Below are 89,403 nucleotides of genomic sequence, written 5' to 3' on the forward strand. Positions count from 1 at the left end.
GACGGGTAAGCCGTGCCGTTGAAGGCCCGTTGAAAGTTAAAAGTTAAAGGTTAAAAGGTCTTGCCCTGAAAGGCTTTCCCGCGGCCCGCTGCCGGTCCAGGGTTGCTTCAGCTTGTAGCTTGCAGCTTGCAGCCGCACCGATCGCGGGCAAGGCCTCCCCGCCCCCAAGACCTCCCCCGCGTTTCAACTTTTAACTTTTAACTTTCAACTCGCGTACCTTTCAACTTGCGTTCTCGCTGACAGCTATCTCGCCACCCGATTGACCCCATTAATCGCCGCTACCCGGTAGCCTTCCGCCATGGTCGGGTAGTTGAAGGTGGTGTCCACGAAGTAATGAAGGGTGTTGTTGGGCGCCGGCTGACGCATGACCGCTTGCCCGACGTGCACGATTTCCATGGCCTGATACCCAAAGCAGTGGATGCCCAGCACTTCCAGCGTTTCCCGGTGGAACAGAATCTTCAGCATGCCAACGCGCTCACCGGTAATCTGTGCGCGCGCCAGATTCTTGAAAAACGCCTGCCCGACTTCGTAGGGCACGCGCGCTTCGGTCAGTTCCTGTTCGGTGCGGCCCACCGAGCTGATGCCGGGAATGGTATAGATGCCGGTGGGCACGTCGGTGACCTGCTTGACCACTTCGCCGGACACAATCCCCGCCGCACAGAAGCGGCCCTGGTCATAGGAGGCGCTGGCCAGCGACGGCCAGCCCACCACATCGCCCACCGCGTACACGTTTTCGGCGCCGGTCTGATAGCGTTCGTCCACGCTCAATTGCCCTCGGCCGTTGGCCTGCAGGCCGATATTCTCAAGGCCGATGTCCTGGGTATTGCCAGAGCGGCCATTGCTCCACAGCAGCGCGTCCGCGCGCAGTCGTTTGCCTGACTGCAGTTCCAGGGTAACACCGCCGTCATCGGCGACCACCCGCTGGTAATGCTCGCTGTTGCGAATGGTGGCGCCCTGATCACGCAGGTGGTAACTGAGTGCGTCGGAAATTTCGGTATCGAGAAAGTCGAGCAAGTGCTCACGGCTGTTGACCAGATCCACTCTCATGCCCAGCCCGGTGAACAGGCAGGCATATTCGCAACCGATCACGCCGGCACCGTAAATAATCACGTTACGGGGCGTGTGCTCCATGGTCAGAATGGTGTCCGAGTCGTACACCCGTGGGTGATCGAAGTCCACGTCCTCGGGGTGATAGGGCCGTGAGCCGGTGGCGATCAGAATATTGGCGCTGCGCAGCAGCCATTGGCGGCCGGCGCTGTCGTCCACGCGCACCTCGCCCGGCCCCTGGATATAACCCCGCCCGGCGAACAGACGGACCCGGTTGCGGCCATAGAAATCGCTGCGCACCTGCACCTGGTTGTCGATCACCTCGCGGGTGCGTTTGATCAGGTCCTGCCAGCGCACGGTGCGCGGGTCGATCAGCCCCCGCAACAGCGGATTGCGCTGCGAGCGGATTACCTGCCGCACCTGGTGACGCAGAGCCTTGGAGGGAATGGTGCCCCAGTGGGTGCAATTGCCGCCGATCTGAGCCGGGCTGTCGATCATCGCCACCCGCAGCCCGCCCTTGGCGGCCTGCATCGCCGCCGCCTCGCCCGCCGGCCCGCTGCCAAGAATGACGAGATCCCATCCGGAACTGATATCCATACTGCCTGCACCTCCCCTGTTGCGATTCGAGACACCCGGCCGGGACGGATAGAAATTGCTCCGCGACTGTGAAACAGTAAACCGACCGTTATAAAAACTCTGTCAGACGTACTCCACCCGCCCCATTGCGCTACCCAGGAGCCCAGGTATGGACACCACACCCCACGGCAACCCCGACAACAAACCCTCTGGCGCGCGCCGCGCCGCCGCTGGCGCCGGGGGCTGGCTGCGCCGCCACCCACTGGGAACGGTGCAGATTCTGTTGTTGATTCTGCTGGCCATAATTGTGCTGCAGAATCTGGAACCGACCTCCATTGACGTGCTGTTCTGGACCGTGGCGCGGCTGCCGAAGCTGATGATCATCGTCATCAGCATGGTGCTGGGCGCGCTGACCTGGGAATTGATACGCCGCCACCTGAAGCCCCATGCCCGCGGCGCCACCCCTACCAGCCGAACACGTCCTTGATAAAAGGAATGGTCAGCGCCCGCTGGCGGGCCAGGGCGATGCGATCCAGCGTCGCCAATCGCGCCAGCAGTGCCGCCGGCGCGCGCTCACTGCGCATCACCATATAGCGCGCCACCTCGCCGTTGAGTTTGAGGCCACGCTCGTGGGCGCGCTCGGCCAGCAGCGCAGCGAGATCGTCCTCGCTGAGCGGTTGCAAGCGAATCACCGGGCCAGCCGCCAGCCGGGTGGCCAGATCCGGCAGGCTCCAGCCCAGCGCGCCGGGCGCCGCCGAGGCGCTGAACAGCAACGCCCCACCACGCGCCATCACCCGGTTGTAGAGATGAAACAGCGCTTCTTCCCAGGCGCGCTGACCGGCGAAGCGGTCCACGTCGTCCAGGGCCAGCAGGTCGAACTGCTCCATGGCTTCGAGCACCTGGGGCACCAGCGGCAACAGCTCCGAGGCCGGCAACAGACAGGCCTGGCGCCCGCGCACGCGCGCACGCCGCACCGCGCCCTCCAGCAAATGGCTGCGCCCCTGGCCGGGCTGGGCCCAGATCAGCGCCTGGCGCTCTTCGCCTTCGGCGGCGGCCTGCACGGTGGCCAGCGCCAGGCCGTTAGGGCCGGCGTGGAAGTTATCCAGGTCGTGGCCTTCGCGCAGTTCCAGAGCAAGCGGCAGTTGAGCGATCATCTATAAACGACAGTAAGTGAGCGAGGTTGAGCCGGCCGACGCGGCGGCGCCCGACGCGGCGGCGCCCGACGCATCGGCGCCCGACGCATCCGCGCAACGGCGCAGGCCGGCAACGCCATCCAGCAGATCCGCCAGATCGGCGCGGCCGCCGGCGAAATCCACCGCGAAGCTGAGTGCATTGTCTCGGGCACCGCGCAATTGCACCGAGCGTATCGCGCCCAGGCTGTTCAATTGCGCCTGCAACTGATGCCAGGCCTCCAGGGTATCGACACCGCGAACCATCAGGGCCTGGGCCTGATGGTTGCCGGCGCTGGCGCCACTGACCCGGTAACGGTCGGCCATTTGGGCGGTGATCCCGGTCACCATGCTGGCCAGGGCGGCGTCCTTGGAGGCCACCTGGTCACGCCCCTGGGTGACGGTGTCGCCACCGTGCAAAAGCCGCCAGTTGATGGTGGTGCGGGCGCCTTCGTAGATCACCGCGGTGGCCACCCATTCGGCGCCATAGCGCTGTGAGGCATCCAGCACCGGGCCATCAAACCGGCCGCGCACGTCCGCCACGGTGAGTGTACGTTTCTCGGTCTCATCCCATTTTGGCAGCGTCACCCGCAAACCCTGATCGATGGCCGCCTGTTGCAGGCGCGCGCCGGTCTCGTCGCCGGCGCTGACCATATCGCCCCGGCCACTGCCCTGATCCACCAGCCACACCAGCACCGGCGGACGCGACGCGCTCCACACCGGCGCGCCCTGGGCGGCCAGATAACGGCCCAATTCCTCGGCGTCGAACAGCGCATTGAGGGCGCGCGGTGAACCCTGCCGGTAGCTGTATTTCAGCAGCCAGCGCCGCGGGTCTTGCAGAGCCGCCGCCGCGCCGGGTTGCGCGTTAACATCGCTTTGCCCGGTGAGCCGGTGGATCACCTCTTCCAGGCCCTGGCGCAGGGCCTGCTGGTCCACGCTGGCGCCGCCCGCGCTGTCGTCCAGCGGTACCGTCACTTGCCCCAGGTCGCTTGCGGGGGCGGCGGTCGCCGCCGTGCCCATGGCCAACAGCAACCCGACAAGCACGGCTCGCCATACACGGCGTGGATGATTGAAAGTCACCTGATCTCTACTCCTGGCGTTCGCCTCGACGGCGCGCCGGCGGCCCGGACCGGGCCCGTGAATTTCCGGCGCGCATTATCTCCCATCTGACCGCCGCTGGCGAACCGGATTCCCCAACTCCATGTTTCTTACGCAAACACCCCGATATCGCCGCTCAGCCGTTTCCAGTGCCGGTGGTGGTTGCTAGAATACGCGGCCTTCATGACCCCCCGGAGCCCTCCCATGAGCGAACAGAAAAGGCCGTTGACCTATCGCGACGCCGGTGTCGACATCGACGCAGGTAACGAACTGGTGCAGCGGATCAAGCCGATCGCCAAACGCACCCGCCGCCCGGAAGTGCTTGGTGGTCTGGGCGGCTTCGGCGCTCTGTGCGCGCTGCCAGAGGGCTATAAGAATCCGGTCTTGGTGGCCGGCACCGATGGCGTGGGCACCAAGCTGCGCCTTGCCGTGGAGCACAATGGCCACGACACCGTGGGCATCGACTTGGTGGCGATGTGCGTCAACGATCTGGTGGTGGGCGGTGCCGAGCCGCTGTTTTTCCTGGATTACTACGCCACCGGGAAACTGGACGTGGACACCGCCGCCCGGGTGGTTGCCGGCATCGGCGAGGGCTGCGAACAGGCCGGTTGCGCGCTGATCGGTGGTGAAACCGCCGAGATGCCGGGCATGTACGAAGGCGAGGATTACGATCTGGCCGGCTTTTGCGTGGGCGTGGTGGAACGCGACGGCGTGATCGACGGCAGCCAGGTCAGCCCCGGCGACACACTGATCGGGCTGGCCGCGTCGGGGCCTCACTCCAACGGTTACTCGCTGATTCGCAAGATTCTCGAGCAGGCCGATGACACCGGCGACCTGGAGGGCAAACCACTGATGTCGCATCTGTTGGCCCCCACGCGCATCTATGTGAAATCCCTGCTCAACCTGATTAAACAAGTGCCGGTGCACGCCCTGGCCCACATTACCGGCGGCGGCCTGCCGGAGAATCTGCCGCGGGTGCTGCCCGACGGAGTGCGCGCCGTGATCGATACCCAGGCCTGGCAATGGCCGGCGGTGTTCCGCTGGCTGCAGGAGCAGGGGCAGGTGCCGGCGGCGGAAATGTACCGCACCTTCAATTGCGGCGTCGGCATGGTGGTGGTGGTGCCCGCCGATCATCTCGACCAGGCATTGGCGTTGCTGGAAGCCGGCGGTGAAACGCCGTTCGTGATCGGCGAGATCCGCGCCAGCGATTCCGCCGCGCCCGAGGTGCTGCTGGAAGGCCTGGCCACGTGACCCACCGGATCGCGGTGCTGATCAGTGGCGCCGGCTCCAATCTGCAAGCGATTCTGGATGCGGTGGAGGCCGGCACCCTGGCGGCCCGCGTCACCCTGGTGCTGAGCAATAAAGCCGCAGCCGGTGGCCTGCAGCGGGCGGCGCGCGCGGGCATTCCCCGCGCGGTGATCGACCACCGTGATTACGCCGACCGCGCCGCCTTCGACGCCGCCATGATCGCGCGCATCGACGAGCACGGCGCCGACACCGTGGTGCTGGCCGGTTTTATGCGTATTCTCACGCCCCTGTTCGTGAACCACTACGCCGGCCGTCTGATCAACATTCACCCTTCCCTGCTGCCCAAGTACCAGGGCCTCAATACCCACGCCCGCGCCCTGGAAGCCGGCGACCACGAACACGGCTGCTCGGTGCATTTCGTGACCGAGGAACTGGACGGCGGCCCGCTGATCGCCCAGGCCCGCATCGCGGTGGCCGAGAACGATACCGCCGCGAGCCTGTCGAAAAGGGTTCAGCGCTGTGAACATGAGCTGTACCCTCGGGTCTTGTCATGGCGCGCGGAGCAACGATTGCGCCTCACCGACCAGGGAGTGGAGCTGGATGGCGAACGTTTACCCCCACAAGGCCGGCAAACGGCCCTGGCTGCGATGGCTGAGCGCCACTAGCGCCGTTCTCGCGGTCCTGCTGCTGCCCGCTGCCGCCAGCGCCGAGCCGCCGCTGGCGGCGTTCTCCAGTCAATACCGCCTTAAAGCCGCCGGCTTTCCGTTCTCGGTGTCGGCGATGCGCACCCTCAAACCTCTCGATAACGGCGACTGGCGGATGGAAGTGCTGGCCCATAATTTTATCGGCGAGATTCGCGAAACCTCGGTGTTCACCTGGCGAGGCTGCACCCCGGTAACCCACTATTATGGTTATCTGCGCAAAGGCCTGGGCCAGGTGAAAAGCGCCGAGGTGCGTATCAGCGACGGCCAGGCCACCAGCGAGCGCAGCGAACATCAGCCCGCCCGCTTCGCCGTGGACCGCGACGCCAGCGACAAAATCGCCATGACCCTGGCGCTTCAGTGCCGGCTGGCGCGCGGCGACCAGGATCTCACCGTCAAGGTGGTGGATGAGCGCGAGCAGGAGGTCCAGCATTACGAAGTGCAGGGCAGGGAGACGCTCAAGCTTGGCGATCTGAAGCTCGACACGGTCAAGGTGCATCGGGTGCGCGCCGGCACCAGCAAGCGGCAGACCTGGTTGTGGTTCGCACCGCAGCGTGGTTATGAGCTGGTGCAGATGGTCCAGGAAAACAGCGATGGCCGACACGTTCTCACCCTGGAGCCGTCCCCATGAAGCGCGCCGTTTTGTTGCTCGCACCGCTGCTGTTGACGCTGTGCTCCACCCTGGCCATGGCCGAACCGCTGGCGCCGTTTTCCGCCAAATACCGCATTTATGTCAACAAGATTCCCACACCGATCACCGCCACCCTGACCCTGGAACCGGCCGGCGACGATCGCTATCACATGCTGTTTCTGGCCCGCTCCTGGCTGCTTGATAACAAGGAAGAGAGCTGGTTCCACTGGAACAACTGCCAGCCCCGCACCCAGCGTTACGTGCACGAGTTCAACGGCTTCGGCAAACACCGCTACCATCACACCGACTTCAACTGGGCCAAACACACGGTGATCAGCCGCTCCGAGGACGGCACCGAAAGCTTTCCGTTCCCCGCCGACGCGCTCGACGAGTTGAGCATGCTGCTGCGGGCACGGTGCGTGTTCGCCACCGGCGACAAGGAATACGACGCCACCAGCGTGTACGGCGACGACATCCGCCACCATCATTTCGTGGTGATCGACCGGGAAACCATCGATACACCAATGGGGGAACTGGACACCCTGGTGGTGGAGAAAAAGCGCGACAAAGACAACGACAGCAACCGCCGCACCCTGTTCTGGGTGGCCCCCAAGGTAGGCTATATGGTGGTCAAGGCCCGCCACATCGAAAGCGCCCTGCTGCACGGCGAACTCAACATGACGGAATACAGCGGGCCGGAGCCTGACTGAAGCAAAAGCAGTTAAAAGTTAAAAGTTAAAAGTTACAGGCGCGGGCACGTCATTGCCGTGGGAAGGGCCCTCGCCGCGTTCAACTTTTAACTTGAAACCTTCAACTTCTTTATGGTCGTCAGGCCCGCGGCAGCGTCACCCCTCTCTGCCCCTGATATTTGCCTTCGCGGTCCTTGTAGGAGGTTTCGCAGACTTCGTCGGATTCCAGGAACAGCATCTGCGCCACGCCCTCGTTGGCGTAAATGCGCGCCGGCAGGGTGGTGGTGTTGGAGAATTCCAGCGTTACGTGCCCTTCCCATTCCGGTTCCAGCGGGGTCACGTTGACGATGATGCCGCAGCGCGCGTAGGTGGATTTGCCCAGGCAAATGGTGAGCACATTGCGGGGAATGCGGAAATACTCGACGGTGCGCGCCAGGGCGAACGAATTGGGCGGGATGGTGCAGTAATCGCCTTTCACGTCCACGAAGCTTTTCTCGTCGAAATGCTTGGGGTCCACGGTGGCCGAGTGAATGTTGGTGAACACCTTGAATTCATCGGCGCAGCGCACGTCGTAGCCATAGCTGGAAACGCCGTAGGAAATCAGTTTGGCGCCGCTTTCGTCGGTGCGCACCTGGCCATTCTGAAACGGTTCGATCATGCCGTGTTCATGGGCCATGCGGGTGATCCAGCGATCGGATTTGATGCTCATTGCGGTCCTTGTGAGTCGGCGGCCTAGCAGGCAACGTTAGTCGGCCAATGTTACCCAAGCAACGCTGGAAAAACAGCCCGGCGCGCTGGCAGAGCCACTAATGTTGCACCACTTTCGGGAAAGAACGCCGTCCCGGCCGGGTCAGCGACAGCCGCGCCGCCATGCGCCGCGCCGCTTGCCGGTACAGGCGCGCCTCGGCGCTGTCCGGCTCCGCCACCACCGTCGGGGTGCCGCCGTCGGCCTGCTCACGAATCCGCAGCGATAACGGCAAGGACCCCAGCACCGGGGTTTGATACTGCTCGGACATGCGCTGTGCACCGCCCTGGCCGAACACATGCTCTTCGTGGCCGCAATTTGAGCACACATGCACGGCCATGTTCTCGACGATGCCCAGTACCCGGATGTCCACCTTGGCGAACATCTCCACGCCCTTGATGGCGTCCAACAGGGCGATGTCCTGAGGCGTGGTCACCACCACCGCGCCGGCCACCGGAATTTTCTGCGCCAGGGTCAATTGGATATCGCTGGTGCCCGGCGGCAGGTCGACGATCAGATAGTCCAGGTCTCGCCACAGGGTCTGAATCATCATCTGCGTGAGCGCCCCGCTGGCCTTCGGGCCGCGCCACACCACCGGCGTCTGGCGGGTCATCAGAAAACCCATCGACATGGTCTGAAGGCCATGGGCCGGCACCGGCACGAAACGGTCCCCTTCCAGAACCTCGGGCCGGGTGCCGTCGGGCAGGCCCAGCATCAGCGGCTGGCTGGGCCCGAAGATGTCCGCATCGAGCAGCCCCACCCGCGCGCCCTCGGCGCTCAGCGCCAGCGCCAGATTGACCGCCGTGGTGGATTTGCCGACCCCGCCCTTTCCGGAGGCCACGGCGATAATATTGGCTACCTGCTCCATCGCCGGCATGTCGTTCTGAGTGCGGTGCGGCTTGACCGCCACGCTCAGGTCCAGATTCAGCGCCAGGCCGTTCAAGTGGGGCGCCACCTGCCGCTCGATGCGCTCGCGCAGGGCATCGATTTGCGACGCGCAGGGGTAACCCAGGGTAATGCCCAGGTGCAGCCCGCCCGGTGATTCGGTCAGTTCGGTGACACACCCCGCGCTCACCAGGTCGGCGTAAAGATCCTCGGGGATCAATTCGGAAAGCGACTGTCTAACCGCCTGTTCGATGCTGGTCATGGAACCTCCTGCCGTTGAAGTGGGGATGATAGAGTGTCTGTTCACCACAACCAAACGCGGCGGCCCGGATCGGCCCGATTACCGCTTTTTTATTCATGGAGAGCCCGAAAAATGGCGAAGACGTCCCATCTTCTTGTGATTTCCCTGGCCGTGCTCGGCCTGAGCGCCTGCGGCGGCAATACCACCCAGGCACCGCCGCCCGCCCCGGCCGCGCCAACCGCCCCGGACACCGTCAGCGTTCAGGGCGAAGGCAGCGTCAAGGCACGGCCGGACACCTTCCTGCTGAGCGCCACCGCCCGCGAACGCGGCGATGACGTGGCCGCCATGAAAGGTAAGGTCGATCAGCAGGTGCAGAGCATGCTCGACCTCGCCGACCAGCTTAAGATCGAAGAGAAGAACGTGACCGCCAGCGACATTCAGATTTCGCCGGAGTGGCAATATCAGCCGGAGCGCAAGTTGATCGGCTATCAGGTCAGCCGTGAAGTGAATTTCCGGGTCGCCGGCGTGGAGAACTACGCCCGCCTGGCTGATGGTCTGGCCAAGCTGAACCTCAAGGAGGTCAACCCGGCCGGCACCGAAATCAGCAACGCCGACGAACTGGCCGACCAGGCCCTGGAAAAGGCCGTGGCCGATGCCCGCGACAAGGCGCAAATCCTGGCCCGCGCCGCGGATCGGAAACTGGGCAAGGCGATGATGATCAACGCCCAGGGCCAGAACATGCCCCGCCCGATGCCGATGATGATGGCCAAGGCCGCCACCGATTCCGCCACCGAGAGCTATCGCCCCGGCGAGCAGGAGGTCAGCGCCAGCGTGCAAATCACCTTTGAGTTGAAATAACGTTCCGCGCGGGGCGGCCCGCTTTGCACGCCGCCTCGCGCTCTTACTACCATCGAACACTGTCAAAATTCCTGTCTTGTCGGACAATCCCAGACGCAACGAGCGGCCAACGATGGCTAGACTGAAGCCATCAAAGGGATGCCGGACCCCGGCACCCACCAAAAAAGACCGCTTTGGGAGACAGGCATGAACCGCCCGCTCAAACAGCTTGAGCGCGCCATCGCGCACGCCAGCACCTACGAAGAGTGGCTCCAGGCAAGCCGGGAGCACGATCGGCTCTCCGGCGCCGACGAGTGGAAAGAGATCGACCGTTCCCCCCATTACGACTACGAACTGATCCGTAACCGCCTCTGGCAGATCCGCCAGGCCCGTGAGCGCGACAACGTCAATAAACTGGTGTTCCACCTTCATGAGGGCCTGCACGGCAACCTTGGCAATATTTCCAACCCGGCCCTGTATGGGCACAGCCGGGTGGGCACCAAACGGCTGATCGAACGCTACCTGGACGAAGTGTGCGCCGCCCTGGATTACCTGTGCGATGGCGAGTTCGAGGATTTCGGCCTGAAACAGAAGCTGGATTTCTTCGAAACCACCGGCCACGCGTTCGGCCAGAGTTGTCTGATGCTCTCCGGTGGCGCCGCGCTCGGGCTGTTTCACGTCGGCGTGGTGAAGACCCTGTGGGAGCTGGGGCTGCTGCCCTCGGTGGTCTCAGGCTCCAGCGCCGGCAGCATCGTCACCGCCGTGGTCGGCACCCACAGCGACGTGGAGCTGGCCGAAAAGCTGAAACCAGAAAATCTCTATCTGGAAGCGTTCCGGGCGATTGGCTGGAAAGGCCTGCTGCGCGGCACCCCGGTGTTGGATGGTGACCATCTGGAAGCCTGTCTCGAAGAGAACATTCTCGACCTCACCTTCGAAGAGGCCTACCGCAAGACCGGCCGCGAGATCAACATCACCGTGAGCCCCTATGAGCGTAACCAGCAGAACCGCCTGCTCAACTGGCGCACCTCCCCCAATGTGCTGATTCGCAAGGCGTCCCTGGCCAGTTGCGCGATCCCCGGCATTTACCCGCCGGTGAACCTGTGGGCAAAGAACATCGACGGCGAGCGGGTGCCCTACATTCCCGGCCGCAAATTCGTTGACGGCTCGATCCAGGACGACTTGCCGGTGCGCCGCCTGGCGCGCTTGTTCGGCGTCAACCATTCCATCGTCAGCCAGACCAACCCCCATGTGGTGCCGTTTTTGCCGCGCAGCGAGAGCACCAGCTCGAGCATCAGCACCCTCACCGACTGGGGCGTACGCAACCTCTCCATGAACCTGCACTACGCTTTGGAACTGGCCCACCGGCGCACCCGCTCCAACGACCTTGGCCTGTTGATTGAAAAAGCGCAGACCGTGCTTAAGCAGCGCTACATTGGCGACATCAATCTGATCCCGCCGCGCCAGCCCATGAACGCCCTGCGCGTGCTCACCAACCCGAGCCTTGAAGACGTGCGCGGTTTTATCCGTCAGGGCGAAAAAACCACCTGGCCCAAGCTCGCCGTGATCGGCAACACCACCCGCATTAGCCGCACCTTCCGGGATTGCCGCCGGCGTCTGGATCGTCTCGAGGAGCGCACGCTCAACCGGCTTCAGGTGGTCGCTACGGTCTGAGTTCGCATTTGCTTAGCTCAAATCCTTCTTGCCCGGGCCTTTAAAGGGCCCACCGCAATCATTATGTTCTGTGGACGAATAACAGATCAGGAGGACACCATGGCACTGCAACTCGGCGATACCGCTCCGGATTTCAAACAGGATTCCACCGACGGCCCGATCTCATTCCACGACTGGGCCGGCAAAAACTGGGTCATTCTGTTCTCCCACCCCAAGGACTTCACCCCGGTGTGCACCACCGAGCTGGGCGAAGTGGCACGGCTCAAGCCGGAGTTCGAAAAACGTAACGCCAAGGCAATCGGGCTCTCCGTGGACCCACTGGAAGACCACAATGCCTGGTGCGGTGACATCGAGGAAACCCAGGGCCAGGCCCTGAATTTCCCACTGCTGGCCGACGCCGACCGCTCAGTGGCCAAGCTGTATGACATGATTCACCCCAAGGCCAGCGACACCAACACCGTGCGCAGCGTGTTCATTATCGACCCGAACAAAAAGGTGCGCCTGACCATCACCTACCCGCCCAGCACCGGCCGCAACTTCGATGAAATCTTGCGCGTACTCGACAGCCTGCAACTCACCGACGGCTACAAAGTCGCCACCCCGGTCAACTGGAAAGACGGCGACGATGTGATCATCGTGCCCTCGCTGAGCAACGAAGAAGCGAAGAAGCTGTTCCCCGAAGGCTGGGACGAGAAGAAACCTTACCTGCGCGTTACCAAACAGCCCAAGAAGGGCTGATACCCCCCTCTCCCCAACCCCTCTCCCTCCCGGGGAGAGGGGCGAACCAAACCGTTCCCGGAGGTGCTCTCACTTCGCGTGCTGGCGTTGGACGCCAGACGCCAGAATATGACCCTTTCCCCCAAAGCATTGCCACTACGGGACAAGCCTCCGCGTCAGCTCAAACCGTTCGCTTGCGGGGTGAGCATCAGACGCCAACCTCCATAAAACAGCCCACGACCGGGCCCGCCCCAATTCATGTATTCGAAAGCGGACGACCGGAGGGTTTAGCGTGCCAGCGTGTTGCGTGTTGCGTGTTGCATGAAAGCGCGCCTCATTCAAATCTTTGGCCCGCTCCAAACACTTCTTTTTTACCTTGCGGAAAACGCGGGAAAAGCCCTTCGCCACGGTCAATCCGCCAATGCCCGAATAACATGCAGAGGGTCCTTGTGGATCGCCCTCAGCAATGCCTTGGCCGGGCCCGTGGGCTCACGGCGGCCCTGCTCCCAATTGCGCAGGGTGGCCAGTTGAACGTCGATCATGGTCGCGAACTTGGCCTGAGTCAGGCCGGTGGCCTTGCGGATGGCCTTCACCTGCACTGCGTCCACGGTGAATTCCCGTGAGGGCTGACGCTCGCCACGGTGAATCTCATCCATCTGCTGGACGCTTTCCATCAGGTCGTCAAAGAGTTTGTTCATACCGATTACCTCCACTGCTCGATAATCCGTTTGAGAGCCTTGCGCTCATCGGGGCTCAGGTCATCCTTTTCGTTCTTCGCATAAATCAGCAGTAGCGCGATTCGTGATGCCGATACGAAGTGATAGTAGATGACCCGCGCACCGCCCCGCTTCCCGCGCCCGCTGGAAGCGACCCGGATCTTGCGCAGCCCGCCGGTTCCCTGAATGACATCTCCCATGTCCGGGTGGTCAGCGAGCTGCCTTTGGAACGCCGAATAGCTTTCATCATCAAGCAAGTCGCGCAGGCGCTTGGTGAAAATGGGAGTCTCGATAAAGATCATGACCATATGGTACGCCAATGGCGTACATCAAGCAAAAATATGGCTCCCGTCGCAAGCGACGTCCGCTCGCCGTATACGGCGAGACGTCGAACCGGAGGGTTCCATCCAAGTCCTTCACCCGCTCCAAACAAAAAGGGCCGCTTGCGCGGTCCTGTGACAGGCGGCGGAGCGAAATTCAGCGCTTCCAACAGAGCAAGCCGCTGGCGCGGCGCTTTTCAGTCGGGTGAAGGGAATGTGCCTTTGGCATCCCGCGCAAGCGCGGGACCGTCGCAAGCGACGTCCGCTCGTCGTATACGGCGAGACGTCGAACCGGAGGGTTCCATTCAAATCCTTGACCCACTCCAAATAAAAAGGGCCGCTTGCGCGGCCCTCTTTATTTGGAGCGGGTGAAGGGAATCGAACCCTCGTCGTAAGCTTGGGAAGCTTCTGCTCTACCATTGAGCTACACCCGCATTCGGGCGCTATTACACCGGCTATCGGGGCGTGTGTCCAGCGTTGCGGTGTAGGCCTGAGCTTACATGGCCATAGCCAATGGCTTCGCTATACCGCCGTGGCTGGCCTACCCCGTTTTCAGAGCCGGTCCAATGTTCCCGCTCTTGGGCTTCGCTAAACTTTGCATAGGCATCGAATCAGGGAGGATCAGAGATGCGGCACTGTTTAGTTCGTTCATTGGCGGTTGCCATTGTATTGATGGCCGGCGTTGCGAGGGCCGTGCCCGGCGTGCCGGAGCGGCGGGTGCCGGAGCCGTTCCATGAAGGCGTGGCGTTACCGGATTACTGGGTGCGTGAGCAGTTTCAGGGCATTCGTGCCTACTGGGATGGAGAGCGCCTTCTCAATGGCGCCGGCGAGCCGCTGCCGGTGCCCGCCGGGTTTACCGGAGACTTTCCCGACCGGCCGCTGGAGGGCCGGTTGTGGATCGGCCGCGGCGGCGGCGGTCGGTTGGAGGCGTTGCTGAAGCGCCGCGTGGGCGCTGAACGCCAGTGGCGGGACGTCGATTTCATGGTGGTTGATCTGCCTGATCACCCGGGCCCCTTCGGCGAACGGCTGCGGGCATTGCACACTCTGCTGGACGGCGCCGACACCGCGCATTTGCGTTTGCCACCCCACATCAGGGTGGCCGGCCGGGCGTCGCTGTCGAAGCATCTGCAGGCCATTCTTGAGGCCGGCGGCAAAGGGCTGATTCTGCACCGGGATGGTGCTCTTTACCGGCAACCCCGCCAGAACGATCTTCTTCATCTGCGCCCTTACCAGAAAGGCGAAGCCAGGGTGGTGGCCCTGCTCAGTACCGGCCAGGGAGAGCCTCGGCCGATAACGGGTCTGCTGTTGCGCACGGCCACCGGCAGGCATATCCGCTTACGCGAGGGTCTCAGCCAGCAGCAGCGTTTGCATCCCCCGCCGATTGGCAGCGTGGTGCGCTATGCGTTTTACGGCTACACCGATCAGGGGGAACCCCGCTCCCCCCGTTTTCTGGAGCTTCGCAGTGAGGGGCCGGGTTTCAGCCGCTAGGCGAGCCGGGCTGCCACGCGCCGCCCGCCCGGCGCACACCCGCTTTTCCCTAACCCAAGGCCCTGATGATGGGCCACAGCCACTCTTTAAAGGAAGGAACAAGGATGTCTCGCCCGATTGCGTACTTCGTTGCCGCCAGCTTGGTGATGTTCACCACCGTGGTCGCCACCGTGGGCCAGGGGCGCTCGGTGCCGGCATTGATGCTGGCCAATGTCTACGATCACCAGGGTGACCTGCGCGACTATTGGGTCAGTGAAAAGCTCGACGGCGTGCGCGCCTATTGGAATGGCGACCGCCTGCTCTCCCGCAATGGCAATGTGTTCGAGGCGCCGCCGTGGTTCACGTCGGGCTTCCCAAACCAGCCGCTCGATGGCGAGTTGTGGATGGGCCGGGGCACCTTCGCCACGCTGTCCGGCGCGGTACGCCGTGACAAGCCGGACCCCCGGCAGTGGCGGCGCATCCGTTTCATGGCCTTCGATATGCCGAGAGCGCCAGGCTCTTTTGATCAGCGGCTGGCGCGGCTGAAAACGTTGCTGGCGTCCAATCAAAACCCGTACCTTCAGGCCGTGGAGCAGTTCAAGATTGAAGACCAGGCCGCCCTGATGTCCCGTTTGCGCAAGGTGCTCGCCAGCGGCGGTGAGGGGCTGATGCTGCATCGCGCCGACGCCGCCTACCACGGTTACCGCTCCGACGACCTGCTCAAGCTGAAACCCTATCAGGACGACGATGCCCGGGTGGTGGCGTATTTGCCCGGCAACGGCAAATACACCGGTATGCTGGGGGCGCTGGTGGTGGCCGACGACAACGGTCGCCAGTTTCGCATTGGTACCGGCTTCAGCGATAAAGAGCGCGCGCGCCCGCCACCGGTTGGCAGCGTCATTACCTATCAGTACCGGGGCCGGACCAGCAGCGGCCTGCCCCGTTTCCCGAGTTTTCTGCGAATACGACGGCCGGCCGGCAGTGTGGATCAATAATCCGGCTTGCAGGACGCCAGCTTCTGGGCGATAACCCTCTGTCAGTCCACCACCATCATTGAACACACGGAGCCGCGCTATGCCCAGCGCCTTTATTACCGGAGCCCGGGGGTTTCTTGGCAACCATATTGCCCGGCAACTGCTCAGTGCCGGCTGGCAGGTCACCGCCCTGGTGCGCCCTGGCGGTGACGGTGAAAGCCTGCGCGAATCCGGCATGCAGGTGGTGGAAGCGCCCATGGATAACGCCACCGAGCTGGCCTTGGTGATGCCGCCGGCGGTGGACGCGGTGTTTCACGTGGCCGGCAACACCAGCCTGTGGCGCAAGAAGAACCGGCGCCAATACCAGGACAACGTGATGGGCACCCGGGCGATGGTCACCGCCGCCCTGCGCAACCAGGCCGGGCGGTTTATTCTGACCTCGTCGATTTCCGCCTGGGGTATTCAGCCACGGCCCATCGATGAGACCACGCCATCGCTGGCCGCCCACGACTGGATCGGTTACAACCGCAGCAAATATCTGGCCGAGGAAGAAGTGCGCAGTGGCATCAAGAGCGGCCTGGACGCGGTGATCCTTAACCCCTGCGGCATTATTGGCGCCGGGGACACCCACAACTGGTCACAGATGATCACCTTGATCGACCAGGGCAAACTGCCCGGCGTGCCCCCTGGAGGCGGCAATTTCTGCGCCGTGGAAGAAGTGGCCCGGGCGCACCTGAGTGCCTGGGAAAAAGGCGCGACCGGCGAGAACTATATTCTTGCCGGGGTGGAAGCCAGTTTTCTGGAATTGGCCGCCACCATCGGCCATTTGCTGAATAAACCCACCCCGAAACGCCCCATGCCGGAATGGGCGATCCGCTTGGCCGGCCAACTTTACCCGATTGGCAGCTTGTTCACCGGCAAGGAGCCCAGCCTGACCCCGGAAAAAGTGGCGCTGGTCACCAGCCGGGTTCACGCCGATGGTGGCAAGGCGGTGCAGCAGTTGGACTTCAACGACACCGTGCCGCTTGAGGCTATGTTGCGCCGGTGCATCACCTGGATGCGGGAGACCGGCCGGTTGCTGTGACAGGCCACCATGGCCCCGGCGCTTACCGCAACGCGCGGTACACCCGGAAGCGGTTGGTCTCACGGACCACCTGAACATGGCGAAACGCGCCATCCAGCCACTGCGCGTAAGGCAGCTCCCGGTTGGCGACCATCCACATCTCTCCGCGCTCCGTCAGATAGCCCGGCGCCTGTTCGATCAACCGGCGGGTAATCGCGGTGGTGCGCTCCCGGCCGTCATGAAACGGCGGGTTGGTGATCAACGCCTGGTGCCGCCCGGACACGCCGGAATACAAGTCTCCGCCCACCACCCGCCCCTGCAGGGCGTTGCGTTGCAGGGTGGCGGTGGCGGCGGCCACCGCCGTGGCACTGACATCACTGGCGCTGACCTGGCAACCGGCGTGGGCCAGCACCGCCGAGATCACGCCACTGCCACAGCCCATATCCAGCACTTTCTCGCGGGGCAGGTTCTCCTGCAGGGCGTCCAGCAGAAGCGCCGTTCCCTGGTCCAGGCGGCCGTGGCTGAACACGCCGGGGTAGGAAACCACCTGCAAATCGCCCACCTGAACCAGGCTCTCCACGTCAGACAGGCTCAGCGCCGGGCCCGGCCGGAGCCGGGCGCGGTAGAGTTTGCAGTGGCGGGCGCTGTCCACCAGGGTCACGTCGTCCGCGTAGCGGGCCAGCCGCGTGGTGCCGCCGCGAATGCCGCCCTTGGCGGGGCCCACCAGCCAGACTTCCAGGGCGGATTCAATCGAGCCCGCGATGCTGCGCAGCAACAGCTCAAGGCGCTCCACCGCCTTGGGCAAAGGCAGGATCACCAGATCCACGTCTTCCGGCAGGGTTGGCAGCGGTGCCCACTGGTGGGCGCCGACACCATAATCGTCGGCGTGGAGGTAAATGCGATCAGCGGGCAGATCCGCCAGCGCCGGGTCGTTCGCCTCCACCACCAGAACGCGACGCGACGCCAGTGAGTCCTGCTGACGCCACAATAGTCGGGTACTGTTTTCCATGCGCACCTTAGTCCGGGAAGAAAAGGCGGCAGTATAACGCAACCCGCCGCCAGCGCCTGTCCGGGGCGCGGCATTTTCGCGCCGTCCCCTACGCGCCGTCCCCTACGCGCCGTCCCAACGCGCCGTCCCCGGCCGTCCTTCACGACTATTTCATCGCCGCCGCTTCACGGTGGCATCGCAGCCCGCCAAGTTTTACACAATCACCACCCTGCGCGCTGCCCGCGCTGGCTAGAATGGCAGCCTGAACCGATGTTTTTGTGGAGGCAATGGATGGTCCGTTCCGCAGTTCTGGTTTGCTGTCTGCTGGTCAATCTGACCGCGTGCGCCACCGTCGGCGCCGACACGAGCTTTGAAGAGGCGCTTCACGCCGCCCGTAATAACGACTGGGAAACGCTTTCCCGTACCCAGGCCCGTCTCGGGGACGATCACCCCTTGAGCGCCTATCTGGATTTTCACCGCCTGCGCGCGGCATTGCCGGAACTCAATCCGACGCGTATCGAGCAATACCAGCAACAGTACCCGGATTCCCCCCTGCCTAACGATATCCGTGGCCTGGCACTGGTCGCCTACGCCCGCGCCGGGCGCTGGGACGCCGCCCGCACGCTGTATGACACGCCGCCCAGAGCGGTGGAGTTGCGCTGCTACGCATTGCGCGCCGAACTCGGCGACCATCGCGGCCGGGTTCTCGAGCAAACCCGGGAACTGTGGCTGAGCGGTTTCTCCCGGCCATCCAGTTGCGACCCCCTGTTCGACGCCGCCCAGGAGGCGGGGGTGATCGGGCAAGATGAAATCTGGCAACGCATGCAGCTCGCTTTCGACGAGCGCGGCGACGGTCTGATGCGCTATTTGCGCAAGATGCTCCACGGACCCAACGAAATGGCCGGCGACTGGTTGATTCGCCTGTATCAGGACCCCAAGCAGTTGCGTCAGTTACCCGGCGCGCTCAGCGACGCCCAGCGCCAGGTGCTGCTGTCCGCCGCTTTGCGCCGGCTGGCGTACAAGGACACCGTCGCAGCAAAAGAGATTTACCGCCAGGAGAGCCGTGCCCTTGGCCTCACCGACGCCAACCTGCGTCAGCGCGCCGCCACGCGCATCGCCTGGTATTCGACCATCCGTGGCATTGAGGAAAACCAGGACTGGCTGGATCAATGGCTGGCGGAAAACGATAACCAGACGCTGCTCGACCAGCGCGCCCGGCGTGCGGTCATCGAACAGGACTGGAGCCACCTGCCGGAATGGATCGCCCGCCTCTCCCAGGAGAATCAGGCCGACAGCCGCTGGTTGTACTGGCTGGGTCGCGCCGAGCAGGAAAGCGGCGATGCCAACCAAGCAAAACTCCATTGGCAGCAAGCCGCCCGGCAACGCAATTTCTATGGCTTCCTGGCCGCGGATCGCATCGGCCAGCCGTATCATTTTGGCGAGGAAAGCGCGGCGGCGGTGAGCACCGACATCAACCCGCCGGCCCTGGCCCGCATCACCTTGCTGCGTGAGGCCGGCGAGCCCGGCCTGGCCTGGAAAGAGTGGAACTGGCTGATCGCGCACAGCAGCGAGCCGGCCCGCCGGCAATTGGCGCAAAAGGCGCTGAAACAGGGCTGGTACGATCTCACCGTGCAGGCCTCGATCCAGGCACAAACCTGGAACGTTCTGCAGTGGCGCTTCCCACCGGCCCACCAGGCGCTGTTCGCCGACGCCGGCCGCCGCTATGACCTGGATCCGTGGCTGGCGATGGCGGTGGCGCGCCGCGAGAGCGCCTTTTACCCCCACGCTCGCTCACCGGTGGGGGCGCTCGGCTTGATGCAATTGATGCCGGCCACCGCGCGCAAGGTGGCGCGCGATCAAGGCCAGAGCGCCCCGGGCACCGAGCAATTACTGCAACCGGCCACCAATATCGACATGGGCAGCCACTACCTGGAAGAGTTGCTGACCAAGTTCAATGGCAACCGGATATTGGCGCTGGCCGCCTACAATGCCGGCCCTAGCCGGGTCGGGCGATGGCTCGCCGATGACCCGGACGAGGCGGTTCCGGTGGATGTCTGGATCGAAGCCATTCCGTTCCACGAAACCCGTGATTATGTGCAGGCGGTACTCACCTACCGGGTCCTGTTCATCGGTCTGCACGACGCCAAACAACGCAGCGCCCAGTTGCTGCTGCCCAGGGAGCTGAAGACACCGTATTCCATGGCCATGATCGACGATGGCACCGAGTTGGGCGCCCGCTGAGGCGCCGGCCCGGTCAGTCCAATTGGCGGATGTGGTAATCGAGTTTGCCGCGCCGCAACAACGGTTCGAGCAAGGGGTGTGACTGAACCCGGCGGCGCAGATGAACGCTGCGAGCCGGCTCCCGGGTGAAGGCGATCACCGCGTTGTGGCAGTCCGCGCACGAGAGCCGGAACCGGCTGGCCCAGCCCGCCATGGCCGCGTCGCCGGCGGCGTCGCTGTCGCGATACTCAGCGAAATCACCGAAGTTCATCACCAGCGTGCCGTGATCGCTGACGTGGCGCCGCAGGGTCGCCAGCCATTCCCGATCAGCCGGCACCGCCCGGCTGACGGCCTGGTTATGGGGTGCGAACAGATCCTCGACGATCAGATCAAAGGGCGGGCCGTCATAGGCCTCAAGCCAGTCCACCGCGTCGGCCAGCACCGTCTCGGTGTCCTCACCGATCACCGAGAACACTTCCCGGGCCACCGCCAGGTGGTGCGGGTCAAGCTCCACCGCCAGCAACAGATCCGGTTGCAGCAGGGCCCGCAACGGCGGAATCAGCGTGCCGCCACCCAGCCCCAACACCAGTACCCGGCGCAGCCGTTGCGGTTCGCCCAGCAGTACCGGCAGCCACAACAGATCCCAAACACTGCCGGTCACCAGCCGCCGGGGGTGGAATTCCGAATGTTGAACGCCATTGGCGAACAGGCGCAGGCGGTCGCCTTGGCTGCGCACCTGATACAGCACGCCTTCGCGGCGTTGTTCCCAAACCAGTGCCATCAGTTTTTGCCCAGGCCGAGCTTCACGCCGCCCACGTCGCCATCCACCTTCGGCTCGGCCAGTTGCACCCGGGCCGCGTCGATCCCCTGCTTGCTGACCAGCTTATCGCGGGCGTTGCTGGCCCTCTGCCCGGCCAATTGTTGTAACGCCGCGTTGTCGATGCCGGCGCTGGCTTTCTCCAGCATGCGTGTCCAGGCGAGTCGCGCCCGTTCCTGGTCGGCCTGCTCACCGTCACCCTCCACGCCCAGGGTGTCCGCGTCCTGGTCGAACCGCTTTTCGAACTGTTTGATGATTTTCCTTTGCAGACCGAAAAAGCCATCGTCGGCGACCGCTTCATCCAGCCCCGGCCAGTCCCCGCCCAGGGCTTCAATCAACTCCGCTTCCGCCAGCGCTTGCCGGTCCTGCTGGTCGGTCTGGCCACTGATTTCCACGCTCAACTCGGGTCGCTCGCCGAGCAGTTTCGCCAACGCCGTCAGCGATTGCTCGACCTCGGCGCTGGGCGTCGCCTCGCCGGGACCGAAGGCGATGTGCTCCAGATCTTCGCCACCCACCAGGCCAGCGAGCAGCGAGAACGGCGCCGTGGCGGCCTTCACCAGCACGTTGCGAATCACCCGGAACACCACCCCGGCGACACTGAAACTGGGATCGCTCATATCGCCGGAGACGTCCAGGGGCAATTGGATCATCCCCGAAGCATCACGCAATACCGCCAGGCCCAGTTTCACCGGCACGCTGATGGCGTCGTCACTGGCCACGGTATCGCCCAGGAAAAAGCGGTCGGCGGCGAACGAGGTATCGCTGCTCAACGTCTGGTTCTCGATTTTCACTTTGGTTTCCACGTTGAGCACACCGCGGTTCACCGAGTAACCCAGGTAACGGCCGGTGTAGGGCGTCAGCCCATCCATGCCGTAGCCTTTCAGGGACACGGTCAGATCGACCAACAGCGGGTCGGGATCGATACTGCCGCTGGCTTTGAGTGGCGCGTTGCCGTTAACACGCCCCTCAAGGTTCACTTTGGCGGCGTCGCCAGCGGTGTCGAAGTTCGCCAGTGAGCCACTCCATTTCTCCAGCGACACCTGAAACGGCGGCGACTGGGACTCGTCATGGTGGGCCAGCCGGGAGTCCTTGACCGTGGTTTTGTTCAGCCGCACTCGCCATTCCGGGCCGCTTCCGGAACTGTTTTCAGCGCCGCCGGCACTGAGCCGGCTGATCAGCTCCTGGCCGTTCTTATTGATGTCGTGATCCAGCTGCAGACCACTGATATCCAGACCGGCCAAGGCCACGCTGTGCTGGTCGGTGCGCACATCCAGCCCACTGGCCTTGAGGCTGCCGACGCTGACAAACGGCGCCTGGGCGCCGCGCTCCAGCACCGCCACCTGGTCCACTCCGGCGCTGCCACTGACACGCACCGCCGGCGCCTCGCCGGCCACGTTGATGGCCAGATCGGCGTGCGCGCTGCCCTGCTTGAGCACCACCGGCGCGGCGTCCTCCACCCAGGGCGCTAGCGCGTCCAGTGGCAAACCCTCCAGTTTTACCCGGGCGTCCACGTTAAGCGGCGCGTAATGGCCTTCGCCGCTGTGCTCCAGGCGCCCTTGCCCGGCCAGCGTGCCGCTGCCGCTCCAATGCCAGGCAATCTCGTCGCCGACGCTCAGGTCGGTGAGTTGCAGTGCGCCGTCGCCGAGCCGCAATTCCGCCGGCTTCGCCAGCGTCTGGTCGCTGAGCGTGACCGCGCCCTGCTCCACCTCAAGCTGGTCCAGGGTCACCGTCCAGTTCTGTTGATCACCGCTTTTGATCGCCTCAGCGGTGTCGTCGGCCTGCTCTTCCACCCGTTGTTTGGTCTGCTCGGCCTTGAGCGGGTCGCGGGGCAGGAACAGGGTGGCGATATCGACGCCCTCCGGGTTGCGCACCACGCGCAGAGCCGGGCCGCTGAGCGTCACCTGTGGAATGCTGACCTGGCGCTTGGCGGTGTCCATTGCCAGCCCCGACACGCTCAGTTCCGGCAGCTCCAGCGTTGGCTGCTCCGAACCCTGCGGCACGATGCTTAAGCGGCGCAGGGAAAAGCGGCCATTCTCCAGTTGCAGGCCGGCTCCCGGAGCGGCGGAGAAACGGTAATCCATGCCCAGACCAAGCTCCCCGGAGGGCACCCGAAAGCGGATCTGTGGCGCCAGCAGGCGGGCGAAGGACACCAGATCCACGCCGTCCATCTTCAGGTGACCCTCGGTGGTCAGCGGCGCCAGTGAGAAGCGGCCGTCCCAGTCCAGGGTGCCGCCGTCGGGCCCCTCAATGTGCAGAACGTAACGGTTGTCGCCCTGTTCCGGCGCCAGCGTGGTGAGGTCCTCGACGGTGAACGCCACCGGCAGTTTGAGGCTGACCGGTTCCTCGCCCACCGCGTCGGTGACGCTGATTTCACCGTTGCTGAGGCTGAGATAGGCGACCGTCAGGGCCGGCGGCCCCTTCGACTGCTCCGCTTCATCCGGCGGCGGCTCCGGCGGCGGTTCGCTCTCTCCAAGACGAGCGAGCACATCCTCTACATTGAGGGTGCCGTCGGGGGCGCGCCGCAGGCGCGTGTCCAGGCCATCCAGCTCGACCCGCCCGATCCAGGGCCGCCAATGAAACAGCGACGCCCAGAACTCGGTGTTCACGTACAGCCGTTTAAAGCCCAGCAGGGTGCCGGTGTCGGCATCGGCGATCTTGAAGTTCTCCACCGTGGCGGAGAGTGTCAGCGGGTTGAGCGCCAATCGCTCGATGGTGACCGTGCGCCCCAGGCGCTCGCTCAGCAGTGTCTCGCCCTTGCCTCGCAACCAGCCGGGCAGAACCAGAAACACCAACAGTACCCAGAGCAAATACAGTGCAATCAGAATGACCAGAAGGCGTCCGCGCCATCCATGACGGCGCCACCACTGCAGAGGTGTGTCCATGCTGTTCCTTCGCCACTTCATGTCGATTTGATTCAGTCTAGCAGTAACGACGCCGCCAGGCCGCTCCGGCGGCCATTGCGCGACGTGTCGCGGTGCTCACAATGACCCTTTCAACGTGGAGCGCGCCATGAGCGACAACTACTTACTCAGGCTTTACCAACGGGCCGCCCGCCTGCCCAAGGGCCGCAAGCTGTTCTCGATCATGTTCAGCCGCAAAGCGCCCTACTTCGGTTCGGTCAGCCCCTTGATCGCCGAGCTGCGCCCGGATTTCTGCAAGGTCACGTTCAAAAAGCGCAAAGCGGTGGAGAATCACATCGGCACCGTCCATGTGATCGCCATCTGCAACGCCCTGGAAGCGGCCATGGGCGCCATGGCGGAAGCCTCGATTCCCAAGCACCTGCGCTGGATTCCCAAGGGCATGGAGGTTCGCTACACCGCCAAAGCCACCAGTGACATCACCGCCACCGCCGAAGTGGCGCCGGGGGCCTGGGAGCACGGCCCGGAAGTGCCGGTAACGGTCAAAGCGATGCGCGACGACGGCACCGTGGTGGTCGAAGGCACCATTCATCTGTGGGTCACCGAGCGCGGCTGAGGCTCAGCGCAGCACGAAGCGGGCGGCCGCATCGGCGGCCTCACCCAGGTTGTGCTCCCAGCTCAGGCCCCCTCGCCGGCGCGGCGTGAAGTCGTGGTCGCCCTCGGCGATCCACCGCAGCGTCACTGTGCGCGGCAACGAATAGCCGTTCACTTCCTCCCGTCGGCCAAAAGGGTCACGCTCACCCTGGCAAATCAGCACCGGCGCACGCAGCTCGGGAAAATGCGCCAGGCGGGAGCCAACCGGCTTGCCAGGTGGGTGAAACGGGTAACCAAACACCAGGCAGCCGGGCACGTCGCGTTGCGCGGCGAGCAGGGTGGCGACGCGCCCGCCCATGGATTTGCCCGCCACCCAGACCGGCAGCCGCGACCCGGCGGCGACCCGCTCATAAAGTTGATTAAAGTGATCCAGCAACGCCGGCATCCGGCTCGGCGGCGCCTTCACACCGTCGCGCCGCCGCCGCGCCATATAAGGAAATTCGAACCGGATCACCGAAACCCGCCGCCTTGCCAACGCCTTGGCCAGGTCGGTCATAAACGGGCTGTCCATGGGCGCGCCCGCGCCGTGGGCGAGCAGAACCACCGCGTCGGCCTCGCTGGCGCGGTCGCGCAACAGCCCGGCATCCAACCCGCCCCCCTCGGAGTTCATTGCCGCCGGGGCTGCAAATCGCGGCAGGCCCGGTCCAGCACCCGATTCATATAGGCCTGCCAGAACACCCTGACCACCACCCACAACAGCGGCCGGGCCAGTGACGAACGCGGGTGGAACTCATAGCGCCAGTCGATCACCGTACCGCCGTCCGCGGGCAGAAACCGCCAGCGTCCGCGCGCCTGGTCCGAAAGCCGGCCCAGCACCCCGGTGAACTCGTCCACCTGGTAGGCGAAAGAGCGTGGTCTTTGGAAATCGGTAAGCTGCTCGCGGGCACTGCCGCCGTCGGAAAACCTCACCCGGCGGCTGTGCCCGGGCGCATCCCAGCCGCCGGCCTGATTGTCGGTCGCCACCACCGCCGGCAGTGGCCCATAGCCAGTAAAAATACGGCTCAGATCGATCGGCGCGATATGGTCGAAAGCCACGTTCGGGGGCACCGGAACGCGGGTACTGACTCGCGCTCTCAGGGGATTTTCAGCGAATTCCATCCTTCCCGTTCTCGTTTTTCAGCTTGAGGCAGGGCCAATATGCGCACCGCGGGCGCGTCTGTAAATACGACGGAGTCCTGGTGCCGGCGGTTATCGATCCGCTCATCCTTCCCAAAGGCTGAGCTGGCCGGCGTCGCCCGGCGCCCGAAACGCGGAGCTGTCCAGGGCGAATCCTTCCCGGGGCGCCAGCCCGTGGCGCTGGCAGGCGCCGCGGAAGCGCTGTTGCAGCAGTTGGGCCCATGGGCCCTGGCCACGGTGACGATGATGCCAGCGGCTGTCGTAGGCTGCCCCGCCATGCAGATCACGCAGGGTCGCCATCACCTTGGCGGCACGGTCCGGGTAGTGCTCGGCCAGCCACTCCTGCCACAGCGGGCCCACTTCGTGAGGCAGCCTCAACACCACGAACCCGGCGCTGCGCGCGCCGGCCGCGGCCACCTGGGCGACGATCTCTTCCATTTCATGGTCATTGATAAACGGGATCAGGGGCGCCACCAGCACCGTCACCGGCACTCCGGCTCGGGCCAGCTCGCGCACCACACGCACCCGTTCGCGGCCGGCGCTGGCGCGCGGCTCAAGCTGGTTCTTCAAACGGTTATCCAGGGTCGTCACGCTCACCGCCACACTCGCCCTGCCCTCCCGCGCGGCCGGGGCAATCAAATCCAGATCGCGCAGCACCAACGCACTTTTGGTGATCAGGCTGAACGGGTGGCGGCATTCATTCAGCACCTGCAGCAGCTCCCGGGTAATCCGTCGCTCGCGCTCGGCGGGCTGATAGGGATCGGTGGCGGTGCCGATCACCACCGGCTGGCAGCGATAGGAGCGCTTGCGCAGGGTGTCACGCAGCACCTCGGCGGCGTTTTCCTTATAAAAAATCTCCGACTCGAAATCCTGGCCTGGCGAGAGGTCCACGTAGGCATGATTGGGCCGCGCGAAACAATAGATGCAGCCGTGCTCGCAACCCCGATAGGGGTTGATGCTGGCATCAAAGTGAAGGTCCGGGCTGCTGTTGTGAGTGATGATCGAGCGGGCGATCTCACGGTGATAACGGGTCGACCTGGCGGTGGCGGGCTGATCCAGGGTCACGGTAGTGACCGCGAAGCGGCCCGGACGCTGGCTCAAGGTGCCCCGATTGGCGGCGCTGGTGCTCATAAAGCCTCCCGATAACTGTCCATATGAACAGTATTATGGGACGCCTGCGCGGTGGCCGCAATCGTCTTTATCGCCAGGCCGGCGAAGCCTCAGTGGGGGCGCACCGGCTGCACCAGCACCCACGGCGCGATCACCACCGTCCACAGCTCCTGGGCGGACTGAAACCACTCGCGGGCTTGCTGATCGCTGACCGCGCCCACCCGCTGCTGACTCCGCCACTGCTGAATGTCGGCGGCCCGATCCTGAGCGAAAGCGACCGCGACCTCAATCAGATCCAGGTCACCGGACACCGCCACGGTCTGGCCACGGGCGAAGAATGGCTGCAACTCGGCCCAACCGGCGCGGGCGGTTTCCTGATTGAGCTTGGCTTTCAGGACGTCGATTTCGATGGGCTCGGCCATGCGCTCTCCTGGTTGTGGCACCGCGTCACCGGAGTTGGCCAGCGCGGTCGGCGCCATTATCGCGCCCGCCACCGGGAACGCAACCGGGCGGATCGACGGTCAGGAAGGGAGCACACAAAAAAAGACGCCCGCCTTTGGGGGGCGGGCGACTGTACCGGGCCGAGATGAACTTCCGTGTTCGTTCGCGTCCATGCCCGATCGACTATAAGCGCTGACTTCGCTCTGCGATATCAGCCGGAAACGTCAATTCATGTAGGAAATCCGCTATCTTTAATGAGAGACATTACCATTGCAATTCCTTGCTTGCCTGAGGCAGAAACTGCCCACGGCGGTCAAACAGACTCAACCGGGCGCCGTTTTCGTCCACGCTGACCCGGGAAAACGCGTCCCGGCTGTACACCTCGCCAGGCACCGTCACTTTACCGATCGATGGCGCCAGCAAGCCGGGCAAACGGTGATTGTCGCGGATCATCGGCCGGTACCAGCGAAACGCCATCAAGGCGGTGGGCCAGAACAGACCCGAGCAGATCCAGGCGTGCACCGGCGCCTGGTTGCGCCGCTCCAGACGGGCATACAAAGAGGCATGCACGTCGCCGCTGAGCACCAGCAACCGCCGGCAACCACTGTCACGAATGGCATCCAGCAAGCGCTGCCGCTGGGCGCGAAACCCTTCCCAGGCATCCTCTCCACGAAACGGCCAGCGCTGTTCAGGAAACAACGGCACCGAGGACACCAGGCATTTGACCCGATCCGGCTCGCGGTGCAGCCACTGGATCACCGCTTCCTCCTGCGCCCCGGACATAATCTTGCGCTGCCACGGCCAACGGCTGAGTACCCGCTCGGTGCGCAGGTCCATCAGGAAGAAGTCCGCGCAGCCCCAGCGATAGCTGTACCAGAGCGCATCCGGGTCACGGTCCAGGCGCGAGCCTTCCTGATTCAGCGGGACCGCCGGGGAATGGGACGCCTGATAGATCTGATAAGCTTTCATTGCCGCCGGGTACTTGCTGGTCCACAGGTCGGCGTTGGCGCGCGCCGGCCAGTTGTTCTCGATCTCGTGGTCGTCGAGGATCATGTGCTGGTTGTAATCGGACATCAGACGGCGGATGTGCGGTTGCCCGAAGCTCTGCCGATAAAGATCGAAATACTGTTGCTGGGAAGACGCCGCCGCCACTTTCCAGGTGGCATCGGCGTACACCTGATCACCGCCAAACAACACAAAGTCCGTGCGCTCGGCGGCGGCGTTCTCCGCCATCACCGAGAAGATGCGATCCGCGCGGGTGTCTTCAATCTCATGGTCGGTACCGACAAACCGGTAGCAACAGGAGCCGAACAAAAAACTCACCGGCTGCTTGTGATCCCGCGGCGCGGTGCGAAAGTGGCCTTTGTGCATGGCCTGCCAGTCCAACTGCTCATCCGGCAGGTCGATGTCGTCGACAAAACCAGCCTGATGCTCATAGCGGGTGTTCGGTTGCAGGCCTTTCAGCACTACCACGCCGGAGCTGTCGAAATTTCCATTGATACGGAAATGGGTCGGCCCGCGCCAGCGCTCCTCGCCCACCGGCCGCCAGCGCACCCGGCCCAGAGGCAGTTTCTGACCGGCCTTCAAGGCGCCCGATGGCATTGCCGCGAACAGCCGCACACTGGTCTGATCAGCGCTGCCGACAATCGGCCCCACCGGGAACGGCATCACCGTCATCGACATGATTTCCCCCTTTTTTTAGTAAAAAGCACCAATCCGCACCCTTTTTTATCCCCGGCGGCGGGCCGGTTCCAGAGCCGCCCAATGGCCGTCCCGACCGGTTTTCCGTGCCTGGCGGCTTGCGCCGGCCGGTTCATTGATTGAGCCACCGCGACAGCACTGCTAGCATCCCGATAAGCGGAGAATCCCTGAACCCGGGCCCTTATGCCGGCCAGTGGCTGGGGCTTGAATACCGACAACCACCGTGGCCGCGCTGGAACAATAACAGGATGCTCGCGGCGTCCGGTGTTCGGATTCAGAGATTCCCCGGGTCCCTCCATAAGGAGCGCTTCGCGGGGTATCGATTATTTTGTTGCAGGATGCTGTTTCCACCACACTGCGTTTTATCGGGGTGCTGCTGTTGTTCATCCTGGCCAGCGGCGTGGCGCACGCCGACGACGCTCTCGCCCTCGAGCGCGCCAATGACCGTTACACGCCCTATCCGCAACTGGATTATTTCTGCGACGCAGCGGATCGCCTCCCGGACCTGCCCGGTCTGTTGCACCCCTCCACAACCTGGCCCTGGCAGGCGAGCGGGCGCACTCTTCCCAATCTCGGCTTCACCAACGATCAGTGCTGGTTCCGTCTGCCGCTGGTTAACGTCAGCAATCCGGATACCGAATGGCGGCTGCTGGTGGACTACGCCATGCTCGGCACCCTGGACGTCTATTTGCTCTCAGCCACCGGGAAGCTGCTCAGCCATCAGCAAGCCGGCATGGACCGACGCTTCGATGTGCGCCCCGATCCGTATCCGGTGCCGGTGTTCCCACTGACACTGGCTACCGGGGAACGCTACACGATATTGATCAAAGTCGCGTCGCCCCACAGCATTCAACTGCCTCTGAGCCTGATGAGCAAGTCCGCGTTTGAGCACAGCACGCTCAATCACACCCTGCTTCAAGGCCTGTTCTTCGGCGGCATGCTGGTGATGATTCTGTACAACCTGTCGCTGTTTTTTTCGATCCGCGAAAAAGCCTATCTTCTTTATGTGTTCTGGTCGTTGTCGATCACCCTGTTCATGGCGGTGCTGCACGGCTTCGCGCACAAGTATCTGTGGCCGTCTTCGCCTCTGATCAGCCAGTACGTGCTGCACTATCTGCTGCCGCTGCTGGTGATTCTGCCGTCGCTGTTCACCCTGCATTTTCTGAACCTGCCGGATCGATCACCACCGCTGGCCCGTTTGCTGCGTCTGCTGGTCACGTTGGGGGTGGTGTTGCTGTTGGCGGCGCCTTTCGTCAGCCGCGAGGTGTTGATTCCGATCAGCGTGCTGGCGATCCTGGCGATGGATTTCGGCATTCTCGCGGCGGGGCTGCTGCGCACCGCCGCCCGCGACCCCGACGCCCGTATCTTCACCTTTGCCTGGGCCTGTTTTATCGCCGGGGCGGCGGCCATGTCGCTGAACAAGTACGGCCTGGCGCCACGCAACGCGCTCACCGAGAACCTGGTTCAGGTCGGCGTCTTTTTAGAGGTTATTCTGCTCTCGCTGGCCCTGGCGCGACGCATCACCCGGCTTAAGGAAGCGCACGCGGTGTCGGTGCGCGACAAAGCCGTGGCCGAGATGGACGCTTTTAAAGCCGGCGCTCGCAACCAGGCGAAGAGCGAATTCCTGGCCACCATGAGCCACGAGATCCGCACCCCGATGAACGGCATCATCGGCATGACCGATCTGCTGCGGCGCACTGATCTGAGTCATCAGCAGGCGCAATACGTGGACACCATCTACCAGTCGACCCAATCGCTGGTCACCGTGATCAACGACATCCTCGATTATTCGCGTATAGAGTCGGGCAAGCTGGAACTGGAATTCCAGGACGTCGACGTGGAAGCGATGGTGGACGATTGCGTGCGTCTGTTCGCCATGCGCTCACTGGAAGCCCGGGTGCCGCTGTACACTTTTATCGACTCCCGCGTGCCCAACAGCATCAACACCGATCCGATCCGCTTGAAACAGGTGCTCACCAACCTGCTCAGCAATGCCTTCAAGTTTACCGATCACGGCCAGGTGGCTCTGCATCTGAGCGTGCGCCAGCCACCGGACGAACAGGGCCACTGCGTACTGATGATAGAGGTGGCGGACACCGGCACCGGGCTCGACGAGGCCCAGCAGCAAACCCTGTTCCAGGTGTTCAGCCACGGCGCCCGGGGTGGCCGCCATAAACACCAGGGCGCCGGTCTCGGCCTGACCATCTGTAAGCGGCTCACCGAGTTGCTGGGCGGCGAAATCGGTGTTTCCAGTTCGCTGGGGCGCGGCGCCACGTTCTGGATTACCCTGCCCACCCGGGTCAGCACGTCGCGCAAGCCGGTGGACAGCCTCGCCGGCCAGCGCGTGATGATGATCAATCATGACGCTTCGCTGACGCTCAGCCTGTCGCAACTGATGACCCGCTGGGGTCTGGAAGTGGATGAATACGCCGACTGCGAGCAGACGCTGAGCGCGCTCAACGCGGCTACCCCACCGGTGGACGTGCTGATCGCCTCGGAGCCCAATCTGGCCCGCCGCACCGAATTGCTCGACATCCGCCGCCGCCTGGGCGACCCGCCGTTGCTGATTCTGCAAGCCAGTGGCACCGACATCACCGGTGAATTGCCCGGCGATATGCTGCTGGTGGAAACGCCGGTGTCCTCGCGGGCCCTGCGCCACACGCTCGCCTCGCAACTGCACGAGCGAGCGCCGGCAAAACCGGAGCCGGAAGTCTCGGCGGCTGCCCGCAATCACCCACGCCTGGCCCGGCTGAATGTGATGGTGGTGGAAGACAACGCCGTCAATCAGCTGGTCATCGACAGCATTCTGCGCTCCATGGGCATTCACGCCACCCTGCTGGTCAACGGCGCCCAGGCACTGCAAAGGGTGCAGGACCAGCCGGGCAACTGGGACGTGGTGTTCATGGATTGCGAGATGCCGGTGATGGACGGCTATCAGGCCACCCGGGAGATTCGCCTGTTCGAGCAGAACCGCGATATCGACCCCTGCTGGATCATTGCGTTGTCCGCCCACGCCACCGGCGATTACGTGCAGAAAGCCCGCGCCGCCGGGGTCGACGACTACCTCAGCAAACCGGTCTCCCGGGATCAGGTGTTGGAAGCGTTACAGCGCAATCGGAGCCTGACCAGCAGCGGCGGCGATTGAGTCCCGCGCAACGGGTGAAATGGCGCCAGCGGGCCAGTATCATAGCGGTTCGATTTTCTGCTGATGTTGCCGTCCCCCTATGAGTGAACAAGTCCGCAAGATCCTGGTCACCAGTGCCCTGCCCTACGCCAATGGGCCCATCCACCTGGGCCACCTGCTGGAATACATCCAGACCGACATCTGGGTGCGGTTCCAGAAGTTGCGTGGCGAACAGTGCCTGTACGTGTGCGCCGACGACGCCCACGGCACCGCCATCATGCTCAAGGCGGAGGAAAACGGCGTCACCCCGGAGCAGCAGATCGCCACGGTGAAGGCCGACCACGAGCGGGATTTCGCCGACTTCCAGATCCGCTTCGACAATTACTACAGTACCCACAGTCCGGAGAACCGGGCGTTCTCGGAGATGATCTTCCAGCGCAACAAAGACGCGGGCTACATCCTCGAGAAGGAAATCACCCAGCTGTACGATCCGGAAAAGGGCATGTTTCTGTCTGACCGGTTCGTGCGTGGCACCTGCCCGAAATGCGGCGCCACGGATCAATACGGCGACAACTGTGAGGTGTGCGGCGCCACCTATTCACCCTCGGATCTGATCGACCCCTATTCGGCGGTGAGCGGCGCCACCCCGGTGGAGAAACAGACCATCCAGCTGTTCTTCGACCTGCCCCGGTTCGAGCCGCTGCTGCGCGAATGGACCCGCTCGGGGTCGTTGCAGGAAGGCGTGGCCAACAAACTTCAGGAATGGATCGAGGATCTGCAGCCCTGGGACATCTCCCGGGAGGCGCCCTACTTCGGCTTCGAGATTCCCGGCTACCCGGGCAAGTATTTCTACGTCTGGCTGGACGCGCCGATCGGCTACATGGCCAGCTTCAAGAACCTGTGCGACCGCGAAGGCTGGGACTTCGACGAGTACTGGAAGGCGGATTCCGACGCCGAGCTCTATCACTTTATTGGCAAGGACATCATCAACTTCCACGGCCTGTTCTGGCCGGCGATGCTCGACGGCGCCGGCCTGCGCAAGCCCACCGCCATTTTCAGCCACGGTTTCGTCACCGTGAACGGCGCCAAGATGTCCAAATCCCGGGGCACCTTTATCAAGGCCCGCACCTATCTGGATCATCTCAACCCGGAATACCTGCGTTATTACTTCGCCGCCAAGCTCAACAGCCGGGTGGACGATTTCGACCTCAACCTGGAAGACTTCGCCCAGCGCGTTAACACCGACCTGGTCGGCAAGGTCGTCAACATCGCCAGCCGCACCGGCAATTTCGTCGCCAAATTCGGCGGCAACCTGGGGCCGGACCTGGACAACCCGCTGCTGGTGCGCGAAGCCCAGGAGGCGGCGGAACGCATCGCCACCTTCTACGAACAGCGCGAGTTCAGCAAGGCGATGCGCGAGATCATGACCCTGGCCGATCACGCCAATGTCTACATCGCGGAAAAGGCCCCCTGGACCCTGGCCAAGGAAGAAGGCCGCGACAAAGAAGTCCTGGCGGTGTGCGCCACCGCGCTCAACGTATTCCGCCTGCTCGTCCTGTATCTGAAGCCGGTGCTGCCGGAGCTGGCGGCGCGCGCCGAGGCGTTCCTCAACATCGCGCCGCTGACCTGGGCCGACCATCAGCAACTGTTGCTTGAGCATGACATCAATAAGTTCAGCGCCATGATGGCCCGGGTCGACATGGCCCAGATCGAGTCCATGCTGAACGACTCCAAGGACACCCACACCCGCGCCGAGCCAAAGGCCCAGGCGGCGACCAGCGACGCAGCGGCCGATGACGACAGCGCGGACACCATCACCCTGGACGATTTCCTCAAGGTCAAGCTGCGGGTCGCCCGGGTCAGCCGCGCGGCGCACGTGGACGGCGCGGACAAGCTGCTGCAATTGACCCTGGACGTGGGCGAATGGGGGGAACGCAATGTGTTCGCCGGCATCAAAGCCAAATACCGACCCGAGGAACTGGAGGGCCGGCTGGTGGTGCTGGTCGCCAACCTGGCGCCGCGCAAGATGAAATTCGGCCTCTCCGAGGGCATGGTGCTGGCCGCCGGCCCCGGCGGCGAGGACATCTTCCTGCTTGCCCCGGACAGCGGCGCCCAGCCCGGCATGGAAGTACGCTGATCCTCCGGCCGCGCCTTCGCGCGGCCGGGGCCCTTCCCGCAGGCAAAAGGATTAACCGTGGCCGACTCCGCGCTTCGCAGTAACCCGCCGGTGCTGGCCGGCCCGATACTGAGGCGGCTGGAGCCGCAACGGCTGGTGCTGTGGCTGGTCGCCAGCCGGCGCCTGGCGTTGACCCTGAAGCTGTTCGAAAACGGCGCCGACGGCCCCAGCCGCCAATGGTCGGCGCGACAACTGCCCTGCCGCGTGGTGCCGCTGGGCCGCCAGGCGTTTCTGCATCTGATTGATCTGCATCTTGAAGCGCCGCTCGCCGAGGCGGCCTTGATCGGCTACGACCTGTGCCTGCCGGACGGCACCGGCATCGCCGACTGGGCCAGCCACCTGCTCTACGCCGGCGAGCGCCACCCCACCTTCGTGGTCCACAGCGAGCGCCGGCAGTTGTTGTACGGCTCCTGCCGCAAGCCCCACCACCCCAGCCGTGATGGCCTGACCCGCGCCGACGCCCTGATTGCCGAGCGCCCCACCGACCCGAAAGCGCGCCCCGCCCTGCTGCTGTTGACCGGCGATCAGATCTACGCGGACGATGTGTCCGCGCCGATGCTGTGCGCCGTTCAAGCGCTGATCAAACAGCTCGGCCTGCCCGGCGAGCCCCTGGAAGGGGCAGTGGTGCGCCACAGTGACGAGCTGTACCGCCATCCCGACAACCACCATCGGCAACGGCTGCTGCCGGCGCTCAAGGTCAACCGGGCGCTGCGCGAGCGTTTCTTCGGCGGCGTCAAAAAGCCAATTTTCACCACCGACAGCGCCCGCCGTCACCTGGTGACGTTCAGTGAAGTGCTGGCCATGTATCTGCTGGTCTGGTCGCCATTACCCTGGCGGCTGATCGACCCCGCCCCGATGGTCGGGGCAGACGACGACCAGCGCATCGATGCGCAAAATCAGCAGCGTATTATCGACGGCTTTGTCGCCGACTTGCCCGCCGCCGCGCGGGTGCTCGCCCATTTGCCCACGGTGATGATGTTCGACGACCACGACGTCACCGACGACTGGAACCTGACCGCCGCCTGGGAAGCCACCGCTTACGGCCACCCGTTCTCGCGCCGCATCATTGGCAATGCACTGATCGGCTACCTGCTCTGCCAGGGCTGGGGCAATCAGCCGGAGGCCTTCGAAGAACCCTTGGACGACCTCGTCACGCTGCTTGAAGAAGGCGCCGATGGCGACTTGCAAGCAGCCCCGCACGATGCCTTGATCGACCGCCTGCTGACCTTTGAACGGTGGCACTTCAGCCTGCCCGGCAGCCCCAAGATCGTGGTGCTCAACACCCGCACCCGACGCTGGCGCAGCGAACGCAGCCCCACACGCCCCTCCGGTCTGATGGATTGGGAAGCGCTCACCGAGCTGCAACAGGAGTTACTCAATCAACCCGCCGCGGTGATTGTTTCCCCCGCGCCGATTTTTGGCGTCAAATTGATAGAAACCGTGCAGAAGCTGTTTTCCCTGGCCGGCAAACCCCTCACCGTGGACGCGGAAAACTGGATGGCTCACCGCGGCGCCGCGCGAGTGATCCTGAATATTTTTCGCCATTCGCGCACCCCCGCGAATTACGTAGTGCTCTCCGGCGACGTCCACTATTCCTTCGTGTACCGGGTGCGCATTCGTCAGCGCCAGCACGGCCCGCGCATCTGGCAGCTTACCGACAGCGGCCTGAAAAACCGCTTTCCCGATCGCCTGCTGAGCTGGTTCGACCGGCTCAACCGCTGGCTGTACGCGCCCTGGTCGCCGCTCAACGGCTTCACCAAGCGGCGCCGTCTCGCCGTCACCCCCTACCTGCCGGAGCCCCGCGACGCCGGCGAACGGCTGTGGAACGGCGCCGGCATAGGCCTGGTGACCCTGGACGCGAAAGGTCGCCCGGAACGCATCGAACACCTCAACAGCGACGGCACCACGGTGTGCTTTAAGCCCCGCGACGCGGATTAGCGGATCAGTTTTCAGTTTTCAGTTTTCAGTTTTCAGCAGGGTGACACCGACCCAGCAACGGAGCCGCTGTAGGAGCCATCCTTGATCGCGAACCGGCGCAGCCGGACGGCGTTCCAGTCCCCGCCAGGCTTATTTCCCTGCCGCAACCCGGCGGCGCGATGACCCGGCGCGGTGACGCTGCTCCGTGTGCGGGGCAAGGGCTGTGCCTGGAGGGACCGCTCAAGCCATCCTTGGTCGCTGTTAGTTTGGCCATCCCTGGCCAAACAGCTCCCTCCAGGCACAGCCCTTGCCCCGCGCTCCCAATCAAGTAGCCCAATCACGATCCCCAAAAAGCCGCTTACCCTAAATCGCGATGCACCAAAAGATGAATAAAAAAAGCCGCGGCAAAACCGCGGCTTTCTGGGCAGCGTAACCGGAGCGGTTAGCGCTGTTGTTGCTGCTGCTGTTGCATCTGTTGCTGCATTTTGCGCATCTGCTCCTGCTGCTCCTTGGCCTTCTGCTCAAGGGTGGCGCGCTGCTCGCTGGTCAGGGTTTTCTGAATGCGCGCTTGCAGAAGCGCGGATTCGGCGGTGACTTCGCCGGTGACTTCGCCAAGGCGCTCGGCGTTGTCGCGAATCGCATCCTCGTCGAAATCCGGTTTGATCTGCTCGCCAAGCTGCTGCTGGGCGTCTTGGGCTTCCATGCGCAGTTTCATGACCTTGGCTTCGGAATCCTGCATCATGCCGCGAATGTCTTTTTTCTGGCTGTCGCTCAAATTAACCAGTTGGTCGAGCTGGTCTACCTGATCGCCTCCCTGGGGGCCCGGTTGCTGGGCCAGGGCCGTGGCATTGAGGCCGACGGCCAGCAGGGCGATGCTCATGAGCTTTACGATTTTCATAGGGTTTTCCTCTATCCGTGTCTTCAATGGCAGTCCATGGTCGACCACCCTACCGGAACATAGGCTGCGTATCTTATCGATGGTTCCACCCGGAGCGGGCCCGCGCGCCAGGTGACCAGGCCATGATCGCCGCCAGCTCAAGGCACATGCGGCCTGCGGCGGGGGCCACCGGAAACGAAAATTTTGCTAAAATCGCCGCCGGGAGCGTCAAACCGACGCCCCGGCAGAGAACCATGGCGCCACAAACGCCCCGGAAACGCCGATGACCGACTATCTTCTGATCCTGATCAGTGCCGTTCTGGTCAACAATTTCGTGCTGGTCCAGTTTCTGGGCCTGTGCCCGTTCATGGGCGTTTCCAACCGCATGGAAACCGCCATCGGCATGTCCCTGGCCACCACGTTCGTGCTGACGCTTTCTTCGCTGCTCTCCTATTTAATGTGGGCCTGGCTGTTGGTGCCCCTGCACTTGGAGTACCTGCGCACGCTGAGTTTTATTCTGGTGATCGCGGTGGCGGTGCAATTCACCGAAATGTTCGTGAAGCGCTCGAGCCCGCTGTTATACCGTGTGCTGGGGGTGTTCCTGCCGTTGATCACGTCCAATTGCGCGGTGCTCGGCGTGGCGTTGCTGAACGTGCGGCAGCAAGACGCCACGTTCATGAGTTCGCTGACCTACGGCCTGGGCGCGGCGCTGGGCTTTTCCCTGGTGCTGGTGTTGTTCGCCGCCCTGCGTGAACGCATCGCCGTGGCCGACGTACCCGAGGCGTTTCGTGGCCCCGGCATCGGCCTGATCACCGCCGGCCTGATGTCGTTGGCTTTCATGGGCTTTTCCGGATTGATCAAACCATGACGGCGGTGTTGATCGCGGTGCTGGTATTGCTGGCTCTGGCGGCGCTGTTTGGCGCCTTGCTCGGCTATGCCTCGGATAAATTCCGCGTCGAAGGCGACCCGGTGGTGGAGCGCATCGACGCCCTGTTGCCGCAGACCCAGTGCGGCCAGTGCGGCCACCCGGGTTGCCGCCCCTATGCCGAGGCGGTCGCCGCCGGCGAGATACACAACCGTTGCCCGCCCGGCGGCCAGAGCACCGCGGACGCCCTCGCCGAATTGCTCGGCAGAGAGCCCCTGGCTCTGGATGACGACGGCAGCGCCGACGCCGGCGAAAAGAAAGTGGCGTTCATTCGCGAGGCGGAGTGCATCGGCTGCACCAAGTGCATTCAGGCCTGCCCGGTGGACGCCATCGTCGGCGCCGCGCGCCTGATGCACACGGTGATCGAGGACGAGTGCACCGGCTGCGATCTGTGCGTGGAGCCCTGCCCGGTGGACTGCATCGATATGCTGCCACTCGGCGAGCGCAGCCCGGCGGGCCAGCCTGACGGTATCGGCCACAGCCCGGCCCAACGGCTGGCGGTGACCAACCTGTGATCCGCCATCTGTGGACCCGGGCACGACGCTCCGAATCGGAATACGATTTCCCCGGCGGCGTTCATCCGCCCGCGCATAAGGCGCGTTCCAACGCCGCACCGATCCGCGTCGGGCCGCCGCCCGACCGTCTGGTACTGCCACTCAACATGCACCTCGGCGCGCCGGCCCGGCCACGGGTGACGGTGGGTGAGCGGGTCCTCAAAGGCCAGCGCATCGCCGACGCCCAGGGCACCGTCAGCACCTCGGTCCACGCCAGCACCTCCGGTACCGTGGTCGCCATCGGGCCCCACCCGGTGCCCGGCACCGCCGCTGGGGACGCTCTCTGTATCGTCATCGACAGCGATGGCGAAGACCGCTGGGGTCCCCTGGAGCCGTGGCCGGATTATCGCCGCGCCGCGCCCACCGAGCTGGTGCAACGGCTGCGCCAGGCGGGCATTGCCGGGCTCGGCGGCGCCGGCTTCCCCAGCGCCGCGAAAACACGCCTGGGCGAAGGCCAGCGCGTGCACACGCTGATCATTAACGCGGCGGAGTGCGAGCCCTACATCACCGCCGATGATCGCCTGATGCGCGAGCGCGCCGGGCAGATCGCCATCGGCATCGACATTCTGCAACATCTGCTTAACCCTTCTCGCACCTTGATTGGCATCGAAGACGACAAGCCCGAGGCGATCGATGCGCTGCGGGCGGCGATGTCCGAGCGCGATTGCGAGCTGCGGGTGGTGCCCACCCGTTATCCTTCCGGCGGCGAGAAACAACTGATTCAGTTGCTCACCGGCCTGGAGATCGCCAGCGGCACCTTGCCCTCCCAGGCCGGCGTGGTGTGCCAGAACGTGGCCACCGCCTACGCCATCAAGCGGGCGGTGATCGACGGCGAGCCGCTGATTTCGCGGATCACCACGGTCACCGGCGACGCCGTCGCCCGGCCCGGCAACTATGAAGTCTTGCTCGGCACCCCAGTGGAGCAGCTGTTGCAGCACGCCGGCCTGGACCGCCACCGTCTGGTACGTCTGCTGATGGGCGGCCCGATGATGGGCTTTACCCTCAGCGACACCAGCGTGCCGGTGGTGAAAATCAGCAACTGCCTGATCGCCGCGGACGCCCGCGAGCTGCCCGAGCCGCCCCCCGAGCAGGCTTGCATACGCTGTGGCGACTGCGCCACCGTGTGCCCGGCCAGCCTGTTGCCTCAGCAGCTTTACTGGCACGCCCGCTGCGATCAGTTCGAACGTGCCCGTCAAAACGATCTGATCGATTGCATCGAATGCGGCGCGTGCGCCTACGTCTGCCCCAGCCACATTCCGCTGGTGCACTATTACCGTTACGCCAAGCAGGCGCTGCGCGCCCACGATGACGAGCAGATCAAAGCCGACCGGGCGCGGCTGCGCTTCGAGGCGCGCCAAGCCCGCCTGGAACGGGAGCAGGCGGAGAAAGAGCAACGGCGCCGGGCCCGCCTGGAGGCCAACCGGGACCGTGCCGCCGCCACCAGCGCCGCGCCAGATCACCACGGCGGCAACCAGAAAAAACAACTGGGCCGCGCGATCACCGCCTATAAGGCCGCGCAACGCGCCGCCGCCACCGCCGAAGCCCAGGGCGCGGCCAACGCCGTGGAATTGCGTCAGCGCGCCTCGGACCTCAAGCAGCAGGCCGATCGCCTGCAAGGCCGTGCCCCACAGGCTGACACGGCGCCATCGGGAGTGGTGGCGGCGGCGCCCAAGGCAACGCCCACCGCCACCGCCAGCGATCAACGCGAACGACGCCTGAAAGCGCTGAAAAGCGCCTATGGTCGTGCCCACAAACAATACAAACAGGCGCACGCCGCGCTGCAGCGCGCTCAGCGCGCCCAGGCGGAACACCCGCAGAGCAACGATCACAATGATGTGGCCGGCATGGAACAGCGCGTGGCGCAACTGAAAGCGCGCGCCGACCAGGAGCGTGCCGCCCTGGACACGCTGATGGAACAGGCCAAGAGCGACCTCCAACAGCGCGCGGGCAAGGATTTGAAAACCCTCAAGGTGGAAGCGGCACGGGCGGAAGTCGCGCTGCGCCGGCACGCCGAACGTCTGCGTGCCGGCCGCGACAGTGCCGACACCGACACCCTGCGCCGCTGGGACGCCGAACTGAAGCAACTGGAACGCGAGGCGCACCGCAGCCGCGAGGCACTAACGCAAGCGGTGCGGGCCCAGGGCCTGGTGGAGGATTAATGGCCAGGAAACCTCTGATTAACGCCCCCGCCCCCCACACCGCCGGCGCCCTTGGCACCGCCGCTGTGATGCGCCAGGTGCTCTATACCACCCTGCCCGGGCTCGCGACCCTGGTATGGTTGTTCGGCGCCGGGCCGTTGCTCAACGTGCTGTGGGCGGCGCTGGTGGCACTGGCCGCCGAGGCCCTGATGTTGCGCCTGCGCGGCCGTCCGTTGGCGTTGCACCTGAGCGATGGCAGCGCTCTGGTCACCGGGGTGCTGCTGGGGCTGTCGCTGCCGCCCGGCTCACCCTGGTGGTTGATTCTGATCGGCAGCGGTTTCGCCATCATGGTCGCCAAGCAGCTCTACGGCGGGCTCGGCATGAATCCGTTCAACCCGGCCATGGTCGGCTACGTGGTGCTGCTGGTGTCCTTCCCGCTGGCGATGACCCGCTGGGCCGAGCCGGGCCAGCCTTTCTCGTTGTCGCACAGCCTGTCACTGTTCCTTGATCTGCCCGGCGCCGACGGTTTCAGCGGCGCCACTCCGTTGGATACCTTCCGCACCTGGGTGGGCAACGCTCCGCTGCTGGCCGAGCAGCCCATTCTTCATGGCCATGTCGCCGGCGCCGGTTGGGAGTGGGTGAACCTGGCCTTCCTGGCCGGTGGCCTCTACCTGCTGGCGCGGCGCGTGATCGGCTGGCGCATTCCGGTGGGTGTTCTGCTGGGCCTGGCGGCGCCGGCCGTCGTCGCCAACCTGGTCGACCCCTTGCGCTTCGCCGGCCCCCTGTTCCACTTGTTTTCCGGCGCCACCATGCTGGGCGCGTTTTTCATCGCCACCGATCCGGTCAGCGCCTCCACCACCCCCCGGGGCAGGCTGATCTATGCGCTGCTGATCGGCGTCCTGGTGTGGGTGATCCGCAGCTTCGGCGGCTACCCGGACGCGCTGGCGTTCGCCGTCTTGCTGCTCAACCTGGCGGTGCCGTTTATCGATTACTACACCCGACCCACCGCCTACGGCCACCGGAGCAAGCGCCAGTGATCAGCGGCGCGGTGGTACGTAACGCCGTTATTCTGGGGCTGTTCGCGCTCGGCGCCAGCGGCCTGCTGGCGCTCACCCACCAGGCCACGCAAGAGCAGGTAACCTGCAACCGGCAGGCGGCGCTGAGCACCGCCCTGGCCCAAGTGATGCCGGCGCAACGCCACGACAACCGGCTGCGCGAGGATGCCATCCGCGTCAGCGACCCGCGCTTGGGGCCGGGTGAGAAAACGCTGTATCGGGCCCGGCTCAACGGCGAAGCCCGCGGCGTGGTGGTGGAAGCCACCGCGCCGGATGGCTACGGCGGCGCCATCGACCTGCTGATTGGCGTGGCCCGCGATGGCCGGGTGCTGGGCGTGCGCGTGGTGCCGCCCCACCACGAAACCCCCGGGCTCGGCGACGCCATCGAACGGCGCAAGTCGGATTGGATTGAAAGTTTCCAGGGACATTCACTTCGGCGACCGGACACCGACGGCTGGGCAGTGCACAAGGACGGCGGCGTGTTCGATGCGTTCAGCGGTGCCACTATCACGCCCCGAGCGGTGATCAAAGCGGTGCATCGCGCCCTGCTCTATTTACGCGATCAGGACGGCACTCTGTTCACCCGTCCCGCGCAAGTGGCACTCGACAGCGCCTGCGACTAAGGCAGGGGGGGGCAGTTTTCAGTTTTCAGTTTTCAGTTTTCAGATGGGGCGCGGGCACGGCCTTGGCGCCATCACGGCCTCGCCCGTGTTGTAGCCTGAAGCTTGTAACCTGAAGCTTGTAGCCTGAAGCTTGTAGCCTAAAACTTGTAACCTGAAGCTTGAGAGGTTTTATTCCTCCGGCGGCAGGGAGCCCTCCGCAAACAAGGCATCGGAGAAACCAAAACAGGACAGATCGCGAATGCGCATGGGATAGAGAATCCCATCCAGGTGGTCGCATTCATGCTGAACCACACGGGCATGAAAACCGCTAACGCGACGTTCAATCACCGCGCCAAAGGGATCGAAACCGCGATACAGCAGATCCCGGTAGCGCGGCACCAGCCCGCGCATACCTGGCACCGACAGGCAACCTTCCCAATCTTCCTCGAGCACCTCGCCAACCGGTGTCAGCTCGGGGTTGATCAGAATCGTCTCTGGCACCGCCTCGGCGTCCGGATATCGGTCGCTGTGCTGGAAGCCGAAAATCACCAGGCGCAGTTCGACTCCGATCTGGGGCGCGGCCAGGCCGACCCCACCGACCGCGCGCATGGTGTCGACCATGTCCTCGATCAAGCGGTGCAACGGCGGTGTGTCAAACGCCGGCACCGGCGCCGCCGGCCGCAGCAATAGAGGATCGCCCATGCGCAAAATCGGACGAATCATGGCAACTCCAAAGTAAAGCGGTCCGCGTCCTGCCAAGCCGGGAAGGCCTCCCGGTAGTCGGCCAGCGCCGCCTGGTTCAGGGTCACGTGCATCACCTGGTCGCGGTCGCCGGCGTCGGCCAGCACCTCGCCGTTGAAATCCAGTGCGCGGGAGTCGCCGCTGTAGGGGTGGCCATTGCCATCCTCGCCAATGCGATTCACCGCCGCCACGTAACACTGGTTCTCTATCGCCCGCGCCGCCAGAAGGCGGTTCCAGTGCAGCCGGCGCGGCGCCGGCCAGTTGGCCACGTAAAGCAGAAGGTCGGTATTGCGCGCATCACGGCTCCACACCGGAAAGCGCAGGTCGTAACAGATCAACGGACGGACTCGCCAGCCGTTCAGCGTTACCGTCAACGCGCGCTCACCGGCCTGGTAACGCTGGTGCTCGCCGGCCATGCGGAACAGGTGCCGCTTGTCGTAATGCGCGTGCTGATCGCCGCCCACCCAGAACAGACGGTTTCGGTAACCGCCGCCGTCGGTGCGCACCATTACGCTGCCGGTGATCACCGTCTGCAAGCGCGCCGCCTGAGTCCGCAACCAGGCCAGCGTCGGCCCGTCGGCCGGCTCCGCCACGCCGGCGGGCGTCATCGAAAAGCCGGTGGTGAACATTTCCGGCAACACAATCAAATGCGCGCCCTGGCATTGTTCAAGACGCTGCTCCAGATGAGCCAGATTGGCGTCACGCTGTTCCCAGTACAACGAAGTCTGGACCAGCGCCAGCTTCAGATCGGAGCAGCGGTTCATATCTCACACAGCCTTTGTGCCGCTTCGCCAAGCAGGTCTTCCTGCTTGGCGAAGCAGAAACGCAGAAGTCGTGACGTGGCCGGCGGCCGCTGGTAGAACACCGACACCGGGATCGCCGCGACGCCCTTTTCCCGCGCCAGCCATTCCGCCATGGCCACGTCGTCCAAATCATCGCGGAGGGCGGAATAGTCCGCCAGTTGAAAATAGGTGCCCGGGGTGCGGCTGAACGTAAAGCGCGAACCGGCCAGCAGATCGCAAAAATGATCGCGCTTGGCCTGGTAGAAAGCCGGCAGCTCATGCACATGCTCCGGGTGGGCGGCCATGAATTCCGCCAACGCGCACTGTATCGGCATGACCCCACAAAAATTAACGTACTGGTGGACCTTGCGCAGCTCCGCGCTGAGCGCCGGCGGCGCCACCACATAGCCGGTTTTCCAACCGGTCACGTGGTAGGTCTTGCCAAACGAACTGACCACGAAGGCCCGCTGGTAAAGCTCTTCGTGGCTCAACACGCTGGCGTGCCGGTGGCCGTCGAAGACCAGATGCTCATAAACCTCGTCGGCGAGCAGGTAGATATCGCGCTCGCGAATCAGCGCCGCCAGCTGGTCCAGATCGGCGGCGGGGATCACCGCACCGCTGGGGTTGTGCGGCGAATTGATGATGATCAGCCGAGTGCGTTCGGTGATCGCCTCGCCAAGACGCTGCCAGTCAATCGCGAAGTCCGGCAGCGTCAGCGGCACGTGCACGCAGCGCCCACCCGCCAGCAGCACCGAGGGTTCGTAGCTGTCGTAGCAGGGGTCCAGCACCACCACCTCGTCACCGGCGCCCACCACCGTCTGGACCGCGCAGAAGATGGCTTCGGTGGCGCCCGGAGTAATGGTGATCTCGGTGTCCGCGTCGAGGGTACGCTGGTAAAGCCCGGCGACCTTGATCGCCACCTGTTCGCGCAGGGCCGGCAGGCCGGCCATCGGCGCATACTGGTTGCGGCCGGCCATGACGTGCCGCCCCACCGCTTCGCGCAACGCGCGGGGGCCGTCAAAACCGGGAAAGCCCTGGGACAAATTGATCGCGCCGCTGTGTTCCGCGAGTTGCGTCATGCGTGTAAAAATAGTCACGCCGACGTTGGGGAGTTTACTGGTCAACATATCCCGTCCCGTAGCAGGGAGTGTGAAAAAGTATCGGGGCCCCGGTTAACAAGGGGTCGGGGAAACCCGGCGTTGAGTGTACCATTGCGCCCAGCCCCGGCGCGCCACCGACCGGCGCCTATGCCTGCACTGTCCGAACCTCGCGGAGCACCGATGGCCCAACCCGATTACAAAAGCATTGCCTTGGATGGCCTGTGGCGCAACAACCCGGCCACCGTGCAGGTGCTTGGCCTGTGCCCGTTACTGGCGGTCAGCGGCACCGTGGTCAATGCGTTGGGGCTGGGCCTGGCCACCCTGGTGGTGCTGGTGGCCTCCAATGGCGCGGTCTCGCTGCTGCGCCATCGGATCACCGACACCGTGCGGCTGCCGGCCTTCGTGATGATCATCGCCGCCCTGGTCAGTGCCATCGAAATGCTGATGCAGGCGTTCACCTTCGAGCTGTATCAGATTCTCGGCATTTTCATTCCGCTGATCGTCACCAATTGCACCGTGCTTGGCCGCGCCGACGGTTTCGCCAGCCGCCAGCCGCTGCTGCCCAGCCTGCTCGACGGCCTGATGATGGGCTGCGGTTTCCTGCTGGTGCTGGTGCTGCTCGGCGGGCTGCGCGAATGGCTTGGCCAAGGCACCCTGTTCGCCAATATGGAGCTGCTGTTTGGCCCCACCGCCGCCGGCTGGCGCCTGCAACTGATCGACGACTATCAGGGTTTTCTGCTGGCCGTGTTGCCCCCCGGCGCGTTCCTCGGCCTGGGCTTTCTGATCGCCGCCAAGAACATCACCGACGCGCGCCTGAGTGGCCGGCGCCAGCAGGCTCCGGATACATCCCCACGGCCCAGCCGGCGGGTGCGCACCACCGGCAAGATCGGCTAGGGCCTGTTCACACTGCTTGCATCCCGCCTGCTGGATGTCATTTTGGCCTCCGGCTAGGCGGAGGGAGCGCCGTTTGCTCATTCCAAATAGGGGACCGACAACAACGCTGGAGGCCAAACAAAAGAGCGCCAGCCCTTCGGGTTGCGGTTTTTTTTGGGGTGGGGTTGGTCTCTCCATCGGGGGTCGGGCAACCGGGGCGGGCTGGCCAGGACACGCAAAAAGACGCCTCCGTGCGGGCTCGAGTCCGGCCGTCCATGGCCGGACACGGTCCTGGCCAGCCCGACCCGGTTGCCCGCCTTGGGTAGCAGGACCCGCCCGGGGTGTCGCCGTGGGCTTGCTGAAGTCGGGTCCGTCCAGGACGGCGAGCAACGTCTCCAGTGGCACCGAATCGAGGGCAAGGTGGGCCCGCCCGGGACCGTGTTTGGCCATGGACGGCCGAACCCGAGCGCACAGGGACGTGCTCGTAGCGTGTCCCGGGCGGGCCCACCTTGACCTCGATTCACCCTCAGCACACCGCCACCGCCCAGCGAGCCCGATAAATCAGCACACTTTCCCGCTAATTCGCGATGGACCCTTTCGTTCTCAGCGCGATCCCGTCCCTCTATTCAAATCCTTGCCTTATGCCCCCGCCTTTTAGTTGAGCGAGTTCAAATACTATTTCGTTTTAACAGGGTTATACAAAATTCACCGGTATTTGCCGCCGGGAAAGCGTTCAATAGAGGCATACCGTCGTACTGGCAGGCAACACTGCCAATAAGAATCCGGGAACAGGATGAGGAGACCATCATGAATACAATGGGAACCGTGGCATTGACCGTGGTGGGCGTCGTGGCCGTGGCGGGTATCGGTTACGGTGCTTATAACGCCTTTGACAGCGCCGACCAATACGCCGAGGTGGTGAAGGTGGAACCAGCGATGAAAACCTGGCAGGAGCCCACCGAGAAATGCCAGGACGTCACCGTGCAGCGTCAGAAACCAGTAAAAGACCAGCATCAGATCGCCGGTTCGGTGATTGGCGCGGTGGTCGGTGGTGTGATCGGCCACCAGTTCGGCGGCGGCAGCGGTAAAGACGCCGCCACCGTGGCGGGCGCCGCCGCCGGTGGTTACGCCGGCAACAAGACCCAGGAAAAAATGCAGGCGGGCAACACCTACACCACCACCGAGCAACGCTGTTCAACGGTGAATGAAACGCGCAGCGAGCAGGACGGCTATAAGGTCACCTACCGCCTGGCGGGGCAGACCCACACCGTGAAAATGGACGATGACCCCGGCGACAAACTGCCGGTGGTCGAGGGCAAGGTGGTCACTGACTGACCGCCCCGCGCTGATGACGCCGCCCGGAGGGCGGCCAGGGCGCCGGTGAATCACGCATGATAAAGCGCCTTCTCGAGGCAGCCCGCTATGGCGCCGAAGGCGTGCCTTGATCAGGCCGGAAAGCCAGAATCATCAGGGAATAATTCAGCGCTGCCCCAGGGTCCGGTATACTGCCGGGCCCTGTTTTATTTTCGCACCGGAGTGTCATGAACCGGGAAAAGCGTACCGAGATATTCCGCCGTTTGCGCGAGCAACGCCCGGAGCCCACCACCGAGCTGAATTACCAGACGCCGTTTGAACTGCTGGTGGCGGTGGTGCTTTCCGCCCAGGCCACCGACGTCGGCGTGAACAAAGCCACCGCCCGCCTGTTTCCAGTCGCCAACACGCCCCAGGCGATCCTCTCACTGGGTGTCGACGGGCTGAAACAGCACATCAAAACCATCGGCCTGTTCAATGCCAAAGCCGACAACGTGATTAAACTCTGCCGCCAACTGATCGAGCACCATGAGGGTGAAGTGCCCCGTTCGCGGGCGGCGCTTGAGGCGCTGCCCGGTGTCGGCCGCAAAACCGCCAACGTGGTGCTGAACACCGCCTTCGGTGAGCCCACCATCGCCGTCGACACCCACATTTTCCGCGTCTCCAACCGCACCCGGATCGCACCGGGCAAAAACGTGCAGGAAGTGGAGAACCGGCTGATGCGCGTGATCCCCGAAGAGTTCAAGCGGGATTGCCACCACTGGCTGATCCTGCACGGGCGCTACACCTGCATAGCCCGCAAACCAAAATGCGGCGAGTGCATCATCGCGGATCTTTGCGAGTTTCCTGTGAGTCAGAGGCCTGGGTAGGTTTGGGGAGTCGAAGTTGAAAGTTAAACGTTGAAAGGGGCACCGTGCCATCGGCGGGGCTGTGGCGTTTGCTGGCTGATCTGGTGCGGACATAGCCTGCACGCCGACATGGCTGCCGGCCGCGCTTTCGACTTTTCACTTTCAACTTTCTCCTCGATCAAAAAGCCCGGCCGCACGGGGAGGGGGTAACGGCCGGATAAAAGCACAACACAGCAGCGCATCATCAGTGATCTATAAGGTGACCTGATCGCGGAAGCGGGCCAGAGTCTTTTCGCCGATGCCCTTGATCGCCAGGAGCTGGTCCACCGCCTTGAATGGCCCCTGCTGTTCGCGCCAGTCGACGATGGCCCGGGCTGTTTTCGGGCCGATGCCTTTTAATCCCTGTAGCTGCTCGGCACTGGCGCTGTTGATGTTGATGGTGGCGGCGACGGGCGCGCCCTCGCTGACGGCGGTGGCGCTGGCCGGCGTATCGCCGGTCGCGGCCTGGGCGGCGGGAAAGGCGCCGAGCAGGGCCAGACACAGCAGAAGGGTATAATGTTTCATGGTCTTATCTCCTTGTGGTTGGTTAAGGAGACTCAGACTAAGCGGTTGATGCCACCTTGGCTGTCAGCCGGATCAGGCAATCGTTGCGCTCTGATCAGGACAAAGTTTGTAGGATTTCGTCCACTGCTTCCGTGGGATTTTGTGCCTGGGTGATGGGCCGTCCGATTACCATATAGTCCACGCCCAGCTCCCGCGCCGCGGCCGGGGTTACCACCCGCCGCTGGTCGTCGCCGGCGCGGCCGGCGGGCCGGATGCCCGGCGTCACCAGCAAGAAATCATCACCACAATGCTCACGCAGCAATGTTGCTTCGTGGGCCGAGCAGACCACGCCGTCCAGACCGCTGTCGCGGGTCAGCGTGGCGAGCCTTGCCACCTGCTCACTGGGTTCGCACGCAAGACCGACCTCGGCCAGGTCGCTGCCGTCCTGGCTGGTCAACACCGTCACCGCGGTCAGCAAGGGAGGGGTTGCGAAGCCCGCCAGCGCTTCCCGAGCGGCGGTCATCATTCGCGAGCCGCCACTGGCGTGCACGTTCACCATCCACACGCCCAGTTCCGCGGCGGCCCGCACGGCGCCCGCCACGGTGTTGGGAATGTCGTGAAACTTGAGATCCAGAAACACCTGGAAGCCCCTGTTCTGCAGCGCTTCCACCACCGCCGGGCCGGCGCGCGTAAACAGTTCCTTGCCCACTTTTACCCGCACCCGCGACGGGTCCAGCCGGGCGGCCATCGCCAGGGCGTGGTCGGCGTTAGCGTAATCCAGGGCAACAATGATCGGGCTGTTCACGGTCACGGCTTCGAGTCTCCTTCCGGGCGAGGTTTGATCGTGCCCCAACGCCGGCAACTGGGACAGCGCCATTGCAGCAGCGGGGTCTGGAAGCCGCAGCGGCGGCACTGGTAGATCGTCTTGTCACTGGAAAGGCGCTCGGTGAGCGTCTTAAGCACGCCCAGATGCTCGCGGGCTTCGCCCTCGGCGGAGCCCTGCAGATTCATGTCGATAATACGGTGCAGGCCGCGTACCGAGGGGTTGGCCTTCATGTAATCGGTGATGAACTCCGCCGCTTCCCGGTCGCCGTAGCGCTCGCGCAATTGCTCGGCCAGCAGCAGTACCCGGGCGGTGCTCGGCGTCTCGGCGCTGTAATCGGCGAGCATTTTGATGAAGGTCTCTTCCTGCTCCAGGTGCTGGTAGCACTGGCGCAACTCATCCAGCACTTCGTCGAAAAAGTCCTGGTCCTGTTTCCAGATGCGGCGGAAGGCACTGATCGCGGCGTCCCACTCCTGCTCGCGCATTTCCAGGCGCCCCTGCAGCACGCTGGCGCGCACACAGTCTTTATCGAAGCCCAGCGCCCGGCGCAGCATGCGGCGCGCCGGGCTGAGCTCGTTGCGCGAGGCCTGGGTGTCCGCCTCTTCGCAGCAATAGTGGGCCAACAACGGACCGATCTTGGCGTCACCCTTGACCAGTTGCTCGCCCATGGAAATGGCGCTCGGCCAGTCCCGTTCCTGCTCGTAAAGGTTCATCAGTTTGCGCAGCACCTGTTCGCGCTGTTCGCAATCCTGATCGAGCATTTCCAGCAGCACTTCCTCGGCGCGGTCGAACAAGCCGCCGGCAAGGTAATCGTCGGCCAGTTCGAGTTGAATGCGCTCCTGTACGGAGCGCTCCAGCTCACCTTGCTCAAGCAAATGGGAGTGAATCAGAGTGGCGCGGTCGAACTCGCCGCGCTTGCGGAACAGGCGCGCCAGGCTGAGGTGGGTTTCCAGGGTCTGGGCGTTCACCTCAAGGCTGTTGAGCAGCGTCTCGACGGCTTTGTCGGGCTCTTCGTTGAGCAGAAAGTTGAGGCCGGCGACGTATTCCTGGGAGAGCGATGCCATGCGCCTGCGCTGGCGCCGCTTGCCTTCGCGGCGGCCAAGAAAGAACCCGGTGGCAATGGCGAAAAAGAACAGCGGAATCAGCCAAAGCGGTTCGCTCATGAACGGCTTCCGAACAGGCCGCGCAGCCCTTTCAGGCCCAGGCCAGTGACCAGGCCCACCAGCAGACCCAGCGCCAGCAACACCATCACCAGAGCCCCCAGGGACACCTGCCATTGCCAATCCGCGACCAGCATATCCACGGTCACCAGAGCGGTGTTGGCGGTGACGAACACGAAGGCCACGCCAAACACCAGCAGCAGTGCCAGCACCAGACAAACACGGTAGAGATTTCGCATCAGAACATCCTAGAAGCTGTCAGCCTTGCCCGGAGCATTCGGTTCTCAGCCGTTGGCGGCGTCGAAGCGGCTGTCGTTACGGCCATTGCCATTGCGGGTGTCGCCGGAGGTTTCTTCCTCAAGGGATTGGTTGACCCGCTCTCGCAGTTCCTTGCCGGATTTGAAGTGGGGAACGTACTTGCCGTCCAGCTTGACGCTGGCACCGGTCTTGGGATTGCGACCCACGCGAGGGGCGCGGAAATGAAGGGAGAAGCTGCCAAAACCGCGTATTTCGATGCGGCCACCCTCGGCGAGGGTGTCGGCCATGTAATCGATCAGACTTTTTACAGCGAGCTCCACATCCCTGGGAGACAACTGCTGGTTTTTCCTGACAATGCGGGCAATCAGTTTTGACTTGGTTAACGCTGACGCCATTGCACCTTACTCCCCTGGGCCCTCGGCCCAGCGGGGCCGGCGTAATGCCGGCCCCCGGGGAGGAGCCATTATGACTCGTTGCTGTTTTCCATCTGCTGCTTGATCAGATCACCAATGGTTTTCGGTGCATTGGCGTCCTGACCAGAGGACAGATTGTCCATCGCCTCACGATCCTGTACCTGATCCTTGGCGCGCACGGACAGCGTGATAACGCGGTTTTTGCGATCAATGTTAGTGATGCGGGCTTCCACCTCATCGCCAACCTTGAGCACTTCGGAGGCATCGTTGACACGGTCGCGGCTGATCTCGCTGGCACGCAGGCTTGCTTCTACGTTCTCGGCCAGATCAATGGTGGCGCCTTTGGCGTCCACTTCACGCACGGTACCCTTAACGATGGTTCCTTTCTCATTGGCAGCAACATACTGAGCAAACGGATCGTCTGTCAACTGCTTGATTCCAAGGGAAATTCTTTCCCGGTCGGCATCAATGGACAGGACCACGGTTTCCAGCTCGTCACCCTTGTTGAAGTTGCGCACGGCATCTTCGCCCTGCTCTTCCCAGGAGATGTCGGACAGGTGCACCAGACCGTCGATGCCACCTTCCAGACCAATGAAGATACCGAAGTCGGTGATCGACTTGATCTTGCCGCTGATGCGGTCGCCTTTCTGGTATTTCTCGGCGAAGGCTTCCCACGGGTTGGACATGCACTGCTTGATACCCAGGGAGATACGACGACGATCTTCGTCGATATCCAGGATCATCACCTCTACTTCGTCGCCGATCTCGACCACTTTGGAGGGGTGGATGTTTTTGTTGGTCCAGTCCATTTCGGAGACGTGAACCAGGCCTTCCACACCCTCTTCGATTTCGGCGAAGCAGCCGTAATCGGTGAGGTTGGTGACCCGTGCCTTGACCTTGGCGCCTTCCGGGTATTTCTGCACGATGTCGTGCCACGGATCTTCGCCCAGCTGCTTGAGGCCCAGGGAGACACGCATTTTCTCGCGGTCGAACTTGAGAACCTTGACTTCGATTTCCTGGCCCACTTCGACGATTTCGCTGGGATGCTTGATGCGTTTCCAGGCCATGTCGGTAATGTGCAGCAGACCGTCGATGCCACCCAGGTCCACGAACGCGCCGTAGTCGGTCAGGTTCTTGACGATACCCTTGACGACCATGCCTTCCTGCAGGGTTTCCAGCAGGGCTTCGCGCTCGGCGGAGTGTTCGGCTTCCATGACTGCGCGGCGGGAAACCACCACGTTATTGCGCTTGGGATCGAGCTTGATGACCTTGAAATCCAGGTCTTTTCCTTCCAGGTGGGTCACGTCACGAACCGGACGGATGTCCACCAGGGAACCGGGAAGGAAGGCGCGGATCGGGCCGATATCGACGGTGAAGCCACCCTTCACCTTGCCGGAAATCTGACCTTTGACGATCTCGTCCTTGTCGAAAGCCACTTCCAATTCGCCCCACACTTCGGCGCGCTTGGCTTTTTCACGGGACAGGCGGGTGAAGCCCATGCCATCGTCGATGGCATCAACGGCTACTTCCACCTCGTCGCCTTCGGCGATTTCCAGCTCACCGGTTTCGCTCAGAAACTCATCGCGGGAGATGATGCCTTCGGATTTCAGGCCGGCGTTAACGGTAACCCAATCGCTGTCGATGGCGACCACGGTGCCTTTGATAATGGAACCACGGGCAACGTCAAGGTCCTTGAGGCTTTCTTCAAAAAGTTCGGCAAAAGATTCAGTCATGGAGTCTCTCACGGGCACACATGCCAACCAGCAGACATGGGTTATTTATAAAAGGTCTCCGCTCCAAGCTGGCTTACTGTAAGAAGCGGGAGAGCCTGTTACCAAACAACCATAGCAGCGGCTTGAGCCGCGCCCTCGTTTTGCTCCGGGGGCGCGGCTCAAGCCGCTGCTATGAATATTCTTTAAACCGGGCGTCAGGTCAGAGACCGGGCGGCGGCTTCATCAAGGATACGCTGCACCACCTGATCCACGCTCATTTCGGTGGAATCGACCACCACGGCGTCGTCGGCGGCCTTCAAGGGGGCGACATCGCGCTTCATATCCCGCTCGTCACGGGTACGGATGTCCTCAATGAGGGTCGCGAGGGTAGCACCAAAGCCCTTTTCCTTCAACTGGGCATGGCGCCGGCGGGCGCGTTCCTCGGCGCTGGCGGTCAGGTAGATTTTCAGTGGCGCGTCGATGAACACCACCGTGCCCATGTCGCGGCCGTCGGCGACCAACCCGGGGGCCAGGGCAAAGGCGCGCTGGCGCGCGAACAGGGCGTCACGCACCGGCTGCAGCACCGCCACCTGGCTGGCCAGCTCACCGACCCGTTCCTGGCGGATCTCATTGCCGACGTCCTCGCCGTCCAAAATCACCACCGTGTCCCCTTTGCCCTCGCGGAACGTCACCGGCAAGCGCTCGGCCAGATCAACCAGCCGCATTTCGTCATCCAGCGGCACGCCCAGGCGCTGCGCGTGCAGCCCCAGCACCCGGTACAGCGCGCCGGAATCGAGCAGATGCCAGCTCAGGCGGGCCGCCACCTGACGCGCCACCGTGCCTTTGCCGGAAGAGACCGGGCCATCAATGGTAATAATCGGAATCATTGCACCTCCAGGGCGAGGCCGGCGGCGCGCGCCAGATCGGCGAAGCCGGGGAAACTGGTGGCCACGTTGGCGCAGTGGCGAATGGTAATCGGCGCCGAGGCACACAAGCCGGCGATGGCAAAGCTCATGGCGATGCGATGATCGCCATGGGATTCCACCTCTCCGCCTCCCAATGGGCCGCCGACAATACGGATGCCGTCGTCGAACACCTCATGCTCGACCCCCAGCGTGGCCAGGCCATCGGCCATCACCTGAATGCGGTCGGACTCCTTGACGCGCAGCTCCTCGGCGCCGCGCAGCACGGTTTCGCCATCGGCACAGGCGGCGGCGATGAACAACGCCGGGAATTCATCGATCGCCAGCGGCACCAGCTCGGCGGGGATCTCAATGCCCTTCAGAGGCGCCGCCCTGACCACCAGATCCGCCACCGGCTCGCCGCCGGCGTCGCGGGGGTTATCCAGGCGAATGTCGGCGCCCATCAGTTTAAGAATGTCGATCACCCCGGTGCGGGTCGGGTTGACGCCCACGTGCGGCAGCGTCACCTCGCTGCCCGCGGCAATCGAGGCGGCAACCAGGAAAAACGCCGCCGAGGAAATGTCCGCGGGCACTTCCAGGCGGGTGGCGGTCAACGTCTGGCCGCCGCGCACGGCGCTGGTGGGGCCGTCCCGGCGCACGCTGACGCCGAAACCGCCCAACATGCGCTCGGTGTGATCGCGGGTCGGTGCCGGTTCTGTGACCGAGGTCTCGCCGTCGGCGTAGAGCCCGGCCAGCAGCACCGCGGACTTCACCTGGGCGGACGCCATCGGCAGGTCATAATGGAAGCCCTTAAGCGTCTGGCCGCCATGTATACGCACCGGTGGGCGGCCGCCCTCGCCGGTGGTGATGTGCGCGCCCATTTCGCGCAACGGCTTGGCCACCCGCTCCATCGGGCGTTTGGCCAGCGACTCATCGCCGCTCAGTTCCACGTCAAACGCCTGGCCGGCCAGCAAACCGGTGAGCAGGCGCATGGAAGTGCCGGAATTGCCCATATACAGGGGCTCCTCCGGCGCTTTCAGCCCGTGCAGGCCAACCCCGTGCACCGTCACCTGGCCGTTGTGTGGCCCCTCGATCACCACCCCCATGTCGCGAAACGCCTGCAGCGTGGCCAGAGCGTCCTCGCCTTCCAGGAACCCTTCCACCTCGGTGACCCCCTGGGCCAGCGAGGCGAGCATGATGGAGCGGTGGGAAATGGACTTATCACCGGGCACCCGCAGGCGGCCCTGCAGGCGGCCACCGGGGGCGACCACGAAAGTCGGATTGTTTTGTTCAGTCATGCCTGTCTCATCATCGCAATGGCGCGCGCGAGTGTAGGAGGTGCGCGTGTTCATGGCCAGAAAGTGAGCCCGGGCGGCGTTGGCCCGGGTCATGATGCCCATCAGGGCCTCGGCGTCGTCTTCACCGATGGCGCGCTGGAAACGGTCGATGCCATCGCGAAACAGCGCCAGCGCTTCGAGCACCGCCTGGCGGTTCTCGCGGAAGATATCGTGCCACATCACCGGGTCGGAGCTGGCAATGCGGGTAAAATCGCGGAAGCCGCCGGCGGCGTAGCGGAAAATCTCGTTGGAATCTCCCTGACGGGCCAGCGTATCGACCAGCGAAAAGGCCAACAGATGCGGCAAATGGCTGGTTTCCGCCAGCACCCGGTCGTGGTGATCGGGGGTCATTTCCAGCACCTCGGCGCCCACCGCGCGCCACACCTCGGCGACCCGGGCCAGGGCCTCGGCGTCGGTCCGCGCCACCGGGGTGAGGATCACCCGGTGCTGCTCGTAGAGGTGTGCATCCGCCGCTTCCACACCGCTCTTTTCCTTGCCGGCAATCGGGTGGCCCGGCACGAACCGGGGAAAATGATCGCCGAGAGCGGCGCGGGCCGCCTCGATCACCGCCCCTTTGACACTGCCGCCGTCGGTGACGATGGCGCGCTCCGCCAGCCCGGGCTTCAGCGCCGCCAGCACCTTGCCCATGGCCGACACCGGCGTGGCCACGAACACCAGCTCGGCGCCGCGCACCGCCACCGCCAGATCCTGGCTGCCCTCGTCGATCAGGCCCAGCGCCAGCCCTTGCTCCAGGGTGCGCGCCGAGCGCGAGCCCGCCACCACGGTACGCGCCAGCCCGCGCTCACGCAGGGCGGCGGCCAGGGAGCCGCCGATCAGCCCGAGCCCGATGATCGCCACCCGGTTGAACAACGGTGCGGTCATGGTGTTGCTCCCCGAGGCATCGCCATCAGCGCTTCAGCACTTTGTTCAGGGCCGCCAGAAAGCGTTCATTTTCCCGCGCGGTGCCGGTGGTCACACGCAGGTGCCGGGGCAGACCGTAGCCACCCAGCGGGCGCACGATCACCCCCTCGCGCAACAACGCCTGATACACCGGCTCCGCTTCACCGCCGCAGTCGAAGGTGACGAAATTGGCCACCGACGGAATGTGTTCGAGACCGGCCTGATCCAGCCCTTCCACCAGTTGCCCGAGACCGGCGGTGTTTTCACTCTTGGAGTTTTCGATGTGATCGATGTCGTCCAGGGCGGCTTCCGCCGCCGCCAGCGCCGGAATATTGACGTTGAACGGCTGACGCACCCGGTTGAGCACATCCGCCAGCTGCGGGTGCGACACCGAGTAACCAACCCGCAGACCGGCCAGGCCATGAATTTTCGAGAAGGTGCGCAGCACCACCAGGTTGGGGTACCGCGCGAGCCGGTCGAGACCGTTGGGGTAATGGCTTTCTTCCACGTACTCGCAGTAGGCCTCGTCGAGCACCACGATCACGTCTTCCGGGACCCGCGCCAGGAAGGCATCCAGCGCGTGGGCGTTGAACCAGGTGCCGGTGGGGTTGTTGGGGTTGGCCAGGAACACGATGCGGGTGCGCTCGTTGATCGCGTCCGCCATCGCCGCCAGATCGTGGCCGTACAAATTGGACGGCACCACCACCGGTTTCGCCGAACAGGCCAGGGTCACCAGCGGGTAAATGGCAAAACCGTACTCCGAGCTGACGGTTTCATCGCCGGGCCGCAAATAGGCGTGGGCGATCATCTCCAGCAGATCGTTGGAGCCGTTGCCCAGGGTCAGTTGGCTGAATTCCACCCGCAGCCGCTCGGCCAGCGCCGCCTTCAGCGAATAGCCTGCGCCATCCGGATACAGATGGCTCTGCCCCAGGGCATGCCGCGCCGCGTCCATGGCCCGATGGCTCGGCCCGAGGGGATTTTCGTTGCTGGCCAGCTTAATCACATCGCGCACGCCCAGCTCGCGCTGCAACTCCTCGATGGGCTTGCCGGGCTGATAGGGCCTCAGTTGCTGCACACCGCTGTTCGCCAATTGGATAAAGTCGCAGGTCATAAGTTGTTCCTAAATCGCCGGTAGAGAGTCGCTCTAAAGTTCCTGGTTGCCAGACGCCAGACGCCGGACGCCGGACGCTTGTCGACTGTCGCTTCGCTCCAGCCGACCACACCAGGAGGCTTCGCAGGAAACACCGCAAAACCGTCCGTACCGGGTTTAGCGTCCGGCGTCCAGCGTCCAGCGTCCGGCGTCAAAGCACCGCTTTCGGGTACGAGCCGAGCAGCTTAATGGTGTTGCCCTGCTGCTCCAGGGTGTTGAGCACCTCGGCCAGCTCGGCGTTTTCCTTGTGGCCTTCGCAATCAATAAAGAACACGTAGCTCCAGTTGGCGATGCGCGAGGGCCGGCTTTCCAGGCGGGTCAGGTTGATGCCTTTCTCACGGAACGGCATCAACAGGTCGGAGAGCAAGCCCGGGCGGTTCTTGCCGGACACCAGCAGGCTGGTCTTGTCGCGGCCGGACGGCGGGGTGTCCTGGCGGCCGATGATCAGAAACCGGGTGGTGTTGTCCGGGCGGTCCTCGATGTTGCTCTGCACCTGCTCCAGACCGTACAGCTCGGCGGCCATGTCGCCGGCGATCGCCATGGCGTTCCATTCGTCCTTGAGACGGCGCGCCGCGTCCGCGTTGGAACTGACCGCGATGCGCTCCACGGTGGGCATATGCGTGTCGATCCATTGCCGGCACTGGGCCAGGGTTTGCTGGTGGGAATAGATGCGCGTCACCTTGTCCTGGCGGGTGTGAGGCCCGGCCAGCAGGTGATGGTGAATGCGCAGTTCCACCTCGCCGCAGATCTGCAACTCGGAGTTCATAAAGGAATCAAGGGTGTGGTTGACCATGCCCTCGGTGGAATTCTCCACCGGCACCACGCCGAAATGCACGGCGCCGGCGGCCACTTCCCGGAACACTTCATCAATGGCACCCAGCGGCACGCTCTGCGCGGCGTGGCCAAAATGCTTGATCGCCGCCTGTTGGGTAAAGGTGCCCTCGGGGCCCAGAAACGCCACCCGCATGGGCTGTTCCAGCGCCAGGCAAATGCTCATTACCTCGCGGAACAGGCGCGCCATGTCCTCACCGCCCACCGGCCCCTGATTGCGCTCCTTGATCCGGCGCAACACCTGGGCTTCACGCTCCGGCCGATAAAACACCGGGGTGGGGTCTTCGGCGTATTTGACCTCGGCCACCTGATGGGCCAGTTCGGCACGTCGGTTGATCAGGTCCTGGAGCTGTTGATCCAGGGCGTCGATCTGTTCTCTTAGCTTGTCCAATGAGTTGGTCATTTGCTGTCTCGCTTACAGGCTCGCACGCATCACGCTTGCACGCTGCGTGGGAGCGGGTGCCCTGTTTGCCTATTATTTCTCAGCGCGCCGCCGACGGCCACCACGCTCTCTGTCTTCCAGGTGCCATGCGTGTTGCGTGCCGCGTGCAAGCGCTCTTCTATCCTTTTCTCTTCTCGAAATCCGCCATGAAATCCACCAGCGCGTCCACCGCCGCCTCGGGCACCGCGTTGTAGATGCTGGCGCGCATGCCGCCGACACTGCGGTGGCCTTTCAGGTTGCGCAGGCCGGCGGCATCCGCTTCGGCCAGGAAGGTCTTATCCAGCGCCGTGTCCGCCAGCACGAACGGTACGTTCATCCAGCTGCGGTTGGCCGGCGCCACCGGGTTACTGTAGAACGGGCTGGCGTCGATAAAGTCATAAAGCTTGCCCGCCTTGCGCCGATTGAGCGTTTCCATGGCCGGCATACCGCCCTGCGCCTTGAGCCACTGGAACACCAGGCCGGCCAGGTACCAGGCAAAAGTCGGCGGCGTGTTGTACATGGAGTCGTTATCCGCGTGCACCTGGTAGTTCATCATCGCCGGCACGCCCGGCCCGGCGCGGCCGAGCAGATCGCGACGCACAATCACCAGGGTCAGGCCGGCCGGGCCAATGTTCTTTTGGGCGCCGGCGTAGATCAGCGAAAAGCGGTTCACATCCAGCGGGCGGGACAAAATAGTGGAACTCATGTCCGCCACCAGGGGCCGGCTGACCTCCGGAATAAAATCGTACTCCAGCCCGCCGATGGTTTCGTTGGGGCAATAGTGCACGTACGCGGCGTTGTCGCTGAGGCGCCAGTCGCTCTGTGGCGGCACATAGGAAAAATTACGGTCCTCGCTGCTGGCCGCCACATTGACCCGGCAAAAGCGGCCGGCTTCCTTGATCGCCTTGCTCGACCACTGCCCGGTGTTGACGTAATCCGCCGTGTCGGCGTCGCCGAGCAGGTTCATCGGCACCATGGCGAACTGGGCGCTGGCGCCACCTTGCAAAAACAGCACCGCGTAATCGTCGGAGATGCCCAGCAAATCGCGCAGATCCCGCTCCGCCCGGGCGGCCATCTCCACCACCACCTGATCGCGATGGCTCATTTCCATCACCGACATGCCGGTGCCCTGATAATCCAGCATTTCCTCGCGGGCCTGGTTGAGCACCGCCTCCGGCAGAGCCGCCGGACCAGCGCAGAAGTTGTAAGCGCGGGGCATGTTTCGTTTCTCCAAAGTCAGAGAAGCCCGGATCACTCCGGGCCAGGGTGTTGGCTATAGAATCTCCGGCGGCCGTGGCCGCCGGGCTGTTCACTGGTCCTGATCGGTGTCCGGCGCCGATTCGGAATCGTCCTCGCCGGCGTCGTGCTCCAGCGCCTCGTCGTCGAGAAGGTCGCCTTCCAGTTCGGGAATCGTCGCCAGCCCGGAGAGCGCTTCGTCACCGCTCATGCGGATCAAACGCACGCCCTGGGTATTGCGCCCCAGATGGCTGACTTCATCGACCCGAGTACGCACCAGGGTGCCCTGGTTGGAGATCAGCATGATGTCCTCGCCGCCGACCACCTGGGCGGCGCCCACCAGTTCACCGTTGCGCTCGTTCACCACCATGCCGATCACGCCCTGCGTGCCCCGCCCCTTGGTCGGGAACTCGGACAGGTCGGTGCGCTTGCCATAGCCGTTCTTCGACGCGGTCAGCAACTGGCCGTCGGCCTCGGGCACGATCAGGGCAATCACTTCCTCGCCCTCGGCCACTCTCATGCCGCGCACGCCACGGGCGGTGCGGCCCATCACCCGCACTTTGGATTCCTTGAAGCGCACCACCTTGCCGTTGCTGGCCACCAGCACCACATCTTCGTCGCCCTGGGTGATCGCCACATTGACCAGATGCTCGCCTTCCTGCAGCCGCACGGCAATCAGGCCGCTGCTGCGCGGCTTGGCGAACTTGGCCAGCTCGGTGCGTTTGACCACGCCGTTGGAGATCGCCATGAAGATAAACGGGCCGGCGACGCCGGTGTCCGCTTCGGCTTCAACGCCTTCGGCGTCCTCGACCACTTCGCCTTCCAGCACTTCGGCCTCGTCGTCATCATCGACGCTGCCCTGCTGACGCACCATGTCCGCGTCGAGCCGCAGAATCGCGGTGATCCGCTCTTCCGGCTTGAGCGCCGGAATCAGATTGACAATCGGCTTGCCCCGGGAGGCACGCCCGCCCTGCGGCAGCTCAAACACCCGCAGCCAGTACACCTTGCCCTCACTGGTGAAGCACAGCAGGGTGTCGTGGGTGCCGGCCACCAACAGGTGCTCCACGTAATCCTCGTCTTTGAGCTGGCCGGCGGACTTGCCGCGCCCACCGCGTTTTTGCGCCCGGTAGGTGTCGATCGGCTGTATCTTGGCGTAACCGCCGTGGCTGAGCGTGGCCACCACGGTTTCCTCGGCGATCAGATCTTCCATGCTCAGATCCAGACGCGAGGTCTGAATCTCGGTACGGCGCTCGTCGCTGTACTCGGCGCGGATCGCGTTGAGTTCATCACGGATCACCTGCATCAGGCGCTGCGGGTCGGCGAGAATCAGCATCAACTTGCTGATTTGCTCCAGCAGTTCCTGGTAATCGGTGATCAGCTTTTCCCGTTCCAGGCCGGTCAGCTTCTGCAGACGCAGGTCAAGAATCGCCTGGGCCTGTTCCGGGCTCAGATGGTAAAGGCCGTCGCGCAGGCCGTAGTGCTCGTCCAGGCCGTCCGGGCGCGCCGCGTCCTCACCGCCGGCGCGCTCCAGCATGGTCAGCACATCGCCGGGCGCCCAGCCCTGGGCAAGCAGTTTTTCCTTCGCTTCAGCACCGCTCGGCGACGCCTTGATCAGCGCGATCACCGGATCAATATTGGTCAGCGCCACCGCCAGGCCTTCCAGCTGATGGGCTTTTTCACGCGCCTTGCGCAGCTCGAACACGGTACGGCGGGTCACCACCTCGCGGCGGTGGCGCAGGAACGCATCCAGCAGTTCGCGCAGGTTCAGGGTGCGCGGCTGGCCATCCACCAGGGCCACCGTGTTGATGCCGAACACCGTCTCCATCTGCGTCTGCTGATAGAGATTATTCAGCACCACCTCGGCGTTTTCACCACGGCGCAACTCGATATAAACCCGCATCCCCTGCTTGTCGGATTCGTCGCGCAGTTCGGTGATGCCTTCGATCTTTTTCTCTTTGACCAGCTCCGCGATCTTCTCGATCAGGCGTGCCTTGTTCACCTGATAGGGCAGCTCGTGGATGATGATCGCTTCCTTGCCGCTTTTATCAGTTTGCTCGATGTCGGCGCGGGCCCGCACATAGATGCGCCCACGGCCGGTGCGGTAGGCCTGCACGATGCCAGCCCGGCCATTAATGATGCCGGCGGTGGGGAAATCCGGACCCTTGATGTATTCCATCAGGTCGTCCGGGGTCAGGCTGTCGTCGTCGATCAGCGCCAGGCATCCGTCCACCACTTCGCCCAGATTGTGCGGCGGAATATTGGTGGCCATGCCCACGGCGATCCCGGAGGAGCCGTTCACCAGCAGGTTGGGCACGCGGGTGGGCATGACGTCGGGAATGCGTTCGGTGCCGTCGTAGTTGTCCACGTAGTCGACGGTCTCTTTGTCCAGATCGGCGAGCAATTCGTGGGCGATCTTGGACATGCGCACTTCGGTGTAACGCATGGCGGCGGCGGAATCGCCGTCGATGGAACCGAAGTTACCCTGCCCGTCCACCAGCATGTAGCGCAGCGAGAACGGCTGCGCCATGCGCACGATGGTGTCGTAAACGGCGGAATCGCCGTGCGGGTGGTATTTACCGATGACGTCACCCACCACACGGGCGGATTTCTTATAAGGTTTGTTCCAGTCGTTGCTGAGCTCGTGCATGGCGAACAGCACGCGCCGGTGCACCGGCTTAAGGCCGTCACGCACATCCGGCAGGGCCCGGCCCACGATCACGCTCATGGCGTAATCCAGGTAGGATTGTCTGAGCTCATCCTCGATATTGACGGGAGTGACTTCTTTCGCGAGGTCCGTCATGGCGTTCCTTATTTCCCTCGGTGACGTGGACAGCGCCGTGGCGACGCCCGGCCTGAGTGTCGGGTAGTGATACCGGCGCCGCCGGGCCGATCAAATCAATGGCTCGGGGGCGCCCTAAAAGCCATCGATGATAGCACAGCTTTGCCACTTCCAAGGAGCCCGCGCCAATCGCCGCCACGGCGAACGGCGACAGCCGCTCCGGGGCCACCGAATCGTTCAAAAAATCGGCGGCAACAGGGTTTCCAATGGAACGGCAACGGACTCTAAGACACGGTATACTCGCCGCCAAACCGGGTTTGGAGTCTGCAATGAGCGAAAACCGAGCGGATCTGATCGTCAATGCGCGCTGGGTGGCCCCGGTGGCGCCCAACGAGCTGCTCGCCGACCACGCCGTGGTGGTCCGCGGCGACACCATTGTCGATCTGCTGCCGCGCGCCCTGGCGGCGCAAAAGTGGCAGGCCGACGAGGTCATCACCCTGGACCAACACCTGCTTGCCCCGGGCCTGATCAACGCGCACACCCACGCCGCCATGAATCTGTTCCGCGGCCTCGCCGACGACCTGCCTTTAATGGCCTGGCTCGAGAACCACATCTGGCCGGCCGAGGGGCGCTGGGTCAGTGAAGCCTTCGTGCGTGACGGCGCCCTGCTGGCCGCCGCCGAGATGATCCGCTCGGGCACCACCTGCTTCGCCGACATGTACTTCTTCCCGGACGCCACCGCCCGCGCCACCATGGAAGCGGGCCTGCGCGCGGTGCTGTGTTGCCCGATCATGGATTTCCCCACGCCCATGGGCGAGGGCCCGGAGGACTACCTGCGTCTGGCCACCGAAGCGATCGACAACTGGCGGCACGAGCCCCGCCTGACGCTCGGCTTCGGCCCCCACGCGCCCTATACGGTCTCCGACGCGCCGCTGGAAAAAGTACTCACCCTGGCGGAGGAGTTGGACGCGCCGATCATGATGCACGTGCACGAAACCGCCGGCGAAATCCATCAGGCGGTGGAGAACGGCGGCGAGCGGCCGATCACCCGCCTGCGCCAACTGGGCCTGCTGGGCCCACGCCTGCTGGCCGTGCACATGACTCAACTGCTCGACGAAGAGATCGACTGGCTGGTGGAGACCGGCACCCATGTGGTGCACTGCCCGGAATCCAACCTGAAACTGGCGAGCGGCTTCGCGCCGGTGCACAAGCTGCTGGAGGCCGGCGTCAATGTCGCCCTGGGCACCGACGGCGCGGCCAGCAACAACGACCTGGACATGATCGGCGAGATGCGCACCGCCGCCCTGCTCGCCAAGGGCGTCAGCCAGCGCGCCGACGCCGTGCCGGCGGCCACGGCGTTGCGCATGGCCACTTTGAACGGCGCCCGGGCCCTGGGTCTGGAAGCGCGCATCGGCTCACTGGAAGCGGGCAAACAGGCGGATATGATCGCCATTGATATGAGCGCCCTGGAAACCCAGCCGCTGTTCGACCCGGTGGCGCAACTGGTGTACGCCGCCACCCGCGATCAGGTCACCCACAGCTGGGTGGCCGGGCGCTGCCTGATGCGCGACCGCCAACTCACCACCCTTAACCGCGCCCTGCTGGCCCGCAATGCCAGCGAATGGCAGCGCAAGATCGCTGGAGAACAGTCATGAGCAGCCCCAATGTGGACAGTGCCGAGATCGCCAAATTCAACGCCCTGGCCGAGCGCTGGTGGGACCCGGAGTCGGAGTTCCGCCCGCTGCACGACATCAATCCGCTGCGCCTGAACTACATTGACGAACGCGCCGGCCTGACCGGCAAGAGCGTGATCGACATCGGCTGCGGGGGCGGCTTGCTCTCCGAAGGCATGGCCCGGCGCGGCGCCACCGTGACCGGCATCGACATGGGCGAGGCGCCGCTGGCGGTGGCCCGCCTGCACGCGGAACAAAGCGGCGTGCAAGTGGAGTACATCCAGACCCCCGCCGAACAGATTGCCGGGGAACGCGCTGGCCAGTACGACGTGGTCACCTGCCTGGAAATGCTCGAGCACGTGCCCGACCCGTCCTCGGTGATCCACGCCTGCGCGACCCTGGTGAAGCCGGGCGGCCATGTTTTCTTCAGCACCATCAACCGCAACCCCAAGGCGTTTCTGTTCGCCATTGTCGGCGCCGAATACGTGTTGCGGCTGCTGCCGCGCGGCACCCACGAATACGCCAAATTGATCCGCCCCTCGGAGCTGGCCGGCTGGAGCCGCGACGCCGCCCTGCAGGTGCGCGAAACCACCGGCATGACCTACAACCCGCTGACCCAGGTCTACAAGTTGAACCGCGACGTCTCGGTGAACTACCTGATGCACACGGTGAGCCATGCTTGAAGCGGTGCTGTTCGATCTCGACGGCACCCTGATTGACACCGCGCCGGATTTTTACGTGGTGCTCAATCAGGTGCTGGCCGCCCATGGCCACCCGGAAGTCAGTTACCGGGCGGTGCGCGCCACCGTCTCCAACGGCGCCCGCGCCCTCACCGAGCTGGGCTTCGGGCTGGCGCCCGGCGACCCGGGCTTTCAGGAACGCCTCGACCAGTTGCTTGAAGCCTACGCCGGCCGTCTGGCGGTGGACACGCGCCTGTTCGAAGGCATGGCCGACTGCCTGCAATGGCTGGACGCCCAAGGGCTGCCCTGGGGGGTAGTCACCAATAAGCCGGAGCGCTTCACGCGGCCGGTGCTGGCCGGGCTCGGGCTGCTCGAACGGGCCGCTTCGGTGATCTGCCCGGACCAGGTGCGCGAACGCAAACCGGACCCGGAAGGGTTGCTGATGGCCGCCGCCGAAATGGGCGTCAACCCGGTTCACTGCCTCTATGTGGGCGATCATCTGCGCGATATTCAAGCCGGCCTCAACGCCAGGATGATCACCGCCACCGCCGGCTTCGGCTACATCGACGCGGCCGATAACCCGCGCGCCTGGCCGGCGGATTATTTTATTGAACACGGCGAGCAACTGCTGCCCCTGATAAGGACGCTTTAAGCCATGAACAGCGAACAGATCCAGCGCCAGGCCCTTGAGTACCAATGCCCCGAACAGGCCTTCAAAGACCGGGTCATTCTGGTCACCGGCGCTGGCGATGGCATCGGCCGCGCCGCCGCCCTGGCCCTGGCCGCTCACGGCGCCACCGTGATTCTGCTGGGGCGAACCCAGGCCAAGCTGGAAGCGGTGTACGATCAGATCAAGGCCGCCGGCGGCGCCGAACCGGCGCTGGCGCCGGTCAATATGGAAGTGGCGCGCCCCATCGACTATCAGGAACTGGCCGGGCTGTTCGACAAGGAATTCGGACGGCTCGACGGCATTCTGCACAATGCCTCGATTCTCGGTGATATCACGCCACTGGAACGTTACGGCGCCGACACCTGGGATTCGGTGATGCGCGTTAACGTCAACAGCGCCTTTTACCTGACCCAGGCGATGCTGCCGCTGCTTCGCGCCAGCGCCGATGCCCGGGTGCTGTTCACCACCTCCAGCGTGGGCCGCACAGGGCGCGCCTATTGGGGCGCCTACGCGGCCTCCAAGGCCGCCACCGAGAACCTCGCCCAGGTGCTTTCCGAAGAGCTGGAAAACACCTCGGCGATTCGGGTGAACACCCTCAACCCGGGCGCCACCCGCACCGACATGCGCGCCCTGGCCTACCCCGGCGAAGACCCGATGACCCTGAAGACCCCGGCCGAGATCGTGGCCCCCTATCTGTTCCTGCTCGGGCCGGACAGCCAGGGCGTCAACGGCCTCTCCCTGGACGCCCAGCCGAAGTAAGAGCAGCAAAGCCGCGGCACGAAAAAGTCGCCGCAAACAAGCCCTGCCCCATCCGTGGAACCGCCGGTGGCCACCCGCTTGGCCCCGGCGACGCGCACCGTCGTCATGCCGGCATCTTCACGCCTCCATAGGCGTGCTTTACTCGATTCATTGCCCTCTAAAAACAAAAGCGGGGACCACTATGCGCCGTTTTACTGTTCTTATTATTGCACCGATTTTTGCAACTCTTCTGTCCATAACAATGGCGCCCGCCAACGCCCAGGAATTGCGCCTGACACCCGATCAGCAGGCGAAAATGCATAAGCTGCTGCCCGGCGTGGAGATCGACCAGCCGCTGGTGGACGGGCTCTCGGAAGTATTCTATTCCCGCGATATGCCGGTGCGTGTGCGGCTCAAGGCGATCAGCAAACTGGTGGGCATTGATCAGATGCCACCGGGCAGCGCCCTGCACCGGAAAATCTGCATCTGGGACATCGCCGGCCGCAACGGGCCGGTGTTCCAGGCCGCCATGGAACAGCGAACGCTGGCCCTGGAGTACGGTGTTAATCTGGAGATGCTTCCTTTCACCAATGAAACGGTGATGGTCGAGGAGCTTAAATCCGGGCGCTGCGACGCGGCGCTGATGAGCGGTTTCCGCGCCCGCACCTTCAACCTGTACACCGGCACCATCGACGCGATCGGCGCGGTGCCCGACGAAGAGCACATGCGCACCCTTCTGGAGGTGCTCGCCCACCCCAGCCAGGCCGGCCACATGGTGCATGGCGATTACGTGATCATGGGCATCTACCCGGCCGGCGCCGCGCACATTTTCGTGAACGACAAGCGCATCAGTTCCCTGGCCAAGGCCGCCGGCAAAAAAGTGGCGGTGCTCGACTACGACCCCACCCAGGCGGAGATGGTCGCCGGCATCGGCGCCACGCCGGTGCCCTCGGACATCGTCAGCGCGCCCAACAAATTCAATAATGGCGTGGTCGATATTCTCGCCGCGCCGCTGGTCGCCTATGAACTGCTCGAGCTTTATAAAGGCATGCAGCCCGACGGTGGCATCATCGATTACCCGCTCACCCAGCTTTCCATGCAACTGGTCGGCCGCCTGGACAAATTCCCCAACGAGGTGGCACAGCTGATTCGCGAGGCGTCGTTTGAAGCGTTCGACCGCATCCGTGAACGGGTCAAGGTGGAGGAAGGCCGGGTGCCCGCGCACTGGTGGATTCACATTCCCGAAGCGGACCGCCAGGAATACGAAAGCATGATGCAGGAAGCGCGCACCAAACTGCGCAAGGATAAATACTACAGCGGCGAGATGCTCGATCTTGAGCGGCGTATTCGCTGCAAGTACAACTCCTCCCGCGGCGAGTGCTCCGCGGCCCGATAAACGACGCCTGAATGGAGAAACGCCCATGCGCCTGATTGCCCTCGGTGTCTGCCTGCTGTTGCTCGGCATCGTCACCAGCGGCAGCGCCGCCACCCGCGAGAACCTGAAAAGCGTGGTCTACGACAGCGACCGGCCAATTCAGGAACGCCTCAGCGCGATGCGCGAGCTGACCGGCCTGGGCAAGGAGGGCGAGTTCATCAACCGCACCATCTGCATCTGGGATGTGATCGGCCGCAACGGACCGATCTACGGCGCCGCCCAGGATCAGAGAGCGCGCATGCTGACTTACGGCATTAAGTTAAAGCTGGTGCCCTACACCGATGAGCGGGTGATGGTGGAAGAGTTCAAAGCTCGCCGTTGCGACGCGGCGCTGATGAGCGGCCTGCGCGCACGGCTGTTCAACCGCTACACCGGCACCATTGATTCGATCGGCGGCGTGCCCAGCGAAGAACACATGCGCATTCTGCTGCAGGTGCTGGCCAATCCGAAATCCGCCCCACGGATGGAACAGGGCGATTACGTGGTCGCCGGAATCGCCCCGGCCGGCGGGGCCTATATTTTTGTTAACGACAAACGCATCAATACCCTGGCCAAAGCCGCCGGGCGCAAGGTCGCGGTGCTCGATTATGATCCGGTACAGGCCGAGATGGTGGCCCAGGTGGGCGCCACCCCGGTGCCCACGGACATCGTCAACGCGCCCAACATGTTCAACAACGGCGTGGTCGATGTGCTGGCCGCGCCGTTGGCGGCCTACAGCATCATGGAACTGTATAAAGGCATGCAGCCCGACGGCGGCATCATCGACTACCCGCTGGCGCAGATCAGCATGCAATTGATCGCTCACAGTGATCGCATTCCCAACGCGGCCGCGCAACTGGTGCGTGAAGCCTTCTATGAAAGCTATGGCGACATGATGCGAAGAGTGCACGAGGAGACCAAGGACATCCCGGCACACTGGTGGGTCAGCGTGCCGGATCAGGATAAGCGGGAGTACGAAGTGATGATGCGCGACGCGCGGCTGCAGTTGCGCGATCGGGATTACTACAGCGGCGCCATGCTGACCCTGGAGCGGCGCATCCGCTGCAAGCTGGATGCGGCCCGCGCGGAATGCTCGGACCCGATGGAGTAGACCCGATCGCCTACCCGCGCTCAGCGCGGGTCCGGCTCGCCGGGCATCTGGTCGAGGGCGCCAAACATATCGACACGGCCGTCGTTGAACATATCCAGCTCCGGCGCCAGCACCTGCACATAACGGTCGAAATACAAAAACTGCTTGAGCAACAACGCGAACTCACGGGGAAAACGAATGCCGTGGCTCTCGCCGATGCGCACCAGCTCACCCAGCAATTGATTGACCTCCCGGCTGTTGCGATCCGCCTGCACCAGGGCGGTGGCGTCCACGTCGGTAAGCCGGTGTTGCAACCCGGCGATGTCCCGGGCCAGCGCTTCCACGTCCACTTCCTCGCGGGTCATGCCCACCATCGCCATGGCCCGGGCCATGGCCTGCACATCGCCGCTGCCAATGGCGTCGAAGAACGCCATCATGCCTTCCCAGGTTTCCTTGCGGATGCGCCCCACCATACCGAAGTCGATGAAACCCACGCGGCCATCCTCCAGCAGCATCAGGTTGCCTGCGTGCACGTCGGCGTGGAAAAAATCACACAGCATCAGACTCGAGAACCAGGTGTTCAACGCGGTGATCAGGGTGCCGGCCGGATCGTCGGTGTAGCGGCGCAGCACCTCCAGATCAGTGAGCGGCACGCCGTGAAAACGCTCCATGGTCAGCACCCGGGCGGTGGTGTGCGAATGCACCGGGCGCGGCGCCACCACCCGGCTGTTGCCGCTCGCGGTCAGGAATTCATTGAACTGATCCAGGTTGCGCGCTTCCTGGAGAAAATCGCACTCTTCCAGCATTCCCGCCTGGAGCTCCTCGATCACGCCGGACAGTGCCGCCCGCGACAGCCCCGGCGCCAGGCTTTCCACCACCCGCGCGGAAAAATAGAGAAAATTAAAATCGGTCAGCAGCACATTGCGAACGCCCGGTCGTTGCACCTTGATAACGACCTCGGCGCCATTCTTCAGGCGAGCGGCGTGCACCTGGGCAATCGACGCGCTGGCCAGCGCTTGCGTATCGACCCACTCGAACAGCGTCTCCAAGGGCTGGCCCAGCTCCGCCTCGACGGTTTCGCGCACATAACGGAACGGCAGCGGCGGAGTGCGATCCAGGCATTGCTGAAACTCCGTCACATATTCTTCGGGGAACAGCGACGGCGAGCTGGCGATGAACTGACCCAGCTTGATGTAGGTGGCACCCAGGGATTCGCAGGTACGCCGCAGGCGCGCCGGCAGCTTGTCCCGATCGCCCAACAGCCAGCCCAGGCCGTGCCGGCCCACCACGCCCACCGTCTCGGCCACGCGCAACGCGCCGCGGGCGGTATTACGGGCCAGCGCGAGGCCTTGCCGTTCCCGGGCCAGGTTGCTACGCGCGTCATTGATCACCGTTTGTTTCGCCATCACTGATCCTGGACTCCATTCAGGGTAAAAAGAAAACGTCCGACAACCCGACACCATTCGCTTTTTCGGAAAAGCATTTTAAAAAATGACTCAACCACCGATGGCCAGCTGTCCGACCCGGCCCCAGATGCAAACAGGGACAGATACGAGACGCCGCCGAAGCCTCCTCCAGGCCACCCTCCTTCCTCCCAAGCCATTGATAAGAAAGGAGTAAAAATAAGAAGCGCGCGAGCAACGACAAGTGCATTGGCTGATCTGACAGAAGAGCTCAGACCCAGGGTCATTACACCACCGCAACCACCGAACCATGATCTCACGTCTACCATTATGTTTGTAATGGCTTACATGCATTTTTGTAATTGTCGCTTGTGCCAACGAAGACACCTTGGGTAACGTTGGCGGCGTCGTGAGAACAATAAAAAGGAGCTAAAGGAATGCGTTCTCTTATAAGTAAAATCCTGCGTCCCGCGGGCCTGGTCGTTGCTGGGGGCATGCTCACCGCCCTCTCCGGTTGTGGCATGATTTACAAGACCACCGGTGACGTTCTCGTCAGCTTTGGTCAAGCCGAACTGCTGCCTTACATGCTCGCCTACGACGACGTGCGCATGGGTTGTATTACCGGTGAGGCGCAAACCCCCCTGTTGATGTCCTTCGAAAGTGTCGGTTCACACCCGCAAAAACTCGGCGTCATGGTGTTCACCACCGCCGCGGTGTGCGCGGAACAAATGGCCCTTAACTCCGAACTGCGCTACCTGCGCGCCGTCAAGGCGGGCAACGTCAGCGAAGCCCAGGATGCCCGCATCGAGCAGAAGCAATGGTCCGCGGTGGCCGCCGAGCGTCAGCTCAAGGCCTACAACCTGATGACCAACGAACTCGGTGAGAAAAAAGACGGTGAATGTCCGAAGCTGAACCATGAGCTGGAGCAGTTGGTCTGGCTGGTGGGTAACATCAGTGGCGTCACCGCGCTGGTCAACGATGGCGCGGCCGATGGCTCCGTGGGCGTGCCCCGGGACATCGTCGCCAAGGTGGAACGCAACATGACCTGCATCGATAACGCCAAATGGTGGGGTGCTCCCCAGGGTGTGCGGGCCGCGGTCTGGTCCATTCTTCCGCAACTCGCCCCTGAAGGCGCTCAACCTTGGAAAACCCTGGAAGAGTCCGCTCAGATGGGCTTCGATCAGGGCGTTCGTCTCGGTAGCGCGCTCTACGCCATGAGTGCTTATGGCAAAGGCGACAAGGAGCATCTGCGTGATGCAATCCGCGATTTCGCCGCCAACGATCAGAACCTCAACCCCGACTACGCCATGATCGACGCCATCGCCAACGGTCTGGTGCGTGGCCTGTCCGATCGCATGTGGACCGAAGCCACCGGCAAGCGGACTCCGCTGCAGGGTCTGGGGACGTTCTGGGACGAACAGTCCCGTGGCGGCTCCAAGGTTGATATCGACGATTTGCTCTAAGGACCACGGGGCGGGCCACGGGCCCGCCCTGACCCGATTAAGATGTACGCAAGGAGAGAGACCGTAATGCGCTATTTCAAAGCGTTAGCCATGGCCGCGGTGACCGCCCTGGGCGCCGCCGCCCTGCCCGCCCAGGCCGCCAATGTGGATCGCACCTTCTGTGTTTTCGACATCATCGGCGCCAACGGCGACATCTACAACGTCATGAAAGACTACCGCACCTCCGCGGTAAACTGGGGCGTGAACGTCCATCTCAAGCCCTACACCGACGAGAAAATCGCCGCCGAGGATCTCAAAGCCGGCCAGTGTGACGCCGCCGTGATCACCGGCCTGCGCGTGCGCCAGTTCAACAGCTACTCCGGCAGCATGGAAGCGATCGGCGCGATTCCCGATTACGACCAGCTGCGCACCGTGTTCCAGGTGCTTTCCAGCAACAACGACTCAATCAACAGCAAGCTGACCTCTGGCAACTATACCATCGCCGGTCTGTTGCCGATGGGCGCCGCTTATCTGTTCGTGAAGGATCGCGAGATCGACACCGTTGGTGAGCTGTCCGGCAAGTCCATCGCGGTGATGGATTACGACCCCGCCCAGGGGCAAATGGCCTCGAAAGTGGGCATGTCTCCGGTGCAGTCGGACATCACCAATTTCGCCGGCCGCTTCAACAACAATTCGGTGGACATCTGCTTCGCTCCGGTGGTCGCCTACGCCGCCCTGGAACTGTACAAGGGCATGCAGCCCGATGGCGGCATCATCCGCTATACCCTGGGTCAGCTGACCACCCAGGTGGTGCTGCGCAAGGACAAGTTCCCGGAGGACTTCGCGCCGCAGTCCCGCAAGTTCCTGTTCGGCCAGTACGACCGCGCCATGACCGTGATCAAGAACGCGGAAAAGGAAGTCGACCCGAAATGGTGGATCGATATTCCGCCCAAGGACGAAGCCCGCTACGACGAGATGCTGCGTGAAGCCCGCATCGACATGACCAAAAGCGGTATCTACAACAAGGACCTGATGACTCTTCTTCGCAAGGTGCGCTGCAAGTACGACAGCGCCCGTGCGGAATGCGCCAACCCCGTGGAGTAACCACTGCTTCCGGTAGTACACGACGGGGCCGGTTTTCCGGCCCCGTTTTTCTTCCTCCAAAGAACCTGCCCGTGCCGGAGCCATCATTATCCGGATCAGGAAAGGTAACAGTGCCTGGCGAGCAGTCCGTCAAAGAGCGGACCGATCCCATTCCGAAGGCATAATAAAACCGGGTGAACGATGGAAAAATCGAACTTTACCGTGGCCAAACGTTCGGCGGGCGAATGGTTATCTTCCCTGCCCACTCTGTTCATTCTTCTGACCGTCATCTTCCTGTCATCGGGTCAGATTATTCACTCCCAGCTCCTCAAGTTCGGGGAAAGCACCTGGGACGAGTACTTCCTGCTTCGCACCGCCGGTCTGGTCGCCGAACCGACCTGCGACCGCAATCCGAACATCGATGAACAGGTCAGAAAGACCGTGGAACGGCGCAAGGCAGATGCCAGCAGCGACCCGTTGGCGGATATTCTTGGCGAGTCGGAAGTCAACGAAGACTCGATCCGTCAGTCCCTGCTGGCTTCACGGGACAACTGCGTGGACCGCTGGCAACGTTTCGAGACCGTGCAGGAGAAAGTCACCCCCTCGGTGATCATGTTCCGTAACGTGGAAGGCGGGGTGGCCCGAATCGTCTCCACCCTGGGCGATTACAAGCGCCTGCTGCTGTGCCTGCTGGTGGTGATCTGCGCGGCCACCGCCACCATTGCCCGCCACCACATTGCTCTGCGCCCTTCGCGCACCCGCAAGGACCATTACATCGGTACCGCGGCCCAATTGGCCGCCAACCTGATGCTGCTGATGTCCGCCACCGTCTACCGGGTGGAGGAAATGGACGCGCTCAGTTCCGGCGTTCAGGTCAGCAATTTCTATCTGCACAAATTCTGGATCATGGGCTTCGCCCTGCTCTCGCTGATCTCCCTGTATCAGTTGATCCGGCCACCCAAGACGCTGGAGAGCGGTGGCTCCTGGCCCAAGGCGTTCCTGACCATTCCGCTGTACAGCTTTATGTGTCTCACCGCCGGCGCCCAGTTCATCAGCCAGGGCTATTACCACGGTATCTCGGTGTATCTGGGCATGATGATGGAACTGTCCACCATGTTCCTGAATCTGGCGCTGTACATCTGGATCGGCATGATGCTCAAGCAAACCAGGCTCGCCCATCTGGTGTTTGATGTACTGCGACCGTGGAAGATGTCCCCGGAGCTGATGTGCTTCGTGGTGCTGGCCGTGGCGGCGGTTCCCACCGCCTACACCGGCGCCTCCGGGATCTTCGTGATCGCCGCCGGCGCGACCATCTACAATGAGCTGATCCGCGCCGGCGCACGCAAACAACTGGCGCTGGCCGCCACCGCCATGTCCGGCTCCATGGGCGTGGTGCTGCGGCCCTGTCTGCTGGTGGTGATCATCGCGGCGCTCAACAAGAGCGTGACCACCGCCGAGCTGTTCAGCTCCGGGCACAAGCTGTTCTTCCTGAGCCTGCTGCTGTTCTTTATTTACAGCCAGTTCGCGCGCACTTCGCCGGCACGCATCGCGCCGTTCTCCGAAGCCCTGCCCGCCAGCCTCAAGCGTCTGGTACCGCTGCTTCCCTATGGCATCATCGTCGGCGCGATCCTGATCCTGTTCAGTGATCTGCTGAACCGCCATCTGGACGAGTTCTCGGCACCCATTATCCTGCCGGTAATGATGCTGGCGATTCTCGCCTACGAGAAATTCAGCCGCCATTTCCTGCATCTGTTCAGCTTGTTCCTGGCGCCGATGCTGGTGCTCTCGGCAATGGGCATCTGGGAGGGGTATCAGGCCCTGCAAAGCGGCAATATTCCCGCCGGCGTCTCCGCCGCCGGGCTGCAGAATATTCTCTGGGGAGAATTCTGGCGCGATTTGATTCTGGGCGTGTTCCTGGTTGTCCACTATCTGGTCAAAACGCCGGACATGGACCCGCACTACCAGCGTGAGGAAGGCGTCTCCGACCGTCTTGAGGGCTCACTGCGGTTCGCCACCAATGAGACCACCGGCCACATCGGCGCGCTGCTGATGCTGATGGCGTTGTCGGTCAGCACCGGCGGCATTATCGAACGCTCCGGGGTGCTGGAGATGTTGCCCGCGACCTTCCCGTCAATCTGGATCGCGATGACCATTCTGGTGGTGACCATGGTGATCATCGGCATGTTCATGGACCCTTACGGGGCGGTGATTCTGGTCAACGCCACCATCGCCCAGGTCGCCTTCAACAACGGCATCGCGCCACTGCATTTCTGGATGATCTCGCTGGTCGCCTTCGAGCTGGGTTATCTGACACCGCCGGTGGCGCTCAATCACTTGCTGACACGACAGGTAGTCGGCGACGAAGAGGTGGAAAGCGCCAGGCTGACCACCGGCACCTTCTATCGCCGCCACGAGAAGATTCTACTGCCGATCGCGGTGATGCTGACCGCCTTGCTGGCGGTGGCCTATCTGCCACTGATGTCCGATTCGCTGCATCAATGGCTGTTCCAGAAAATCCAGGTCGGCATGTAATCCTGACGACCTGAACCAGGGGCCTTCGGGCCCCTTTTTTTCTGATGCCCAAGGCGCACCGGATCGCCGCCCGCTTTCTCATAAGGCCAGACTAAAACCGAATCGAAAAACAAAAACATTAAAAATAGAAGCAAAAGGGGACAGCAATGGAAGCAACGACCACCGGCTGGAAGAGCCGCACCATCTCGGAATGGCTGTGCTCACTGCCCACTCTGATCATCCTGCTACTGGTGATTTTCCTTTCCTCCGGCCAGATCATCCACTCGCAGTTGCTCAAGTTCGGCGAACAGACCTGGGAAGACTACTTTCTGCTGCGCGGCGCCGGGGTAATCACGCAGCCATCCTGCGACCGCAACCCGGACCTTGACCGTCAGGTGCGTGACACCATTGAACGGCGCAAGGCGGATACCCGCACCGACCCGCTGGCCGATATTCTCGGTGCCACGGAAATCGACGCCCGGGCAATTCGCCAATCGCTTACCGCGTCGCTGAATAACTGTCGTGAAAGCTGGCAACGCTTCGAGACCGTCCAGGCCAAGGTGACGCCCGCGGTGATCGCCTATCAAAACGTCGAGGGCGGCGTCGCCCGGCTGGTGTCGGTACTGGGCCACTACAAGCAATTGCTGCTGTGCTTTCTGATCGTGATCTGCGGCGCCAGCACCACCCTGGTTCAGCATCACATCGGCCTGCGGCCGATTCGCACCGCCCGCGATCACACCGTGTCCACGGTGGCGCAATTGGCCGCCAACGTTCTGCTGCTGATCTCCGCTTTGGTTTATCGCCATCAGGAAGCCGCGGCTCTGGCCTCCGGCGTTCAGGTCGGTGGCTTCTTTATGCACCCGTTCTGGATCGCCGGTTTCGCGCTGCTCAGCGCCGCCTCCCTGTACCTTCTTATACGCGGCCCACGAGGCCTGGAACCCGGAGGCTCCTGGGGCAAAGCACTGCTGACCATTCCGCTGTACAGCTTCATGTGCTTCAGCGCCAGCGCGCAGTTTTTCGCCCAGGGTTATTTCCACGGCGTGTCCGTCTACCTGGGCATGATGATGGAGTTGTCCACGCTGTTTCTGAACCTGGCGTTGTACATCTGGATCGGCATGATGCTCAAGCAGACCCGCCTGACCCATCTGGTGTTCGACGTTCTGCGCCCCTGGCGCATGTCCGCGGAGCTGATGTGCTTCGTGGTCCTGGCGGTGGCCGCCGTGCTCACCGCCTATACCGGCGCCTCCGGGATCTTTCTGATCGCCGCCGGCGCCACTATTTATGCCGAACTGCGGCGCGCCGGGGCGCGCAAACAACTGGCACTGGCGGCCACCGCCATGTCCGGCTCCATGGGCGTGGTCCTGCGCCCCTGCCTGTTGGTGGTGATCATCGCCGCGCTCAACAAAAGCGTCACCACCACCGAGCTGTTTGCCTCCGGGCACAAGATGTTTTTTATCAGCCTGCTGATCTTTTTCGTTTACAGCCAGTTCGCGCGCACCTCACCGGCGCGCATCGCGCCGTTTTCCCAGGCTCTGCCGGCCAGCCTGCGCCGGCTGATACCCTTGGTGCCCTATGGCATCGTGGTGGGCGCGGTGCTGGTCCTGTTCAGCGATCTTCTGGATCGCCATATGGACGAATTCTCCGCGCCGATCATTCTGCCGATGATGCTGCTCGCGGTGCTCGCCTACGAAAAGCTCAGCCGCCACATCCTCCACCTCTTCGCCCTTTTTCTGATTCCCATGCTGGTGTTCTCGGTGGTCGATCTGTGGCAGGGCTATCAAGCCCTTCAGGCCGGCGACATCCCTTCCGGGATGTCCGCCGCCGGTCTGGAAAACACGCTCTGGGGCGGCTTCTGGCGGGATCTGATACTGACCGGTTTCCTGGTTGTCCACTATTTGCTGAAAACCGGACCCGACACCCCCCGGTTCGCACCCGAAGCCGGTGTCTCGGAAAAGCTGGAAGGCTCCCTGCGGTTTTCCATCAACGAGACCACCACGCACATCGGGGCTCTGTTGATGCTGATGGCGCTTTCGGTGAGCACCGCTGGCATTCTCGAACGCTCCGGCGTGATGGAGAGCCTGCCGGAGGTGTTCCCCTCGATCTGGATCGCCACCACCCTGTTGGTCCTTATCATGGTCATTATCGGCATGTTCGTGGACCCGTTCGGCGCGGTGATGCTGGTCAACGCCACGGTCGCTCAGGTGGCCTACAACAACGGCATCGCGCCGCTGCATTTCTGGATGATCGCTCTGATCGCCTTTGAGCTGGGCTATCTGACACCACCGGTGGCGCTCAATCATCTGTTGACCAGGCAGGTGGTGGGCGACGACGAAGTGGAAAGCGCGCGCCTTGATCAGGGCAGCTTCTACCGGCGCCACGAGAAAATCCTGCTGCCCATCATGGTGATGCTGAGCGCGCTTCTGGCGGTGGCCTATCTGCCGCTGTTGTCCGATTCGCTGCATCACTGGCTGTTCCAAAGCATCGAGGTCGGTATGTAATCAGCCCCGGGGCGGCGGTCACGCCGCCCCGGTTTTGCAAAATGCGCAATCATGTCGACTCCGGCTTCCTATCCGGCTTGCATATCGGCTACTCTGCGAAGACGTGATTCACAGGCGCTTTCAATCTCCGCAGCGACGTTCTGGAAAGGTCGATCAATGGCACATAAACCGGACAGCTCACCGACACGCCCCACCGAGCCGCTGCCGCGCTCGGTGAAACCGGCCGTGCTCTTTCTTGGCTTTTTGTTCCTCGTCACGGCCGGCATCGCCGCCGCCTGTTACGTGGTAGACCGCCTGATTTACGGGTAGCCGCTCTATGCGTTCCCAGGATGATCAGCGCCAGGCCCCGCGACACGCTCAAGCGGATATCCGCCTGACCCTGCGGCTTGAAGAGGGCGCGGCGGATCAGGAGCCGATGATACTGAACTGCCGCGACATCTCCCGCGCCGGCCTGGGCGTAATTTTCCCCCATGCCATCGCCCCGGACACCGACGTGGAACTGTGGATCGACGGCGGCGGGCGGCACTTGCATCTGTTTGGCACCGTGGCCTGGTGCGCGGCACCCGCCGGGCAATGGCAAGCGGGCATCGCACTCAATCTGGAACGCAGTGATGGCGGTGCCTGGGCCGACCGGTTTGATCATGACACCTTCGACGCCTGAGTCGCTGCTGTTCCAGCGCGGTGATCGCTACCAGCATCACCGGCCCGACTACCCCACGGAACTGTTCGACTGGCTGGCCCAACGGACGCCATCGCGGCAACGGGCGCTTGATATGGGTTGCGGCAGCGGCCAGGCCTGCCGTGCCCTGGAATCGATATTCAATGAAGTTCTTGGTGCCGACATCAGCGTGGCGCAGTTGCGCGCCGCCCCCGCCGGCAACACCGGTTATCTGGCGGCCCGGGCCGATTCCCTGCCGTTGCCCGCCGCCAGCCTGGACCTGATCACCGTGGCCCAGGCGCTGCACTGGTTCGCGCTGCCCGCGTTCTTCCACGAAGCCGGCCGGGTGCTGCGCGAAGGCGGCCTGCTGGCGATCATCAGCTATGGACTTTGCAGTGTGCGAGGGCTGGAAGGGCTGGTGGAGCGTTTCCACGACGACACCCTGCGGCCCTGGTGGCCGGCGGCTCGTTGGCTGGTGGTGGACGGTTATAAAAGCATTGATCTGCCGTGGCCGGAATACACTGAGCAGCCGGCCATCGTGCTGCGTCGTCAATGGCATTGGCGGGACATGGCCGGTTATCTGGACACCTGGTCGGCACTGGTCAAAGCCCGGGCACACGGCCAGGACCCACTGGCGGCGTTCCTGCCTGAACTGCAGCGCCACTGGGGAGACCGGGAGCGTGAGGTAAGCTGGCCGTTGCGGCTGCGTTGTTGCGCCAGACCGGCGGGCGCGCCGGCCTGATTCACGGCTTGGGGAAGTGCTCCGCCAACAGACCGGCAAGACGGTCCAGGCGGCGCCGGCGTTTGGCCAGGCCGAACAGGTTCATCATCCGCGTGCCCCAGGTGAACGCGGTGGCCAGGGTGTCACCGCCACGCCGGGGGATCACATGCAGATGCACATGGGGCACGTGCTGATTGGCCTCACGACCGTCATTGACCACCACGTTGTGCGCCTTGACATCCAGCCCGGCTCTCTTGTGGGCGCGAATGGTGCGCCGGGCCAGCTCGAACAGATGGGCGGAGAGGTCCGCGTCCAGATGCTCCAGCAGCGGATGATGCGCCACCGGAATCACCAGGCAGTGAGCCTCGCGCACCGGAAACAAATCCAGAATCACCACCGCCCGCTCGTCCCGATATACCACGCTGGCCGGGTCCCGGCCCTCGAGAATGGCGCAGAACACGCAATCGGCCACGCTCACTCCTCCGCGTAGTAACGCGCCTGCTTGCGCCGCTGTCGCCACAGTTCCGCCATCGCCACCAGCAGGGTCACCAGAAGCATCGCCACCAGCGGCCCGCCGGCGCGCCACAGGCTGGCGTCCTGCTGGGCAAAGCCGTCGAACAGACTCACCACCCAGGCCGGCGCCCATTCGCTGTGCTGCGAGGACACCGACCAGGGCGTCAGCAACAGGGCCGCCGCCAGCGCCCGCAGCGGCAACTTCACCCAGCGCTGCAACGGACGGGTAATGTACCAAAGCACGAACAACACCCCGACGCTGCCCACCAGATACGCAAACCAGCCCCACAAATACGCTTTCGTTGTCACGTTGACTCCCGTTCCACGCCGTCGAGTCGGCGCGGTGTTAGTGAATCCAATGAATGATACGCTCTTGCAGATCGGCCTCGTCCACCGCCGACTCCGCCACCACCCGCCCGGCCACCGAAATGCCCGCCTCACGCACCGAGGCGGCACGCCCGGAGCGCAACGGATGCCAGGGTTTGAGGGCCTGCCCCCGGGCACGCAGCCGGTAGGCGCAGGTGCCGGGCAGCCAGTCCGTGTCCCGGGCCATGCTCAGGGTCACCTGAACGCAGTCTGGCACATGGCGGTGTCGCTCGGCGTATACCGTACACCGGCAAGCATGGGTGTCCAGACAGGCGCAGGCGACGTCGGTGAACACGATCTCGCCGCTGTCCTCATCTTCCAGTTTGACCAGACAGCAGCGTCCGCAGCCGTCGCACAGCGCCTCCCACTCCTGCTCATCCAACTGCTCCAGGGGCAGCTCCCAAAACCGCTCACGCACCGCGCGGCTTCCGCGGGTGCCCCGCCGCCAGCCACAGATCCGGCTCCGGCGGCGGCGGCATCTGCAGATAAAAGCCCTGATCGCGAACCTGAGCCATTACCTTGGTCGCGTCGGCACGGGCCAGTGGGCGGTCTTCGCTGAGAATCATATCGGCCACATGCACCGGCTTGCCGAACTGACCACGCAGGGCCTCCGGCAGCGCTGTCAGCCCCTTGCCCCGCTCCACATACAGATACATGTCGGCGCGGCGGGCACTGCGATAGATGGAACAGAACAGCTTACCGTTCATAGGCTCTCCAGCAGCGGTTTCGCTACGATATCATGCCGCCAGCCGGCCATCGGCTCGGGCAACCGGGCCGGGTCCCGCACCAACGCTTCCAACCAGCGCCGGCGCACCAGCACATCGGGCTTGAGCGCCAGTTGCTCGGCAATGCCAGCCACTTTATCACGCAGCGCCTTCACCTTCTGACGCTGCTCGCCATCCAACGGCTCAGGCAACGGCGCCGGCGGCTCGGCCCGCAAGCCGCGCTCAATGCACTCGATGATGGTGTCACCGTCACGCCGCAGCAGCTTGGGGTGCAGCCCCAAACGCTGCAAGCCGGCCAACGACGGGCGCGTCTCGCGGCTGATTTCCAGCATCTCGGGATCGCGCAACACGAACCCCTTGGGCAAATCCCGCTCGCGGGCCACCTGCTCACGCCACTGCGCCAGTTCGCGCAGCACCGCCAGCGGTTGGCCCTGCAGATGGCCGGCGCCCTTGACCTGGCGCCAGGGCTCGCCGGGTTCCGCCCGCGCCACCGCCTCTTCGCGCAGGCGCGCGCACTCTTCCCGCCACCAAGGCAGCCGGCCCAGCCGGTCGAGCTGCTCGCGCAGCCCCTGCGCCAGCGCCGGAAGATACTTGACGTCATCCTCCGCGTAGCTGAGCTGCTCGTCGCTGAGCGGGCGGCGCAGCCAATCGGTGCGCGTGGCGCCCTTGGCCAGGCTGACCCCGAGCCTAGTCTCGACAATGCGTTGATAGCCCAGTTGCATGTCTTCCCCGACCAGGGCGGCGGCGATCTGAGTGTCTTCCACCCCGGCGGGATAGACCCCGGTAAAGGCGGCCAGCGCTTCCAGATCTTCCGAACAGGCGTGCATCACCAGCGGCCGGTTCGCCAACGCGGCGGCCAATACCGCCGGGTCCACCTGCATGGTGTCGATCAGATAAATCCCGTCACCATCATGCACCTGCACCAGAGCGAGCCTGGGGAAATAGGTGCGTTCACGCATGAACTCGGTGTCCAGGTAAAGCGGCTGGCCGGCGGCCAGGCCTGCCGACCACTGCCGAAGAGCGGCGCTGCTATCGCACCAGGAATACGCCATGATGATCCATTGATTCGCGGGTTTGGCGGCATTATACGGGTCACGCCCGGCCACCGAAACGTGAAGCCGCCGCGCGGCGCTCGCCGAGGCTCAATTTTCGCGCCGCTTTCTGCTACTCTTGCGCCGTTTGGCAACCTCGAACGCACAACGGCAACCGCACAGGACATCGTAATGAGCACCAAACTGGTACTGGTCCGTCACGGCCAGAGCGAATGGAACAAGGAAAACCGCTTCACCGGCTGGAAAGACGTGGATCTCACTGAACAGGGCCGCGAAGAGGCTCGCCAGGCGGCGGCGCTTCTCGATGAAGCCGGTTTCGAGTTCGACGTTGCCTACACTTCGGTGCTGAAGCGGGCCATCCGCACCCTGTGGACGATTCTCGACGGCATGGACCAGATGTGGATTCCGGTGATCCGCGATTATCGCCTGAACGAGCGGCATTACGGCGCTCTGCAGGGGCTGAACAAGGCGGAAACCGCCGAAAAATACGGCGACGACCAGGTGCTGATCTGGCGCCGCAGCTACGACACCCCACCGCCGAAAATGGAGCGCGATGACGAGCGCTACGCCGGCCGTCTGCGCGTCTACCGTGATCTGGACGAGGCACGCATCCCCCTCTCCGAGAGCCTTAAGGACACCGTCGCCCGTTTCCTGCCCTACTACCAGCAGGAAATCGAGCCCCAGGTGCGCGCCGGCAAGCAGGTGCTGATCTGCGCCCACGGCAACAGCCTGCGCGCCCTGGTCAAGCATCTCAGCGGCATCTCCGACGAAGAGATCGTCAAACTGAACATTCCCACCGGCATTCCCATGGTCTACGAACTGGATGACGACCTGAAGCCGATCAAGAACTATTACCTGGGTGACCAGGAAACCGCCGCCCAAGCCGCCGAGGCGGTGGCCAACCAGGGCAAGGGCTGAACGCTCCAGCATCCGCCCGCCGCCCGGGAAGACCTGTTAGCGGCGGCGGGCGGGCCGTGCGCCGCTCCAAAAAGGTCGGACGCTTAACCCGCCAAGCGGAATGGTTTGAACTGACGCAACGGCTTGTTGCGTCGCCGCGACACCTTTGGGCACGGGTTCTTATTGTTTTAGCGTCCGGCGTCCGGCGTCCGGCGTCCAGCATTACGGCATTTGCTCTCCGCGCCCGCGAATCCGATCCATGGCCTGCACCCGCTTCAGTTCCGACGCCTCGAACAGGCGCTCACGCAGCCGTTCAATCTCGCTGCTCTGATCCTCCCTGGCCAGGCCGCTGTCGACGATCGCCTGGCGCTGGCTGAGGTACGCCTGGTAGCGCGTCCGCCACTGCGCCCGCTGGCGATCCAGTTCCCCCAGCCGCTCGGCGGCGGGGCGGCCCAGATGCTGCTCCCGGTACTGGTAGATCTCGGCCTCCGAGGCGTCCTCCGCCCGTAGCGTCTGAACCTGCCGCGCCACCCGCACCGGCCGGCGCGACGCGTTCACCATCTCTTTCAAGTCATCCGGCAGGCCGGCGGTGAGCGCCTGCAAGCGGTCACTTTTGCGCGCCTCGCTGAGCTGCTCGTTCTCCAGGATGGCGCGGCGATCCAGAGCGAATTCCGCGTAACGGTCTTCGAAGCCAAAGAAGGCCTCGATGGTGGCGGCGTCGAACCAGCGCTGGCGCAGCGCTTGCCGCGCTCGCAGGCTATCGCGCATTTGCGCCACCTCGCCATTGTGCTCCGGCAGGGTGCGCAGCTCGGTGCGGTAAGCCAGGTAGTTCTCGAACAATGCCCAGGCCTGCGCGGCCGCCCGGGGCGACAGCGCCTTGCTCAGGTGGGCGGCGATGCGCGCCCGGATCACATTAAGATCCTCTTCGCCCAGCGCCGATAAAAAGTAATCGAAACGCCGCCGCACTCCTTCGCTGACAATCAAATCGCCGCCATCATCCTCGCGCAGCTCGCCGTCCGGCGTGGTGCCGCGTAACGAGGCGGGCATGCCGCTCAGCTTTTCGCCACTGTTCACGAAGGTCTGGAAATCATTGCCGGAGGCCGGCGTCGTGCTCGCCGCGCCGGCGGCCGCCGGCACCGCCCGCCCTCTTGCCTGATCAGGCAGGGCATACCAGATCAGCACCAGAGCCAGCATCACCACGCCGGCGCCCATCGCCATGAGTCCTTTCATTGTTGTTCTCTCAACATCATTGCTTATTGTTATTCGGCGACGCCGTTATCCAATCAGATATTGCCACCGTTCCCACAAAGTACCCAAGCGCGCCGCGCACGCCAAGACACCCGTTGGACCGCTCGCCCGTGCCCTCCCCCGATGGCTCACAAAAACATCGCCGGCCACCGGTAAAACCAGGATGCACGGACCGGAATGCGTCGGTTGCACGGTTGTGACCGTTCGTCGGATTAGTACTTTTTCATTAGTGATCTGAGCAAAAAATCAGCGCTAGCATGAAAGGGCTGGAAGGTGACGCTCTGTCCGGCTCAATGCTCATGGAAAAACGGCCCAAGGATACGGTCGCCATGAAGCGGGGCCGAGAGTCTCACCCGAGGAGACCAGCTCATCATGGCTTTGAACGCCACCGGTCAACGGTGTTCCGCCGTGGTTATAAACAACAGGGTTATAAAAACAGGCAAACAAAAACAAACAGGGAAGCTTATGAAAACAATAATCCGGCCCCTTATCGGGGTCATGCTGCTTGCGTCGTTGTCGATACCGGCTCTGGCCGGTGCCAGCGGCTACACCGAGACCCGTTACCCGATTGTGCTGGTGCACGGTCTGTTCGGCTTCGACACCGCCGCCGGCCTGGACTACTGGTACCGCATCCCCGAAGAGCTGCGCCGCGATGGTGCCCAGGTGTTCGTCACCCAGGTGACCGCCGCCGAGGACACCGAGGTGCGCGGCGAACAACTGGCCCGCCAGGTCGAGGACATTCTCGCCACCACCGGCGCCGACATGGTCAATCTGATCGGCCACAGCCACGGCGGCCCCACCGTTCGCTACGTCGCCTCGGTGTACCCGGACATGGTCGCCTCCGCCACCAGCGTGGGCGGCGTCAACTGGGGCGCGCGGCTCGCCGACGTGCTGCAGGGCGTGGTCGACAACGTGCCGTTCTCCGGCGATCTGGTCGGCTACCTGGGCAACGCTCTGGCCGGGCTGATCGATCTGTTCTCCGGTGGCGGCAATCAACAGGATATTCTCGCCGCTCTGCAGGCACTGACCACCGCCGAAACCCTCGCCTTCAATCAGCAATATCCGGAAGGCATGCCCAGCCAGTACTGCGGCCAGGCATCGCGCCTGGGCAGCAACGGCGTCTCCTATTTTTCATGGAGCGGGGCCAAGCCGCTGACCAATGCCTTTGATCCCTCCGACGTTCTGCTCGGTGCCACTTCCATCGTGTTCCTGGGCGAAAAGAACGACGGCCTGGTAGCCAGCTGTTCCAGCCATCTGGGCATGGTGATCCGTGACGATTACCGCATGAACCACCTGGACGAGGTGAACCAGGTGCTCGGCTTGCACGATATCTGGAGCACCGACCCGGTAACGCTGTACCGCCAGCAGGCCAATCGCCTGAAAAATTACAGCTTCTGATCCGGCACCGGGCGGCGAGCCTGCTCAACACCGTGACGCCGCCAAGGCGTTAAGGCGTTGAGCAGGCCCAGCCCGTGCGCCTTCCCACGCTTGCGCCCTGGAACCGCCGCGCCTTTACGGGCCGTCTCTGCGGTTTTGTCTTTGCCAGACAGCGTTCTAACATCAAGCCTGGTTTATGGAATAACCGGACCGGCGAACGCCGGTTTCCGCCTTTCAGCAATGCAGGACCATAATCATGATAAAACGCTTTAGCGCACTGCTTTCTTCCAGCCTTTTGCTGCTCTGCACCGCGGCCCCGGCCGCCACCATTGAACGCAACATCTGCGTATTCGATATCGCCGGCAACGTCGGCCCGATGATGACCGCCATGAAAGACTGGCAGGTGGCGGCGGTGGGCTGGGGGCTGAAGACCCACCTTCGCGCCTACACCAACGAGGCGGTCGCCGCCGAGGATCTGAAAGCCGGCGTCTGCGATGCCGCGCTGATCACCGGCATCCGCGGCCGGCATTTCAACAAATACACCGGCACCATCGATTCCATCGGCGCCATCCCGACCATGGATCACATGAAGATTCTGCTGAAAGTGCTGGCCGACCCGCGCAGCGCCGACAAGCTCACCGCCAATTCCTATGAGATCATGGGGGTGGCCCCGATCGGCGCCGCTTACCTCTTTGTCAACGACCGCAGCATCAATACGCTGGCCAAAGCCGCCGGCAAAAAAGTGGCGGTGCTGGATTACGACCCCACTCAGGCGATCATGGTATCCCAAGTGGGCGCCACGCCGGTGCCTTCGGACATCACCAACTTCGCCGGCAAGTTCAACAACGGCACCGTGGACGTGATCGCCGCGCCACTGGTCGCCTACAACGTGCTGGAACTGTACAAAGGGCTGCAACCGGACGGCGGCATTATCGATTACCCGCTGCTGCAGCTCTCGATCCAGTTGATTGGCAAACAAGGGCGCTTTCCCGAAGACATCGCACAGAAATCCCGCGAGTACTTCTTCACCAACCTGGACCGCATCCTCGAGCAACTGGACAAAGAATCCGAAGCGGTGAATCCCAAGTGGTGGGTGGACATCCCGGAAAAGGACAAGCGCGAGTATGAAGTGATGATGCACGAAGCCCGCCAGCAGCTTAAACAGCAAGGCTACTACGACGCCGACATGCTCTCGCTGCTGCACAAAATCCGCTGCAAAGTGGACGGCTCCCGCGCGGAATGCACGGGGGGGTGACAGTAAGGCCGGGCTTCGCCCGGCCCACGCATGCACGCTTCACGCACGCGCTGCGCGCTACACGCTAATTCAAAACCCGGGCTGAGTGGCTTGCGGCTACGCAACGCAATTTTTGCCTACCCGCAACGCCGGGAGTGGCACCGTTTTAGCGTGCAAGCGTGTAGCGCGAAGCGCGTGCGTGAAGCGTGCCAGCGCCCTTCTCACAACCCCAACCGCTTGGCGATCACCTCGTTCATGATCTCGTAAGTGCCACCGCCGATGGAGAGAATGCGGTTGTCGCGGAACAGCCGCTCGACCACGGTGCCGCGCATATAGCCGGCGCCGCCAAAAATCTGTACCGCGTCCCAGGTGACCCGGTCGGCGCAGCGGGTGGCCTGATTCTTGGCCATGGACACGTCCAGTACGCAATCCTCACCGTTGGCGATGCGCGCCGCCGTGCGGTAGGTGAACTCGCGGCTCACCGCCACCTCGGTGGCCATCTCCGCCAGTTTATGGCGGGTTACCTGAAAGCCGCTGATCGGCCGGCCGAACGCCTGGCGTTCGCGGGCGTAGGCCATGGCTTCTTCCAGCGCCACCTGGGCGGTCATGTTGGCGGTCACCGCCAGGATCAGCCGCTCCATCTGAAAGTTGCTCATGATGCAGTAGAAACCACCGTTTTCCGGGCCAATCAGGTTGGCCGCTGGTACCCGGCAGTCCTCGAAGAACAGCTCGGCGGTGTCGGAGGCCCACCAGCCCATCTTCTTGAGCTTGCGACCGACGGTGAAGCCGGGGGTGTCTTTTTCGACCAACAACAGGCTGATGCCGGCAAAGCCGGGTTCGCCAGTGCGCACCGCCACGGTGTAATAGTCGGCGCGCACGCCACTGGTGATAAAGGTTTTGGCGCCGTTGATCACGTAATCGTCGCCGTCACGGACCGCCCGCGTGCGCAGATTGGCCACGTCGGAGCCACCGTTGGGTTCGGTGATCGCCAGGGCGGAGATCTTCTCACCGGCCAGCACCGCCGGCACCACTCGGGCTTGCAAGGCCTCCGAGCCCCATTTCCACACCGGCGGCAGGCCGATGTCCAGGGAGCCCAGGCTGGCGCCGACGCCCCCGGAGGTGCAGCGCACCATCTCCTCACAAGCCGCCACTTTCATAAACACGTCTTCGCCGCTGCCGCCCCAGCGCTCTGGAGCGCCGATACCCAGAATACCGGCGTCGGCGGCCTTGCCATAGAGCGCACGGGGAAACTCACCGGCCTCTTCCCAATCGTTCACCGACGGCAGAATCTCCCGCTCGACAAAGCGTTTCACGGTATCGCGCACCATCCGGTGGGTGTCGTTGAAATAGCTCAATTCAGACACGGACTCTCCTTTTTCGACAAACCTAGCGCTTGCTTGGTAAACGGCGATGGTAGCGTGTCGGCAGGCAGGAAGAAAGCAGTCAAAAGCGACCAGCCGCAAGCGGCGCACCTGACGTTACCCGTGCGGCTTGAGGCTTGAAGCTTGAGGCCTGGAGCTTACGAAGAGAACGGCCGGCGGCCGCGCAGGGCGTGCGCCAGGGTGGCGCCGTCGACGAATTCCAGGTCGCCGCCCATGGGCACGCCCTGGGCAATGCGGGTCACGCTGACCCCGGCCTCACGGGCCAGGTCCAGCACATAATGGGCGGTGGCCTCGCCCTCCACGGTGGTGCCGGTGGCCAGGATCAGCTCCTGGATCTCGCCTTCGGCGAGGCGCTGTTCCAGCACGTCCAGCCCCAGCTCGCGGGGGCCGATGCCATCCAGCGGAGAGAGTTCGCCCATCAACACAAAATACTGGCCCCGATACTCGCCGGACTGCTCCACGGCCAGCACGTCCGCCGGCGACGAAACAATGCACACCAGCCCGGCGTCCCGGCGCGGGTCCTGGCAAATCGGGCACAGCTCCGCCTCGGCGTAGTTGCGGCAACGCTGGCAGTGGCGCACGCCGTCCATTGCCTCCGCCAGCGCCCCGGCCAGGGTGCGGCCACGGTCACGACCACGCTCAAGCAACCCATACGCCATGCGCTGCGCCGAGCGCGGGCCAACGCCGGGCAGGCAGGTAAAGGCTTCGATCAGCCGTTCCACCAGGGGCGTATGTTTCACGGCTTGAAACCCGGCGGCATCGGAAAACCGTCGGTCATGCCTTTCATCACGTCCTGTTGCTGGCGCTCCACCCGGCGTACCGCATCATTGACGGCGGCCGCCAGCAGGTCTTCGAGCATGTCTTTGTCTTCGCTCATCAGGCTGTCATCGATGGCCACGCTGCGCACATCGTGACGGCCGTTCATCACCACCTTGACCATGCCCGCCCCGGCTTCGCCGGTCACTTCGGCCTTGGCCGCGTCTTCCTGTGCTTTCTTCATCTTCTCTTGCATGGCCTGGGCCTGCTGAAGAAGGTTGTTCATATCGAAATCCATGGTTCCACCTCACTGCAAAAAACGGTGTCCGCTAACGTTCCCGGGGGCGAATACTTTGCTCGTCCAGCCGGCCGTCAAAGCGATCGATCAGGGAACGCACCGCCTGATCGGCCAGCAGCGTTTGGGTCGCCTCGGCCAGACGCACCCTGCGGCGTTCCTGATCAATCGCTTCCGGGGTCTCACCGGCGTCGCTGTCAAAGGCAATCGCCAGGCGAATGCGGCGCTGGAAATAGTCGCTTAACGCGCCGGCCAGTTCCTGGGTGCGCTCCTGGTTGACCAGCACCTGATGACCGGTACTCAACCGCAACGTCCACTGGTCCTGATCGCGCTCCGCCAGCACCGCGTTGCGCGCCAGATTGCGCACCGTGCCATCCAACGGCAACCGCTCCACCAATGCCGCCCACCAGGAACCCACGTCGCTGTCCGACTCCGGTTCCGCCAGGGGCGCGAGACTCGGCTCCGGCCTGGCCTCTGGCGGCCCAGGTTCGGGCTGGAGGTCGGGCTGGAGGTCGGGCTGGGGTTCGGGCTGGGGTTCGGGCTGGGGTTCGGCAACCGGCTCAGGGGCGGCGGCGGCGGACCCCGGCGGCTGCCGCGCCGGTTCGCCCGAGGCCATGGCGGGCCCACCATGGGCGGGCCCGGCCGGCTCGCTGTCCCAGGGCGGCGGCTCTTCATCCATGGCCGGCGGCGCCTCATCCCTGGCCGGCGACGCCTCGTCCATCGCTGGCGACGCCTCGTCCATCGCGAGCGGCGCCTCGTGCCTGGCCGGCGGCGGCTTGCTGACCGGCA

At 63.7% G+C, this 89,403-nt stretch carries 82 protein-coding genes and 1 tRNA gene; 40 read left to right on the forward strand and 43 right to left on the reverse strand.

Translation table 11 applies throughout. The features are described from left to right. Window positions 1–243: 243 nt before the first annotated feature. Window positions 244–1,644, reverse strand: a complete 1,401-nt coding sequence (gene sthA, locus CGS25_RS06945; protein WP_101675023.1) for a Si-specific NAD(P)(+) transhydrogenase — start codon at window positions 1,642–1,644, stop codon at window positions 244–246. 148 nt (window positions 1,645–1,792) lie between these two features. Here sthA and CGS25_RS06950 point away from each other — a divergent pair, with 148 nt between their 5' ends. Continuing rightward, on the forward strand, window positions 1,793–2,110 hold the full coding sequence (locus CGS25_RS06950; RefSeq protein ID WP_101675024.1) for a hypothetical protein: 318 nt from the start codon (window positions 1,793–1,795) through the stop codon (window positions 2,108–2,110). Here CGS25_RS06950 and hda read toward each other — a convergent pair. Next, on the reverse strand, window positions 2,088–2,777 hold the full coding sequence (gene hda, locus CGS25_RS06955; RefSeq protein ID WP_101675025.1) for a DnaA regulatory inactivator Hda: 690 nt from the start codon (window positions 2,775–2,777) through the stop codon (window positions 2,088–2,090). The genes CGS25_RS06950 and hda overlap by 23 nt on opposite strands. Continuing rightward, entirely contained in the window at window positions 2,778–3,872 is a 1,095-nt protein-coding gene (locus CGS25_RS06960; protein WP_101675026.1) for a DUF2066 domain-containing protein, read from the reverse strand. Between the two features lie 222 nt (window positions 3,873–4,094). Between CGS25_RS06960 and purM the strand changes: the two genes are divergently transcribed. From purM to CGS25_RS06980, 4 genes are read left to right on the forward strand one after another with little or no spacing between them, the layout of a single operon-like run. Beyond that, window positions 4,095–5,141, forward strand: a complete 1,047-nt coding sequence (gene purM, locus CGS25_RS06965; RefSeq protein ID WP_101675027.1) for a phosphoribosylformylglycinamidine cyclo-ligase — start codon at window positions 4,095–4,097, stop codon at window positions 5,139–5,141. Next, window positions 5,138–5,803: a phosphoribosylglycinamide formyltransferase gene (purN, locus tag CGS25_RS06970; protein ID WP_101675028.1), complete on the forward strand. Its 666-nt coding sequence runs from the start codon at window positions 5,138–5,140 to the stop codon at window positions 5,801–5,803. Before purM ends, purN begins: the two co-directional genes overlap by 4 nt. Next, window positions 5,739–6,470, forward strand: coding sequence for a DUF3108 domain-containing protein (locus tag CGS25_RS06975; RefSeq protein WP_157933792.1), 732 nt, complete (start codon window positions 5,739–5,741; stop codon window positions 6,468–6,470). The genes purN and CGS25_RS06975 overlap by 65 nt, the downstream gene beginning before the upstream one ends. Beyond that, a complete protein-coding gene (locus tag CGS25_RS06980) occupies window positions 6,467–7,180 on the forward strand; it encodes a DUF3108 domain-containing protein (RefSeq protein ID WP_101675030.1) in 714 nt (237 codons plus the stop codon). Before CGS25_RS06975 ends, CGS25_RS06980 begins: the two co-directional genes overlap by 4 nt. Window positions 7,181–7,298: 118 nt before the next feature. Here CGS25_RS06980 and dcd read toward each other — a convergent pair whose 3' ends face one another. Together dcd and apbC are read right to left on the reverse strand one after the other, a co-directional pair. Continuing rightward, window positions 7,299–7,868 carry a dCTP deaminase gene (gene dcd, locus CGS25_RS06985; protein WP_089032511.1) on the reverse strand — a complete coding sequence of 190 codons (570 nt, stop codon included), beginning with the start codon at window positions 7,866–7,868 and terminating at the stop codon, window positions 7,299–7,301. Window positions 7,869–7,965: 97 nt separating this feature from the next. Further along, window positions 7,966–9,051 (reverse strand): iron-sulfur cluster carrier protein ApbC, encoded by a 1,086-nt coding sequence (apbC, locus tag CGS25_RS06990; RefSeq protein ID WP_101675031.1) that lies wholly within the window; start codon window positions 9,049–9,051, stop codon window positions 7,966–7,968. 111 nt (window positions 9,052–9,162) lie between these two features. Between apbC and CGS25_RS06995 the strand changes: the two genes are divergently transcribed. From CGS25_RS06995 to CGS25_RS07005, 3 genes are all read left to right on the forward strand, one after another. Continuing rightward, window positions 9,163–9,888 (forward strand): SIMPL domain-containing protein, encoded by a 726-nt coding sequence (locus tag CGS25_RS06995; protein WP_101675032.1) that lies wholly within the window; start codon window positions 9,163–9,165, stop codon window positions 9,886–9,888. Window positions 9,889–10,074: 186 nt separating this feature from the next. Continuing rightward, window positions 10,075–11,538, forward strand: coding sequence for a DUF3336 domain-containing protein (locus CGS25_RS07000; protein WP_089032514.1), 1,464 nt, complete (start codon window positions 10,075–10,077; stop codon window positions 11,536–11,538). 99 nt (window positions 11,539–11,637) lie between these two features. Beyond that, complete coding sequence (locus CGS25_RS07005) at window positions 11,638–12,276, forward strand: peroxiredoxin (RefSeq protein WP_089032515.1); 639 nt, start codon at window positions 11,638–11,640, stop codon at window positions 12,274–12,276. 389 nt (window positions 12,277–12,665) lie between these two features. Here CGS25_RS07005 and nadS read toward each other — a convergent pair whose 3' ends face one another. The 3 genes from nadS to CGS25_RS07020 form a co-directional block, all read right to left on the reverse strand. Further along, entirely contained in the window at window positions 12,666–12,953 is a 288-nt protein-coding gene (gene nadS / locus CGS25_RS07010) for a NadS family protein (protein ID WP_089032516.1), read from the reverse strand. A gap of 5 nt (window positions 12,954–12,958) precedes the next feature. Then, window positions 12,959–13,279 (reverse strand): type II toxin-antitoxin system RelE/ParE family toxin, encoded by a 321-nt coding sequence (locus tag CGS25_RS07015; RefSeq protein ID WP_198588715.1) that lies wholly within the window; start codon window positions 13,277–13,279, stop codon window positions 12,959–12,961. A gap of 372 nt (window positions 13,280–13,651) precedes the next feature. Next, window positions 13,652–13,725 (reverse strand) — tRNA-Gly (locus CGS25_RS07020). Window positions 13,726–13,918: 193 nt separating this feature from the next. Here CGS25_RS07020 and CGS25_RS07025 point away from each other — a divergent pair. The 3 genes from CGS25_RS07025 to CGS25_RS07035 all read left to right on the forward strand — a co-directional run bounded on the left by CGS25_RS07025 (window position 13,919) and on the right by CGS25_RS07035 (window position 16,816). Next, complete coding sequence (locus CGS25_RS07025; RefSeq protein WP_101675033.1) at window positions 13,919–14,779, forward strand: DNA ligase; 861 nt, start codon at window positions 13,919–13,921, stop codon at window positions 14,777–14,779. A 104-nt stretch (window positions 14,780–14,883) separates the two neighbouring features. Then, window positions 14,884–15,753: a DNA ligase gene (locus CGS25_RS07030; protein WP_101675034.1), complete on the forward strand. Its 870-nt coding sequence runs from the start codon at window positions 14,884–14,886 to the stop codon at window positions 15,751–15,753. A gap of 79 nt (window positions 15,754–15,832) precedes the next feature. Further along, window positions 15,833–16,816, forward strand: a complete 984-nt coding sequence (locus CGS25_RS07035) for an SDR family oxidoreductase (protein ID WP_089032519.1) — start codon at window positions 15,833–15,835, stop codon at window positions 16,814–16,816. A gap of 22 nt (window positions 16,817–16,838) precedes the next feature. Here CGS25_RS07035 and CGS25_RS07040 read toward each other — a convergent pair whose 3' ends face one another. Continuing rightward, the gene (locus CGS25_RS07040) at window positions 16,839–17,804 is read right to left on the reverse strand and encodes a methyltransferase (RefSeq protein ID WP_101675035.1); all 966 of its coding nucleotides are present in this window, start codon (window positions 17,802–17,804) and stop codon (window positions 16,839–16,841) included. A gap of 270 nt (window positions 17,805–18,074) precedes the next feature. Here CGS25_RS07040 and CGS25_RS07045 point away from each other — a divergent pair, with 270 nt between their 5' ends. Next, window positions 18,075–20,024 (forward strand): transglycosylase SLT domain-containing protein, encoded by a 1,950-nt coding sequence (locus CGS25_RS07045; protein WP_101675036.1) that lies wholly within the window; start codon window positions 18,075–18,077, stop codon window positions 20,022–20,024. A 13-nt stretch (window positions 20,025–20,037) separates the two neighbouring features. Here the strand turns inward: CGS25_RS07045 and CGS25_RS07050 are convergent, their stop codons facing one another. Next, window positions 20,038–20,784, reverse strand: a complete 747-nt coding sequence (locus CGS25_RS07050; RefSeq protein WP_089032522.1) for an O-methyltransferase — start codon at window positions 20,782–20,784, stop codon at window positions 20,038–20,040. Then, window positions 20,784–23,702: a DUF748 domain-containing protein gene (locus CGS25_RS07055; RefSeq protein ID WP_198588717.1), complete on the reverse strand. Its 2,919-nt coding sequence runs from the start codon at window positions 23,700–23,702 to the stop codon at window positions 20,784–20,786. The genes CGS25_RS07050 and CGS25_RS07055 overlap by 1 nt, the downstream gene beginning before the upstream one ends. 127 nt (window positions 23,703–23,829) lie before the next feature. Between CGS25_RS07055 and CGS25_RS07060 the strand changes: the two genes are divergently transcribed. Further along, complete coding sequence (locus CGS25_RS07060) at window positions 23,830–24,294, forward strand: hotdog fold domain-containing protein (protein ID WP_089032524.1); 465 nt, start codon at window positions 23,830–23,832, stop codon at window positions 24,292–24,294. A gap of 3 nt (window positions 24,295–24,297) precedes the next feature. On the opposite strand, the gene CGS25_RS07065 is transcribed toward CGS25_RS07060, so the two are convergent. The 5 genes from CGS25_RS07065 to CGS25_RS07085 all read right to left on the reverse strand — a co-directional run bounded on the left by CGS25_RS07065 (window position 24,298) and on the right by CGS25_RS07085 (window position 28,682). Next, on the reverse strand, window positions 24,298–24,942 hold the full coding sequence (locus CGS25_RS07065) for an alpha/beta fold hydrolase (protein WP_108723623.1): 645 nt from the start codon (window positions 24,940–24,942) through the stop codon (window positions 24,298–24,300). After that, on the reverse strand, window positions 24,939–25,430 hold the full coding sequence (locus tag CGS25_RS07070; protein ID WP_101675038.1) for an SRPBCC family protein: 492 nt from the start codon (window positions 25,428–25,430) through the stop codon (window positions 24,939–24,941). Before CGS25_RS07070 ends, CGS25_RS07065 begins: the two co-directional genes overlap by 4 nt. A 102-nt stretch (window positions 25,431–25,532) precedes the next feature. Beyond that, window positions 25,533–26,579: a PA0069 family radical SAM protein gene (locus CGS25_RS07075; RefSeq protein ID WP_101675039.1), complete on the reverse strand. Its 1,047-nt coding sequence runs from the start codon at window positions 26,577–26,579 to the stop codon at window positions 25,533–25,535. Window positions 26,580–26,668: 89 nt separating this feature from the next. Continuing rightward, a complete protein-coding gene (locus tag CGS25_RS07080; protein ID WP_101675040.1) occupies window positions 26,669–26,980 on the reverse strand; it encodes a DUF2288 domain-containing protein in 312 nt (103 codons plus the stop codon). A gap of 283 nt (window positions 26,981–27,263) precedes the next feature. Then, window positions 27,264–28,682 (reverse strand): alkaline phosphatase D family protein, encoded by a 1,419-nt coding sequence (locus CGS25_RS07085; RefSeq protein WP_089032529.1) that lies wholly within the window; start codon window positions 28,680–28,682, stop codon window positions 27,264–27,266. 349 nt (window positions 28,683–29,031) lie between these two features. Here CGS25_RS07085 and CGS25_RS07090 point away from each other — a divergent pair, with 349 nt between their 5' ends. The 3 genes from CGS25_RS07090 to CGS25_RS07100 all read left to right on the forward strand — a co-directional run bounded on the left by CGS25_RS07090 (window position 29,032) and on the right by CGS25_RS07100 (window position 35,938). After that, window positions 29,032–31,845, forward strand: a complete 2,814-nt coding sequence (locus CGS25_RS07090; RefSeq protein WP_232802302.1) for a hybrid sensor histidine kinase/response regulator — start codon at window positions 29,032–29,034, stop codon at window positions 31,843–31,845. A gap of 79 nt (window positions 31,846–31,924) precedes the next feature. Continuing rightward, window positions 31,925–33,961 carry a methionine--tRNA ligase gene (gene metG / locus CGS25_RS07095; RefSeq protein WP_089032531.1) on the forward strand — a complete coding sequence of 679 codons (2,037 nt, stop codon included), beginning with the start codon at window positions 31,925–31,927 and terminating at the stop codon, window positions 33,959–33,961. Window positions 33,962–34,018: 57 nt separating this feature from the next. After that, on the forward strand, window positions 34,019–35,938 hold the full coding sequence (locus tag CGS25_RS07100) for a hypothetical protein (protein WP_101675042.1): 1,920 nt from the start codon (window positions 34,019–34,021) through the stop codon (window positions 35,936–35,938). A gap of 421 nt (window positions 35,939–36,359) precedes the next feature. Here CGS25_RS07100 and CGS25_RS07105 read toward each other — a convergent pair whose 3' ends face one another. Continuing rightward, window positions 36,360–36,815 carry a Spy/CpxP family protein refolding chaperone gene (locus CGS25_RS07105; RefSeq protein ID WP_089032533.1) on the reverse strand — a complete coding sequence of 152 codons (456 nt, stop codon included), beginning with the start codon at window positions 36,813–36,815 and terminating at the stop codon, window positions 36,360–36,362. A gap of 262 nt (window positions 36,816–37,077) precedes the next feature. Between CGS25_RS07105 and rsxA the strand changes: the two genes are divergently transcribed. The 5 genes from rsxA to rsxG are packed head-to-tail and all read left to right on the forward strand — an operon-like array spanning window position 37,078 to window position 42,089. Next, entirely contained in the window at window positions 37,078–37,662 is a 585-nt protein-coding gene (gene rsxA / locus CGS25_RS07110; protein ID WP_089032534.1) for an electron transport complex subunit RsxA, read from the forward strand. Beyond that, complete coding sequence (gene rsxB, locus CGS25_RS07115; protein ID WP_089032535.1) at window positions 37,659–38,234, forward strand: electron transport complex subunit RsxB; 576 nt, start codon at window positions 37,659–37,661, stop codon at window positions 38,232–38,234. Before rsxA ends, rsxB begins: the two co-directional genes overlap by 4 nt. Beyond that, entirely contained in the window at window positions 38,231–40,432 is a 2,202-nt protein-coding gene (rsxC, locus tag CGS25_RS07120; RefSeq protein WP_232802304.1) for an electron transport complex subunit RsxC, read from the forward strand. Before rsxB ends, rsxC begins: the two co-directional genes overlap by 4 nt. Then, window positions 40,432–41,448 (forward strand): electron transport complex subunit RsxD, encoded by a 1,017-nt coding sequence (gene rsxD, locus CGS25_RS07125; RefSeq protein WP_101675043.1) that lies wholly within the window; start codon window positions 40,432–40,434, stop codon window positions 41,446–41,448. The genes rsxC and rsxD overlap by 1 nt, the downstream gene beginning before the upstream one ends. Beyond that, complete coding sequence (gene rsxG / locus CGS25_RS07130) at window positions 41,445–42,089, forward strand: electron transport complex subunit RsxG (RefSeq protein WP_101675044.1); 645 nt, start codon at window positions 41,445–41,447, stop codon at window positions 42,087–42,089. Before rsxD ends, rsxG begins: the two co-directional genes overlap by 4 nt. Window positions 42,090–42,257: 168 nt before the next feature. On the opposite strand, the gene def is transcribed toward rsxG, so the two are convergent. From def to CGS25_RS07145, 3 genes are read right to left on the reverse strand one after another with little or no spacing between them, the layout of a single operon-like run. Beyond that, window positions 42,258–42,791 carry a peptide deformylase gene (gene def / locus CGS25_RS07135; protein ID WP_101675045.1) on the reverse strand — a complete coding sequence of 178 codons (534 nt, stop codon included), beginning with the start codon at window positions 42,789–42,791 and terminating at the stop codon, window positions 42,258–42,260. Further along, window positions 42,788–43,573, reverse strand: a complete 786-nt coding sequence (locus CGS25_RS07140; protein WP_101675046.1) for an amidohydrolase — start codon at window positions 43,571–43,573, stop codon at window positions 42,788–42,790. Before CGS25_RS07140 ends, def begins: the two co-directional genes overlap by 4 nt. Then, complete coding sequence (locus tag CGS25_RS07145; protein WP_089032540.1) at window positions 43,570–44,718, reverse strand: pyridoxal phosphate-dependent aminotransferase; 1,149 nt, start codon at window positions 44,716–44,718, stop codon at window positions 43,570–43,572. The genes CGS25_RS07140 and CGS25_RS07145 overlap by 4 nt, the downstream gene beginning before the upstream one ends. A gap of 153 nt (window positions 44,719–44,871) precedes the next feature. On the opposite strand from CGS25_RS07145, the gene CGS25_RS07150 reads away from it, so the two are divergent. From CGS25_RS07150 to nth, 3 genes are all read left to right on the forward strand, one after another. Further along, entirely contained in the window at window positions 44,872–45,585 is a 714-nt protein-coding gene (locus tag CGS25_RS07150; RefSeq protein WP_101675047.1) for an electron transport complex subunit E, read from the forward strand. Window positions 45,586–46,371: 786 nt separating this feature from the next. Next, entirely contained in the window at window positions 46,372–46,899 is a 528-nt protein-coding gene (locus CGS25_RS07155) for a glycine zipper 2TM domain-containing protein (RefSeq protein WP_089032542.1), read from the forward strand. A 206-nt stretch (window positions 46,900–47,105) separates the two neighbouring features. After that, window positions 47,106–47,744: an endonuclease III gene (gene nth / locus CGS25_RS07160; protein ID WP_089032543.1), complete on the forward strand. Its 639-nt coding sequence runs from the start codon at window positions 47,106–47,108 to the stop codon at window positions 47,742–47,744. Between the two features lie 231 nt (window positions 47,745–47,975). On the opposite strand, the gene CGS25_RS07165 is transcribed toward nth, so the two are convergent. The 12 genes from CGS25_RS07165 to gyrA form a co-directional block, all read right to left on the reverse strand. Continuing rightward, window positions 47,976–48,287: a ComEA family DNA-binding protein gene (locus tag CGS25_RS07165; protein WP_089032544.1), complete on the reverse strand. Its 312-nt coding sequence runs from the start codon at window positions 48,285–48,287 to the stop codon at window positions 47,976–47,978. Between the two features lie 94 nt (window positions 48,288–48,381). Next, window positions 48,382–49,077, reverse strand: coding sequence for an orotidine-5'-phosphate decarboxylase (pyrF, locus tag CGS25_RS07170; RefSeq protein WP_089032545.1), 696 nt, complete (start codon window positions 49,075–49,077; stop codon window positions 48,382–48,384). Continuing rightward, complete coding sequence (gene lapB / locus CGS25_RS07175; RefSeq protein WP_101675048.1) at window positions 49,074–50,252, reverse strand: lipopolysaccharide assembly protein LapB; 1,179 nt, start codon at window positions 50,250–50,252, stop codon at window positions 49,074–49,076. The genes pyrF and lapB overlap by 4 nt, the downstream gene beginning before the upstream one ends. Further along, window positions 50,249–50,488 carry a DUF1049 domain-containing protein gene (locus CGS25_RS07180; protein WP_089032547.1) on the reverse strand — a complete coding sequence of 80 codons (240 nt, stop codon included), beginning with the start codon at window positions 50,486–50,488 and terminating at the stop codon, window positions 50,249–50,251. Before CGS25_RS07180 ends, lapB begins: the two co-directional genes overlap by 4 nt. A gap of 45 nt (window positions 50,489–50,533) precedes the next feature. Continuing rightward, entirely contained in the window at window positions 50,534–50,902 is a 369-nt protein-coding gene (gene ihfB, locus CGS25_RS07185) for an integration host factor subunit beta (RefSeq protein ID WP_089032548.1), read from the reverse strand. Between the two features lie 68 nt (window positions 50,903–50,970). Continuing rightward, window positions 50,971–52,653, reverse strand: a complete 1,683-nt coding sequence (gene rpsA / locus CGS25_RS07190; protein WP_089032549.1) for a 30S ribosomal protein S1 — start codon at window positions 52,651–52,653, stop codon at window positions 50,971–50,973. A 194-nt stretch (window positions 52,654–52,847) separates the two neighbouring features. Continuing rightward, window positions 52,848–53,519: a (d)CMP kinase gene (cmk, locus tag CGS25_RS07195; RefSeq protein ID WP_089032550.1), complete on the reverse strand. Its 672-nt coding sequence runs from the start codon at window positions 53,517–53,519 to the stop codon at window positions 52,848–52,850. Next, window positions 53,516–55,753 carry a bifunctional prephenate dehydrogenase/3-phosphoshikimate 1-carboxyvinyltransferase gene (locus CGS25_RS07200; RefSeq protein WP_089032551.1) on the reverse strand — a complete coding sequence of 746 codons (2,238 nt, stop codon included), beginning with the start codon at window positions 55,751–55,753 and terminating at the stop codon, window positions 53,516–53,518. The genes cmk and CGS25_RS07200 overlap by 4 nt, the downstream gene beginning before the upstream one ends. A 25-nt stretch (window positions 55,754–55,778) precedes the next feature. After that, window positions 55,779–56,882, reverse strand: coding sequence for a histidinol-phosphate transaminase (gene hisC, locus CGS25_RS07205; RefSeq protein ID WP_101675049.1), 1,104 nt, complete (start codon window positions 56,880–56,882; stop codon window positions 55,779–55,781). A 190-nt stretch (window positions 56,883–57,072) separates the two neighbouring features. After that, complete coding sequence (pheA, locus tag CGS25_RS07210) at window positions 57,073–58,155, reverse strand: prephenate dehydratase (RefSeq protein ID WP_089032553.1); 1,083 nt, start codon at window positions 58,153–58,155, stop codon at window positions 57,073–57,075. Window positions 58,156–58,312: 157 nt separating this feature from the next. Further along, window positions 58,313–59,392, reverse strand: a complete 1,080-nt coding sequence (serC, locus tag CGS25_RS07215; protein WP_101675050.1) for a 3-phosphoserine/phosphohydroxythreonine transaminase — start codon at window positions 59,390–59,392, stop codon at window positions 58,313–58,315. A 90-nt stretch (window positions 59,393–59,482) separates the two neighbouring features. Continuing rightward, window positions 59,483–62,209, reverse strand: a complete 2,727-nt coding sequence (gene gyrA, locus CGS25_RS07220; RefSeq protein ID WP_089032555.1) for a DNA gyrase subunit A — start codon at window positions 62,207–62,209, stop codon at window positions 59,483–59,485. A 308-nt stretch (window positions 62,210–62,517) separates the two neighbouring features. On the opposite strand from gyrA, the gene CGS25_RS07225 reads away from it, so the two are divergent. From CGS25_RS07225 to CGS25_RS07250, 6 genes are all read left to right on the forward strand, one after another. Beyond that, window positions 62,518–63,843 (forward strand): TRZ/ATZ family hydrolase, encoded by a 1,326-nt coding sequence (locus CGS25_RS07225; RefSeq protein ID WP_101675051.1) that lies wholly within the window; start codon window positions 62,518–62,520, stop codon window positions 63,841–63,843. After that, entirely contained in the window at window positions 63,840–64,544 is a 705-nt protein-coding gene (gene ubiG / locus CGS25_RS07230) for a bifunctional 2-polyprenyl-6-hydroxyphenol methylase/3-demethylubiquinol 3-O-methyltransferase UbiG (RefSeq protein WP_089032557.1), read from the forward strand. Before CGS25_RS07225 ends, ubiG begins: the two co-directional genes overlap by 4 nt. Next, a complete protein-coding gene (locus CGS25_RS07235) occupies window positions 64,537–65,193 on the forward strand; it encodes an HAD-IA family hydrolase (protein WP_089032558.1) in 657 nt (218 codons plus the stop codon). Before ubiG ends, CGS25_RS07235 begins: the two co-directional genes overlap by 8 nt. A 3-nt stretch (window positions 65,194–65,196) precedes the next feature. Continuing rightward, on the forward strand, window positions 65,197–65,970 hold the full coding sequence (locus CGS25_RS07240) for a YciK family oxidoreductase (protein ID WP_101675052.1): 774 nt from the start codon (window positions 65,197–65,199) through the stop codon (window positions 65,968–65,970). A gap of 241 nt (window positions 65,971–66,211) precedes the next feature. Then, on the forward strand, window positions 66,212–67,345 hold the full coding sequence (locus CGS25_RS07245; RefSeq protein ID WP_232802305.1) for a putative solute-binding protein: 1,134 nt from the start codon (window positions 66,212–66,214) through the stop codon (window positions 67,343–67,345). Window positions 67,346–67,370: 25 nt separating this feature from the next. Continuing rightward, window positions 67,371–68,474, forward strand: a complete 1,104-nt coding sequence (locus CGS25_RS07250) for a putative solute-binding protein (protein WP_198588718.1) — start codon at window positions 67,371–67,373, stop codon at window positions 68,472–68,474. Between the two features lie 20 nt (window positions 68,475–68,494). Here the strand turns inward: CGS25_RS07250 and CGS25_RS07255 are convergent, their stop codons facing one another. Then, complete coding sequence (locus CGS25_RS07255; RefSeq protein WP_101675054.1) at window positions 68,495–69,859, reverse strand: ABC1 kinase family protein; 1,365 nt, start codon at window positions 69,857–69,859, stop codon at window positions 68,495–68,497. 434 nt (window positions 69,860–70,293) lie between these two features. On the opposite strand from CGS25_RS07255, the gene CGS25_RS07260 reads away from it, so the two are divergent. The 7 genes from CGS25_RS07260 (at window position 70,294) to CGS25_RS07285 (ending at window position 78,790) form a co-directional block, all read left to right on the forward strand. Further along, complete coding sequence (locus CGS25_RS07260; protein WP_089032562.1) at window positions 70,294–71,319, forward strand: hypothetical protein; 1,026 nt, start codon at window positions 70,294–70,296, stop codon at window positions 71,317–71,319. Window positions 71,320–71,385: 66 nt separating this feature from the next. After that, window positions 71,386–72,402 (forward strand): putative solute-binding protein, encoded by a 1,017-nt coding sequence (locus tag CGS25_RS07265; protein ID WP_101675055.1) that lies wholly within the window; start codon window positions 71,386–71,388, stop codon window positions 72,400–72,402. Window positions 72,403–72,582: 180 nt separating this feature from the next. Then, the gene (locus CGS25_RS07270) at window positions 72,583–74,913 is read left to right on the forward strand and encodes a TRAP transporter large permease subunit (protein WP_101675056.1); all 2,331 of its coding nucleotides are present in this window, start codon (window positions 72,583–72,585) and stop codon (window positions 74,911–74,913) included. A 146-nt stretch (window positions 74,914–75,059) separates the two neighbouring features. After that, the gene (locus CGS25_RS07275) at window positions 75,060–77,390 is read left to right on the forward strand and encodes a TRAP transporter large permease subunit (RefSeq protein WP_101675057.1); all 2,331 of its coding nucleotides are present in this window, start codon (window positions 75,060–75,062) and stop codon (window positions 77,388–77,390) included. Window positions 77,391–77,546: 156 nt separating this feature from the next. Next, window positions 77,547–77,699: a hypothetical protein gene (locus CGS25_RS18975; protein WP_157933794.1), complete on the forward strand. Its 153-nt coding sequence runs from the start codon at window positions 77,547–77,549 to the stop codon at window positions 77,697–77,699. Between the two features lie 7 nt (window positions 77,700–77,706). Further along, window positions 77,707–78,051 carry a PilZ domain-containing protein gene (locus CGS25_RS07280; protein WP_101675058.1) on the forward strand — a complete coding sequence of 115 codons (345 nt, stop codon included), beginning with the start codon at window positions 77,707–77,709 and terminating at the stop codon, window positions 78,049–78,051. Then, complete coding sequence (locus tag CGS25_RS07285; RefSeq protein ID WP_101675066.1) at window positions 78,032–78,790, forward strand: class I SAM-dependent methyltransferase; 759 nt, start codon at window positions 78,032–78,034, stop codon at window positions 78,788–78,790. Before CGS25_RS07280 ends, CGS25_RS07285 begins: the two co-directional genes overlap by 20 nt. A gap of 1 nt (window position 78,791) precedes the next feature. Here CGS25_RS07285 and CGS25_RS07290 read toward each other — a convergent pair whose 3' ends face one another. From CGS25_RS07290 to rnd, 5 genes are read right to left on the reverse strand one after another with little or no spacing between them, the layout of a single operon-like run. Beyond that, entirely contained in the window at window positions 78,792–79,241 is a 450-nt protein-coding gene (locus tag CGS25_RS07290) for an HIT family protein (RefSeq protein WP_101675059.1), read from the reverse strand. Between the two features lie 2 nt (window positions 79,242–79,243). Beyond that, on the reverse strand, window positions 79,244–79,591 hold the full coding sequence (locus tag CGS25_RS07295) for a hypothetical protein (RefSeq protein WP_089032569.1): 348 nt from the start codon (window positions 79,589–79,591) through the stop codon (window positions 79,244–79,246). Window positions 79,592–79,628: 37 nt separating this feature from the next. Next, window positions 79,629–80,066: a YcgN family cysteine cluster protein gene (locus CGS25_RS07300; RefSeq protein WP_101675060.1), complete on the reverse strand. Its 438-nt coding sequence runs from the start codon at window positions 80,064–80,066 to the stop codon at window positions 79,629–79,631. Continuing rightward, a complete protein-coding gene (locus CGS25_RS07305; RefSeq protein ID WP_089032571.1) occupies window positions 80,059–80,355 on the reverse strand; it encodes a YcgL domain-containing protein in 297 nt (98 codons plus the stop codon). The genes CGS25_RS07300 and CGS25_RS07305 overlap by 8 nt, the downstream gene beginning before the upstream one ends. Beyond that, window positions 80,352–81,425, reverse strand: a complete 1,074-nt coding sequence (rnd, locus tag CGS25_RS07310; RefSeq protein WP_101675061.1) for a ribonuclease D — start codon at window positions 81,423–81,425, stop codon at window positions 80,352–80,354. The genes CGS25_RS07305 and rnd overlap by 4 nt, the downstream gene beginning before the upstream one ends. A 171-nt stretch (window positions 81,426–81,596) precedes the next feature. Here rnd and gpmA point away from each other — a divergent pair, with 171 nt between their 5' ends. Then, complete coding sequence (gene gpmA, locus CGS25_RS07315) at window positions 81,597–82,343, forward strand: 2,3-diphosphoglycerate-dependent phosphoglycerate mutase (protein ID WP_089032573.1); 747 nt, start codon at window positions 81,597–81,599, stop codon at window positions 82,341–82,343. 201 nt (window positions 82,344–82,544) lie between these two features. Here gpmA and CGS25_RS07320 read toward each other — a convergent pair whose 3' ends face one another. Continuing rightward, on the reverse strand, window positions 82,545–83,552 hold the full coding sequence (locus tag CGS25_RS07320) for a lipase secretion chaperone (protein WP_101675062.1): 1,008 nt from the start codon (window positions 83,550–83,552) through the stop codon (window positions 82,545–82,547). Between the two features lie 483 nt (window positions 83,553–84,035). Between CGS25_RS07320 and CGS25_RS07325 the strand changes: the two genes are divergently transcribed. Then, window positions 84,036–84,968, forward strand: a complete 933-nt coding sequence (locus CGS25_RS07325) for a lipase family alpha/beta hydrolase (protein ID WP_101675063.1) — start codon at window positions 84,036–84,038, stop codon at window positions 84,966–84,968. Window positions 84,969–85,203: 235 nt separating this feature from the next. Then, window positions 85,204–86,202 (forward strand): putative solute-binding protein, encoded by a 999-nt coding sequence (locus tag CGS25_RS07330; protein WP_089032576.1) that lies wholly within the window; start codon window positions 85,204–85,206, stop codon window positions 86,200–86,202. Between the two features lie 200 nt (window positions 86,203–86,402). Here the strand turns inward: CGS25_RS07330 and CGS25_RS07335 are convergent, their stop codons facing one another. The 4 genes from CGS25_RS07335 to CGS25_RS07350 form a co-directional block, all read right to left on the reverse strand. Next, entirely contained in the window at window positions 86,403–87,545 is a 1,143-nt protein-coding gene (locus tag CGS25_RS07335) for an acyl-CoA dehydrogenase family protein (protein ID WP_089032577.1), read from the reverse strand. A 155-nt stretch (window positions 87,546–87,700) separates the two neighbouring features. Further along, window positions 87,701–88,303: a recombination mediator RecR gene (recR, locus tag CGS25_RS07340; protein ID WP_089032578.1), complete on the reverse strand. Its 603-nt coding sequence runs from the start codon at window positions 88,301–88,303 to the stop codon at window positions 87,701–87,703. Then, window positions 88,300–88,617: a YbaB/EbfC family nucleoid-associated protein gene (locus CGS25_RS07345; RefSeq protein ID WP_089032579.1), complete on the reverse strand. Its 318-nt coding sequence runs from the start codon at window positions 88,615–88,617 to the stop codon at window positions 88,300–88,302. Before CGS25_RS07345 ends, recR begins: the two co-directional genes overlap by 4 nt. A 31-nt stretch (window positions 88,618–88,648) precedes the next feature. After that, window positions 88,649–89,403, reverse strand: a 755-nt coding sequence (locus CGS25_RS07350) for a DNA polymerase III subunit gamma/tau C-terminal domain-containing protein (protein WP_332872152.1), incomplete at its 5' end; no start/stop codon positions are given.

This window comes from Alloalcanivorax mobilis (assembly GCF_002864685.1).
Classification (GTDB): domain Bacteria; phylum Pseudomonadota; class Gammaproteobacteria; order Pseudomonadales; family Alcanivoracaceae; genus Alloalcanivorax; species Alloalcanivorax mobilis.

Bases quoted from the DNA above. Each gene is read 5' to 3' on its own strand.
- CGS25_RS07180 (WP_089032547.1), bottom strand. From the start codon at position 50,488: ATGCGAAATCTCTACCGTGTTTGTCTGGTGCTGGCACTGCTGCTGGTG.
- gyrA (WP_089032555.1), bottom strand. From the start codon at position 62,209: ATGACGGACCTCGCGAAAGAAGTCACTCCCGTCAATATCGAGGATGAG.
- hda (WP_101675025.1), bottom strand. From the start codon at position 2,777: ATGATCGCTCAACTGCCGCTTGCTCTGGAACTGCGCGAAGGCCACGAC.
- CGS25_RS07270 (WP_101675056.1), top strand. From the start codon at position 72,583: ATGGAAAAATCGAACTTTACCGTGGCCAAACGTTCGGCGGGCGAATGG.
- CGS25_RS07345 (WP_089032579.1), bottom strand. From the start codon at position 88,617: ATGGATTTCGATATGAACAACCTTCTTCAGCAGGCCCAGGCCATGCAA.
- apbC (WP_101675031.1), bottom strand. From the start codon at position 9,051: ATGACCAGCATCGAACAGGCGGTTAGACAGTCGCTTTCCGAATTGATC.
- rpsA (WP_089032549.1), bottom strand. From the start codon at position 52,653: ATGACTGAATCTTTTGCCGAACTTTTTGAAGAAAGCCTCAAGGACCTT.
- metG (WP_089032531.1), top strand. From the start codon at position 31,925: ATGAGTGAACAAGTCCGCAAGATCCTGGTCACCAGTGCCCTGCCCTAC.
- pheA (WP_089032553.1), bottom strand. From the start codon at position 58,155: ATGACCAACTCATTGGACAAGCTAAGAGAACAGATCGACGCCCTGGAT.
- cmk (WP_089032550.1), bottom strand. From the start codon at position 53,519: ATGATTCCGATTATTACCATTGATGGCCCGGTCTCTTCCGGCAAAGGC.
- CGS25_RS07240 (WP_101675052.1), top strand. From the start codon at position 65,197: ATGAACAGCGAACAGATCCAGCGCCAGGCCCTTGAGTACCAATGCCCC.
- CGS25_RS07200 (WP_089032551.1), bottom strand. From the start codon at position 55,753: ATGACCGCACCGTTGTTCAACCGGGTGGCGATCATCGGGCTCGGGCTG.
- CGS25_RS07265 (WP_101675055.1), top strand. From the start codon at position 71,386: ATGCGCTATTTCAAAGCGTTAGCCATGGCCGCGGTGACCGCCCTGGGC.
- CGS25_RS07105 (WP_089032533.1), bottom strand. From the start codon at position 36,815: ATGAAAATCGTAAAGCTCATGAGCATCGCCCTGCTGGCCGTCGGCCTC.
- sthA (WP_101675023.1), bottom strand. From the start codon at position 1,644: ATGGATATCAGTTCCGGATGGGATCTCGTCATTCTTGGCAGCGGGCCG.
- CGS25_RS07225 (WP_101675051.1), top strand. From the start codon at position 62,518: ATGAGCGAAAACCGAGCGGATCTGATCGTCAATGCGCGCTGGGTGGCC.
- nadS (WP_089032516.1), bottom strand. From the start codon at position 12,953: ATGAACAAACTCTTTGACGACCTGATGGAAAGCGTCCAGCAGATGGAT.
- CGS25_RS07140 (WP_101675046.1), bottom strand. From the start codon at position 43,573: ATGAACCGCTGCTCCGATCTGAAGCTGGCGCTGGTCCAGACTTCGTTG.
- purM (WP_101675027.1), top strand. From the start codon at position 4,095: ATGAGCGAACAGAAAAGGCCGTTGACCTATCGCGACGCCGGTGTCGAC.
- CGS25_RS07085 (WP_089032529.1), bottom strand. From the start codon at position 28,682: ATGTCGATGACGGTGATGCCGTTCCCGGTGGGGCCGATTGTCGGCAGC.
- CGS25_RS07275 (WP_101675057.1), top strand. From the start codon at position 75,060: ATGGAAGCAACGACCACCGGCTGGAAGAGCCGCACCATCTCGGAATGG.
- dcd (WP_089032511.1), bottom strand. From the start codon at position 7,868: ATGAGCATCAAATCCGATCGCTGGATCACCCGCATGGCCCATGAACAC.
- CGS25_RS06980 (WP_101675030.1), top strand. From the start codon at position 6,467: ATGAAGCGCGCCGTTTTGTTGCTCGCACCGCTGCTGTTGACGCTGTGC.
- CGS25_RS07005 (WP_089032515.1), top strand. From the start codon at position 11,638: ATGGCACTGCAACTCGGCGATACCGCTCCGGATTTCAAACAGGATTCC.
- CGS25_RS06975 (WP_157933792.1), top strand. From the start codon at position 5,739: ATGGCGAACGTTTACCCCCACAAGGCCGGCAAACGGCCCTGGCTGCGA.
- CGS25_RS07035 (WP_089032519.1), top strand. From the start codon at position 15,833: ATGCCCAGCGCCTTTATTACCGGAGCCCGGGGGTTTCTTGGCAACCAT.
- CGS25_RS07050 (WP_089032522.1), bottom strand. From the start codon at position 20,784: ATGGCACTGGTTTGGGAACAACGCCGCGAAGGCGTGCTGTATCAGGTG.
- CGS25_RS07040 (WP_101675035.1), bottom strand. From the start codon at position 17,804: ATGGAAAACAGTACCCGACTATTGTGGCGTCAGCAGGACTCACTGGCG.
- CGS25_RS07145 (WP_089032540.1), bottom strand. From the start codon at position 44,718: ATGTTGACCAGTAAACTCCCCAACGTCGGCGTGACTATTTTTACACGC.
- CGS25_RS07030 (WP_101675034.1), top strand. From the start codon at position 14,884: ATGTCTCGCCCGATTGCGTACTTCGTTGCCGCCAGCTTGGTGATGTTC.
- CGS25_RS07000 (WP_089032514.1), top strand. From the start codon at position 10,075: ATGAACCGCCCGCTCAAACAGCTTGAGCGCGCCATCGCGCACGCCAGC.
- CGS25_RS07070 (WP_101675038.1), bottom strand. From the start codon at position 25,430: ATGGAATTCGCTGAAAATCCCCTGAGAGCGCGAGTCAGTACCCGCGTT.
- CGS25_RS18975 (WP_157933794.1), top strand. From the start codon at position 77,547: ATGGCACATAAACCGGACAGCTCACCGACACGCCCCACCGAGCCGCTG.
- CGS25_RS07255 (WP_101675054.1), bottom strand. From the start codon at position 69,859: ATGGCGAAACAAACGGTGATCAATGACGCGCGTAGCAACCTGGCCCGG.
- ubiG (WP_089032557.1), top strand. From the start codon at position 63,840: ATGAGCAGCCCCAATGTGGACAGTGCCGAGATCGCCAAATTCAACGCC.
- CGS25_RS06995 (WP_101675032.1), top strand. From the start codon at position 9,163: ATGGCGAAGACGTCCCATCTTCTTGTGATTTCCCTGGCCGTGCTCGGC.
- CGS25_RS07080 (WP_101675040.1), bottom strand. From the start codon at position 26,980: ATGGCCGAGCCCATCGAAATCGACGTCCTGAAAGCCAAGCTCAATCAG.
- def (WP_101675045.1), bottom strand. From the start codon at position 42,791: ATGATTCGTCCGATTTTGCGCATGGGCGATCCTCTATTGCTGCGGCCG.
- CGS25_RS07330 (WP_089032576.1), top strand. From the start codon at position 85,204: ATGATAAAACGCTTTAGCGCACTGCTTTCTTCCAGCCTTTTGCTGCTC.
- CGS25_RS07065 (WP_108723623.1), bottom strand. From the start codon at position 24,942: ATGAACTCCGAGGGGGGCGGGTTGGATGCCGGGCTGTTGCGCGACCGC.
- CGS25_RS07325 (WP_101675063.1), top strand. From the start codon at position 84,036: ATGAAAACAATAATCCGGCCCCTTATCGGGGTCATGCTGCTTGCGTCG.
- CGS25_RS07155 (WP_089032542.1), top strand. From the start codon at position 46,372: ATGAATACAATGGGAACCGTGGCATTGACCGTGGTGGGCGTCGTGGCC.
- rsxB (WP_089032535.1), top strand. From the start codon at position 37,659: ATGACGGCGGTGTTGATCGCGGTGCTGGTATTGCTGGCTCTGGCGGCG.
- CGS25_RS07025 (WP_101675033.1), top strand. From the start codon at position 13,919: ATGCGGCACTGTTTAGTTCGTTCATTGGCGGTTGCCATTGTATTGATG.
- CGS25_RS07280 (WP_101675058.1), top strand. From the start codon at position 77,707: ATGCGTTCCCAGGATGATCAGCGCCAGGCCCCGCGACACGCTCAAGCG.
- ihfB (WP_089032548.1), bottom strand. From the start codon at position 50,902: ATGGCGTCAGCGTTAACCAAGTCAAAACTGATTGCCCGCATTGTCAGG.
- CGS25_RS07285 (WP_101675066.1), top strand. From the start codon at position 78,032: ATGACACCTTCGACGCCTGAGTCGCTGCTGTTCCAGCGCGGTGATCGC.
- CGS25_RS07055 (WP_198588717.1), bottom strand. From the start codon at position 23,702: ATGGACACACCTCTGCAGTGGTGGCGCCGTCATGGATGGCGCGGACGC.
- gpmA (WP_089032573.1), top strand. From the start codon at position 81,597: ATGAGCACCAAACTGGTACTGGTCCGTCACGGCCAGAGCGAATGGAAC.
- CGS25_RS07015 (WP_198588715.1), bottom strand. From the start codon at position 13,279: ATGGTCATGATCTTTATCGAGACTCCCATTTTCACCAAGCGCCTGCGC.
- CGS25_RS07045 (WP_101675036.1), top strand. From the start codon at position 18,075: ATGGTCCGTTCCGCAGTTCTGGTTTGCTGTCTGCTGGTCAATCTGACC.
- CGS25_RS07150 (WP_101675047.1), top strand. From the start codon at position 44,872: ATGGCCCAACCCGATTACAAAAGCATTGCCTTGGATGGCCTGTGGCGC.
- CGS25_RS07305 (WP_089032571.1), bottom strand. From the start codon at position 80,355: ATGAACGGTAAGCTGTTCTGTTCCATCTATCGCAGTGCCCGCCGCGCC.
- rnd (WP_101675061.1), bottom strand. From the start codon at position 81,425: ATGGCGTATTCCTGGTGCGATAGCAGCGCCGCTCTTCGGCAGTGGTCG.
- nth (WP_089032543.1), top strand. From the start codon at position 47,106: ATGAACCGGGAAAAGCGTACCGAGATATTCCGCCGTTTGCGCGAGCAA.
- CGS25_RS07165 (WP_089032544.1), bottom strand. From the start codon at position 48,287: ATGAAACATTATACCCTTCTGCTGTGTCTGGCCCTGCTCGGCGCCTTT.
- lapB (WP_101675048.1), bottom strand. From the start codon at position 50,252: ATGAGCGAACCGCTTTGGCTGATTCCGCTGTTCTTTTTCGCCATTGCC.
- rsxD (WP_101675043.1), top strand. From the start codon at position 40,432: ATGGCCAGGAAACCTCTGATTAACGCCCCCGCCCCCCACACCGCCGGC.
- CGS25_RS07060 (WP_089032524.1), top strand. From the start codon at position 23,830: ATGAGCGACAACTACTTACTCAGGCTTTACCAACGGGCCGCCCGCCTG.
- CGS25_RS07320 (WP_101675062.1), bottom strand. From the start codon at position 83,552: ATGAAAGGACTCATGGCGATGGGCGCCGGCGTGGTGATGCTGGCTCTG.
- rsxA (WP_089032534.1), top strand. From the start codon at position 37,078: ATGACCGACTATCTTCTGATCCTGATCAGTGCCGTTCTGGTCAACAAT.
- hisC (WP_101675049.1), bottom strand. From the start codon at position 56,882: ATGACCTGCGACTTTATCCAATTGGCGAACAGCGGTGTGCAGCAACTG.
- CGS25_RS06950 (WP_101675024.1), top strand. From the start codon at position 1,793: ATGGACACCACACCCCACGGCAACCCCGACAACAAACCCTCTGGCGCG.
- CGS25_RS07245 (WP_232802305.1), top strand. From the start codon at position 66,212: ATGGCGCCCGCCAACGCCCAGGAATTGCGCCTGACACCCGATCAGCAG.
- CGS25_RS07260 (WP_089032562.1), top strand. From the start codon at position 70,294: ATGCGTTCTCTTATAAGTAAAATCCTGCGTCCCGCGGGCCTGGTCGTT.
- CGS25_RS07075 (WP_101675039.1), bottom strand. From the start codon at position 26,579: ATGAGCACCAGCGCCGCCAATCGGGGCACCTTGAGCCAGCGTCCGGGC.
- serC (WP_101675050.1), bottom strand. From the start codon at position 59,392: ATGCCCCGCGCTTACAACTTCTGCGCTGGTCCGGCGGCTCTGCCGGAG.
- CGS25_RS07235 (WP_089032558.1), top strand. From the start codon at position 64,537: ATGCTTGAAGCGGTGCTGTTCGATCTCGACGGCACCCTGATTGACACC.
- CGS25_RS07250 (WP_198588718.1), top strand. From the start codon at position 67,371: ATGCGCCTGATTGCCCTCGGTGTCTGCCTGCTGTTGCTCGGCATCGTC.